The 113,339-nt window shown below is 63.1% G+C and carries 96 protein-coding genes (2 of these 96 cut by a window edge); 45 read left to right on the forward strand and 51 right to left on the reverse strand.

Going from position 1 to position 113,339, the window contains the following annotated elements; genetic code table 11:
• A protein-coding gene (cphA, locus tag LNV09_RS22015; RefSeq protein WP_263559208.1) for a cyanophycin synthetase crosses the window boundary here: on the reverse strand, window positions 1-1,011 show its beginning. It extends 1,569 nt beyond the left edge of the window; the window shows 1,011 of its 2,580 coding nt (coding positions 1-1,011); it begins with the start codon at window positions 1,009-1,011; its stop codon lies off the left edge, out of view.
• Window positions 1,012-1,059: 48 nt separating this feature from the next.
• The gene (locus tag LNV09_RS22020; RefSeq protein ID WP_263559209.1) at window positions 1,060-3,249 is read right to left on the reverse strand and encodes a cyanophycin synthetase; all 2,190 of its coding nucleotides are present in this window, start codon (window positions 3,247-3,249) and stop codon (window positions 1,060-1,062) included.
• 268 nt (window positions 3,250-3,517) lie between these two features.
• Here LNV09_RS22020 and LNV09_RS22025 point away from each other — a divergent pair, with 268 nt between their 5' ends.
• Window positions 3,518-5,821 carry a cyanophycin metabolism-associated ABC transporter gene (locus LNV09_RS22025; RefSeq protein ID WP_505190999.1) on the forward strand — a complete coding sequence of 768 codons (2,304 nt, stop codon included), beginning with the start codon at window positions 3,518-3,520 and terminating at the stop codon, window positions 5,819-5,821.
• Complete coding sequence (locus LNV09_RS22030; RefSeq protein ID WP_263559211.1) at window positions 5,818-6,300, forward strand: cyanophycin metabolism-associated DUF1854 family protein; 483 nt, start codon at window positions 5,818-5,820, stop codon at window positions 6,298-6,300. The genes LNV09_RS22025 and LNV09_RS22030 overlap by 4 nt, the downstream gene beginning before the upstream one ends.
• Here LNV09_RS22030 and LNV09_RS22035 read toward each other — a convergent pair whose 3' ends face one another.
• From LNV09_RS22035 to LNV09_RS22060, 6 genes are read right to left on the reverse strand one after another with little or no spacing between them, the layout of a single operon-like run.
• On the reverse strand, window positions 6,301-7,275 hold the full coding sequence (locus LNV09_RS22035; RefSeq protein ID WP_263559212.1) for a sodium-dependent bicarbonate transport family permease: 975 nt from the start codon (window positions 7,273-7,275) through the stop codon (window positions 6,301-6,303).
• A 46-nt stretch (window positions 7,276-7,321) separates the two neighbouring features.
• Entirely contained in the window at window positions 7,322-7,957 is a 636-nt protein-coding gene (locus tag LNV09_RS22040; protein WP_263559213.1) for an exopolysaccharide biosynthesis protein, read from the reverse strand.
• 22 nt (window positions 7,958-7,979) lie between these two features.
• Complete coding sequence (locus tag LNV09_RS22045) at window positions 7,980-8,423, reverse strand: TerB family tellurite resistance protein (RefSeq protein ID WP_263559214.1); 444 nt, start codon at window positions 8,421-8,423, stop codon at window positions 7,980-7,982.
• Window positions 8,424-8,445: 22 nt separating this feature from the next.
• Window positions 8,446-8,601: a hypothetical protein gene (locus LNV09_RS22050; protein ID WP_263559215.1), complete on the reverse strand. Its 156-nt coding sequence runs from the start codon at window positions 8,599-8,601 to the stop codon at window positions 8,446-8,448.
• Between the two features lie 4 nt (window positions 8,602-8,605).
• Window positions 8,606-9,322: a Bax inhibitor-1/YccA family protein gene (locus LNV09_RS22055; protein ID WP_263559216.1), complete on the reverse strand. Its 717-nt coding sequence runs from the start codon at window positions 9,320-9,322 to the stop codon at window positions 8,606-8,608.
• A gap of 37 nt (window positions 9,323-9,359) precedes the next feature.
• Window positions 9,360-9,716, reverse strand: a complete 357-nt coding sequence (locus LNV09_RS22060; RefSeq protein ID WP_263559217.1) for an HPF/RaiA family ribosome-associated protein — start codon at window positions 9,714-9,716, stop codon at window positions 9,360-9,362.
• Between the two features lie 117 nt (window positions 9,717-9,833).
• On the opposite strand from LNV09_RS22060, the gene LNV09_RS22065 reads away from it, so the two are divergent.
• From LNV09_RS22065 to LNV09_RS22100, 8 genes are all read left to right on the forward strand, one after another.
• Window positions 9,834-10,718 (forward strand): LysR family transcriptional regulator, encoded by an 885-nt coding sequence (locus tag LNV09_RS22065; protein WP_263559218.1) that lies wholly within the window; start codon window positions 9,834-9,836, stop codon window positions 10,716-10,718.
• 94 nt (window positions 10,719-10,812) lie between these two features.
• Window positions 10,813-11,991, forward strand: a complete 1,179-nt coding sequence (locus tag LNV09_RS22070) for an isovaleryl-CoA dehydrogenase (RefSeq protein WP_263559219.1) — start codon at window positions 10,813-10,815, stop codon at window positions 11,989-11,991.
• A gap of 25 nt (window positions 11,992-12,016) precedes the next feature.
• Window positions 12,017-12,697, forward strand: coding sequence for a carbonate dehydratase (gene can / locus LNV09_RS22075; protein ID WP_263559220.1), 681 nt, complete (start codon window positions 12,017-12,019; stop codon window positions 12,695-12,697).
• A 19-nt stretch (window positions 12,698-12,716) separates the two neighbouring features.
• The gene (gene aceK / locus LNV09_RS22080) at window positions 12,717-14,558 is read left to right on the forward strand and encodes a bifunctional isocitrate dehydrogenase kinase/phosphatase (RefSeq protein ID WP_263559221.1); all 1,842 of its coding nucleotides are present in this window, start codon (window positions 12,717-12,719) and stop codon (window positions 14,556-14,558) included.
• Window positions 14,559-14,575: 17 nt separating this feature from the next.
• Complete coding sequence (locus tag LNV09_RS22085) at window positions 14,576-15,754, forward strand: acetyl-CoA C-acyltransferase (RefSeq protein ID WP_263559222.1); 1,179 nt, start codon at window positions 14,576-14,578, stop codon at window positions 15,752-15,754.
• Window positions 15,754-16,422 carry an SDR family oxidoreductase gene (locus LNV09_RS22090; RefSeq protein WP_263559223.1) on the forward strand — a complete coding sequence of 223 codons (669 nt, stop codon included), beginning with the start codon at window positions 15,754-15,756 and terminating at the stop codon, window positions 16,420-16,422. Before LNV09_RS22085 ends, LNV09_RS22090 begins: the two co-directional genes overlap by 1 nt.
• A gap of 15 nt (window positions 16,423-16,437) precedes the next feature.
• Window positions 16,438-17,568, forward strand: coding sequence for an acyl-CoA dehydrogenase family protein (locus LNV09_RS22095; RefSeq protein WP_263559224.1), 1,131 nt, complete (start codon window positions 16,438-16,440; stop codon window positions 17,566-17,568).
• A gap of 115 nt (window positions 17,569-17,683) precedes the next feature.
• On the forward strand, window positions 17,684-19,291 hold the full coding sequence (locus LNV09_RS22100) for a GNAT family N-acetyltransferase (RefSeq protein ID WP_263559225.1): 1,608 nt from the start codon (window positions 17,684-17,686) through the stop codon (window positions 19,289-19,291).
• Window positions 19,292-19,294: 3 nt separating this feature from the next.
• Here the strand turns inward: LNV09_RS22100 and LNV09_RS22105 are convergent, their stop codons facing one another.
• The 4 genes from LNV09_RS22105 to LNV09_RS22120 all read right to left on the reverse strand — a co-directional run bounded on the left by LNV09_RS22105 (window position 19,295) and on the right by LNV09_RS22120 (window position 26,112).
• Complete coding sequence (locus tag LNV09_RS22105) at window positions 19,295-20,068, reverse strand: substrate-binding periplasmic protein (RefSeq protein WP_263559226.1); 774 nt, start codon at window positions 20,066-20,068, stop codon at window positions 19,295-19,297.
• A gap of 169 nt (window positions 20,069-20,237) precedes the next feature.
• Window positions 20,238-21,521: a hybrid sensor histidine kinase/response regulator gene (locus tag LNV09_RS22110; protein WP_263559227.1), complete on the reverse strand. Its 1,284-nt coding sequence runs from the start codon at window positions 21,519-21,521 to the stop codon at window positions 20,238-20,240.
• Window positions 21,522-21,565: 44 nt separating this feature from the next.
• On the reverse strand, window positions 21,566-22,393 hold the full coding sequence (locus tag LNV09_RS22115; RefSeq protein WP_263559228.1) for a CheR family methyltransferase: 828 nt from the start codon (window positions 22,391-22,393) through the stop codon (window positions 21,566-21,568).
• Entirely contained in the window at window positions 22,390-26,112 is a 3,723-nt protein-coding gene (locus tag LNV09_RS22120; RefSeq protein ID WP_263559229.1) for a response regulator, read from the reverse strand. The genes LNV09_RS22115 and LNV09_RS22120 overlap by 4 nt, the downstream gene beginning before the upstream one ends.
• Before the next feature lie 440 nt (window positions 26,113-26,552).
• Here LNV09_RS22120 and LNV09_RS22125 point away from each other — a divergent pair, with 440 nt between their 5' ends.
• A complete protein-coding gene (locus tag LNV09_RS22125) occupies window positions 26,553-27,422 on the forward strand; it encodes a COG1361 family protein (protein WP_263559230.1) in 870 nt (289 codons plus the stop codon).
• A gap of 89 nt (window positions 27,423-27,511) precedes the next feature.
• On the opposite strand, the gene LNV09_RS22130 is transcribed toward LNV09_RS22125, so the two are convergent.
• Window positions 27,512-31,090, reverse strand: coding sequence for an indolepyruvate ferredoxin oxidoreductase family protein (locus LNV09_RS22130; RefSeq protein WP_263559231.1), 3,579 nt, complete (start codon window positions 31,088-31,090; stop codon window positions 27,512-27,514).
• A 117-nt stretch (window positions 31,091-31,207) separates the two neighbouring features.
• Here LNV09_RS22130 and LNV09_RS22135 point away from each other — a divergent pair, with 117 nt between their 5' ends.
• On the forward strand, window positions 31,208-31,681 hold the full coding sequence (locus LNV09_RS22135) for an Lrp/AsnC family transcriptional regulator (protein ID WP_263559232.1): 474 nt from the start codon (window positions 31,208-31,210) through the stop codon (window positions 31,679-31,681).
• 9 nt (window positions 31,682-31,690) lie between these two features.
• Window positions 31,691-32,164, forward strand: coding sequence for an Lrp/AsnC family transcriptional regulator (locus LNV09_RS22140; RefSeq protein WP_263559233.1), 474 nt, complete (start codon window positions 31,691-31,693; stop codon window positions 32,162-32,164).
• Here LNV09_RS22140 and LNV09_RS22145 read toward each other — a convergent pair.
• Window positions 32,156-32,689 (reverse strand): GNAT family N-acetyltransferase, encoded by a 534-nt coding sequence (locus LNV09_RS22145; protein ID WP_263559234.1) that lies wholly within the window; start codon window positions 32,687-32,689, stop codon window positions 32,156-32,158. The genes LNV09_RS22140 and LNV09_RS22145 overlap by 9 nt on opposite strands.
• 101 nt (window positions 32,690-32,790) lie before the next feature.
• Here LNV09_RS22145 and LNV09_RS22150 point away from each other — a divergent pair, with 101 nt between their 5' ends.
• Complete coding sequence (locus LNV09_RS22150) at window positions 32,791-33,726, forward strand: SMP-30/gluconolactonase/LRE family protein (protein WP_263559235.1); 936 nt, start codon at window positions 32,791-32,793, stop codon at window positions 33,724-33,726.
• Between the two features lie 258 nt (window positions 33,727-33,984).
• Here LNV09_RS22150 and LNV09_RS22155 read toward each other — a convergent pair whose 3' ends face one another.
• The 4 genes from LNV09_RS22155 to pdxR form a co-directional block, all read right to left on the reverse strand.
• The gene (locus LNV09_RS22155) at window positions 33,985-34,557 is read right to left on the reverse strand and encodes a TMEM175 family protein (RefSeq protein WP_263559307.1); all 573 of its coding nucleotides are present in this window, start codon (window positions 34,555-34,557) and stop codon (window positions 33,985-33,987) included.
• A 108-nt stretch (window positions 34,558-34,665) separates the two neighbouring features.
• The gene (locus LNV09_RS22160; protein WP_263559236.1) at window positions 34,666-35,058 is read right to left on the reverse strand and encodes a rhodanese-like domain-containing protein; all 393 of its coding nucleotides are present in this window, start codon (window positions 35,056-35,058) and stop codon (window positions 34,666-34,668) included.
• Between the two features lie 235 nt (window positions 35,059-35,293).
• Window positions 35,294-35,689, reverse strand: a complete 396-nt coding sequence (locus tag LNV09_RS22165) for a nuclear transport factor 2 family protein (protein WP_263559237.1) — start codon at window positions 35,687-35,689, stop codon at window positions 35,294-35,296.
• 30 nt (window positions 35,690-35,719) lie between these two features.
• Window positions 35,720-37,168, reverse strand: coding sequence for a MocR-like pyridoxine biosynthesis transcription factor PdxR (gene pdxR / locus LNV09_RS22170; protein ID WP_263559238.1), 1,449 nt, complete (start codon window positions 37,166-37,168; stop codon window positions 35,720-35,722).
• Between the two features lie 96 nt (window positions 37,169-37,264).
• On the opposite strand from pdxR, the gene LNV09_RS22175 reads away from it, so the two are divergent.
• The 3 genes from LNV09_RS22175 to LNV09_RS22185 all read left to right on the forward strand — a co-directional run bounded on the left by LNV09_RS22175 (window position 37,265) and on the right by LNV09_RS22185 (window position 39,265).
• Window positions 37,265-37,732, forward strand: a complete 468-nt coding sequence (locus LNV09_RS22175; RefSeq protein ID WP_263559239.1) for a rhodanese-like domain-containing protein — start codon at window positions 37,265-37,267, stop codon at window positions 37,730-37,732.
• 70 nt (window positions 37,733-37,802) lie between these two features.
• Window positions 37,803-38,213 (forward strand): GNAT family N-acetyltransferase, encoded by a 411-nt coding sequence (locus tag LNV09_RS22180; RefSeq protein ID WP_263559240.1) that lies wholly within the window; start codon window positions 37,803-37,805, stop codon window positions 38,211-38,213.
• A gap of 347 nt (window positions 38,214-38,560) precedes the next feature.
• Window positions 38,561-39,265 carry a GNAT family N-acetyltransferase gene (locus LNV09_RS22185; protein WP_263559241.1) on the forward strand — a complete coding sequence of 235 codons (705 nt, stop codon included), beginning with the start codon at window positions 38,561-38,563 and terminating at the stop codon, window positions 39,263-39,265.
• Here LNV09_RS22185 and LNV09_RS22190 read toward each other — a convergent pair.
• The 10 genes from LNV09_RS22190 to LNV09_RS22235 all read right to left on the reverse strand — a co-directional run bounded on the left by LNV09_RS22190 (window position 39,207) and on the right by LNV09_RS22235 (window position 52,608).
• On the reverse strand, window positions 39,207-39,857 hold the full coding sequence (locus LNV09_RS22190; RefSeq protein ID WP_263559242.1) for a hypothetical protein: 651 nt from the start codon (window positions 39,855-39,857) through the stop codon (window positions 39,207-39,209). The genes LNV09_RS22185 and LNV09_RS22190 overlap by 59 nt on opposite strands.
• Window positions 39,858-39,878: 21 nt before the next feature.
• Window positions 39,879-42,587 (reverse strand): serine/threonine-protein kinase, encoded by a 2,709-nt coding sequence (locus LNV09_RS22195; protein WP_263559243.1) that lies wholly within the window; start codon window positions 42,585-42,587, stop codon window positions 39,879-39,881.
• A gap of 65 nt (window positions 42,588-42,652) precedes the next feature.
• Window positions 42,653-43,552: a patatin-like phospholipase family protein gene (locus LNV09_RS22200; protein WP_263559244.1), complete on the reverse strand. Its 900-nt coding sequence runs from the start codon at window positions 43,550-43,552 to the stop codon at window positions 42,653-42,655.
• A complete protein-coding gene (locus tag LNV09_RS22205) occupies window positions 43,545-44,231 on the reverse strand; it encodes a GNAT family N-acetyltransferase (RefSeq protein WP_263559245.1) in 687 nt (228 codons plus the stop codon). Before LNV09_RS22205 ends, LNV09_RS22200 begins: the two co-directional genes overlap by 8 nt.
• A gap of 76 nt (window positions 44,232-44,307) precedes the next feature.
• Window positions 44,308-44,859, reverse strand: coding sequence for an ECF-type sigma factor (locus LNV09_RS22210; RefSeq protein ID WP_263559246.1), 552 nt, complete (start codon window positions 44,857-44,859; stop codon window positions 44,308-44,310).
• Window positions 44,856-48,146 carry a fused isobutyryl-CoA mutase/GTPase IcmF gene (icmF, locus tag LNV09_RS22215; protein ID WP_263559247.1) on the reverse strand — a complete coding sequence of 1,097 codons (3,291 nt, stop codon included), beginning with the start codon at window positions 48,144-48,146 and terminating at the stop codon, window positions 44,856-44,858. The genes LNV09_RS22210 and icmF overlap by 4 nt, the downstream gene beginning before the upstream one ends.
• A gap of 163 nt (window positions 48,147-48,309) precedes the next feature.
• The gene (locus tag LNV09_RS22220) at window positions 48,310-49,542 is read right to left on the reverse strand and encodes a cyclic di-GMP phosphodiesterase (RefSeq protein ID WP_263559248.1); all 1,233 of its coding nucleotides are present in this window, start codon (window positions 49,540-49,542) and stop codon (window positions 48,310-48,312) included.
• Window positions 49,543-49,709: 167 nt separating this feature from the next.
• On the reverse strand, window positions 49,710-51,341 hold the full coding sequence (locus LNV09_RS22225; RefSeq protein WP_263559249.1) for a GDYXXLXY domain-containing protein: 1,632 nt from the start codon (window positions 51,339-51,341) through the stop codon (window positions 49,710-49,712).
• Entirely contained in the window at window positions 51,338-52,339 is a 1,002-nt protein-coding gene (locus LNV09_RS22230; protein WP_263559250.1) for a DUF2157 domain-containing protein, read from the reverse strand. Before LNV09_RS22230 ends, LNV09_RS22225 begins: the two co-directional genes overlap by 4 nt.
• Before the next feature lie 53 nt (window positions 52,340-52,392).
• Complete coding sequence (locus LNV09_RS22235; RefSeq protein WP_263559251.1) at window positions 52,393-52,608, reverse strand: YgdI/YgdR family lipoprotein; 216 nt, start codon at window positions 52,606-52,608, stop codon at window positions 52,393-52,395.
• A 223-nt stretch (window positions 52,609-52,831) separates the two neighbouring features.
• On the opposite strand from LNV09_RS22235, the gene LNV09_RS22240 reads away from it, so the two are divergent.
• The 10 genes from LNV09_RS22240 (at window position 52,832) to LNV09_RS22285 (ending at window position 64,587) form a co-directional block, all read left to right on the forward strand.
• Complete coding sequence (locus tag LNV09_RS22240; RefSeq protein ID WP_263559252.1) at window positions 52,832-53,470, forward strand: ANTAR domain-containing response regulator; 639 nt, start codon at window positions 52,832-52,834, stop codon at window positions 53,468-53,470.
• Between the two features lie 252 nt (window positions 53,471-53,722).
• The gene (locus LNV09_RS22245) at window positions 53,723-54,964 is read left to right on the forward strand and encodes a CmpA/NrtA family ABC transporter substrate-binding protein (RefSeq protein ID WP_263559253.1); all 1,242 of its coding nucleotides are present in this window, start codon (window positions 53,723-53,725) and stop codon (window positions 54,962-54,964) included.
• Between the two features lie 13 nt (window positions 54,965-54,977).
• A complete protein-coding gene (ntrB, locus tag LNV09_RS22250) occupies window positions 54,978-55,862 on the forward strand; it encodes a nitrate ABC transporter permease (protein WP_263559254.1) in 885 nt (294 codons plus the stop codon).
• Between the two features lie 4 nt (window positions 55,863-55,866).
• Entirely contained in the window at window positions 55,867-56,682 is an 816-nt protein-coding gene (locus LNV09_RS22255; protein WP_263559255.1) for an ABC transporter ATP-binding protein, read from the forward strand.
• The gene (gene nirB / locus LNV09_RS22260; RefSeq protein ID WP_263559256.1) at window positions 56,679-59,129 is read left to right on the forward strand and encodes a nitrite reductase large subunit NirB; all 2,451 of its coding nucleotides are present in this window, start codon (window positions 56,679-56,681) and stop codon (window positions 59,127-59,129) included. Before LNV09_RS22255 ends, nirB begins: the two co-directional genes overlap by 4 nt.
• 14 nt (window positions 59,130-59,143) lie before the next feature.
• Window positions 59,144-59,521 (forward strand): nitrite reductase small subunit NirD, encoded by a 378-nt coding sequence (nirD, locus tag LNV09_RS22265; RefSeq protein ID WP_263559257.1) that lies wholly within the window; start codon window positions 59,144-59,146, stop codon window positions 59,519-59,521.
• 7 nt (window positions 59,522-59,528) lie between these two features.
• A complete protein-coding gene (locus LNV09_RS22270; RefSeq protein WP_263559258.1) occupies window positions 59,529-62,315 on the forward strand; it encodes a nitrate reductase in 2,787 nt (928 codons plus the stop codon).
• The gene (gene cobA / locus LNV09_RS22275) at window positions 62,312-63,133 is read left to right on the forward strand and encodes a uroporphyrinogen-III C-methyltransferase (protein WP_263559259.1); all 822 of its coding nucleotides are present in this window, start codon (window positions 62,312-62,314) and stop codon (window positions 63,131-63,133) included. The genes LNV09_RS22270 and cobA overlap by 4 nt, the downstream gene beginning before the upstream one ends.
• Before the next feature lie 55 nt (window positions 63,134-63,188).
• A complete protein-coding gene (locus LNV09_RS22280) occupies window positions 63,189-63,746 on the forward strand; it encodes a sugar O-acetyltransferase (protein ID WP_263559260.1) in 558 nt (185 codons plus the stop codon).
• Between the two features lie 61 nt (window positions 63,747-63,807).
• Window positions 63,808-64,587: a type III pantothenate kinase gene (locus tag LNV09_RS22285; protein WP_263559261.1), complete on the forward strand. Its 780-nt coding sequence runs from the start codon at window positions 63,808-63,810 to the stop codon at window positions 64,585-64,587.
• Window positions 64,588-64,619: 32 nt separating this feature from the next.
• Here LNV09_RS22285 and LNV09_RS22290 read toward each other — a convergent pair whose 3' ends face one another.
• On the reverse strand, window positions 64,620-65,783 hold the full coding sequence (locus tag LNV09_RS22290) for a helix-turn-helix domain-containing protein (RefSeq protein WP_263559262.1): 1,164 nt from the start codon (window positions 65,781-65,783) through the stop codon (window positions 64,620-64,622).
• A gap of 231 nt (window positions 65,784-66,014) precedes the next feature.
• Here LNV09_RS22290 and LNV09_RS22295 point away from each other — a divergent pair, with 231 nt between their 5' ends.
• Window positions 66,015-70,583 carry a beta strand repeat-containing protein gene (locus LNV09_RS22295; RefSeq protein WP_263559263.1) on the forward strand — a complete coding sequence of 1,523 codons (4,569 nt, stop codon included), beginning with the start codon at window positions 66,015-66,017 and terminating at the stop codon, window positions 70,581-70,583.
• Here the strand turns inward: LNV09_RS22295 and LNV09_RS22300 are convergent.
• The 6 genes from LNV09_RS22300 to LNV09_RS22325 form a co-directional block, all read right to left on the reverse strand.
• A complete protein-coding gene (locus LNV09_RS22300) occupies window positions 70,580-71,377 on the reverse strand; it encodes a potassium channel family protein (protein WP_263559264.1) in 798 nt (265 codons plus the stop codon). The two genes, LNV09_RS22295 and LNV09_RS22300, sit on opposite strands and share 4 nt — an antisense overlap.
• A gap of 68 nt (window positions 71,378-71,445) precedes the next feature.
• Window positions 71,446-72,756: an ATP-dependent protease ATPase subunit HslU gene (gene hslU, locus LNV09_RS22305; protein WP_263559265.1), complete on the reverse strand. Its 1,311-nt coding sequence runs from the start codon at window positions 72,754-72,756 to the stop codon at window positions 71,446-71,448.
• A complete protein-coding gene (gene hslV / locus LNV09_RS22310) occupies window positions 72,753-73,316 on the reverse strand; it encodes an ATP-dependent protease subunit HslV (RefSeq protein WP_263559266.1) in 564 nt (187 codons plus the stop codon). Before hslV ends, hslU begins: the two co-directional genes overlap by 4 nt.
• 58 nt (window positions 73,317-73,374) lie before the next feature.
• Complete coding sequence (locus LNV09_RS22315) at window positions 73,375-75,183, reverse strand: hypothetical protein (RefSeq protein WP_263559267.1); 1,809 nt, start codon at window positions 75,181-75,183, stop codon at window positions 73,375-73,377.
• A 59-nt stretch (window positions 75,184-75,242) separates the two neighbouring features.
• Window positions 75,243-75,959 carry an RNA polymerase-binding protein DksA gene (dksA, locus tag LNV09_RS22320; protein WP_263559268.1) on the reverse strand — a complete coding sequence of 239 codons (717 nt, stop codon included), beginning with the start codon at window positions 75,957-75,959 and terminating at the stop codon, window positions 75,243-75,245.
• A gap of 160 nt (window positions 75,960-76,119) precedes the next feature.
• On the reverse strand, window positions 76,120-77,157 hold the full coding sequence (locus tag LNV09_RS22325) for a CobW family GTP-binding protein (RefSeq protein WP_263534437.1): 1,038 nt from the start codon (window positions 77,155-77,157) through the stop codon (window positions 76,120-76,122).
• Between the two features lie 231 nt (window positions 77,158-77,388).
• Between LNV09_RS22325 and LNV09_RS22330 the strand changes: the two genes are divergently transcribed.
• The 7 genes from LNV09_RS22330 (at window position 77,389) to LNV09_RS22360 (ending at window position 85,048) form a co-directional block, all read left to right on the forward strand.
• Window positions 77,389-78,183, forward strand: coding sequence for a CorC family transporter (locus LNV09_RS22330; RefSeq protein ID WP_409993983.1), 795 nt, complete (start codon window positions 77,389-77,391; stop codon window positions 78,181-78,183).
• Between the two features lie 10 nt (window positions 78,184-78,193).
• Complete coding sequence (gene lnt, locus LNV09_RS22335) at window positions 78,194-79,675, forward strand: apolipoprotein N-acyltransferase (protein ID WP_263559270.1); 1,482 nt, start codon at window positions 78,194-78,196, stop codon at window positions 79,673-79,675.
• A gap of 62 nt (window positions 79,676-79,737) precedes the next feature.
• Window positions 79,738-80,655, forward strand: a complete 918-nt coding sequence (gene glyQ, locus LNV09_RS22340) for a glycine--tRNA ligase subunit alpha (protein ID WP_263534439.1) — start codon at window positions 79,738-79,740, stop codon at window positions 80,653-80,655.
• Between the two features lie 3 nt (window positions 80,656-80,658).
• Window positions 80,659-82,764 (forward strand): glycine--tRNA ligase subunit beta, encoded by a 2,106-nt coding sequence (glyS, locus tag LNV09_RS22345; RefSeq protein WP_263559271.1) that lies wholly within the window; start codon window positions 80,659-80,661, stop codon window positions 82,762-82,764.
• A gap of 55 nt (window positions 82,765-82,819) precedes the next feature.
• Window positions 82,820-83,443 carry a D-glycero-beta-D-manno-heptose 1,7-bisphosphate 7-phosphatase gene (gmhB, locus tag LNV09_RS22350; RefSeq protein ID WP_263559272.1) on the forward strand — a complete coding sequence of 208 codons (624 nt, stop codon included), beginning with the start codon at window positions 82,820-82,822 and terminating at the stop codon, window positions 83,441-83,443.
• Window positions 83,443-84,210, forward strand: a complete 768-nt coding sequence (locus LNV09_RS22355; RefSeq protein WP_263559273.1) for a lysophospholipid acyltransferase family protein — start codon at window positions 83,443-83,445, stop codon at window positions 84,208-84,210. Before gmhB ends, LNV09_RS22355 begins: the two co-directional genes overlap by 1 nt.
• A gap of 13 nt (window positions 84,211-84,223) precedes the next feature.
• Window positions 84,224-85,048 carry a M48 family metallopeptidase gene (locus LNV09_RS22360; RefSeq protein ID WP_263559274.1) on the forward strand — a complete coding sequence of 275 codons (825 nt, stop codon included), beginning with the start codon at window positions 84,224-84,226 and terminating at the stop codon, window positions 85,046-85,048.
• Window positions 85,049-85,344: 296 nt separating this feature from the next.
• Here LNV09_RS22360 and LNV09_RS22365 read toward each other — a convergent pair whose 3' ends face one another.
• The gene (locus tag LNV09_RS22365) at window positions 85,345-86,493 is read right to left on the reverse strand and encodes an MBL fold metallo-hydrolase (RefSeq protein WP_263559275.1); all 1,149 of its coding nucleotides are present in this window, start codon (window positions 86,491-86,493) and stop codon (window positions 85,345-85,347) included.
• Window positions 86,494-86,539: 46 nt separating this feature from the next.
• On the opposite strand from LNV09_RS22365, the gene LNV09_RS22370 reads away from it, so the two are divergent.
• Together LNV09_RS22370 and LNV09_RS22375 are read left to right on the forward strand one after the other, a co-directional pair.
• A complete protein-coding gene (locus LNV09_RS22370; RefSeq protein ID WP_263559276.1) occupies window positions 86,540-86,956 on the forward strand; it encodes a MerR family transcriptional regulator in 417 nt (138 codons plus the stop codon).
• 128 nt (window positions 86,957-87,084) lie between these two features.
• Window positions 87,085-89,958, forward strand: coding sequence for a histidine kinase dimerization/phosphoacceptor domain -containing protein (locus tag LNV09_RS22375; RefSeq protein WP_263559277.1), 2,874 nt, complete (start codon window positions 87,085-87,087; stop codon window positions 89,956-89,958).
• Between the two features lie 13 nt (window positions 89,959-89,971).
• On the opposite strand, the gene LNV09_RS22380 is transcribed toward LNV09_RS22375, so the two are convergent.
• Genes LNV09_RS22380 through LNV09_RS22395 form a run of 4 tightly spaced genes read right to left on the reverse strand, consistent with a single transcriptional unit; the run spans window position 89,972 to window position 96,808 of the window.
• On the reverse strand, window positions 89,972-92,371 hold the full coding sequence (locus LNV09_RS22380) for an FtsX-like permease family protein (RefSeq protein ID WP_263559278.1): 2,400 nt from the start codon (window positions 92,369-92,371) through the stop codon (window positions 89,972-89,974).
• Window positions 92,372-92,389: 18 nt separating this feature from the next.
• Window positions 92,390-94,789 (reverse strand): FtsX-like permease family protein, encoded by a 2,400-nt coding sequence (locus LNV09_RS22385; RefSeq protein WP_263559279.1) that lies wholly within the window; start codon window positions 94,787-94,789, stop codon window positions 92,390-92,392.
• Between the two features lie 11 nt (window positions 94,790-94,800).
• Window positions 94,801-95,478: an ABC transporter ATP-binding protein gene (locus LNV09_RS22390; protein ID WP_263559280.1), complete on the reverse strand. Its 678-nt coding sequence runs from the start codon at window positions 95,476-95,478 to the stop codon at window positions 94,801-94,803.
• 31 nt (window positions 95,479-95,509) lie between these two features.
• Complete coding sequence (locus tag LNV09_RS22395; protein WP_263559281.1) at window positions 95,510-96,808, reverse strand: efflux RND transporter periplasmic adaptor subunit; 1,299 nt, start codon at window positions 96,806-96,808, stop codon at window positions 95,510-95,512.
• A 148-nt stretch (window positions 96,809-96,956) separates the two neighbouring features.
• Between LNV09_RS22395 and LNV09_RS22400 the strand changes: the two genes are divergently transcribed.
• Entirely contained in the window at window positions 96,957-98,309 is a 1,353-nt protein-coding gene (locus LNV09_RS22400; protein ID WP_263559282.1) for a sigma-54-dependent transcriptional regulator, read from the forward strand.
• On the forward strand, window positions 98,299-99,564 hold the full coding sequence (locus tag LNV09_RS22405; protein WP_263559283.1) for a sensor histidine kinase: 1,266 nt from the start codon (window positions 98,299-98,301) through the stop codon (window positions 99,562-99,564). Before LNV09_RS22400 ends, LNV09_RS22405 begins: the two co-directional genes overlap by 11 nt.
• 320 nt (window positions 99,565-99,884) lie before the next feature.
• Here LNV09_RS22405 and LNV09_RS22410 read toward each other — a convergent pair whose 3' ends face one another.
• Together LNV09_RS22410 and LNV09_RS22415 are read right to left on the reverse strand one after the other, a co-directional pair.
• Window positions 99,885-100,319 (reverse strand): PACE efflux transporter, encoded by a 435-nt coding sequence (locus tag LNV09_RS22410; RefSeq protein ID WP_263559284.1) that lies wholly within the window; start codon window positions 100,317-100,319, stop codon window positions 99,885-99,887.
• An 86-nt stretch (window positions 100,320-100,405) separates the two neighbouring features.
• Window positions 100,406-100,966 (reverse strand): YdeI/OmpD-associated family protein, encoded by a 561-nt coding sequence (locus LNV09_RS22415; RefSeq protein WP_263559285.1) that lies wholly within the window; start codon window positions 100,964-100,966, stop codon window positions 100,406-100,408.
• Between the two features lie 377 nt (window positions 100,967-101,343).
• On the opposite strand from LNV09_RS22415, the gene grxC reads away from it, so the two are divergent.
• Together grxC and LNV09_RS22425 are read left to right on the forward strand one after the other, a co-directional pair.
• Window positions 101,344-101,607 (forward strand): glutaredoxin 3, encoded by a 264-nt coding sequence (grxC, locus tag LNV09_RS22420; protein WP_263559286.1) that lies wholly within the window; start codon window positions 101,344-101,346, stop codon window positions 101,605-101,607.
• Between the two features lie 41 nt (window positions 101,608-101,648).
• Window positions 101,649-102,308 carry a pyridoxamine 5'-phosphate oxidase family protein gene (locus tag LNV09_RS22425; RefSeq protein WP_263559287.1) on the forward strand — a complete coding sequence of 220 codons (660 nt, stop codon included), beginning with the start codon at window positions 101,649-101,651 and terminating at the stop codon, window positions 102,306-102,308.
• Here the strand turns inward: LNV09_RS22425 and LNV09_RS22430 are convergent.
• Window positions 102,301-103,200 (reverse strand): LysR family transcriptional regulator, encoded by a 900-nt coding sequence (locus LNV09_RS22430; RefSeq protein ID WP_263559288.1) that lies wholly within the window; start codon window positions 103,198-103,200, stop codon window positions 102,301-102,303. The genes LNV09_RS22425 and LNV09_RS22430 overlap by 8 nt on opposite strands.
• Window positions 103,201-103,375: 175 nt before the next feature.
• On the opposite strand from LNV09_RS22430, the gene LNV09_RS22435 reads away from it, so the two are divergent.
• Both LNV09_RS22435 and LNV09_RS22440 read left to right on the forward strand, forming a co-directional pair.
• Window positions 103,376-103,924: a carboxymuconolactone decarboxylase family protein gene (locus LNV09_RS22435; RefSeq protein WP_263559289.1), complete on the forward strand. Its 549-nt coding sequence runs from the start codon at window positions 103,376-103,378 to the stop codon at window positions 103,922-103,924.
• Window positions 103,925-104,018: 94 nt separating this feature from the next.
• A complete protein-coding gene (locus tag LNV09_RS22440) occupies window positions 104,019-104,495 on the forward strand; it encodes a nuclear transport factor 2 family protein (protein ID WP_263559290.1) in 477 nt (158 codons plus the stop codon).
• Window positions 104,496-104,542: 47 nt separating this feature from the next.
• Here LNV09_RS22440 and LNV09_RS22445 read toward each other — a convergent pair whose 3' ends face one another.
• From LNV09_RS22445 to LNV09_RS22465, 5 genes are all read right to left on the reverse strand, one after another.
• A complete protein-coding gene (locus LNV09_RS22445) occupies window positions 104,543-104,953 on the reverse strand; it encodes an SRPBCC family protein (protein WP_263559291.1) in 411 nt (136 codons plus the stop codon).
• Window positions 104,954-105,024: 71 nt separating this feature from the next.
• A complete protein-coding gene (locus LNV09_RS22450; RefSeq protein ID WP_263559292.1) occupies window positions 105,025-105,564 on the reverse strand; it encodes a cysteine hydrolase family protein in 540 nt (179 codons plus the stop codon).
• Between the two features lie 44 nt (window positions 105,565-105,608).
• On the reverse strand, window positions 105,609-106,019 hold the full coding sequence (locus LNV09_RS22455) for a GFA family protein (protein WP_263559293.1): 411 nt from the start codon (window positions 106,017-106,019) through the stop codon (window positions 105,609-105,611).
• A 60-nt stretch (window positions 106,020-106,079) separates the two neighbouring features.
• Entirely contained in the window at window positions 106,080-106,580 is a 501-nt protein-coding gene (locus LNV09_RS22460; protein WP_263559294.1) for a DinB family protein, read from the reverse strand.
• An 80-nt stretch (window positions 106,581-106,660) separates the two neighbouring features.
• Window positions 106,661-107,218: a GNAT family N-acetyltransferase gene (locus LNV09_RS22465; protein WP_263559295.1), complete on the reverse strand. Its 558-nt coding sequence runs from the start codon at window positions 107,216-107,218 to the stop codon at window positions 106,661-106,663.
• A 293-nt stretch (window positions 107,219-107,511) separates the two neighbouring features.
• On the opposite strand from LNV09_RS22465, the gene LNV09_RS22470 reads away from it, so the two are divergent.
• Window positions 107,512-108,144: a glutathione S-transferase family protein gene (locus LNV09_RS22470; RefSeq protein ID WP_263559296.1), complete on the forward strand. Its 633-nt coding sequence runs from the start codon at window positions 107,512-107,514 to the stop codon at window positions 108,142-108,144.
• A gap of 31 nt (window positions 108,145-108,175) precedes the next feature.
• On the forward strand, window positions 108,176-110,356 hold the full coding sequence (locus LNV09_RS22475; protein WP_263559297.1) for an FAD-binding oxidoreductase: 2,181 nt from the start codon (window positions 108,176-108,178) through the stop codon (window positions 110,354-110,356).
• Window positions 110,357-110,398: 42 nt separating this feature from the next.
• On the opposite strand, the gene LNV09_RS22480 is transcribed toward LNV09_RS22475, so the two are convergent.
• From LNV09_RS22480 to LNV09_RS22490, 3 genes are all read right to left on the reverse strand, one after another.
• The gene (locus LNV09_RS22480; RefSeq protein WP_263559298.1) at window positions 110,399-110,971 is read right to left on the reverse strand and encodes a M23 family metallopeptidase; all 573 of its coding nucleotides are present in this window, start codon (window positions 110,969-110,971) and stop codon (window positions 110,399-110,401) included.
• A 268-nt stretch (window positions 110,972-111,239) separates the two neighbouring features.
• On the reverse strand, window positions 111,240-112,652 hold the full coding sequence (locus LNV09_RS22485; protein WP_263559299.1) for an MATE family efflux transporter: 1,413 nt from the start codon (window positions 112,650-112,652) through the stop codon (window positions 111,240-111,242).
• Between the two features lie 181 nt (window positions 112,653-112,833).
• Window positions 112,834-113,339 carry the 3' portion of a zinc-dependent alcohol dehydrogenase family protein gene (locus LNV09_RS22490; protein WP_263559300.1) on the reverse strand. Its footprint extends 559 nt past the window's final position, so the window shows 506 of its 1,065 coding nt (coding positions 560-1,065); its start codon lies beyond the right edge, outside the window; its stop codon occupies window positions 112,834-112,836.

Below are 113,339 nucleotides of genomic sequence, written 5' to 3' on the forward strand. Positions count from 1 at the left end.
GGTGGCGTGGCCGTCACCGCGCTTGGGGTCGGCGTTGACCTTGTCGACCAATTGCTTGACCGTCAGCAAGCCGTCGCCGATCACATGCGGCGGGTCGCGGCGGGCGGCGGCGATCAGCCTGTCGCCCACGACCAAGAGCCGGTAATCGCTGCCGGGCAGGAACTTCTCCACCATCACCTGGCCGATGTCTTCGGCGGCCTTGTAGGCGATTTCCATGTGCTCGCGCGTGACGACATTGACCGTCACGCCCTTGCCCTGGTTGCCGTCCAGGGGTTTGACCACGACCGGCAGGCCGATTTCCTCGGCCACGGCCCAGGCTTCATCGACAGAATCCACTGGCGCGCCGATCGGCACCGGCACGCCGGCCGATTGCAGCAGGCGCTTGGAGAGATCTTTGTCTTGCGCGATCGACTCGCTGACGGCGCTGGTCGCGTCGACTTCGGCAGCCCAGATGCGGCGCTGCTTGGCGCCCCAGCCGAACTGCACCAGGCTGCCTTGCGTCAGGCGGCGGTAGGGCACGCCGCGAGCGAGTGCGGCATTGACGATGGAGCCGGTCGAGGGGCCCAGGCGCACGTCCTCGTCCAGCTCGCGCAGCTGCGCCAGCGTTGCGTCGGCGTCAAATGTGCCGCCGTCGCGGGCCGCTGCGACCAGCTTGCAGGCTTCCTCGAACGCCAGCCGGCCAACGTCCTCTTCGCTGTACTCGACCACCACCTGATAGCTGCCGGCCTCCGAAGTGATATGGGTCTGACTGAAAGTCACCGGGCAGCCGGCTTGCGCTTGCAGGGCCAATGTGGCCTGCTCCAGCACATGGGCGAGCGAGATCGGCGTGCGCGTCGCACTGGCTGGCCGCAAGGCGCCGATGCTGGGGAAGAGTGCGCGCAGGCGGGCTTCGAAATCAGGGATGTCGGCAATCGACTGTTCGGCCGGGCTGCAATGCACCACGGCTTCGATGGCGGTGTGGCGGCTCCACATATTCGGGCCGCGCAGGGCGCGGGTGCGAGAGACTTCCATGGATGGTCTTCCTCGAAGAAATATTGTTTGTTTATGACTAGCGCTTGCTCAAGCAGCAAGCTCGGGCACAAAAGTGTCCAGCCCGGCCGAGATCAACTCGGGCGAGATGTTCATGGCCCAGGCGGTGGCGACGGCACCCAATACGGTGGCTGCATCCAGTTCAGCCGCGCCATCCAGGTCGGCGGCCGCGAAGCGGCGCAGCAAGGCGTCCACGTTGGCGCCGACCGTTTCGGACTGGCCATGCGCCAATACAGCCGCGCCGCCTTGCAAGAAGACCGCCCGGCCGCCTTGCGCACGGTGTTCGGCCAGCGCCGGCAGCGCAGCGTCCAGCGCGTACAGCACGACCTCGCCATCGCACAGATCGCTCATCTCCACCAGCAGCGGCTCGGTTGCATTGAGCACGGCCGCACCTTCGCCCAAGACCACATCGACTTGCGTGCGCAAGACCTTGTAGAGCTGGTCCTGGTTCATCACGTCGAACTCGGCCAAGCCCTCGATGCCGCCCATGTCGGTGATCAAACCGACTTGGCAGCGGTCATAGGACAGGCCGTCGCGCAAAATGGCCTCGGCGCTGTTTTCGATCACGACCGCGTCGACGCCGCGGTTCATCAGCAGGCGGTGTGCCGCGTCCCAGCGCACGCTGCTCTTGCGTTCAACCCGGCGGGTGCCGAGGAATAAGCCGTTGCGGCAAGCCAGGCCGACATGGCGGCCGTTCAGGTGCAAGAGCCAGGCGACCAGGCGAGCAATCGTGTGGGTGCCACGCGAGCCGGCCACGCCGACGATGGGGATGCGGCCATTCTCGTCCTCGGCAAACAGGTGGTCGATGATGGCCTTGCCGACAGGCTGGGGCATGCCCTCGGCCGGTTTCAAATGCATCAGCAGGCCCGGCCCGGCGTTGACTTCGACGATGGCGCCGCCCTGGGCTTGCAAGGGGCGGCTGATATCTTCGGCGACGACATCGACGCCAGCGATATCCAGGCCTATCACGCGGGCCGACAGCGCCACCGCATGAGCCACATCGGGGTGAACCTCGTCGGTGCAGTCAATGGACACATTGCCATTGCGCTGAATCATCACTTGGCGGCCAGCCGGCGGCACCTCATCGAGCTTCAGTCCCTGCCGTTCCAAGTCAAGCAGAATGACCGAATCTTCGAGCGCATTGATGCGGTTGAGCGGGAATTCTTCGGTCAAGCCACGGCGCGGGTCGTTGTTGATCTGTGAGTCGATCAGCTGAGCGACGCTCTGTACGCCGTCGCCATGGACATAGGCTACTTCGCCACGCGCGGCGGCCACGACGCGCCCGCCCACCACCAGCAAGCGATGCTCATTGCCGGGGATGTAGCGCTCGACCAGCACCTCGCTGCCATGCTGCTCGGCCAAAACGAAGGCCGCCATGACGTCGGAGCGGGTCTTCAAATCCAGCGTTACGCCGCGGCCATGGTTGCCGTCAGACGGTTTGACGACCACCGGCAGGCCGAGGTCCTCGGCCGCTTCCCAGGCCGCCTCCGCGGTCTTGACCGCCACGCCTTCGGGTACCGGCACGCCCACGGCCTTCAGCAGCGACTTGGTCAGATCCTTGTCGCCGGCGATGCCTTCGGCGATCGCGCTGGTCATATCGGTCTCGGCGGTCCAGATGCGGCGCTGGCGCGCACCATGGCCGAGTTGCACCAGATTGCCGTCGTTCAAACGGATATGCGGGATGCGGCGGTCGGTCGCGGCGGCCACGATGGCCGCCGTCGAAGGGCCGAGGTAGCAGTCATCGAGCTTGTCGCGTATGCGTGCCACGGCCGCATTGACGTCGAAGGCTTGGTCATTGATGGTGGCCATCAGCAAGGCGTGGCCCTCGGCCAAGGCGCTGCGGGCCACATGTTCGTCGCGGGCCCGGAACACCATGCGATAAACGCCGCGCTGGCTGGTCGAACGGGTCTGGCCGAAGCCGGTCGGCATGCCGGCCAGATTCAGTAACTCGATCACGATGTGCTCCAGCACATGGCCGCACCAGGTGCCCTCGACCAAGCGCTGCAAAAAGCCGCCGCGCTCGCCGACGCCGCAGTGATGCTCGATCAGCGCCGGCAAGGCCTTGGTGATGCGGTCGGTGAAGCCGTCCAGCAGATTGGTGGGCCAGTCTTCCAATTCGCCCAGATCCAGCCAGACTTCCAGTACGGGACGGTAGGTCCACATATTGGGGCCGCGCAAATAATTGATGCGCAGCAGCTTGATGTCTTCTTTCTTGCTCATGTGTGACGAGGAGGTTGTGGGCTGATTGAGAGCCGAATGCAGGGGAGCGGATTTCCAAACTGGCGCAATTGTGCGCCCTTTGCGACTGGCTTTGATGGACAAGCCCAAGGTGTCGCTAACGTGACGTTTGGGCAACGTTTGGGCAAGGCTTGGCCTGTGCTGCGGCGTCAATGTGGATGAATTCGGCAGCGCCTGGGTGGCGATGAGTGAAAATCCGGCCTTGAACCATGCCGGAGACCCCTTTTGAGGTGGCCGGCCCATAAATAGATTGCGTCATCACATGTCAGTTGAAGTGTCTGTGCAGCACCCCCGATGGCCCGAACTCCAAGCGCGATTGCTGCCGCATGAGAACGTGCTGGCCCCGCTGGAGGTTGACCTGGACTCGCAAAGCCGTTTCGCGCGCGGCTTGCTGGTCTTGACCGCGCAGCGTTTGCTGGCCTGGGATCCGGCCACTGCGCAATGGTCTGAATGGCCGCTGACGGCCGATCTGCGCATGCAGATTTCCGACCATGCGGGCGTTGGCTCGCTGGAGTTGCTCAACGCCAAGCAACGTCTGGGCCTATGGCGCTTCACGCTGGCCATGAACTTGCAGGCGCAACGTTGGCAGGATTTGTTCACGCGCCGCATCGAAGCAGGCGACGTCCACGCGCATGCGCAGCCCGCCGAGGCCACTGAGGCTGAATACTGCCCCAGCTGCCAAGCCCCGCTGCCGCCCGAAAGCGAGGAATGCCCGGCCTGCGCGCGCGAACTGCACACGCCGCCATCGACCTGGGTGTTACTGCGCTTGGCCCGCTTTGCCAAGCCCTATCAGGGCCAACTCTTGTTGGGTTTTTTGCTGATGTTGGGTTCCACCGGCGCGACGCTGGTGGCGCCGTACCTGAGCATTCCCTTGATGGACAAGGTTTTGATCCCTTTTCAGGCCGGCCACAAGATTGACCCCTATCTGGTCGCGCTGATCCTGAGTGGTTTGTTCGGCGCCTCGCTGGTGTCCTGGCTGCTGGGCTGGGCCAAGACCTATATCTTGGCCCTGGCCTCGGAGCGCATCGCCGCCGACCTGCGTACCGCCACCTTTGAGCATTTGCTCAGCCTGTCGCTGGAGTATTTCGGCAATAAGCGCACCGGCGACTTGATGTCGCGCATCGGCTCCGAGACCGACCGCATCAGCGTGTTTTTGTCCCTGCACGCGCTCGACTTCATCACCGATGTTTTGATGCTCTTGATGACGGCGACGATTCTGTTTTCGATCAATCCCTGGCTGGCGCTGGTGACCTTGGTGCCGCTGCCCTTTATCTCCTGGATGATTCATTTGGTGCGCGACCGCCTACGCACCGGTTTCGAGAAGATCGACCGGGTCTGGGGCGAGGTCACCTCGGTGCTGGCCGACACCATCCCCGGCGTGCGCGTGGTCAAGGCCTTTGCGCAAGAGAAACGCGAGGCGCAACGCTTTCGCGAGGCCAATGCCAATAACCTCAAGATCAATGACAAGCTGAACAAGACCTGGAGCTTGTTCGGACCGACGGTGTCGCTGCTGACCGAGTTCGGCTTGCTGGTGGTGTGGGCCTTCGGTATCTATCTGGTGTCCAAGCAGGAGATCACGGTTGGTATCTTGACCGCCTTCATCGCCTATATCGGGCGTTTTTATGGCCGCATGGATTCGATGAGCCGAATTGTTTCGGTGACGCAAAAAGCAGCGGCAGGTGCCAAGCGCATCTTCGATATTCTTGATCACCAATCGAATGTGCCCGACCCGGTCAACCCGGTGCCGCTGCAGAACTGCCAGGGCGGGATTCAGATTCAGGACATTGGCTTTCGCTACGGCAACCGCGCGGTGATTCGCGGCCTGTCGCTGGACATCAAGCCGGGCGAGATGATCGGCTTGGTCGGCCACAGCGGTTCGGGCAAGAGCACCTTGGTCAATCTGATCTGCCGTTTTTATGACGTGACCGAAGGCGGTATCCGCGTCGACGGCATCGACTTGCGCCGCATCGGCGTGGCCGATTACCGTCGCCATATCGGCTTGGTCTTGCAAGAGCCCTTCCTGTTCTTCGGCACGATTGCCGAGAACATCGCTTACGGCAAGCCCGAGGCGACGCGTGCCGAGGTCGTCGCCGCCGCGCGAGCCGCCCACGCGCATGAGTTCATCTTGCGGCTGCCGCAAGGCTATGACTCCTTGGTCGGTGAGCGCGGTCAGGGCTTGAGTGGCGGCGAGCGCCAGCGCATCTCGATTGCGCGCGCTCTGTTGATCGACCCGCGCATCCTGATCCTCGATGAGGCGACGTCCTCGGTTGACACCGAGACCGAGAAAGAGATTCAAAAGGCGCTCGACAATTTGGTCAAGGGCCGCACAACGATTGCGATCGCTCACCGCTTGTCAACGCTGCGCAAGGCCGACCGCTTGGTGGTGATGGACCGTGGGCAGGTGGTCGAAGAAGGCCCGCACGATGCGCTGATGGAAAAACGTGGCGCCTATTGGCGTTTGTATGAGGCGCAGGTCAGGCGGGTGGACGCCGATGGTGAAAAAGTCTTGCCCCTGCTGCCGCCCAATTTGAATGCACACACGGCTCAACAATGAGTGAAATGACCATGCTTCCGTTTCAATCCTTGTCCCGCAATGCCTTTGGACGTTTGCGCTTGACCGACGCTCAGGGCCGCGAACATGCCGATATCTCGGTCGTGCGCGCGCACCCGATCTCGGCGCCGGATGAGGGTGTATCCCTGGTCGGCAGCGATGGTCATGAACTGGCCTGGATCGAGAGCCTGAGCGCTTTGCCGAGCACCGAGCGTGAGTTGCTGACGACCGAGTTGGCCAGCCGCGATTTCATGCCGACGATTCAGCACATCACAGCTGTCTCGACCTTCTCTACGCCCAGCCAATGGACGGTAGAAACCGATCGTGGCGAAACAGTCTTCATATTGAAGACCGAGGAAGACATTCGCCGCCTTCCAGATGGCCGACTGTTGATCGCCAGCAGTCATGGCCTGCAACTGATGATTCAGGACCGCTTTGCACTCGACCGGCCCTCGCGCAAGCTGCTGGAGCGTTTCCTCTGATCAAGCCGGAATCATGCGTTGGGCGATGCCTACATAAAGTGGTATGCCCGCCAAGATATTGAAAGGGAAAGTCAGCCCCAAGGACATGCCGAAGTAGAGGCTGGGGTTGGCCTCCGGTATGGCATGGCGCACGACGGCGGGCACGGCGATATAGGAGGCGCTGGCCGCCAGCACCATCAGCAGCGCGGCATTGCCCTGCGACAAGCCAAAGGCCAGGCTCAGCCCTAATGCGATGCTCGCATGCACCAGCGGCGCGCCCAAGGCATAGGCAATCAGCAGTGGAGGCTGGCGTTTGAGCCCGGCCATATTGCGTGCGGCCAAAAGGCCCATGTCCAGCAAAAAGAAGGCCAACATGCCCTTGAACAGGTCGCCGGCAAAAGGTTTCATCGCGGCCTGGCCCGACACGCCGCTCAAGATGCCCACCACCATCGCGCCGATCAAGAGCAGTTGCGCGCCGTCGGTCAAGGCTTCGTGCATCACTTTGGACAAGGGGCCAGGATTGGCGACGGCCGTACCTTTGCCGGTTTGGCTGCGCCGCACCAGATTGGCCAAGAGTACGGCCATGATGATGGCGGGGGACTCCATCAAGGCCATCGCCGCCGCCATATGGCCACCGAAGGCAATCGAATGCGTATCGAGATATTGCACGGCGGTGATGAAGGTCACTGCACTGACCGAGCCGTAGGTGGCGGCTATGGCGGCCGCGTCAAAGCCCGACAGGAAACGGCGCAAGATCCAGTAGCCCATCGCCGGCACCAGCACCGCCAGCAGCAAAGCCAGGCCCAGACTGACGCTTACTTCATGCGTTAGGCCTGATTTTGCGAGGGCAAATCCGCCTTTGAGTCCGAGCGCCATCAGCAGATAGAGCGACAAGAATTTCGAAATCTGCGGTGGAATTTCGAGATTCGATTTGAGCGTGCCGGCGATGATGCCGAACACGAAGAATAGGATGGCGGGATCCAGGAAACTCTGCATGGCTAGATTTTTTCTGTTGTTGATGCAGGCGGCAATTGTGTTTCAACTAGAGTTGACGCAGCAACCATGTGGATATTTGCCGCGCGAGCTCAAGCGCCCCTAGGCCCCAGAACCACGCGGCGGCACCGACCAAGACACTGAACAGCAAGGCCAGGGTGGCCATGGCTGCGCCAGCTAAAACAGCCAAGCCATCGCGTGCCGCCAGGCCCAGCCCGAGCAGCATCAAGGCCAGCGCAGGAAGCAGGTTGCCGAACGGGATGGGCAAAATGATCAGTGTCGCCATCAGTGCGACTTTCGCACTCAGGAAGCGGCTTGGCGATCCGTCCGCTAAATCCGTTAGGCGCCGCCGGGTCCAGCGGCCGGATTGAGCATAAAAGCGCGCCATTAGATGCAGGACACGGGTGGCCCAAAGCTTGGACAGGCCGAAGTCTGCGAGCTCCTTCGGCAGTTTGTGGGCGCGCTCTGAATCACCGCGCCAAAGCTTCATCGCCAAGCCCAACAAGCCCAGGCCCAGGACCGTGCCGACGCCCGGCACCGGCAAGAGGCAGGGTGCTGCCAACAGAATCAATAAACTGCCTAGCCCCGCCGGGCCGTGGGCTGCAGCCAAGTGCTGCAGCTTGATGCCTTGGGCTGGAAGCTCCGCAGCGGCGCTGCGCAAGCGCTCTGACAGGGCGGCGGTCAAGCTGTGCTTTGCTTTCTACGCGTCAATGCAGCGCTGCCCAGGCCGTAGGTGCAGCTCCGCTTGAATGTGGGGCCAGCACATGGTGCAGACCCCATTGTTCAAGCGCGCTCAGCAGCAGCAAGGATTCCCCGGCGTCGATGTGCTGGTCGGCCTCGATCACGGTCACGCAGAGTTGCAGCAGCGTCAGGCGCAGCTGCGGGTCATCGACTTCGGCCATCAAGGCGGCCATGGTGGCTGGTGCGACGCGGCAGACACCGGCTTCGCTGAGCTCGGCCTGATTCAGCAAATCATGGCAAAGAGCGCGCATCACCTCTTGCATTTGCAGGCGGTGCAGACCGAGCTGCGCATAGGCATTCGCCTCTTCCAAGGCTTGGAGCTCCACCATCGAGAGGCTGCCGTCGGCAAGTGCCGCCAGCGACAAGATGCGGGCAGCGGCTTCGGGGCTGTTGCGGGGGTAGTGACGCATGGGTAAAGCTTTTGGACAGTGTTCAGAGCAAAAAGAGGCCGGCGCCGGCAATGGCGCTGGAGGCGCCAATGCCGGCCAAGAGGCGGCCATCGCGGTGGTTCTTGGCCTTGAACTCGATATAGGCCACATAGAGGATGCTGGCCGCTAACAGTGCGATGGCAATAGCAAGTGCGTTCATTTGATTACTCGTCTGTGCCGCCGAAGCCGAACAGGCTCAAGAGGCTGGTGAACAGATTGAAAATGGACACGAACAGGCTGACGGTGGCGAGCACATAGTTGGTCTCGCCGCCATTAACAATGCGGCTGGTCTCAAACAAGATCAAGCCGGCCGACAACAAGGCCACCATCGCGGACACTGCCAGGCTCAAAGCCGGGATTTGCAAGAACACGGCGCCCAAGCCGGCCAACAGCGCGATCACCATGCCGGCGAACAGAAAGCCGCCCATGAAGGAGAAGTCCTTCTTGGTGGTCAGCACATAGGACGACAGGGCCAAGAAGGTAGCGCCGGTGGCGGCCAGCGCCAACATGATGGTTTGCGCGCCACCCGGCAAGGCCAGCGACTTGGCCAACACCGGGCCCAGGCTGTAGCCCATGAAGCCGGTCAGGGCGAACACGGCCGGGATGGCCCAGCCGCTGTTTTGCAGCTTGTGGATGGCAAACAGCAGACCGAAAGTGGCGCCGAGCGTCAAGATCAGGCCGGGTGCCGGCAGCTTCATGGCCACCCCTGCGGCAGCGACGGCGGCGCTGAACAGCAGTGTCATCGACAGCAGGGCGTAGGTATTGCGCAAGACGCGGGCGGTGGCCGGGCTGCTGACGGCGGATGGGTCTCGGCTGCCGCTGTGTTGCTCGATGCTGTCAATCACGGCAGGGCTGGCGTAGGTTTTGGTGGCGGTTTCCATGATGGGGTGTTCTTTCGCTCGAAAAGGGTTGATCGGATCAGCGCTCGCTGGATGCGGCAGCTTCGAACTGCAGGCGCTTGTCGCCGCGCGGGTGGCTGCGGCCGCGCTGCCAGGCTTTCACCAAGGCATGCGCTGCGCGGGTCAGGGCGGCCTCGAAAGCGGCGCGCCAGGCTTTTGCCGTGGCGACGATCACCAGCGTGCCGGCGCCATGCGTGCGCAACTCCAGCGTGCAGCGCTTGTCAATGCCGCCGCGCGGGCCGTTGACATCACTCATTTGTACGCGGGCAAGGGGGACGTTCAAGGCAACACGGCGCATAGCAAAGCGCAGCCGTTCGGTCGCGACCTCGCGCAGTGCCAGCGCGTCGGCATCTTTGGATTCGAAATGGACTTGCATATCGGAACTCTTATGGGCTTGAAGGTGAACGAAGAATAGGTTGCCGCGGCAAAATGAAAAAGCAGATAATCGCGCAACAATACTTCTGTTTAACATGATGAATAGCGGGGCCAAGCGATGAGTCTGAGCTACAGCTACAAGCATCTTTATTATTTTTGGGTGGTGGCCAAGGAGGGCGGCGTGTCGCGCGCGGCCGACCGGCTGGGCATGGCCGTACAGACCGTCAGCACGCAGGTGCGGGAGCTGGAGCGCGCCCTGGGCTACGCCTTGCTGAAGCCGGCCGGGCGCGGCTTGGTGCTGACCGAGGCGGGGCAGGTGGCCTTGCAGCAAGCCGACCAGATCTTTCAACTGGGCGAGCAATTGCCCGGCTTGGTGCGCGACGCCGCCAGCACGCCGACCGTGCGCTTGGCGGTGGGCATCTCGAATGGCCTGCCCAAGCTGGCGGTGCGGCGCCTGCTGTTGCCGGTGATGGATGAGCCGGGCTTGCGCCTGCTCTGCCATGAGGACCAATTCGAAGGCTTGCTGAGCGAGCTGGCCTTGCACCGCCTGGATGTGGTGTTGGCCGATCGGGCGGCGCCGGCCAATCCGAATCTGAAGGTCTACAGCCATTCGCTCGGGGCGTCGCCGATGGCGTGGTACGCACCGGAAGCGTTCTATGAGCAAGCAGTTGCCGACTTCCCGCGCTCGCTGGCCAAGGTGCCTGTCCTGCTACCGACCACGCATTCGGCGGTGCGGGCGCGCATCGATCAATGGTTCGAGCGCCTGGGCGTGCAGCCCTGCATCGCCGGCGAGTTTGAGGACAGTGCCTTGCTGGCCACCTTTGGCGGCGGCGGCATGGGCGTGTTTCCGGCCACCGAGCTGGTGCAGGACAAGCTGATCTCCCGCTATGACTTGCGCCGCGTCGGCGATTGCGAGGGCGTGCAGGAGAATTTTTTCGCCATCGGGGCGGACAAAAAGGTGGCTCACCCCCTGATTCGGCGCCTTCTGCAAGCTTGGCATTGAACTAGAATCGGTCGGTTGACGTTTACGTAAGCGTCAACCAAAAAACACGCAGACGGCCTTACGATGGCCGGCGCCAAACAATCCTGGAGACGCTATGAACTTGCCCGGCCTGAATTTCCAACTTGGTGAAGACATCGACGCGCTGCGCGATGCCGTGCGTGACTTTGCACAAGCCGAGATCGCGCCACGTGCGGCCGAGATCGATCACTCCGACCAGTTCCCGATGGACCTGTGGCGCAAGATGGGCGATCTGGGCGTGCTGGGCATCACCGTCGGCGAGGAATATGGCGGCGCGAACATGGGCTATCTGGCCCACATGATCGCGATGGAAGAAATCAGCCGAGCCTCCGCCTCGGTGGGCCTGAGCTATGGCGCGCACAGCAATCTGTGCGTGAACCAGATCAAGCGCAATGGCAATGCCGCGCAAAAAGCCAAATACCTGCCCAAGCTGATCAGCGGCGAGCATGTCGGTGCGCTGGCAATGAGTGAGCCGGGGGCTGGCTCTGACGTGCTGAGCATGAAGCTGCGGGCAGAAGACAAAGGCGGCTACTTTCTGCTCAACGGCAGCAAGATGTGGATCACCAACGGCCCCGACGCCGATACCTTGGTGGTCTATGCGAAGAGCGAGCCCGAGCTGGGTGCGCGCGGCGTGACCGCCTTTTTGATCGAAAAAGGCATGCCGGGATTCAGCGTCGCTCAAAAGCTCGACAAGCTCGGCATGCGCGGCAGCCACACCGGCGAGCTGGTGTTCCAAAACGTGGAAGTGCCGGCCGAGAACGTGCTGGGTACGCTCAATGGCGGCGCCAAGGTCTTGATGAGCGGCCTGGACTATGAACGCGCGGTCTTGACCGGCGGCCCGCTGGGCATCATGCAAAGCGTGATGGACAACGTGATCCCCTACATCCACGACCGCAAGCAGTTCGGCCAAAGCATCGGCGAATTCCAGCTGATTCAGGGCAAGGTCGCGGACATGTATACCGTGTTGCAGGCCGGCCGCTCTTTCGCTTACACCGTTGCCAAGAACCTCGACCTGCTCGGCGCCGAGCATGTGCGCCAGGTGCGCAAGGACTGCGCATCGGTGATTCTGTGGACGGCCGAGAAAGCCACCTGGATGGCCGGTGAGGGCGTGCAGATCTTTGGCGGCAATGGCTATATCAATGAATACCCGCTGGGCCGGCTCTGGCGCGACGCCAAGCTGTATGAAATCGGGGCGGGCACTTCCGAGATTCGGCGCATGTTGATTGGCCGTGAGTTGTTCGCCGAAACCATGTGAAACCGCTCACCGCGACAATGCCCGCATGACTACTGAACTCAAAGAACTGCTGGACAGCAACAAGCATTGGGCGGCCGAGACCGAATCGCGGGAGCCCGGCTTCTTTTCGCGCCTGCTGAAGCAGCAAACGCCGCAATACCTGTGGATTGGCTGCGCCGACAGCCGCGTGCCGGCCAACGAGCTGGTCAATCTGCTGCCGGGCGAGTTGTTCGTGCACCGCAATGTGGCCAATGTGGTCGTGCACTCGGATCTGAATTGCCTGTCGGTGATGCAGTTCGCGGTTGATGCCTTGAAGGTCAAGCATGTGATCGTGGTTGGGCATTCCGGCTGTGGTGGCGTCAAGGCTGCTTTGAACGACACGCGCACGGGCCTTGCCGATAACTGGTTACGTCATGTGCAGGATGTGCGCAACCACCATCAGGAATGGCTGGACACGGTGCCATCCGCGCAGCGCGTAGACGCCTTGTGCGAGCTCAATGTGCTGGAGCAGGCTCGCAATGCCTGCCAGACCACGGTGGTGCAAGACGCCTGGGCGCGCGGTCAGGAAATCGTCGTGCATGGCTGGGTTTACGGCCTGCACAACGGCTTGCTGGAGGATCTGCGCATCACGGCGGCTTCGGCCGAGCAGGTCGGCCCGGCTTTTTCACGCGCCTTGAGCGCGGTCAAGCTGCGCTATGACAGGCAGCGGCTACAGTCGGCCGACTGATTCAACGCCGAGGCCGCCAATGTTCCCGCAAAAGCTGACCGACTCCCGAGCGTTCGAAATAGCGCAGGCGATGTTGGGCGGCTTCAATCGGCATTACGGCCTCTTTCGCGCTACCTCGGCCGCTGCGAAGGGGCGTTTTGAGCGCGCCGACTGGCATGGCCAGCAGCGTGCTCAGCGCGAGCGTATCGAGTTCTACGACGTGCGGGTCGATGAGGCGATCGCGATGCTGGAGCAGCGTTTCCAGACCAGCAGTTTGCCCATGGACGTCTGGCAGCAGGTCAAGCTGCATTACATCGGCTTGCTGATCGACCACCACCAGCCCGAGCTGGCCGAGACCTTCTTCAATTCGGTCTGCACGCGCGTGCTGCACCACGGCTACTTCCACAACGACTTCATCTTTGTGCGTCCCGCCGTCTCGACCGAATACATCGAGAACGAAGAGCCGGCCGCCAAGCCGACCTACCGGGCCTATTACCCGACACCCGCCAATATGCGCGAGACCATGCGCCGCGTGGTCACCAACTTCCAGCTCGACCTGGAGTTCGAGGACCTAGGGCGCGATGTGGATTGGGTGCTCAATGCGGTGCGCAGGGAGTTGGGCAACTTCCGCTGGCGCACCAATTTCCAGATCCAGGTTTTGTCCAGCCTGTTTTATCGCAACAAAGGCGCCTACCTGGTCGGCAAGATCATCAACGGCTTTACCGAGACGCCGTTTGCCTTGCCCATTCTGCACCGCGAGCCGCGCGGCAAAGGCCAAGACGCTTTGCTTTATATCGACGCGATGCTGTTCGGCGAAGACGATCTGCTGATGCTGTTCAGCTTCGCACGCGCCTACTTCATGGTCGATATGGAGGTGCCGAGTGCATTTGTGGCCTTTTTGCGCTCGATGATGCCGCGCAAACCGCGCGCTGAAATCTACAGCGCCATTGGCCTGCAAAAGCATGGCAAGAATCTGTTTTACCGCGACTTCCTCTATCACCTGCGCCATTCCTCCGACAAGTTCCGTATCGCACCCGGCATCAAGGGCATGGTGATGCTGGTGTTCGACTTGCCGTCCTACCCCTTCGTCTTCAAGCTGATCAAGGATTTCTTCCCGGCGCAAAAAGAAACCAGCCGCGAGCTGATTCAAAGCAAGTATTTGCTGGTCAAACAGCATGACCGGGTCGGCCGCATGGCGGACACGCTGGAATACTCTAATGTCGCATTCCCTCGCCACCGTTTCGAGGATGAGTTGGTGGCGGAGTTGAAGCATTTTTGCCCCAGCTTGCTGGAGATCAAGGGCGATGACCTGGTCTTGAAGCATGTCTACATCGAGCGCCGCATGGTGCCGCTGAACATCTATCTGCAAGAGGCCACACCGGCGCAGATGGAGCATGCGGTGCTGGAATACGGCAATGCGATCAAAGACCTGCTCGCGGCCAATATCTTCCCCGGCGATATGTTGTGGAAGAACTTCGGTGTCACCCGCCACGGCAAGGTCGTGTTCTATGACTACGACGAAATCGAGTACATGACCGATTGCAACTTCCGCCATGTGCCGCAGCCGCGCAATGAGGAAGAAGAAATGTCGGGCGAGATTTGGTACCGAGTCGGCCCGCGCGATGTTTTTCCCGAGACCTTCGGCCCCTTCTTGCTCGGCCACCCCGGTGTGCGCGAGCTGTTCATGCGCCACCATGCCGATCTGCTCGACGCCGACTATTGGCAGCAACACAAGCTGCGCATTCAGGCCGGCCATGTGCACGACGTCTTTCCCTACGACCCGCACAAACGCTTTGCCTACACGGCGGGTCAGAACAAGCATCCCCATGTCGATGGTGCAGCGCTGATCGCAGCCAGCCATCACGATCTTCCCGTCCAGTAACTATTTAGGAGCACACCATGTCTGATTCCATCGTCATTGTTTCCGCCGCCCGCACCCCCATCGGCGGTTTGTTGGGTGATTTCGCCGGCTTGCAGGCCTGGGAGTTGGCCGCTGTGGCCATCAAGGCGGCAGTCGAGCGTGCCGGTGTCCCCGGCGACGCGATTCAAGAGGCCTTCATCGGCAACTGCCTGATGGCCGGTCAAGGCCAGGCCCCGGCGCGCCAAGCGGTGCTGAAGGCCGGCCTGCCGCAGTCGGTTGGTGCAGTGACCTTGAGCAAGATGTGTGGCGCCGGCATGCGCGCCACCATGTTCGCGCATGACACGCTGAAGGCCGAGAGCGCCGACATCCTGATCGCAGGCGGCATGGAAAGCATGACCAATGCGCCGCACCTGATGTTCGCTCGCAAAGGCATCAAGTACGGCGCCGCGCAGATGTATGACCATATGGCGCTGGACGGTCTGGAAGATGCTTACCAGCGCGGCAAGGCCATGGGCGTGTTCGCCGAGCAATGCGTGGCCAAGTACGGCTTCACGCGTGAAGCGCAGGACGCCTTCGCGATTGCTTCGACCGAGCGCGCCAAGCGCGCCAACGAGGACGGCAGCTTCGCCTGGGAAATGGCGCCGGTGACGGTCGCCGGTCGTGCCGGTGACACCGTCTTCAGCCGCGACGAGCAGCCCTTCAAAGCCAAGCTGGACAAGATCGCCGGCCTCAAAGCCGCCTTCGTCAAAGACGGCACCATCACCGCCGCCACCTCCTCAAGCATCTCCGACGGCGCCGCTGCCATGGTCTTGATGCGCGAGAGCCATGCCGCCAAACTCGGCCTGACGCCGGTCGCTCGCATCGTCGGCCATGCCGTGCACGCGAACGCGCCGGAGTGGTTCACCACCGCCCCGGTCGGCGCGATCCAAAAGCTCTTGGCCAAGAACGGCTGGGATGCCAAGAGCGTCGATCTGTGGGAAGTCAACGAAGCCTTCGCGGCCGTCACGATGGCAGCGATGGCCGAGTTCAAACTGCCGCACGAGATCGTCAACGTCAACGGTGGTGCGGTCGCCTTGGGCCACCCGATCGGCGCGTCCGGTGCCCGCATCCTGGTGACCCTGATCGGCGCCTTGAAGCACCGCGGCCTGAAGCGCGGCGTGGCCGCGCTGTGCATCGGCGGCGGCGAGGCGACTGCGATGGGCGTTGAGCTGATCTGATGGCGCAGACCCTGATCATCGGCGCCTCGCGCGGCATCGGCCTGGAGTTCGTGCGCCAATGCCGCGCCGCTGGTGACAAGGTCGTCGGCACGGCGCGCAGCGAGGCCGGTCTGGCCTTGGTGCAGGCCGAAGGTGCCACCGCGATCAAGCTGGATATTGCAGACACGGCCAGCGCGTCCGGCCTGGCCTGGCAGATCGACGGCTACCAGTTTGATCAAGTACTGTTCGTGGCCGGCGTGTTCGGCCCGCGCAGTGCCGGCCTGCAAACGCCCACCGAGGCCGATTTCGATGCCGTCATGCATGCCAATGTGCTGGGGCCTATGCGAGTCTTGCCGCAACTGGTGGACGCCTTGGCGCCGGGTGCAAAGCTGGGCGTGCTGTCCTCGCGCATGGGCTCGATAAGCCTGCGCGACAGCAGCGGCGGCTGGCTCTACCGGGCGTCCAAGGCGGCGGTCAACTCGGTGCTCAAAGATGCTTCGATCGCCTTGCGTGGCCGTGCGATCTGCATCAGTTTTCACCCCGGCTGGGTGCGCACCGAGATGGGCGGCGAAGGCGCCGACATCGATGTGAGGACCAGTGTGGCCGGCATGCGGGCCGTGCTGGCCGGCTTGAAGCCGGCCGACAACGGCAGCTTTTTCAATTACGACGGCCAGCCCCTGGCCTGGTGACGAGACAAAATCAATATGTTGCTTAGCGAAGACCATCTGGCCGTCCAAGACGCGGTGCGCGCTTATGTGCAGGCCGAGATTGCTCCCAAGGCCGCGCAGTGGGACAAGACCCATCACTTTCCTGCCGCCGAGTTGCAGGGTTTGGCCGAGCTGGGCTGCTACGGCGTGGCCGTGCCGACCGAGTATGACGGCGCCGGCTTGGACTATCTGGCGCTGAGCGTCATCCTGGAAGAAATCGCTGCCGGCGATGGCGCGACCTCGACCGTGGTCAGCGTCAATAACTGCCCCTGTTGTTCTATCCTGATGGGCTTCGGCAATGAAGATCAAAAGCAGCGTTTTCTGAAGCCGCTGGCGCGCGGCGACATGCTCGGCGCCTTCTGCCTGACCGAGCCGCATGTCGGCTCCGAGGCTGGCGGCCTGCGCACCACCGCTTTCAGAGATGGCGATGAATACGTGCTGAACGGCGTCAAGCAATTCATCACCAGCGGCAAGAACGGTGATGTGGCCATCGTGATGGCCGTCACCGACAAAGCCGCCGGCAAAAAAGGCATCAGCGCTTTCCTGGTGCCGACCAACACGCCCGGCTACGAAGTCGACCGGGTCGAAGACAAGATGGGCCAGCATGCCAGCGACACGGCGCAGATCCGTTTCGAGAACTGCCGCGTTCCCGTCGGCAATCGTCTGGGCGAAGAAGGCCAGGGCCTGAAGATCGCCTTGGCCGGTTTGGAAGGTGGCCGCATTGGCATCGCATCGCAGGCGGTCGGCATGGCGCGCGCCGCCTTCGAGGCGGCGCTGAGTTACGCCAAGCAACGCGAGTCCTTCGGTCAGCCCATCTTCAATCACCAGGCGATCAACTTCAAGCTGGCCGATATGGCCACGCAGATCGAAGCCGCAAGGCAGCTGATCCATCATGCCGCGAGCCTCAAGGATGCCGGCAAGCCCTGCTTGAAAGAAGCGGCGATGGCCAAGCTCTTCGCCACCGAGATGGCTGAACGCGTCTGCTCCGACGCGATCCAGGTGCACGGCGGTTACGGTTATGTCAGCGACTTCCCCGTCGAGCGCATCTACCGCGATGTGCGGGTCTGCCAGATCTATGAAGGTACATCCGAGGTGCAAAAGATTCTGATCGGGCGTGCGCTGGCCTGACCCTTTCGGTAGCGGTTGACGCTACTTCGTCAGATCATTCTGTTCGTGTGCCGCGGCAGGTCTACAGTGTGCCAACGCCGTAGACCGTGCGCTGCACAAAAGGACATGAATGCCCATGAGCTTGGAGACAAGGCAGCTTGGAACGCTCCGCTTCAAGATTGCCGATCAGGCGCAGGAGTTCGAGGCCATTCATCGCCTGAACTACCGCACCTTCGTCGATGAAATCCCGCAGCACCAGAGCAACCTCGGGCAGCGCCTGGTGGACCGCTTTCATGCGCAGAACACCTATGCGATCTGCCTTCATCAGGGCGAGTTGGTCGGGATGATCGCGGGTCGCTGCGAGCGCCCGTTCTCGCTGGATGGCAAGCTCAGTGATTTGCAGCAGCATCTGCCGCCGCATCAGAGGGCGGTGGAAGTTCGCTTGTTGGCGGTGGCGCCGGCGTTTCGCAAGCATGGGGTGTTTGCTCGGCTTGCCGGCGTCTTGGCCCGTTGCTTCCGTGCCCAGGGCTGTGATCTGGCGCTGATCTCGGGCACGCTGCGCCAGACCAAGCTTTACGCGCATCTCGGCTTTCAGGCCTTTGGCCCCTTGGTCGGCAGTGCCGAGGCGCCTTATCAGCCGATGCTGATGCGCCTGCCCGACTATGCCGCCAAGTCCGGCCACCTGGAGTTCTTGTCTGATGGCCAGCATGCAAGCTTTTTGCCGGGCCCGGTGACGATCGCCCCGGCCGTCGAGCAGGCCTTGGCGGCGCCGGCGCTCTCGCATCGCGGCTCCGTCCATTTGCAGCGTTTGGCGCGGGTGCGGCAGCGTTTATGTGAGCTGGGTCACTGCGAGGGCGCCTTGGTGTTCCCGGGCACCGGCACCTTGGCCAATGATGCGGTGGCGGGCCAACTGTCTCTGCTCGGTGGGCGCGGGTTGGTTATCAGCAACGGCGAGTTCGGTGAGCGGCTGGCCGACCATGCGCAGCGCTGGCGCCTGCCGCACCAGCTGATGCGTTTGCCATGGGGTCAGGCGCTCAGCGGGGCGGCGCTGGAACAGGCGCTGGCCGAGCAGCGGCCCGATTGGGTTTGGGTCGTGCTGAGCGAGACCTCCACGGGCATGCTGAACCCGCTGGAGATGTTGCGCGAGGCCTGTGTGCGCTTTGGCGCGCGCTTGTGCGTGGATGCGGTCAGTGCATTTGGATTGCAGGCCTTGGACTTGCGCGGTGTCTGGCTGGCGAGCGCGGTCAGTGGCAAGGCGCTGGGCGCTTATGCGGGGCTGGCCATCGTCATGCACAACGGCGATCTGCAGCCCGCCGGGGCTTTGCCTCGCGCGATTGATCTAGGTGGTTTTGCGCAGGCCGACGGTGTGCCCTATACGCAAAGCTCCAATTTATTGGCCGCGCTCGAGGCGGCGCTGGCAGTCGATTGGCCGGCGCGCTGGCAGGCCGTGCGCGAGGCCGACGCAGCGCTTCGGCTCGCGCTGGCCGCTGATGCAGGCGACGATGATTGGCGTTTGCTGGTCGATGGCCCGCACGCCATGCCGGGCATTTTGACCTTGGCGCTGGCGCCGAACTTGCGGGCGGGTCGCGTCGGCCAGCGTCTGGAGCGAGCCGGTTTCAAGCTCGCCTGGCAGAGCCGCTATCTGCATGAACGCAATTGGCTGCAGATCTGTTTGATGGGGGCCTGGAACGAGGCCGCGCTGGCTTTGCTGCCGCAGCGGCTCAGGCAGGCCGCTGGCCCTTGAACCTTATTCGCCAAGCTTGGCGGCAGCCAAGATTTTGCGCAGGCTGCCATCGGCCTTCATGCTGAGCAGGCCTTTGTCGAAAGCCGCCAGCAACTCGTGCGCTTGGGGCTGCGTTTTGGCGAAGGCAAGGTGGGTATCCTTGCGTTCCACGCCGGGCGATAGCCATTCCACGCTGGCCTTCAATTCGGGCTCGCGCTCCAGCCCGGCCAGCCCGGCATGCTTGGCCCCGAAGGCCAAATCTATCCGGCCACGGGCGAGCTTTTGCAGGTTCTTTTGCAGCGAGCCGGCAGGGTCAAAGCGCAGATTTTTTTCGCTCAAGAGCGGCGGCAGATAACTGCCTCGCTCGACGCCTATCAAAAGGCCGTCCAGTTGCTGGGCGTCTTTGTATTCATGCCTGGCCCCGCGTCGCGCAAAGAAACCCAACTCCTGTTGAAGCAAGGCTTGGCTGAAGTCAAACACCAGATCCCGCTCGGCGTTGCGCCAAATGCCCAGGATGCCGCACAGCCCGGCGCTGCCATCCTTCAGCACGCGCGCCCAGGGCATGAATTGGACCTCCAACTCATAACCTGAACGACGCATTGCCTCGGTGGCGATCCGGATGACGGGCCCTCCTTGGGGCAGGGCCGGGCTGTTGTAGGGCTGGAAGTCGCCGACGCAAATGGCTACGGTTTGCACGGCCAGGGCAGCGGTGGCGCTCAGGCCGAGCGCAAACCCCAGCACCAACCGACGCATCAAAGCGGGGCAGGCATTGGCAATGGATTTCAAATGCAGCAACATGTTTGGGTGACCGAGCTTGGCGCTCAAGCGGCGCGAAGATGCTCTCAGCATAACGTCCCGCTAAGCCGCGCTGCGCGGGCGCTTTGGGCGAGTATGGGCACATACAGGCGCATATGGGCGCATATGGGCCCATATGGCAGCGCCTGGGCGGTGCTGCAGATCGTGCGGGTCAGGCCCGCCCTAGCGGCCAGCTGAACTCCAGGCGCAAGCCGGTGTTGGGCGGGCAACTCAGGGCCATCTTTCCGCCCATTTGCTCGATTGCTAGGCTGCGCACAATGCTCAAGCCCATGCCCGAGCCGCCGTGCCCGAGCCGGGTGGTGTAAAACGGGTCCAGCAGCCGGCTCAAGCTTTCGCTGGGGACGCCGCAGCCGTTGTCGCTATAGCTCAGCGTCAATTGATCGGTGCTGGCCTTGGCTGTCAAGTTGATGGCGGGTTTGGCTTGGCCGCTGAACGCGTGGAGGAGGGAATTCTTGATCAATTGAGTCAGGATGCGCTGTAGCGCCGTGGGGAAGCCGAAGGCGACGATATTCGGGGAGATGTCTGACTCGATCTGAACACCGGCTCCTTGCAACTCCAGGCTCAGCGCCGCCAAGACGGCATCAATGGCTTGTTTCAGCCCGAAGCGCCTGGGGGATTCATTGCCGTTGCGGGTGTCCAGCTCTTTGAAGTTGTCCACCAAAGCGGCGGCTCGGTGCGCATTGGTTTCAATCAAGCTGGCGCCGAGGCGGCATTGTTCGCCGATGGCCCGCAATTCCTGACGCGAAACCTTGTCACCGGCCAAAACCGTAGAAAAGTGCTTGAGCTCGGCATTCAGCGTGGATGCTGCCAGCAAGATATTGCCGACCGGCGTATTCAGCTCATGCGCGACGCCGACCACCAAGCGCCCCATCGCGTCTTGCCGCTCGGCCTCGGCCACGCGTGACAGCGCCAGCTTCAATTGTTGACTGCGCTCCTCCACGCGCTGTTCCAGCTCCTCGTTCAAGCATTGCAGCTCGGCACTGCGTCTGGCGACTTCGGCCTCCAGATGAAGTGCATTGCCTTCGAGCGCACGACGCTGCTGAAATAACTCGCAAAATACACGCACTTTGCTACCCAGCAAGCGCTCGTCCAGCGGCTTGGGGAGATAGTCCACCGCGCCTGCGGCATAGCCTTGGATGACTTGTTGTTCGGCGTTCATGCCGGAGGTCACAAAGATGATCGGGATGGCTGCAGTCTTGGGGTGAGCGCGCAGCAACTCGGCGACTTCGTAGCCGTTCATCTCCGGCATTTGCACGTCCAGCAAAATCAATGCAAAGGACTGCAGCAAACTCAGGCGCAAAGCGCGATTGCCGGAATTGGCGCAAACGACCTGCAGCGGCAGTTGTAGCCCAGCCAGCAGGTTCTCCATGACCAGCAAGTTATTGGCTTGATCATCGACGACCAAGATCGGAACCAGCTGTTCGGCGTCATCCATGGAGAGCACTTCTTCCTTGCAGGGCTGAGGAGGGGCTGGAGCGGTCAAACATAGAGCTTTTGGTACAGGGAAATATCGCGCTGCAGGGCTTTGTAGCGGGGCTTCAGGCTGCGCAGATGCAAGGACTCTTTTTGCCCTAGAGCCAGAAAACAGCCGGCCGGCAGGCAATCATCAAAGAGCGTCAAGACGCGCTCACTCAACGTGGTGTTGAAGTAAATCATGACATTGCGGCACAGCACCAGGTGCATTTCTCCGAAAGCACCGTCGGTGCTTAAATTATGGGCGGCGAACACGATGTTCTCACCCAGATGCGGCGCCATCAATGCGTTGTCATAGCGGGCCGTGTAGTAGTCAGAAAAGGCTGCGCGGCCGCCCGCACTTTGGTAGGCAGCAGTGAAGCCTCTGATTTTCTCCAGCGAATAGATGCCGGTTCGGGCTGTTTGCAGCACGGCTTCATTGATGTCGGTGGCGTAGATCTGGCAGCGACCACTCAAGCCTTCTTCATGCAGCAGGATGGCCAGGGAATAGGCCTCTTCGCCGCTGGCGCATCCGGCCACCCAGATCTTGCTGAAGGCATAGGTTTTCAGCAGGGGCAAGACCTGGCTGCGCAGCGCGGCAAAGAACTGCGGGTCACGAAACATCGCCGACACATTGACCGTCAAGCTGCGCAGCAAACTATCCCAGAGCTCGGGTTCGCGCAAGACCTCTCCCTGCGCCTGAGAGATGCTGGTGTATGCGTTGTCCTGCAGCCATAGGCGCAAACGCCGGCGCAGCGAAGCCGGTGCGTAATCGCGGAAGTCATGGCCCCAGACCCGGAAGATGCCTTCCAGCAGCAACTGCACTTCGACTTCTTCGACTTGGTCCGGCTTCACTTTTGAGTGTCCCGATCAGACCCGAGCGGGCGCCTCTCGTACAACCACACGCGCAGCAGCGAGAACAATTTGTCCACATCCAAGGGCTTGGCAATGTAGTCGTTGGCGCCGGACTCCAGGCATTTCTCCTGGTCACCGCGCAAGGCTTTGGCCGTCATCGCGATGATGGGCAGGCCCGCCAGTGCTGGATTGGCGCGTATCTCGCGCATGGCGGTGTAGCCATCCATGACCGGCATCATCACGTCCATCAGCACCAAGTCGATGTCCGGGTGTTGGGCCAGCTTTTGCAGCGCCTCCTGGCCGTTTTCGGCCTCCAGCACTTGCATTTCCTTTTCGTTCAAAAGGCTGGCGAGCGAATAGATATTGCGCATATCGTCGTCAACGATCAACACCTTGCGGCCAGTCAGCATTGCCTCTTTGTCCAGCGCCTGGCGAATCATGCGGCGCTTTTCGGGCGGTAAGCGGCCCTCTACCGTGTGCAAGAACAGCGTCACTTCATTGAGCAGGCGCTCAGGGCTGCGGGCTCCTTTGATGATGACGCTTTGGGCATAACGGTCCAAATGATCGCGCTCCTGGCGGGTCAATTCGCGGCCCGTATGCACGATCACGGGGGCGCGGCGCAGCGGCGGCAGTTCCTGCATCGTGTCAAGCACCGCAAAGCCTGAGCTGTCCGGCAGGCCCAGGTCGAGCACCACGCAATCGAACTCACGCTGACTCAGCGCAGCCACCGCCTCCGCGCTATTGCGGGCCAGATGGATATCGACTTCGCTGTCGGTGAACAGGTGCCGCAAGGCGTGCAACTCCTGTTCATCGTCCTCGACGATCAACAACTGGCGCACCGCTTTGTCCATCGCGCCGGCCAAGGTGCCCAGCACCTGCTGGATCTGCTCGGCGCTGACGGGTTTGGTGATCAGCCCGACCGCTCCCATCGAGAGTGCGCGTTGCCTGTCCTCCAGGCAGGTCAGAAAGTGCACCGGAATATGCCGGGTCAGGGCGTCATCCTTGAGTCGACGCATCACGGCCCAGCCGTCCATATCGGGCAGCAAGATGTCCAGGATCACCGCATTGGGCTGGAACTGATGGGCCAACGCGATGCCGCTGCTGGCGTCACCGGCCACCAGGCCCAAAAAGCCTTTGTCGCGCACCGTGTCCAGCAGGATGCGGGCAAAGTGCAGATCGTCCTCGATGATCAAAATGCTGCGCTGACCCTGGCCGAGCAGGTGGCGATCATCCGCGGTGAACTGGCTCGGCAGCGGCAGCGCAGCAGCAGCCTGCTGGCCCTTGGCCTTGGGGGCGGGCGCAGCCTCGAAAGGTGCTGAAAGCGGGGCCGATTGGGTGGCCGATTGAATGGCCGAATGGGCGAACGATTGAGCGACCGAATGGGCCTGAGACTGCAGCCCATCCAGTGGCAACAACAAGCTGAATTGGCTGCCCGCGCCGAGCTGGCTTTGCAGCAGGATGTCACCGCCCAGGTGGCGCGCGAGCTGCCGAGCGATCGACAGGCCCAGGCCGGTGCCGCCGTACTTGCGGCTGGTGGTGCCGTCGGCCTGATGGAAGGCTTCAAAAACCAATTGCAGCTTGTCGGCGGGAATGCCAATGCCGCTGTCCTGAACCTCAAAGGCCAGGCTGTCTTGCCCCAACGCGGATTGCTGGGCCGGCAAGCGGCGTACGACCAGGCCGACGCGCCCTTCGGCGGTGAACTTGAGCGCATTGGAGAGCAGGTTCTTGAGAATTTGCTGCACGCGTTGATCATCGGTGCGCAAGGTGGCCGGTACATCCGGCTCCACTTTGAGTTCGAGTTGCAAGCCTTTTTGTTCCGCCTGGGCCGTGAACAGCGTATGCACGCGTTCGCACATCGGGCGCAGCGGTACCGCCTCGAGGTGGAACTGCATTTGCCCGGCCTCAATCTTGGACAGATCCAAGATGTCGTTGATCAGGTTCAGCAGGTCGCCGCCGGCGCTGTGGATGGTGTGGGCAAACTCTTGCTGGCGCTCGTTCAGCGTGCCCTCCTTGTTCTCGTGCAAGAGGCGCGACAAGATCATCATGCTGTTCAACGGCGTGCGCAGCTCATGCGACATATTGGCCAGAAACTCGGACTTGTAGGTGCTGATGCGTGACAGCTCTTCGGCCTTGCGCTGCATCTCGGCGCTGGCGGTTTCGATTTCCAAATTCTTGGCGTTGACCTCGGCGCGTTGGCGCTCTAACAGCGCCGTGCGCTCCTCCAACTCTTCATTGGACTGTTGCAACTGTTCTTGCTGGGCTTGCAAGCGTTCGGCCTGCTGGCGGGTTTCTTCCAGCAACTCGTTGATGCGCTGGCGCGAGTCGGCCACGCCGAGGCTGATGGCCAAAGAGTCGGCCGCGCCACGCAAAAAGTCCAACTCCGCGTCACTCAAGGTGAGGAAGCTGCCCAGCTCTATCACCCCCAGCAGCGCGCCATCGCGCAGCACCGGCAGCGCCACCGCGTTGGCTGGCGCGGACTCGCCCAGCGCAGAGCCAATCTGCAGGTAATCGGCCGGCACCTGCGTCCAGCAAATCATCTGGCGCTCGCGTGCGACTTGGCCCACCAAGCCTTCGCCCAGGCGAATGCGCTCACCAATTTGCTTGCGGCGAGTGAAGGCATAGGTCGCGGCCAGCAGCAAGTCCTGGCTGCCGCGCTCATAGACATAAAAGGCGCCCACGCCGGCCTTCAGGTAGCGGGCCAAAAAAGCCAGCGAGCGCTCGGCCAATTCGGCCGTCGATTGCTCGCCGCGCAGCAAGGTGTTGAGCTCGCTTTCGCCGGTTTTGAGCCAGTCATTGGCGCGCTCGGTGCTGCGCTTTTCGCGCAGCGAGCTCGTCATATTGCTGATGGCATCTTCGAAGCTCTGTTGCCCCAGGCTCAGCATGCGCACAATGCTCAGCAACTGGCCGGTTTCATCCTGACTGAGCGCGGCGCTGTCGATTTCCAGCGGCTTACTGCGTGTGACTTCCCGGTCCAGGTCGCCGCCCGCAATGGCACCGGCGATTTGCGCCTTCTCGTCCCAGCCGGACACAAAGGTTTCCAAGTTGGCCGTTGCCGACTTCAGCGCCGCTGAAATGCCTCGGCTGATGGTCAAGCTCAGCAGCAGTGACAAGCCCAGTCCGATGGCGCCGGCCAGCAGCAAATAGCTCTGCAGGCTGGCGTAAAGCTCTTGCCCATTCTTGGTGGCTTCTCCGACTTGCGTCGCTTGATAGTCCTCGAAGACCTGCAAGGCGTTGACGAAAGCATCGTCGGCCGGCGCCAACTCGTTGTTGATGTAGTCACCCAGGCCGCGTTTGCCTTGGTCCAAGAGCTTGTAATAGCCCAGGTATTTCTCGTCCAGCTTGGCCTTGCGCAGCTTGATCAGTTCGATCATATTGCGCTCTTCCGCGTTCTTGTTGTTGTTGTCGAAGCGGATCAGCAGTGCCTCCAATTCCGCGCGGTGTTTGCGGATGAGATTGAGGTCCTCGCGGTTCTCTGCTTCGTTGTCGCTGAAGGCCACATCGCGCACACTCTGGGAGGCAATCAAGGCGGCCTTGATCATGTCATTGGACTGATCGGCCTTGGGGTAGCGGTCCAGCCCCAGCTCGCGGGCGGCAGTATTGAGTTGCCTCAGGCCGGTGTCGGCCACCCACCAGAGAGCGGCCAGCGTCACGATGACGACGCCAAAACCCGCCAATAACTTGGCCCTGATGCTCAGATTACGGTACCAACTAGCGTTCACGTCGACGGCTCCCGGTTTGATCCCAAAACCCGCAGCGCCCCTCCTGTGGTCCTCTCTAACTCTGAGAATTAGGAGCCGGTCAATTCGCTAAACGTGACGCTGTTCACACAATTATGTGTCGGCCAACTGCTTTCCGGCGGCAGGATTTTCCCGCGTTGGCTTGGGGCATCGGTGTCCTGATGCGGCGACGGCTCCGCCAGAATTTGTTGTGGGCAGTCAGGGCTCGGTCATGGTGTCTGGCCTGCCAGAGGCGGGATGGGCTGTACAAAACCTACACAGACAGACGAAACAGGCCTTCATAAAATGGCGGCACTTCAACACAAGCACCCAGCACTGGCATCGCCAGACTGAGTCGCAGCGCTAAATTCATCAGAGGAGAGATTATGTTTTTGCCCGCCGCCCCCACCCTTCAGCGTTCGCGTTTTCGGCCTCTGCTGCTGATGGTTGCATTGTCGGCTGCGGCCCTGCTCAGCGCCTGCGGCGGCGGAGGTGGTGGCAGCAGCGAGGTCACGCCGCCGCCCCCGCCGCCTCCGGCCAATGGCCCGGATTTGATGGTGCTCGTGGCACCGGCCGGCAATCCTGTGCCGTCCGGCGTTTCGCAGACCATGGCCACGGTCAAGCTGAGCAATGTAGGCAAAGGTGCAGCGACCACGACCGACGTCAGCATCAATGCCGATGCCGTCATGCAGGACCTCAAGATAGTCAATTGCAAATCGGACAACCCGGCCACGGCCTGCCCGTCCCTCGGCTCGCGCATGACGGTCAGCAATCTGCAACCCGGCAGCACGCTCACGTTCGATGTGACCGGCATGGTCAAGCTCGGCACCAGCGCCACAGTCAATATCGAAGCCTCGGCCAGCACCAACAGCGGCACACAACTGTCCAGCAGCAAGATGTCGGTGGGCTTCAAGGCCTATAGCGTTGACGTCGCCGTGCAAGCCACGGGTCCGACCACCGCCGTGCCAGCGGGTGGCAGCTTTGACTATGTGGTGACCGTGAGCAATAAAGGACCGGACGCCGCCAAGGACGCGAATTTGGGACTGGCCTTGTTGAGCAATCCAACTGCGAATGCGCCAACGCTGGGTGCCATCAGCTGCAGCGCAACCGGTGCTGCCGTTTGCCCGAGCGAGCTGAAGATTGGTGTGATGACCTTGCCTAGCTTGCCCAAGGACGGCACGCTGGTGTTCACCTTGCCCTATCGTTTTGCACCCGGGGTTACGGCTGGCCTGGTGTTCAATGCCGGTGTGCGAGCCGCAGCGGATGTCGATGGCAGTAATGACAGCGCTTTGATCATCACGCCGTCAATCTAAGACGCAAGGCACCGAGAGGGCAGCCCGCAAGGCCTGCCCTCTTTTCTTTGCGGGTGGGCTTTGTGTCATCAAACCCATCGAGCCTTGCCTCAGAGTTCCGCCACGCTCTTGATGCGCTGCTGCGGCAAAGCCACCACCTGCTCGGTGGCCGCTGCTGCCCGACCATGGAAGCGATCCAGCAAAGCCTGCTGCTTGGCCCTTACCGTCACGACATTGGCATGTTTGACATGGCCGTAACCGCGGATCTGCTCGGGCAAGCGGGCCAGTTGCACGGCCAGCTCCAGCTTGTCCGCGCTCAAACCCGTCAACAACTCATTGACCAGGCTCTCATAGTCGCCGATCAGGCGGCGCTCCATGCGGCGCTCATCGGTCTTGCCAAAAATGTCCAGTGCACCGCCGCGCAAGCCCTTGAGCTTGGCCAGCAGCTTGAAGGCCTTGAAGGTCCAACTGCCCAGCTCTATCTTCTTGGCGCGGCCGTCGGCACCCGGCTTGGAAATCAAGGGCGGCGCGAGGTGGAAGGAGAGGGAGGCCCAGTTTTCGAACTGCGCCTTCATCGCAGCCTCAAACGTGCCGTCGGTATACAGCCGCGCAACCTCGTACTCGTCTTTGATCGCCAGCAGTTTGGCGTAGTAGCGCGCCACCGACTTGCTCAAGCGCTCGGTCTTGCCGGCTTCACCCAAGGCGGCCTCGGCTTGGCGAACCTTGCTCACCAGACTCAGATAGCGCTGCGCATAGGCGCTGTCCTGGTAGGCCGTCAGGTGGCTGGCGCGGCGAGCGAGCAGGCCGTCTTCACCGTCAAGACGGTCGAAATTGAGAACTTGTATGACCTGGCCCAACTTGCCGGCCAAGCAGCGCAAGGCCTCGGGATTCGCGATCGCCAAACGACCCAGCGCAAACGCGGTCTTGTTGCCTTCGACCGCCACGCCGTTGAGCTCCATTGCGCGAATCAGCGCCGCTTCGCTCAGCGGCACCAGGCCGCGCTGCCAGCAAGCACCTAGCATGACGATATTGGCCGGCATGGTGTCGCCCATCAGCTCTTGAGCGATCGCCTGCGCGTCGATGCTGCTCATCAAGCTGGCGTCGCCGCCGACCGCATGCAGCATCTTGGCCAGCAGCGACTCGCCTTGCAGGCTGGCATCCGGGTTGCGCACAAAGGCTGCCGTCGGCAGCTCATGCGTGTTGGCCAGCACGACCGTACGGCCAGGCTTGACGGTGCCCAAGGCATCGGGCGAGGCGCCGACCACCATATCGCAGGCCAACAAGACGTCCGCCTGCTGGGTGTCGATGCGCACCTGATTCAGCAGGTCTTGCGTCGGCGCCACGCGCACAAAGCTCAAGACCGAGCCGCCTTTTTGCGCGAAGCCCATGAAGTCCAGCACCGAAGCCTGCTTGTGCTCCAGATGCGCGGCCATGCTGATCAAGGCGCCGACCGTGACAACGCCTGTGCCTCCGACGCCAGTCACCAGCAAGTCAAACGGGCCAGTCCAAGCCCAGGGTGCGGGCGCGGCAATGGCCGCGATTTCGCGCGCCAGATCGGCGGGCGTGAAGCCGGCGCCGGCGCGTTTTTTCAGCTGTGCGCCGTGCACCGACACAAAGCTCGGGCAAAAGCCATTGACGCAGGAGAAATCCTTGTTGCAGCTGCTCTGCTCGATCTGGCGCTTGCGGCCGAAGTCGGTCTCCACCGGCACGACAGACAGGCAGTTGGACGCCTGGCCGCAGTCACCGCAGCCCTCGCAAACCGCTTGGTTGATGAAGATGCGCTTGGGCGGATCGACCATTTCCTTCTTCTTGCGCCGGCGGCGCTTCTCGGCCGCGCAGGTCTGGTCGTAGATCAGAATCGTGACGCCCTCGATCTCGCGCAACTCGCGCTGCACCGCGTCGAGTTCGCTGCGGTCATGAAACGTCGTGCCGGCAGGGAACAGGCCGTGGTGGCCGTCGTACTTGCCAATTTCATCGGACACCACGACCAGGCGCTTGACGCCCTCGGCCTCGACCTGGCGCGCGATCTGCGGCACGCTGGTCTGGCCGTCGACCGGCTGGCCGCCGGTCATCGCGACGGCGTCGTTGTAGAGGATTTTGTACGTTATGTTGGTCTTGGCCGCAATCGCTTGGCGGATCGCCAGATAGCCGGAGTGGTAGTAAGTGCCGTCGCCCAGGTTCTGGAACACATGCTTTTCGGTCGTGAAGCGGCTGTGCGCCGCCCAGTCCACGCCCTCGGCGCCCATCTGAATCAGGCCCGAGGTGCCGCGCTCCATCCAGCTGGCCATGAAGTGGCAGCCGATGCCGGCCAAGGCGCGCGAGCCTTCGGGCAGCTTGGTCGAGGTGTTGTGCGGGCAGCCCGAGCAAAAATAGGGCTGGCGGCGCACGCCGTCGGCGGCATTGGAGAGCAGGCAGGGCGTGAGGAAGTCCACCACCAGATGACGGCGATCTAGTGCCGGATTCAAGCGGGCCAGCCAGTCGGCGACCGTCGCCATGATGCGTGATGGCCGCAGCTCGCCCAAGGCGCTCAGCACCGCCGCGCCATGCTCATCCGTCTTGCCGATCACATGCGGGCGCTGCGCGTCGGGCAGGTGGTAGAGCAGCTCCTTGATCTGGCGCTCGACGACTGGCGCTTTTTCCTCGATCACCAGCATATCGGTCAGGCCCCGTGCGAACTCGGCCATGCGAGTCGCTTCGAGCGGGAACACCAGGCCGACCTTGTAGACGCGCACACCGGCAGCGGCCAAGGCGTTCGGGTCCAGGTCCAGCCGGCGCAAGACCTCCATGAAGTCGTAATGCGCTTTGCCGACGGTGACGATGCCTAAGGTCGCGGCGGGGCTGCTGACGATGTGCTTGTCGATGCTGTTGAGCTTGGCAAAGGCCTTGACGGCGTTCAGCTTGTGCTCAAGCCGAGTCTCCAGCTCCAGCGAGGGCAGGTCGACCGCGCGGATATGCAGGTCAACCGGCGGCACATGATCCACCGGCAATTCGAAGTCCAGCGGCACGCCGTCCAGATCGACCGTCATGCCACTTTCCACCACCTCCGAGATCGCCTTGAAACCGACCCAGGTCGAGGAGAAGCGGCTCAGCGCCCAGCCGTAAAGCCCGAACTCCAGATACTCGGCCACATTGCCCGGATGGACGATGGGCATGTGCCAGGCTTGCAAGGCCAAATCGCTCTGGTGCGGGGTGCTGGATGAGACGCAACCATGGTCATCGCCGCAGACCACCAGCACGCCGCCTAACTTCGAAGTGCCGTAGACATTGCCATGCTTGAGCGCGTCGCCGCTGCGGTCCACGCCGGGGCCCTTGCCGTACCACATCGCGAATACGCCGTCTGCAGTGCGCTTGGGATCGAGGGCGACCCGCTGCACGCCTAAGCAGGCGGTGGCTGCGAGGTCTTCGTTGATGGCGGGCAGGAAGTTGACCTTGGCCGCGTCGAGGAACTTCTTGGCCTTCCAGAGTTGCTGGTCGACCATGCCCAGCGGGCTGCCGCGGTAGCCGGAGACGAAGCCGGCGGTGTGCAGGCCTTTGCTTTCGTCCTGCGCTTTTTGCGCCAGCAGCAAGCGCACCAAGGCTTGGGTGCCGGTCAGAAAGACCGCGCCGGAGGTGGCGGCCAGGTTGTCCGAGAGCTTGTAGTCCCGCAGGGCTTGCGCGTCATCTAGGGCGGGGGTTTTGATGTCGGACATGGGCTCTCCTGGCGGCAATGGGCTGGCGAGATTTTTCATCAAGTCAGCAAGTGTTTGTTGCCCGCATTGCCACTGTCAAGCATTCAAATGAGAGAATTCAACTCAAAGAGGTGGTAAATGGAGAATCAACGTTTTGATAGGGCGAGCCGGCAGATTCTTGCGGCTTTACAGGATGACTGCCGGCAGAGCACGCAGGCGCTGGCCGACAAGGTGGGCTTGTCGGCCACGCCGGTCTGGCGGCGTATCAAGGAGCTGGAAGACAGCGGCGTGATCCGCCGCCATGTGGCGCTGGTGGACCGCGAAAAGCTGGGCCTGAATATCTGCGTGCTGGCTAACGTCAGCCTGGTGCGGCATAGCGAAGGGGCTGTGGAGCAGTTCGAGCGCCTGGTGCTGGCCAGCCGCGAGATCATCGAATGCCACGGCATCACCGGCGAGGCCGATTACGTGATCAAAGTGGTGGTGCCCGATATGAAGGCCTATGACCTGTTTCTGCAGGGCCAGATCTTCAAGGTGCCGGGCGTGGCCAGCGTGCGCAGCAATGTGGTGCTGCGCGAGGTCAAGTATGAGACGGCGCTGCCGGTTGACGCTTAGGCTTGCTCTATGCCCGAACTGGATAAATTCGACCGCCGCATCCTCGAGATGCTGCAAGATGACGCGCGCATCAGCTCGGAGCTGATAGCTGCCGAGGTGGGCCTGTCGGCGACCGCCGTGCAGCGCCGCATCAAGAAGCTGCGCGAGGACGGCGTGATCGTCGCGCAGGTGGTGGTGCTGGAGCCGCGAGCACTCGGGCGCGGCGTGACGGCGCTGATCGAGGTCACGCTGGCCGAAGCCAGCCGCGAAGCGGTGATCGACGGCTTCAAGCGCCGCATGGCTGAGCAGGCCGAGGTGCAGCAATGCTATTACGTGGCCGGCGAAAGCGACTTTGTGCTGATCGTGACGGCGGTCGATATGGCCGACTACGAGCTGTTGACCCGGCGCTTGTTTTTCGACGACAGCAATATCAAAAAGTTCCGCTCCACCTTTGTGCTGGAGGCGAGCAAGCGCAGCCTCAGTCTGCCGGTCGTTTCAATCTAGATTCAAGTCACATTGATAGGCGAGGAGTTCGGGGTCTTTGCCTCGCAGCGCTTCCGACGCGGCCGGGTCTAAACGCACAAAGCCGCATTTCTCCAGCACCCGGGCGGAGGCCTGATTGGCCGGGCTGACCACGGCGACCAGGCGCCGCAGACCCAGTTCTTGCAATGCCCAGGCCTTCATTTGAACGACCGCGGCGGTTGCCACGCCGGCACCGGCCTGGTCTTGCCCAACTCGGTAGCCGAGCTCGGCCACGCCGGCCAGCGCATCCACGTCTTTCAAATTGGATCGGCCGATAATGACGCCGGCTTCGTCCAGCAGCAGGGCGGGAAACCAACGCCCTTGGGCATGAGACGCCAGCAGCTCGGCGATATGTTGCAGGGTGCCGTCGGGGGTGTAGAAGGCTTCCCCGCGCGGGGCAACATGCTGCTCGAACCAGCCCCGGTTGCGGCTTTCAAAGTCCAGCAGCGCTGGGCAATCGGCCGGCGTCAGCAGGCGTATCTTGACGGTTTTCTTGATGGTCTTCATGCCTGTATTTTGAAGTGGAATCAGCCCAGTACGCAGTTTCGCGGCGCGCAGCTTCAAAGATTCGCCGCGCCGCTGCGCCTGAGTTTGCCGACAATTTCGGCATGACGACCCCACACCTCACCCCCACTCCCACCCTCAATCCAAGCCCCTTCGAAATTCTTGACCCTCGCTTCGAGGACTGCGTGCGCAGCAGCGCCCAGATCGAGCAGCTCTACACCGGCTGCCGCTGGGCCGAAGGGCCGGCCTATTTCCCGGCGCTGCGCTCACTGGTCTGGAGCGACATCCCGAATGAGCGCATGCTGCGCTTTGACGAATGCACCGGACAAGTCGGCGTGTTCCGGCAGCCGAGCGGCTATAGCAATGGCAATACCGTTGACCGCGAGGGTCGTTTGATCAGCTGCGAACATGGCGGCCGGCGCGTCGTGCGCACCGAACATGATGGCCGCCTCACCGTGCTGGCCGACCGTTATCGGGGCCGGCGCCTGAACAGTCCTAATGACGTGGTCGTCAAGTCCGACGGCACGATCTGGTTCACCGACCCGAACTACGGCATCACGTCCAACTACGAAGGCGTCAAGGCCGAGCAGGAGCAGCCCGGCTGCTATGTTTACCGCCTTGACCCCCTAACCGGCGATCTGCGCGTGGTGGCGGATGATTTCAAGGGCCCGAACGGACTGGCGTTTTCGCCCGACGAGCGCACGCTCTACATCGTCGACACCGAGCAGGACTGCGGCTTGATGCGGCGCTTCACGGTCGCAGAGGACGGCGTGAGCTTGAGTGGTGGCGAGACCTTCATCACCTGCGAGAGCGGTTTTTATGACGGCTTTCGCTGCGATGACGAAGGCCGCATCTGGACCAGTGCCGGCCGAGCCATCCACTGCCACTTGCCGGACGGCACCTTGATCGGCCGCATCAAGATGCCCGAGCGCGTCTCCAACCTGGTTTTCGGTGGTCCCAAGCGCAATCGACTCTTCATCTGCGCCACCACTTCGCTTTACGCGGTCTTGCTGGCGGTCGATGGGGCCAAGACCTTCTGAAAGTTCGCGATCAAGTCTCGCTGTGCAAGCCTAGATTCGGTAGTTGGGCGCGCCTGAGTGCGATGCGATGCGGTGCGCTGGCGAGGCGCGACGAGGACGCAGGCTGATGCCCGCGAGGAGAAGTAACAACGCCAGCGTGCCGTAGCGCGGCGCAACCGGGTGCGTAGCGCTGCAACCCCAATGGTGAAGGCGATCGAAGCGACTTTCGTCAGCAGGCATCGGATTTTGTTGGCAAAAGTGAGCGATCGACTGCCGATCCTAGGGTAACTGCCGCTCAATACGGCGATCCGGCAGCAGCCACATCGCGGCGACGGCCAAGTAGAGCGCAAGCGCCAGAGCGACGTGGACGAAAGCCAGTGCAATCGCAAGCAGATAGGCGATGATGGAAATCAGGCCCTTGACGTCGCGCCCGAGCGCCTTGGCCAGCGAAGAGTCCGGGCCATGCTGATTCACCAAGACTCGCGCCAGCAGGTAGTAGGCCAATCCCGCCATCAGCAAGATAAAGCCGTAAAGCGCCACCGGTAGCGGGCCCCAATGGTTCTCGCCCATCCAGCCGGTAGCAAAAGGGACCAGCGAGAGCCAGAACAGCAGATGCAAATTTGCCCACAAGGCGGTGCCCGACACTTTGCTGCTGGCGTGCAGCAGATGGTGGTGGTTGTTCCAGTAGATACCGACATAGATGAAGCTCAGCAGATAGCTGAGCAAGACCGGAATCAGCGGCTGCAGCGCCGCCAAGTTGTCGCCATGCGGTACCTTCAACTCCAGCACCATGATGGTGATGATGATGGCGATCACGCCGTCGCTGAAGGCTTCAAGTCGACCCTTGGCCATGCCCACGCCTGCGCTTGCTGTCATTCCTGCTGCTCCTTGCCGACGAAACTGCCAGCTCGAGCGGCACTTTAGTTCAAGCAGCGCACTTGGTCCCTGTCGGCTTTGGGGTCAATGCTCGATCGCTTTGCCCATTTTTTTGCCCAGCGCAATCGCCCCGCCGCCGTTGCGTACATTGGTGTAGCCCATGCGTTGCAGCAGGCCTAATGCTTGCTCGGCGCGGCCGCCCGAAGAGCAGTACAGCACGATGGGCGCGTCATGGTCGGGCGCCATCTGGGCGACCAAATGACTCATCTGCGGCAGCGGCAGGCAATGCGCATCAGGGAGATGGCCGGCCATGTATTCGGCATAGGAGCGCACATCGATCAGCAGCGCATCCTCTGGCAGCGCTTGTTCGCGCTGCGTGGCGCCGGCATGCGGTTGATCGGATTCATGGTGGTAGTGCGGCTCTTCTTGCGCAGCCATTTGCGCGTCAATCGGTAAGTAGAACGATGCCCAGGTCATGATGGTCTTCTCCTAAAGCGCAGGGTCGACGGGCTCTAGAGCAAAAGATGTGGCTAGGCCAAGCAGGCTGCCTTGATCTTGCTGTGAGCCGGCCCCTGTTTTACATCAAGTGCCCAGACTTGGCGAGTGGGAATTCAGTGCCCGCTCTGTCCGTGGGCCCGCGTGTGAAATATTGTCGCTTTCCGGCCAATCCGGTGACTTGCCCTTCAAGGGGCGACTGCCCTCCCGTAACTCATCAATTGCGCGCCATTGACTGCAGCATTTCGCCCATCTTCTGGTGCAGCAAATTGATCGCCTTGAGCGGCCGTATCATGACCTTAAAGTCGCAGATGCGGCCGGCTTCGTCCCAGCGGATGATGTCGACGCCATTGATTTCAATCCCGTCCACCTCGGCGATGAATTCCAGCATGGCGTCCCGAGGCCCGACGATCTCTCGCAAGTAGCGGAACTTGCCCGGCTTGAGCAGCACTTGCAGCGCACCTGCCAGGTACATGCGGGTCAAGGCCTTGCCCTGCTGCGGTTTGTGCACCACGGGCGAATGGAAGATCACGTCGTCGGCCAGCAGCTCGTCGAGCGCCTGCGCGTCGGCACTGTCGATGATGTGATGCCAAAGTTTCAAGGTGTCCAACATAAGTTCTCCGCTGTGTTTGCCTAGCCTATGCTATATCTTCGCCAGCTGCTTCACGGCCGCCTGAATCTCTGCCGGCGTCAGCGCAGCAAAGCCCAGCAGCCACCCATCTTGCTTCAACGGCCCCAGGTACAGACCGCTTAAAACTGGCGTCAGCAGGCCCAGGCGGGCGGCTCTTTGTGTGAGCCTCAGCTCTTCGCCAGGCGGCAGCAGGGCGGTTATTTGCAGGCCCCCGACGCTGGGCTGCGGGCGCAGCCAGCCGCCTACCTTCGACTGCAGCTCGTTCAAAAGCAGCTCGCGACGCTGGCGGTAGAGCTGGCGCATCAGGCGCAGATGCGCGGCGAAATGGCCTTGGCTGATGAAGTCGGCCGTGACGGCCTGGGCCAGTTGCGCGCTGTGGCCGTCTTGCACGCTGCGAGCTACTCGCAGTGGTGCGATCAGCTCGCGCGGCACCACCATATAGGCCAGGCGCAGGGACGGAAACAAGGCCTTGGAGAAGGTCCCCAAATAGAGCACCCGCCCAGGCTCTTGCTCGGCCTGCATGCCTTGCAAGGCAGGCATCGGCCGCCCGTCATAGTGGAACTCGCTGTCGTAGTCATCCTCGATCAACCAACAGCCTGCGCGCTTGGCCAGATCCAGCAACTGCAGGCGTCGCTGCAGGCTGAGCGCCACGCCGCTAGGGTATTGGTGCGAGGGCGTCAGATAGATCAGCTTTGGGCTCGGTCCCTCGCCCGGTGGCTGCAAGCCTTGCTGATCTACCGGCACCGGCTGCAGCAGCGCGCCAGCGGCCGCAAACGCGGTGGCCGCGCCCCGGTAGCCGGGCTCTTCCATCCAAACGCGGTCACCCTCGTCCAGCAAGAGGCTGGCCAGCAACTGCAAGGCTTGTTGGGAACTGGTCAGCACCAGCACCTGTTCAGCGTCGCAACGCAGCCCGCGCGACTGGCGCAGGTATCCGGCGATGGCCTCGCGCAGCTCCGCGCGGCCTTGCGGGTCGCCATAGCCCAAGAGCTGGTGCCCTTGGGGGCCGTTCAAGCGGCGGGCCTGTAACTGGCGCCACCGCTGCACCGGGAAGGCTCGCAGATCCGGGCTGCCGGCGGCGAAGGGCAGGGGCAGCTGCGGGTCCTCACAGCTGCCGCCCGCGACGATGCGCTGGCCACGCTCGGACAGGCTCAAGGGTGCCGCCACGGCGAGTTTGGCTTGGCGCTGCTCGCTCGTGAAGCCATTGAAAGCCACAAAGCTGCCCTGGCCGACGCTGCGTCGCAGATAGCCCTCGGCCTCCAGTTGGGCGTAGGCTGCTTCAACCGTCACGCGTGACAGGTTGAGGTCCTTCGCGAGTACGCGGCTGGCCGGCAGCCGCTCCGCTTGCCGCAGTTCGCCCTTGTGCATGGCTTGGCGCAAGCTGGCGCAGAGTTGCTCACGCCGGCCCAGGCCTTGTTGAGCTTCGCGCTCAAAAAGCTGCAACCACAGCCTGGGTTTGTCCATTGGTCTTATGAATTGTATTGAATGGGTCTCAATGCTAAGGCCAAATCGCCTGACACTGCCTGCTCCTATCCACCAAGAGCTTGCCCTCTCCACCTCATGAGCACGAATGAAAACCTTGCACCCGCGTCGGTGCTGCTGTCCTATCCTGCGCCCAGCCCGGCCGAGAGCGCCGCCTTCATGCTGGCCAAGCTGAACTATCACGCTGATGCTTGGGATGTGGCCGAAGACTTGAGTGCCGGCGTTGATGCCATCGTCGTCGTCGACACCCGCGCCGAAGCCCATTACGCCGCCGGTCATGTGCCCGGTGCCGTCAATCTGCCGCACCGCCTGATGGATGCCGCCAGCACCGCGACGCTGGACCGCAGCAAGACCTACATCTGCTACTGCGACGGCATAGGCTGCAACGGCTCCACCAAGGGTGCCTACAAGCTTGCCAGTTTGGGCTTCAAGGTCAAGGAAATGCTCGGCGGCCTGGACTTCTGGAAGCGCGACGGTCATCCGGTCGCCACCGGCAGCGAGCCCGGCAGTTTGCGCGGTGCGGCGCTGATTGTCTGTGCTTGCTGAGCCAGGCAAGCGCCTCGGTGATCGCAAGCTGCCTAGCATTCGCCTAGCCCGGCCGGGCGAGTCCGCAGACATGGCGCAGTTGAGCCAGCTCTGCGTTGAACATGCCGAATACGAAGGCCTGCCGCCCTGTCTGGATGCGGACTTCGGCGCGCGCCTGGCACAGGCCATTGGCGCCGGTCGCTTGCATGTCTGGCTGGCGCAGCAGGGCGAACAAACACTCGCCTATGCCAGCGCGAGCCTGGATTTTTCAACCCTCGCGGCCCAGCCTTTTGTGCAGATGGACTGCCTTTACCTGCGCCCGGCCGCGCGTGGGCAAGGCCTGGGTGCACGCTTGCTGCACACCGTGGCGGACTTCGCGCGGGAGCGGCGCTGCCGGGCCATGCAATGGCAGACGCCGCTGTGGAACGAGGGCGCGACGCGCTTCTATCTGCGCCAAGGTGCGATGGCGCTGAGCAAAACGCGCTTCAGTTTGGCGCCGTGAGCTGGTTTGCCTTGCGGCATGTCCGCCGCAGGGCTTCAGCTCTACATGCTGCGGCCGATACAGCCCGTCCTCCTCGAACAGCGACAAAGTGATCTGGCTCAGCCAGCATGTGCGCAACACATCCATCAACATCTCGAAGATATTTTTGTTGGCGATGACGGCCTGCTGCAGGCGCAGTAACTGGGCGGCGCTGTGCTTCGCGCCCTGCATTGCACCCCGCTTCGTGCGTCCCTCGACGCCCATCTGATGTTGCAGGCCACTGGCTGGGCTTGGCGGCTTTGCTGGCGCCAATCCGATTGCTGAAGTGATGCCGCCCTTGTCGTGTGCGGCCACTTGAGGAATTTGTGATGCGCCTGCTGCCCCTCGCCAAATCTCCACCTGTCGCGCTCGAGTTCGAGCGCGCATGCGAGCGCGAAGGGCGGCCTTGCCGCCTGACCTTGCGCCCGATCCGGCCGGACGATGGCGCCCGGCTCGCGCTGCTGTTCGATCAGATGTCGGCCGCGGCGCGGCGGCAGCGCTTTCATTGCGCCAGCCGCGGGCCATCGGCAGCCAGCTTGCTGGCGATGAGCTGCGTGGACTTTGAGCACGACAGTGCCTGGGTGGTGAGCCGCTTCGACGGCGAGGACGAATCCCTGGTGGCTGAGGCGCGCTGGCACCTCGACGAACAGAACCCGGCCGGCGATACGGCCGAGTTTGCGCTGGCGGTCAGCGATGCGTTCCAGCACCAAGGCCTGGGCTCGCAACTGATGGTGCTGCTGGAGCAGGACGCCGCCGCGCACGGGGTGCGCTGCCTGCGTGGCGAGGTGCTGAGTAGCAATGCGCAGATGCTGGCGCTGATGCAGCACCTGGACTACGAGTTGCTGGAGGAGCGCGGCGCCGCCCAGACGGTCATGGTCGAGCACTGGCTGGCGGCGCCGCAGTGCCGCTCATTCTGGGCAGCCTGCAGCCGGGTCTGGGCGCGCCTGTGCCGGCGCGCCGCCCCCCGTGTGATGCTCACTGGCCCAGAATCAGGCGCTGCTGCACGATCACAGGCAGCGTGCAGGCGATCCTGAAGCTCGCGGCCACCGCTGGCGCGGCCGGCTCGCGCGGGACGATGCGGCCCTGCACGTCCAACGCGAGCAGCCAGTTGCCACCTTGCACGCTAGGGCTGAGCGGGAACTGCGCCACCTGTGACACGGCGGGCAGGCTGCCGCTGGCGAAACTGATCTGCAGTTGCTGCCCGACCGTGTCATAGAGCATGGACCCGCGGTAAATCGTCGAAATTACACGATTGACCTGGATCCCGTTCAGCGCCAACGGGGCCAGCATGCGCAGATCGGCCACGGCCAGGTTGTTGTTGATCATCCTCATTGAAGTGCCGGTGGGACCATAGAGCAGAGGTGCAAAGGCGCCGCCTGCGACCAAGCCGGGCGGCAAGGCGTCGCCCCGCTTTTGCGACATGCCCAGGCCGCCGCCAGATCCAGTGCAAGGTGGGCCGGGAGGGCAGGCGGCGGCGGGCACGACATGCCAGCAGTCCAGAGGCGCCGTGGGGTTGCCGCCGGTGCCCGCAGCGGGCACTTGGGCGCTGACGCCTGCGGCGGTCGTGGTTATGCCGGCGAGCAGCAGGCGGCGGGTGAGGGTTCGGATGCGAAGGGCGGGTTTCATGCTTGGACTTTCGTTAGGTTGCTAAAGGACCACAGGCAGTTCCGCCCATGGCAGGGGGGAGTGGGATGAGGCGGGCCGCGCCAGCCAGTCGAGCCAGCGGGGCGCATCGGCCTGGCTGCCGATCTGCAGGCGCAGCGCGTCGCGGTCGGCGGGCGAGATGGCGCGGCCCTCGGCCTGGGCCAGGTAGGCGCGGGCAACCTGGGTGAAGGGATGCTCGGCGCCCAGGCTGCCGGCCAGCAGCGGTTCGGCCTCGGCCCAGAGCGCGCGCGCTTGTGCGAGCTGGCCGGCGCGCGCCCGCGCGCAACCCAGCAGTACGCGTGTGGCGGCGGTGCTGCTGTGCTTGGCGGATGTGAGCGCTATTTGCTGCTCCAGCGTTGTTTGCAGCACCGCCGTGGCCTCGGCCAGCCAGGCGGGCTGGCCGCTGCGCAGCAGGGCTTCACCGAGGAAGCGGCGTATCTGCTCGGTGCGGCTGCTGTGTCCCTCGCGCTGCTCCGCGCCGGCCAGCAGGCGGCGCAGCTCGGGCACGGCTTGCGCGCTGCGGCCCTGGTAGATCAGCACTCGGGCGGCCAGCAGCTCGGCGTGGGGCGTGCGCCAGGCGTCGCCGGGACCTCCGCCTCCGCCTCCGCCCCCGCCGCGCAGGCGCTCTATCCACTGCTGCGTCTGTTCGAAGCGGCCCAGGCGCAGCGTGGCGTAGGCCAGTTCGCTGACGGTGGACACGGTCAGGCTGTGGTCGGGCCCCAGGCGCTGCAGCATCTCGGCATGGCTGCGGGCCAGTTGGTCGGCGCCGTCGGCAAAGCGTCCGGCCCAGGCGTCGAGCGTGCCGAGCTGCATCTCGGCGTTGAGTCGCTCGACGGTGCCCGCCGAACCGCGTTGCAAGTTGAGCTGCACGGCACGCATCAGGTGTTCGCGGGCGGCCTGCATCTGGCCGTTCATGCGGGCGGTGGTGCCCTGACCCTGCGCCGCCCAGGCCAGCCATTCGGCTTCGGTCACGCCGGCTTGGCGCAGCAGCTGCTCGGCGCGGGCGAAGTCGGCTTGTGCTTCCGGCAGGCGGCCACTGTTCATCGCCATTTCGGCCTGCAGCAGCAGGGCGCGGCCGGGCAGGTCGGGCCGGGCTTGCGCCAGCGGGCCGGCCAGGCGTGCCAGGGTCCGGGCCGCGTCGTCGGGGCGCTCGCCCTTGATCTGCGCATCCGCCAGGCGCCACAGCAGCTCGGCCTGGGCGGCGGGCTCGCCGGCGGCTTCAGCGCTCTTGAGCGCGGCCTGCCAGTTGCTTAGGGCGGGTTCCAGGGCGCCGATGTCCTGGTAGAGCTGGGCCATGCGCCGCACCACGCTGCGCCGGGTGCCGGGGTCGAGCGCGGCTTCGGTGGCCAAGTAGGCCTGCCCGCGGTCCAGCAGTTCGCGGGCGCTGAACTGGCGATTGGCCGCGTTCTCGGGTGCCATGCCGGCGAACAGGCTTTGCAGCAGGCCGTCCACGGCCTGGGCGCGCTCGGTGCTCAGGCGCGCGGCCTGCTGCTGGCGCCAGGCCTGCAGTCCGGCCACGCTGCTGCCGGCCAGGCCCAGGGCCAGCAAGGCCAAAGGGAGACGGTGGCGCTGCAGGCCGCGCCCGAGCACATAGGCCAGGCTCGGGGCGCGCGCCCGCACCGGCCGATGCGCCAGGTGGCGGCGCAGGTCGTCGGCCATGTCGGCCGCCGCGGCATAGCGGCGCGCCGGATCGCGCTGCAGCGCCTTGCTGATGATGTTGTCGAGGTCGCCGCGCAGCGCCCGGCTCAGCTTGGCCCGGGAGTAGCCGGGCAGCCAGCCCTCGGCAAGCTGTGCCGAGGGCTTGGGCAGGGGGGCTTCCAGCGCGGCGCGCAGCAGGGCAGCCAAGCCCATGCCGGGCATCAGATACGGGTGGCGGCCGGTGAGCAGCAGCTGCAGCAGCAAGCCGAGCGCGTAGACATCGGTGGCCGTAGTGACGCCGCTGTCCTGTAACTGCTCAGGCGCGGCGTAGCCGGGGGTCAGGCGGGCTTCGGCGCGCTGGGTGGGCAAGGTCTCGTCCGGGTCGGCGTCCAGCAGTTTGGCAATGCCGAAGTCGAGCAGCTTGACCTGCCCGTCCTCGCTCACCAACACATTGGCAGGCTTGAGGTCGCGGTGCACGATCAGATGGCGGTGCGCATGGGCGACGGCGTCAAGCAGGGCGATCATCAACTGCAGCCTGGCCCGCAGGTCCAGGCCGTGCTCGCTGGCGTAGCGGTCGATGGGCAGGCCTTGCACATGCTCCAGCACCAGGTAGGGCTGACCCTGGGAGGTGATACCGGCATCCAGCAACCGGCCGATATGGGGGTGGGCCAGCCGCGCGAGGATCTGCCCCTCGCGTTGGAAGCGCTCGGCGGCGTGGCTGCTGGCCAGGCTGAGGTTCAACAGCTTGACGGCAGCCTGGCCCCGAAAACGGCCGTCATCGCGTTCGGCCAGCCAGACGCTGCCCATGCCGCCTTCGCCGATCAGCTGCAGCAGCCGCCACGCGCCCAGGCGCTGGCCGGCCAGGGGCGTGCTGAACACGCTGCCTGCGGCGGGCCGCTCCAGAAAGCTGGCGTGCTCGCCCTCGGCATGAGCCTGCAGCAGGACTTGCAATTCGGCGGCCAGCGCCGGGTCCTGGGCGCGCAATTGCTCGAGCAGCGTCGCGCGCGCTGAGCTTGGCGCATCCAGCACGGCATCGAGGTGCGGCTGCAGGGTCTGCCAATGGCTGGGGATCATGGCGGCGGGCGCTCCGTGCTTGTGCGGTGGCTGCGGTGACCGGTGGCCGCTGGATTGTGACCGTCTCAGGCCGCCAGGTACAGGGGGGCGACACCGCCTCTTCGTTCGGCCGGCGGCTGGCTTTGCGCGCGCAGCAGCGCATGCAGGCGCGGCAAGGCGGCCTGCGCGGCCTCGCGCCCGAGCTGCAGCAGATAGGGCATGGCGGCCGTGTCGAACAGACCCACGCGCCGGTCCAACTCGGGCAGCAGCAGCACGGTGCGCGCGGCATCGGCGCGTTGCAGCTGGCTGTCCAGCAGGTTGTTCGACAGCGTCGCGGTGATCTGTGTGGCCAGCCTGGAGGCGCTGCTCAGCTGGCGCGGCCGCGGGACTCGAAAGCCCAGCGCCAGCACCACCTCCGGCCCCGGCACAGCGGCCAGCGGCAGCGGGTCGGACAGGCTGCCGTCCACCAGCAGCTGGCCGGCATGGCTGTGCGCCGCGAACAAAAAGGGCAAGGCCATGCTGGCGCGCAGGGCGCTGGTGAGCGAGCCTTCGCGCAAGAGCACACCCGCGCCGCTGCGGGCGCAGGTGGCTTGTGCCGCAAACGGCAGGGGCAGGTTCTCGATACGCTGGTTGCCAAAGGCTTCGTGGAGACGGGCATTGATCAGGCGGTCGTCACGCATTGCGAACTGTGCATCGAAGCCGGCCAGTCGGGGAGCGGCGATTTGCAGCCAGGCCAGCAGCCGGCGTTGGCGGGTGACCTCGGGCGACCACAGGCGGGTGGCGCGCTCGATCGCTTCCTCGGCACGCAAGCCGCAGGCCAGCAGCGCGCCGAAGATCGCGCCTGCGCTGCAGCCCACCACGCGCGCCGGCCGCAGGCCCTCGCGCTCCAGCACCTGCATCAGGCCTAGGCTGGCAATGCTCTTGACCCCGCCGCTGCCCAGCACCAGAGTGAAGCCGCCTGAGGCTCGGGTGTGCGGGCTAAACATGGAAGTCCTCCGCATCGAACTGCAGGCCGGCCGGTGTGACGCTGTGCCAGCGTGGCCAGCGCATGCGCTGGGGCTGGGCGCGAAAGCGGTAGTGCAGGCGCAGCCAGGGGCTGCCCGGCGCGGCGGCTGCGCATTCGAAGCCGAGCTTGCTGGCGAGTTGCCGCGCGTCCGCATTGGCCTCCAGGGCATGCAGACTGAGGCCGTGCAGACCCTGCTGCTGGGCGCCACGCAGCAGCGCTTGCAGCAGGTGGCGACCCAGGCCCTGGCCTTGGCAGCGTGTCCGCACGCAAAGGGCCAGCAGGCCTTCGCGGCGGCTGGCGGCCGGCGTCCAGCGGCCCTCGGCCAGGGCGCGCTCGCGCTCCTGGCCGGGCAGCCGCTCGGTGATCAGCCAGCCCTGGCCGACACCCGCGCTCAGTGCCACCTGTTCAGCCACCTGCGGCTCGCTCAGCGAGCGCGACTGACCCAGGAAGCGGTTGAAGCGGGCCGCCTCGGAAAGCCCGTTGTTCCAGAGCGCGCCGAGCAGCTCGGCGTCACCCGCGCCCTGGGGGCGCAGCTGCAGATAGCGGCCCTGGGGATCGACCCAGCTGGACAGCGGCGAGGACGCCGCCGATGCTGATGAGGCCAGCGGCGCAAGCGGCGCAGGAGGCGCGAGAGGGGGCGAGAGAGATAGGGAAGGCATAGCGGTCTCCGATGTTCAAGGTTGCTCACCTGTGAAGTCGGAATCCGCCGGCAAAAGCCGCCACGCTCAGCAAAAACTATTTCAAGGCCAGGCGCAGCAAGAGCTTGGCCTTGTCCCACTGGCGCTGGGCGGTGCGCTCGCTGACACCGGTGAGGGTGGCAATCTCCACCAGCGGGATGCCGCAGAAGAACTTGAGATCCACCAGGTGCGCCAGGGCGGGCTCGTGCTGGGCGAGTTCATCCAGGGCCTCACTCAGGCCTTCGAGTTCCTGCGGCCCGGCCACTTGCTCCGCCAGCTCGGTGTTCAGGCTGGTGATGTCGAGCCCGCCGCCGCGCTTGTCGGCATGGCGGGCGCGCACATGGTCGATCACCAAGCCGCGCATCGCCCGCGCCGCGTAGGCCATGAAGTGGGCTTGGTCCTGGAAGCCTGAATCGCCACCGCGTTGCAGGTCCAGAAAGGCCTCGTGCAAGAGCGTGGTGGCGCTCAAGGCCGCCAGCGCACCAAAGCGGCCCGCCTCGCGCCGCGCAATGCGGTGCAGCTCTTCGTAGAGCGCGGCGAAGAGCTCAGCGCGCGCGCCGGGGTCGCCACCCTCGCAGCGCTGGATCAGCGTGGCGAGCGCGGCGCTCACATGCTGCGCCGATACTGCCCGCCCACCTCGAACAGCGCCGAGGTAATCTGGCCCAGCGAGCAAACCCGCACGGCATCCATCAGCACCTCGAAGACGTTTTTGTTGTCGATGACGGCCTGCTGCAAACGCTGCAATTGGGCGGCGCTGTCGGCGGCATGCGTGGCGTGGAAATCACGCAGGCGGTGCAGCTGGGACTGTTTTTCTTCGTCGGTGGAGCGCGCCAGCTCGATGCTTTCCATGACTTGATCGCCATGCGGGTTGCGGAAGGTGTTGACGCCGATGATGGGGTACTCGCCGGTGTGCTTGAGCATCTCGTAATGCATGCTCTCTTCCTGGATCTTGCTGCGCTGGTAGCCGGTTTCCATGGCGCCCAGCACGCCGCCACGTTCGGCGATTTTCTCGAACTCGCTCAGCACCGCTTCTTCCAGCAGCTCGGTCAGCTCCTCGATGATAAAAGCGCCTTGTGAGGGGTTCTCGTTCTTGGCCAGGCCCCATTCGCGGTTGATGATCAGCTGGATCGCCATCGCGCGGCGTACCGATTCTTCGGTCGGCGTGGTGATCGCTTCATCGAAGGCATTGGTGTGCAGGCTGTTGCAGTTGTCGTAGATCGCGATCAGCGCCTGCAGCGTGGTGCGGATGTCGTTGAACTGGATCTCCTGCGCGTGCAGGCTGCGGCCCGAGGTCTGGATGTGATATTTGAGCTTCTGGCTGCGCTCATTGGCGCCGTATTTGTCGCGCATCGCCACCGCCCAGATGCGCCGCGCCACGCGGCCCAAGACCGTGTACTCGGGGTCCATGCCGTTGCTGAAGAAGAAGCTCAGGTTCGGCGCGAAGTCATCGATATGCATGCCGCGCGCCAGATAGGCTTCGACAAAGGTGAAGCCATTCGACAGCGTCAGCGCCAACTGGCTGATCGGATTCGCGCCGGCCTCGGCGATGTGATAACCGCTGATCGAGACGGAGTAGAAATTGCGCACATTGTGGTGCACGAAGAACTCGGCGATATCGCCCATCACCTTCAGGCTGAACTCGGTCGAGAAGATGCAGGTGTTTTGGCCCTGGTCTTCCTTCAGGATGTCGGCCTGCACGGTGCCGCGCACATTGGCCAAGACCCAGTCCTTGATCTTGGCGGCTTCGTCAGCGGTCGGGTCGCGGTGGTTGTCGGCCTTGAACTTGGCGAGGTTCTGGTCGATCGCGGTGTTCATGAACATCGCCAGAATCGTCGGCGCCGGGCCGTTGATCGTCATCGACACCGAGGTCGTCGGGCTGCACAGATCGAAGCCGTCGTAGAGCACCTTCATATCGTCCAGCGTCGCGATGCTGACGCCGGAGTTGCCGACCTTGCCGTAGATGTCCGGGCGCGGTGCGGGGTCGGCGCCGTAGAGCGTGACCGAGTCGAAAGCGGTCGACAGGCGCTTGGCCGGCATACCGGAGCTGACCAGTTTGAAGCGGCGGTTGGTGCGGAAGGCATCGCCTTCGCCGGCGAACATACGGGTCGGATCTTCGCCCTCGCGCTTGAAGGCGAATACGCCGGCGGTGTAAGGGAAGCTGCCGGGCACGTTCTCCAGCAGCAGCCATTTCAGCAGCTCGCCATGGCATTCATAGGCCGGCAACACGACCTTGCGGATCTTGGTGCCCGAGAGGCTGGTGTGAACGAGGTTGGTGCGGATTTCCTTGTCGCGGATCTTCACCACATATTCGTCGCCGCCGTAAGCCTGCTGCATATCGGGCCATTGCTTGAGCAATTGGCGGGCCGGGGCGTCCATCTGCGCTTCGCGCGCTTCGGCCAAGTCGCTCAAGGCCATACGCGCGCCTTGCTTGTCGGGGTTGGCTTCCAGCAGCATGCGTGAGCTGCCCCAGAGTTGCTGGATCTCGCGCGCCAACGTTGCTTGTTGACGAGCGCGCTTTTTGTAGCCGCGCACGGTGTCGGTGATCTCGGCCAGATAACGCACACGTGCCGCGGGCACCACCGGGGTCTGATGGGTGCTGTGGCGGGTGCTCACTTGCGGCAAGCGGCCTTCTTTCAACTCCAGGCCGAGCTCGGCCAGGCGCGGCTTCAAGGCTTGGTAGAGCGCAGTCACGCCGTCATCATTGAAGCGACTGGCCATCGTGCCGAAGACCGGCATCTGGTCCGGCGCCGTGGTCCAGGCTTCCTTGTTGCGCTGCACCTGTTTGGCGACATCGCGGATCGCGTCGAGCGCGCCCTTGCGGTCGAACTTGTTGATCGCGACGAACTCGGCGAAGTCCAGCATGTCGATTTTTTCGAGCTGGCTGGCCGCGCCAAACTCGGGCGTCATCACATACATCGGCACATCGACATGCGGCACGATGGCCGCGTCGCCCTGGCCAATGCCTGAGGTCTCGACAATGATCAGGTCGAAGCCGGCGACCTTGGCCGCGGCGATCGCGTCGGGCAGGGCAGGGGAGATCTCGCTGCCGAAGTCGCGGGTAGCGAGGCTGCGCATGAAAACTCTTTGACCCTGACTCCAAGGGCCGATGGCGTTCATGCGGATGCGGTCGCCGAGCAGCGCGCCGCCGCTCTTGCGGCGTGATGGATCGATCGAGATCACTGCCACGCGCAGGCCATCGTTCTGGTCCAAGCGCAAACGGCGGATCAGCTCATCGGTCAGGCTGGATTTGCCGGCGCCACCGGTGCCGGTGATGCCCAGCACGGGCACCTTGATGCTCTTGGCGGCGGCTTGCAACTCGGCGACCAGCGCCGCGTCGGCCTTGTCGTTCTCTAAAGCGGTGATCAACTGGGCCAGTGAGCGCCAAGCGCCTTCGCCATGGCCTTGCAAGCTGCTCAAGGCTTTGGGCGCATAGACGCTGAAGTCTTGGTCGGCCTTCATCACCATCTCGCCGATCATGCCTTGCAGGCCCATGCGTTGGCCGTCTTCTGGGCTGAAGATGCGCACGCCATGTTCGGCCAGATCGCGGATCTCGGCCGGCACGATCACGCCGCCGCCGCCGCCGAAGACCTGGATATGCTCGCCGCCGCGAGCCTTCAGCAACTCGACCATGTATTTGAAGTACTCGACATGGCCGCCCTGGTAAGAGCTGATGGCGATGCCTTGCGCGTCTTCTTGCAGTGCTGCGGTGACGACCTCGTCGACCGAGCGGTTGTGGCCGAGGTGGATCACCTCGACGCCCATGCCTTGCAGGATGCGCCGCATGATGTTGATGGCGGCGTCATGGCCGTCAAACAGACTGGCGGCCGTCACAAAGCGCACCTTGTTGGACGGGCGATAGTTGGCGAGGGCCTTGTATTCGGCGGACAAATCGGTCATGGCAGGTCTCCAGCGGCAATGGCTAATGTCATCAGGCTTGCCGGTTTTTAACAGCAAAACTGCGGTGATTCTAGGGCTTGATTGACGTTTACGTAAACGTCAGTTTGGGGCCGGCAACATTGTGGCGAGCAATTAAATGAACCCGACCCCATTTAAAGGGTGTTCAGTTGCTGCTGGGCTGTTGCCAGATATCTTCCAGATAGGTGAAGCCCCAATCCGAGGGGGTTTCGCGGCTGACGACCTTGTCGCGGGTGCTGAGGTGCGAGAGGTCCAGGGTCAGCACGGGAATCGGTATGCTGGAGCGGGTCGAGTAGAACACCCGCACCACCGGCGCGGCCAAGCTGGCGGGGTTCAATTCGGTCACCACGGCGAGCCGGCCCGACTCCAGCTTGACCAAGCTGCCGACCGGGTAGATGCCGACGCTTTTCACAAAGGCCTTGAACACGACCGGGTCGAAATGGTCGCCCGCCCATTGCGCCATGCGCTGAATCGAGCCGGCCGGGTCCCAAGCTGACTTGTAGGGCCGGGTCGAAGTGATGGCGTCATAGACATCGCAGACCGCGCCCATGCGGGCCAAGAGGCTGATCTGCTCGCCTTTGAGTTTTTGCGGGTAGCCGCTGCCGTCCATTTTCTCGTGGTGGTGCAGGCAGACATCCAAGGCGCCTGCCGGCACCGACGCGCCTTGTTTGAGCATTTGGTAGCCGCGCAGCGGATGCGAGCGGATCACATTGAACTCGGCATCGCTGAGCTTGCCCGGTTTGTTCAAGACATCCAAAGGCATTGCCATCTTGCCGATGTCGTGAAGCAGGCCGGCCAGGCCGGCCTCGCGGGTTTGTTCATCGCTCAAGCCCAGTTGTTTGGCCAAAGCCACCATCAAGGCGCAGACCGCCACCGAATGCATATAGGTGTAGTTGTCCTTGGTCTTCAGCCGCGCCAGGCTGATCAAGGCGGAGGGATTACGCGAGACCGAATTGCTGATTTCTTCGACGATGGGCAGGCATTGGTCGGCGTCCAAGGCCTTGCCCAGACGCGCCTCGCCAAACATCGAGGTGACCGCCTCGCGCGAGCGATTCACCAGGATGTTGGCGCGGGCCATTTCGGCGGCCATGCTGGTGGGCGCGCGTTCGCTCAACGGTGGGCTCGGCTTGGGCTTTGGCGGGTCTGTCGGCTCTAGGGCTTGGACTGCGGCAATGGCAGCACTTGCCTCGCTGACATCCAGGCCGCGCTCGGTATCAATCACCAGCATGGGCACGCCGCTGCTCAGCAAGGCGGCCAAATCAGCTTGTTCTTGCAGCAAGAACTTGGTCTTCCAAAAGGAATGAGCCAGCCAAGAGCCTTCCAGCGACTGGATAAACATGCCGATGCGGACTTGTTGGACGGATATTTTCTTCAGCATCAAATGAACATGGGCAGCACGCTCGTTGCGAGGTCGAGCCGGTATTCTGTCCTTAAGCGCTGCCGGCCGGCGGGCAGTACTGGGGCCTGTTTCATTGGCAAATTGAGCTGAAACGAGGGGCAGGAAAATGAACCTGACCCCAATTTAAAGTTTGCAGGCCAGCGACCTCATGGCGCTATGCGCTGCAGCTTGGCGTCGGCCAGTCCGACCAGCAAGGCTTGGCCATCGGGGCGGACCCTGAACTCGCCGTATTTGGCCGCTTGCCAGCGCGCACCATCGCCTTCGCGGAAGTACCAGGCATCGCTGACCAGCGTCCAGCCGCCGTTGCGGGGGCTCAGCTCCATCAATTGCTCGTCGGCGGCCAGCGCCTTGCTCGTAGCACCCGGCTCATGCAAGCCTTGCACCAGCGCGACTCCGCGCGTATCGACCTTGAGCACCACTCGCGGACGTTCGGCGCCAAGCCGGTACATATTGGCCGCATTGATGTCGGCGCCTAAATCGTAATTCAGGCGCATAAAGTCGCCTTGCATCAGCGAGCGCGGGTCAAGCGGCGCCAGTGCGACAAAGAGCGGTCGTCCCTCGCTGATCAGGCGCTGCTTTTGCCAGATGCCGGTGTTGACGAGCGCCAAGCTCAGCAAGCCGCCACCCAAGAGCCAGGCGGCAGCGGGCCTGCGTTTGAGCTGTGTTTGAGCGCTTGCCGTGACGACAGCTTTGTCTTGGCCGCGCGCTGCCAGCGAGGCGAAGAGCGCCAGCAAGGCCGCAGCGGCAGCCAAGACCGCCGCCTTGCTGCTCAGGGGCCAGCTGAGTTGATAGTAAGACGCGCCCACAACCCAAACTGCAGCCAAAGCACTGCTCATGGACAAACCCCAGCGCCGCGTCGAGCTCGACCATGCCAGCAGCATCAAGAGGCCACCCAGGCAAGGCAACCAGAAACAAAGACCGGCGAGCACCAGCGCCACGGCGACGGGCAGCGGCCGGCGCAGGTCCGGCCAAGCCTGCATGGCCAGGGCAAAGCCGCCCAGCGCGAAAGCGACGGCAGCTGCCTGATAGGCCCATCGCAGGCTTAGGGGCGGGTTCAACTCTGGTCCGAAAAATCCCTGTTCAAGGGCAGCAAAACTGCCCAGGGCCGCGAGACCCAAGACCAGCATCGAGAGCCAACCGGCGACAAATGCCTCCAGCAGCGCAGCCTTGGCCGCATGCCTGCCGTGTAAGAAAAAACGCTGCTGCAAGAGCAGTGCGCCCAGGCCTAAGGCCAGACCTGTATGCAAGATCAGCCAATACGCCCCCAGGCCCTCGTGCTGGCTCAACCCTGTCGGCACCAGCATCAAGCAGAAAAACAGTCCGGCCGCCGCCCCCAGCAAGACGCGCAGCCAAGCCTTGTCGATGGCTACTGCCAGCCCCAAGCTGGTGATCAGCAGCAAAGCCGAGGCGACAGATTCGTGCAGGTCACGGTAGAGGCCCAAGGACAGAGTCAGCGCCGCGCTGAGCAGCAAGGGAGCGGCCAATTGCTCAAGGAACAAGGCCGCCGAGTTCGAGCGCAAGATCACGGCTGCCGCCACCAGCATCAGCAGGCCGACAAAATAAGCTCCGGCGCCCTGCGTCAGCGCCGGCCCCAATAGCAGGTAGATACAGATCAGCAGCGGCACGGCCGCCAGCCAAGCCCCCAGCGCCGTCAGCAGCACCAGCGACCAGGGCCTGGCCTCGGTGCTAGGCAAAGTTGCCGAATCGGGTAACAGTCCCGCGGCAATTGCGCGCTGCAGCACTTGCGTCGACGTCAGTTCTTCAATGTGCCGGCTCATGCTGGCCGTCCTTGCTCGCTGGCATGCCGCTTGGCGAGCCGCATCAGTCCGCTGACGCTGGCCGCCAGCAGCAGGGCAGCGGCGCCGCCGACCAATAACAGCCTGAGTGGATCATTGCTGATCGAGGCATTTTCCGGGTTCAGCCATTGCGCGAATCCGAACACCAGCAAGATGTTCAGGCCCAGCGCCACCATGCTCAGCTGAGCGATGTCAAAGTTTTCAGCGCTGCGGGCGAGCAGCGCGAAAGCCAGCAAACCCATCAACAGGCCCAGCCAGTAATGCGCCATTGCTGCGGCATGAAACAAGCCGCTCAGCGCGACGGCGCTGACGAAGGCGGTGGCCAAGCCCATGGCAAAGCGCAGTGTGAGCAGGCCGGCGCCGGTCTGCCGGCGGCACAAGGGGCCAAGCAAAATCAGCATCAGGGTCACAGCGCCAAAAGCCAGTGCGTGGACCTGCAATTCCTCACGCCGGCCGGCCGGCAGCGCGCTCCAGCGCCCGCCCAAATGGGTGTTCATCCACAGCGCAATTGCCGTGGTGGTGATGGCCACCCAGGGCGCCCACAAAACATCGGAGCGTGCGCCCAAACACAGCGGCAGACCCAGGGCAGCCCAGAGCGCAAAGAGCTGCCAGGTGTCTGCGCCGGTCTGGTAGGTCTGGCCAAAAAAAGCCAGCAAGCCGCCCAAGCTCAGCAGGCAAAGCAAGGCCAGGGCCGGTCGCGCTCTTGGCCACAGTGCAGCAGCCAGGGCGCTGCTCAGCAACAAGGCTTGCAGCAGCGCAAAACGAGGCATTCGCCCCAGCTCGGCCCAGTTGGCTGCGACCCACATCAACAGGCCCAAGCCCCCTAAGCCGGCTGCCAACAGCGCCGTGCCGCGCAGCACGAACTGGCTCAAGTTGTGCGGCTGCCCATGTAATCCTGCCACGCGTTGCAGCTGCGCCGCCTGTTCGGCGTTCAAGCCATGCTTGGCCCTGAGTTGCAAGAGCAGGAGTCGTATTTTCATGGGCGCAAATAATAAGGGCGGCCAAGCCGCCCCTGTTGATCAATACACATGCCTCAGCGTTCCATGATCTGAACGACTTCGCCCTTCATGATGGTCATGCGCTTGCCCTCGGCATCACGGTATTCGTAGCTGCCGGCCTTTTCATCCAGGTCGGGCTTGCCGTGGGTGACGATCATGCGGCCTTCTTTGGTGCTCATGATGTACTGGGTCGAGCTGCAGCCAGCCAGCACGGCGAGCAGAATCAAACAAACGGGGGCAATGAATTTCATGGCTTGATCTCCTTTTGAAGTTGATTTCCGGAACCGGGCGCCGGCGGGTTTGAGTATTCCATGTTGAATACACCTCGGACCGCCGTAGGCGAGTCGAAACTCTCGTTCAGGCTCTTCATATTAGGGGCTTGATGAGCCTCAAACCTTGCGTTAGCTCAGCCGCTTGAGAATGCGGTTTTCAATCCGGCATGGAATTTGCGTCGTTTGGCATCAGATGTCCTCCATGCCAACCCATCCGCACGCAAGCCGAACTCAGACCAGCCCCGCCCAGGGGTTGCGCGTGCTGCTGATCGACGACGGCGCTCACCGCGTGCAGCTGATTCAGCAAGAGCTGGCGCGCCAAGGCTGCGAGGTGGTCGGCGTGATTGAGCAAGGCGCGCTGATCCACGACTGCGTGCTGCGCCTGAAGCCCGATGTGGTGATCGTCGACAGCGAGTCGCCGACGCGCGACACGCTGGAGAACCTCGCCACCTTGTCGGTGCAGATGCCGCGTCCGGTGGTGGTGTTCTCGGAAGATGGCGATCAGGGAACGATGCGCCGCGCGCTGCAAGCCGGCGTCAGCGCCTATGTGGTGGCGGGGCTGCAGCCGGAGCGCCTGGCCTCGGTGCTGCAAGTCGCTTGTCTGCGTTTTGAGCAAGACCTGGCCTTGCGCCAGGAGCTGACGCAGGCGCAGGCGCAACTGAGCGGGCGCAAGATCATTGAGCGGGCCAAGGGCATCTTGATGGCAGAGATGGGCTTGGATGAAGACGCAGCCTACAAGCGCATGCGTCGCTTGGCGATGGACCGCGGCTCGCCCTTGCTGGATGTGGCCGAACGCATCATTGATGCGCAATCTCTGCTGCGCTGCACCAAATTGGGCTGATTCCCGGCCAGCCATGCCATCAAAGCGTGCATGGAAGCGGACTCAGGCCAATGTTCCGGCTGGCACGACTTCTGCTAGATAGGCATTGAGACCCACAACGGCGTGGGTCACTCAAGCAAATTTTCGACGGACAACGGCGTCCGACCTTGTTTCTCGCTTTCTTTGGAAAGCCTGAGCGGGTCGGCGCCGTTTTTGTTTTTGGAACTGGAGATTTTGATGAGCAAGAGTCTTGAACTTCAAGGAGAAGGTTTGATGAGCGCAGATCGTCGCAAACTATTGACCGGTGCGGCCGCCGGCCTGGGCACAGTGGCGGTGTCAGGTCTTGCCAGCAGCCTGCCCGGTGGCGCCTGGGCCGCCGGCTCCGACAAACCCGAGAAGGAAGAGGTCCGCATCGGCTTTATTCCCCTCACCGATTGCGCCAGCGTGGTGATGGCCTCGGTCTTGGGTTTCGACAAGAAATACGGCGTCAAGATCATCCCGACCAAGGAGGCCTCCTGGGCCGGCGTACGCGACAAACTCGTCAACGGCGAGCTGGACATGGCGCATGCGCTCTACGGCATGATTTATGGCGTGCACCTCGGCGTCGCCGGCCCCAAGAAAGACATGGCCGTCCTGATGACGCTGAACAACAACGGCCAGGCGATCACGCTGTCCAAGAAGCTGGCTGACAAGGGCGCGGTCGACGGCGCAAGCTTGGCCAAGCTGATGGCGACGGACAAGCGTGAGTACACCTTCGCGCAGACCTTCCCGACCGGCACCCATGCGATGTGGTTGTACTACTGGATGGCCGCGCATGGCATCAACCCGCTCAAGGACGCCAAGGTCATCACCGTGCCGCCGCCGCAGATGGTGGCGAATATGCGGGTCGGCAATATGGACGGCTATTGCGTCGGCGAGCCCTGGAACCACCGCGCCATCGTCGACGGCATCGGCATCACCGCCGTCACCTCGCAAGACATCTGGAAGGACCATCCCGAGAAGGTCTTGGCCAGCAGCGGCGACTTCGTCAAGCAGTACCCGAACACGGCGCGCGCCGTCATCATGGCAGTCTTGGAGGCCGGACGCTGGATCGACGCCGGCCTGCAGAACAAGCTCAAGATGGCCGACACCATCGCCGAGAAGGCCTATGTCAACACCGGCGTCGACGCGATCAATCAGCGCATCCTGGGTCGCTATCAAAACGGCCTAGGCAAGACCTGGGACGACCCCAACTACATGAAGTTCTTCAATGACGGGCAGGTCAACTTCCCCTATTTGAGCGACGGCATGTGGTTCCTGACCCAGCACAAACGCTGGGGCTTGCTGAAAGATCACCCGGACTATCTGGCGGTCGCCAAGCAGATCAACCAGATCGACCTGTACAAGCAAGCGGCCAGCGCGCTCAAGGTCAATGTGCCCAAAGAGGCGATGCGCAGCTCCAAGCTGATCGACGGCGTGGTCTGGGATGGCAGCGCGCCGGCCAAGTACGCCGACGCCTTCAAAGTCAAAGCCTGAGGAGTCCATCACCATGGTCAGTGCCGTCTTCCATTCACCGCGTGATGTCAGTGTTGAGCTGATCAAGCCACCGCTCGCTTCGCCGAAAAAGGCAAGCCCTAAGCCCAAAGCTGCTCGCACTCCCATCGATTGGCGCGGCGTCTGGCTGCGCGTGCTGCCGCCTGTTCTGGGCCTGGCGCTGCTGATCGGCGTCTGGGCGCTGGCGACGCAAAAAGCCGGGCCTTTTCCAAGCCCGTCGGCCACCTTCGATGCCGCCGTCAAGCTGTTCGCCGACCCCTTCCGCAGCAATGGTCCCAACGACCAAGGCATAGGCTGGAACATCCTGGCCTCGCTGCAACGGGTCGCGCTGGGCTTTGGCCTGGCCGCGCTGGTCGGTATCCCGCTGGGTTTCGTGATCGGCAGATTCGAGTTCGCCAGCCGCATGATCTCGCCGCTGATCAGCCTGCTCAAGCCGGTCTCACCGCTGGCCTGGTTGCCGATCGGCCTACTGGTCTTCAAGAGCGCCAATCCGGCGGCGATCTGGACCATCTTTATCTGTTCGATCTGGCCCATGGTGGTCAACACCGCGGTCGGCGTGCAGCGCGTGCCCGAGGACTATCTGAACGTGGCGCGCGTTCTGAAGCTGTCTGAATGGAAGGTGATCACCCGCATCCTCTTGCCGGCTGTGCTGCCTTATATCTTGACCGGCGTGCGGCTGTCGGTTGGCACCGCCTGGCTGGTGATCGTGGCGGCCGAGATGTTGACCGGCGGCGTCGGCATTGGCTTCTGGGTCTGGGATGAGTGGAACAACCTCAATGTCGCCCACATCATCATCGCCATTTTCGTCATCGGCATCGTCGGTCTGGCGCTGGAATGGCTCTTGATGGCGGTGGCCAAACGCTTCTCTTTCGAGGACTGATGTGATGTCAACAACAAAAGCTTTCATCGAAGTGCAGGCAGCCGAGATGGTCTTCAACACCCGCAAAGGGGCATTCCACGCGCTCAGCAAGATCGACTTGCAGGTGCAGCGCGGCGAGTTCATCACGCTGATCGGCCATTCTGGCTGCGGCAAGTCCACCTTGCTGAACCTGATCGCCGGCCTGCTGCGGCCTAGCAGCGGCGTACTGCTATGCGATAACCGCGAGATCACCGAGCCCGGGCCGGAGCGCGCGGTCGTGTTCCAGAACCATTCGCTGCTGCCCTGGCTGTCCTGCTTCGAGAACGTGTATCTGGGCGTTGAGTCGGTGTTCGAGCGGGCCGAGGCCAAGGCCAAGCTGGTCGAGCGCACGGAAGGCGCGCTGGCGCTGGTTGGCATGAGCCATGCCATGCACAAGCGTCCGCACGAGATCTCCGGCGGCATGAAGCAGCGCATCGGCATTGCCCGCGCCTTGGCGATGCAGCCCAAAGTGCTGCTGATGGATGAACCCTTCGGCGCGCTCGACGCGCTGACTCGTGCGCACTTGCAGGATGAGCTGCTGAAGATCGTCGCCGCCACGCAAAGCACGGTGGTCATGGTCACGCATGATGTCGACGAAGCGGTGCTCTTGAGTGACCGCATCGTGATGATGAGCAATGGGCCGGCCGCAACGATAGGCGAGATCCTCAGCGTCGATCTGCCGCGCCCGCGCAGCCGTGTCGAGTTGTCGGAGAGCGCCGCGTACACCACGGCCCGCAAGGCGGTGATCGACTTTCTCTACACCCGCCACGCCAAGGATGCCCGCAGCGAGGTGGCAGCATGAACGCGTCGAGCAAGTTCCTTGGCCCCAAGCAGAAGCTGGTCTTGATCGGCAACGGCATGGCCGGCGTGCGCACGCTCGAAGAGCTGCTCAAGATGGCGCCGGATCTCTACGACATCACGGTGTTCGGTGCCGAGCCGCACCCGAACTACAACCGCATTCTGCTCAGCCCGGTGCTGGCCGGCGAGCAGACGGTCGAGGAGATCATCCTCAATCCCCTTGATTGGTACGCGGACAACAACATCACCCTGCACTTGAGCAAGACGGTCACGCAGATCGACCGGATTCGTCGCAAGGTGATTGCCGATGATGGCACCGAGGCCGATTACGACCGGCTTTTGATCGCCACCGGCTCGACGCCCTTCATCCTGCCCATCCCCGGCAAGGATCTGGACGGTGTGATCGCCTACCGCGACATCGCCGATACCGAGGTGATGATTGACGCTGCGACCAAATACCAGCGCGCAGTCGTGATCGGCGGCGGCCTGCTCGGCCTGGAGGCCGCTAACGGCCTGATGCTGCGGGGCATGCAGGTGACGGTGGTGCACATCGGCGACTGGTTGATGGAGCGCCAGCTTGATGATGTGGCCGGCGACCTCTTGCGTAAATCGCTGCAGGCACGTGGCCTGAAGTTCAAGCTTGGCGCGCAGACGCAGGCCTTGATCGGCGGCAAAGACGGGAGGGTGATGGCAGTGCAGTTCAAAGACGGCAGTGAGATCCCGGCCGATCTGGTCGTGATGGCCGCCGGCATCCGCCCCAATACGGCCCTGGCGGAAAGCGCCGGCATCCACTGCAGTCGCGGCATCGTCGTCAGCGACACGCTGCAGACCACCACCGACCCGCGCATCTACTCGGTCGGCGAATGCGCGGCGCATCGCGGTATCGCTTACGGCCTGGTGGCGCCGCTGTTCGAGCAGGGCAAGGTTTGCGCCACGCATCTTGCGCAGTTCGGCATCGGCCGCTACACAGGCAGCCCGGTGTCCACGAAATTGAAAGTGACAGGCATCGACCTGTTCTCGGCCGGCGACTTCACCGGCGGCGAAGGCTTCGAAGAAATCGTGATGAGCGATCCCTTCGCCGGGGTCTATAAAAAGCTCGTGATCAAGAACGATCAATTGGTGGGTGCCTGCTTGTATGGCGACACGGTCGACGGCTCCTGGTATTTCAAGCTGCTGCGCGAGGGCCGCAAGGTGGCCGACATCCGCGACAAGCTGATGTTCGGCGAATCGAATATCGGCGACGTCGGCCATCAAGGCCACAGCCGCGCAGCGTTGCTGCAAGACAGCGACGAAGTCTGCGGTTGCAACGGCGTCAGCAAGGGCACGATTTGCAAGGCGATCAAGGACAAGGGCCTGTTCACTCTGGAGGAGGTGCGCAAGCACACCAAGGCGAGTGCGTCCTGCGGCAGTTGCACCGGGCTGGTCGAGCAGTTGCTGATGTTCACCGCTGGGGGAGACTATTCGGCCACGCCGAAGAAGAAGGCGGTTTGCGCTTGTACCGAACTCAGCCATCAAGATGTCCGTGACGCCATAAATAAGCAGCATCTGATTAGCCTGGATAGCGTCTACACAGCCTTGAGCTGGAAGACGCCCAATGGCTGCCCGACCTGCCGCCCGGCCCTGAACTACTACCTCATTTCCAGCTGGCCCAAGGAAGCGCAGGATGATCCGCAAAGCCGCGCCATCAATGAGCGAGCCCACGCCAATATCCAAAAGGATGGCACGTACTCGGTGATCCCGCGCATGTGGGGCGGCGAGACGAACAGCTCTGAGTTGCGCCGTATCGCCGACGCGGTGGACAAGTACAAGATCCCCACCGTCAAGGTCACAGGCGGCCAGCGCATCGATTTGCTGGGCGTGAAGAAAGAAGACCTGGTCGCCGTCTGGAAGGACATAGGCATGCCTTCGGGCCACGCCTATGCCAAGGCGCTGCGCACAGTCAAAACCTGCGTCGGCTCCGAGTGGTGCCGCATGGGCACGCAAGACAGCACCCAGATGGGCAAGGACCTGGAGCGTGCTTTTGTCGGCATGTACGCGCCGCACAAGGTCAAGTTCGCAGTCTCGGGTTGCCCGCGCAACTGCGCCGAAGCCGGCATCAAGGATGTGGGCATCATCGGCGTCGACAGCGGCTGGGAGATGTATGTGGCGGGCAATGGCGGCATCAAGACCGAGGTCGCGCATTTCTTCACCAAGCTCAAGACCGCCGAGGAAGTGCTGGAGTACACCGGCGCCTTCATGCAGCTCTACCGCACCGAGGGCTGGTATCTAGAGCGGACCGTGCACTACGTGTCGCGGGTCGGCCTGGACTATGTGAAGCAGAAGATTCTGGACGATGTGGATGGTCGCCGTGCGCTGTGGGCGCAGTTGCAGTTCGCGCTGGCCGGCGAGCCCGACCCCTGGTTCGAGTTCGACAAAGCCAAGGTCGATTTGCGTCAGTTTGAAGCGCTGTGAGACGGAGATCAGCAATGAAGGAATGGAAAGAAATCTGCGCTTTGTCCGACATCCCGGTGCTGGGCTCCCGTCGCGTGCAGCGCAGCCAGGGCCCGCAAGTCGCCTTGTTTCGCACGGCCGATGACGCGGTGTTCGCGCTGCTGGACCGCTGCCCTCACAAGGGCGGCCCACTCAGCCAAGGCATTGTGTTTGGCAATAAAGTGGCCTGCCCGCTGCATAACTGGACCATCGCGCTGGACAGCGGTCAGGCGCAGGCGCCGGACGAGGGCTGCACAGCCAAGTTCAGTGTGAGGGTGGAGTCGGGTCAGGTGATGCTTTGCGAAGCTGAGCTGGCCAGCATAGGCCTGGAATTTGAGCCGATCAAAGCCGGACCCTGCACGCGCAGCTGCTGAACTCAGTATGGATACGCGTTCGACCTGTCCCTATTGCGGCGTGGGCTGTGGGGTAATCATAGCGAGCGGGGCCGGGGCCATCACCGGCGTGCGGGGCGACCCCGATCATCCGGCCAATTTCGGCCGCCTGTGCAGCAAGGGCTCGACCTTGCATCTGACCGCCGCGCCGGTGGTGCTGCAAACCCGGCGCTTGCTGCAGCCGATGTTGCGGGTCGAGCGGACTGCGGCCTTGGAGGCCAGCAACTGGGACGCCGTCAACAAGCATGTGGCCGACAAACTGGCTGCCGTCATTGAAGAGCATGGACCCGACTCGGTCGGCTTCTACATCTCCGGCCAGTTGCTGACCGAGGACTATCACGCCTTCAACAAGCTCGCCCGCGCGCTGGTCGGCACCAACAACATCGACAGCAACTCGCGCCTGTGCATGAGTTCGGCCGTGGTGGGCTACAAGCAAAGCTTGGGCGCCGACGCGCCGCCGGCCTGCTATGAAGATCTGGATCACGCGGACTGCGTGTTCATCAGTGGCGCCAACCCGGCCTGGGCGCATCCGATTCTGTTCCGTCGCTTGGAGGCTGCCAAAGCCTTGCGACCGGCGATGAAGATCATCGTCGTCGACCCGCGCCGCACCGAGAGTGCCGAGTTTGCCGACCTGCATCTGCAGATCCTGCCCGGCACCGATGTGGCGCTATGTCTTGGCTTGCTGCATGCCTGCATCTGGGACGGGCTGCTGGATCAGCCCTTTATCGATGCGCACACGGCCGGCTTTGCCGAGCTCAAGGCGCTGGCACGTGACACGACGCCGGCTCAAGCCGCGCGCATCTGTGGCATCCAGGAAGTGGACCTGCTGCAAGCCGCACGCTGGTTTGCCCAGTCGCCAGCCACCTTGTCGCTTTACTGCCAAGGCCTCAACCAAAGCACCAGCGGCACGGCCAAGAACACCGCCTTGATCAATCTGCATCTGGCCACCGGCCAGATCGGTCGGCCCGGCGCCGGGCCGTTCTCGCTAACGGGCCAACCCAATGCCATGGGTGGGCGCGAGGTCGGTGGCATGGCGACGCTTTTGCCAGGCCACCGCGACCCCAATGACGCCGCACATCGCGTCGAAATCGCTGCTTTGTGGGGTGTGGATGATCTGCCCAGCACGCCGGGCAAGACGGCGGTCGAGCTGTTCGAGGCGGCGGCGCGCGGGGAAATCAAGGCCTTGTGGATAGCCTGCACCAACCCGGCGCAGTCGCTGCCCGACCAGGCGCTGGTGCGGCGCGCGCTTGAGCGCTGCGAGCTGGTGATATTGCAGGAATGCTTTTCCGGCACGGCGACAGCTGCCTATGCCGATGTGATTTTGCCGGCCGCCACCTGGGGCGAGAAGGACGGCTGCGTCACCAATAGCGAGCGCCGCATCAGCCGCGTGCGCGCCGCGATTGCCCCGCCGGGCGGGGCTAAACAAGACTGGCAAATCGTGCGCGATGTGGCGCGTTTGCTGGAAGCTGTGCTGCGGCCCGGTCGGTCCAAATTGTTTGAGTTCGAAAGCAGCGAGTCACTGTGGCTGGAGCACCGAGAGGCCACGCGTGGCCGCGACCTTGACATCACAGGCCTCAGCTATGCCTTGCTCGACCGCGACGGCCCGCAGCAATGGCCGTTCCCCGAAGGCGCCGCCAAAGGCCTCGCCCGGCTCTATGAAGATGGCCGCTTCGCTACACCCGATGGCCGCGCGCGCTTTGTGAGTAAGCCCTATCAAGCCTGCGCCGAGCAGGTGAATGCGCGCTTTCCCTTTGGCCTGACCACCAGTCGCCTGCGTGATCAATGGCATGGCATGAGCCGCAGCGGTGTGGTCAGCCGCTTGTTCGGCCATGAGGCAGCGCCGGTCTTGCGCATGAACCCGCAGGACATGCCGCGCCGAGGGCTCAAGGACGGCGACTTGGTGCGGGTGAGTTCACGGCGTGGCGAGATCACCTTGGCCCTGCTGGGTGACGCCGGCGTCGGCGCGGCGCAGGCCGATCTGGCCATGCATTGGGGCGAGGAATTTGTCTCCGGTCGTGGCGCCGAGGGCCAGCCCTTGCTGGGCTTCAACGCCCTCACTCAGCCAGCGTTTTGCCCCGACTCCAAGCAGCCCGAATTGAAATTTGCGGCGGTGGATATCCATCGCTTGGATTTACCTTGGCGCCTGAGCGCGGCGGCTTGGGTGGCGCCGGCCGAGGCGGCTGCTTTGGGCTTGGCCTTGCGCGCCTTGATGTTCGAATTCGACTATGCCTGTTGCGTGCCGGTTCCGGCTCAAGCAGGTAAAGAGGGTTGGACGTTTGAGGCCGCGCATGCGACCGCGCCGGCGCCGGAGCTGATCGCCAGGATTGCTGCACTGCTGAAGCTGCAGGGCGTCAATCTGCTGCGTTATGCCGACGCACAGCGCGGCCGCACTCGCCTGCTCTTGCTCGACGGCGTAGGCCACGAGGCTCGCTTGCAAGCGCTGTTACGGGTGGGCGAGGTGGGCGAGGGGGCTTGGATTCAACAACTTTGGCGTGAAGCTGCCCTGGTGGCCCCGCATGGCCGCAGGCTTCTTGCGCCCGATGCTCGTGCGCCGCAAGACCTGGTCCCGCGCAGCCCGCAGGTCTGCAACTGCTTTGATGTCTCCGAGGCCAGCATTTGCGCCCAGTTGAAGGCCTGTGCCGGTACGCCCGCAGAGCGATTGCAAACCTTGCAAGCCCAGCTGCGCTGCGGCACTCAATGTGGTTCTTGCCTGCCGGCGCTGCGGCGTTTGGTCGATGGCTCCGCAGTTCAACTCATGGAAGAGGTGCCCCAATGAACAGCAGCAAACTCCAAACCGTCAGCCTGGTCGGCGCCGGTCCCGGTGACCCGGAGCTTTTGACCGTCAAGGCGCTCAAGCGCATCCAGGCCGCCGATGTGATCCTCAGCGACGATCTGGTTGACCCGCGCGTGCTGGCTTTGGCCCATCCAGCGGCACGCATTTTGTATGTCGGCAAGCGCGGCGGCTGCGTCTCTACTGAGCAGCGCTTCATCCATGACTTGATGATTCGCGAGGCCAGCAGCGGGGCACGCGTCGTGCGTCTGAAGGGGGGGGATCCCTTCATGTTCGGGCGCGGGTCGGAAGAGGTTGACGCGCTGCGCGAGGCCGGCATCGAGGTCGAGGTGGTCAGCGGCCTGACCTCAGGCATCGCAGCACCCGCCAGCATCGGCATCCCGGTGACCGACCGCCGCCACGCGCCCGGCGTCGCCTTCGTCACCGGCCACAGCCGCGACGGTGCGCGCGCCGGTGAGGGGCCCGACTGGGCGGCTCTGGCGCGCAGCAGGCTGACCCTGGTCATCTATATGGGTCTGAGTCAGGCCGAACAGATCGTGCAGGCACTGATTGAAGGTGGCTTGAGTGCCGACACGCCGGCCGCCGCGATCTCGGCCGCCCACACGGCGCAGCAGCGCCAACAGGTCTGCCATCTGGCCGAGTTGCCGGCGATGCTCTTGCGCGAGCAATTGCCCAGCCCGGCCATCCTGGTGGTGGGCCAGGTGGTGCGGCAGGCGCAGGCTTGGGATGATTTGCTGCAGAGCTTGGCGCAGCCGGTCCCGGGTTCGATGCCGCAGGTGCGAATGGTGGGTCGGCGTGCTTGAGTCCCTGAGCTAAGCGGCGGCAGCGCCGTTACAGTCAAGCTCCACGGGAGCTTAGATGTCAAAAACAGAGAAAGAAAAAATGCTGGCCGGCGAACCTTACAGCGGCGCCGACCCGCAGCTGGTGGCCGAGCGCCTGCACGCCCGTGAGCTGTGCCGGGCTATCGCCGAGCTGCCGTCGCAGGCACCTGAAGCTGAGCGTTCAGACTTGCTCAAGCAGCTGTTTGGCGCTGCCACCGACGCCTACATCACGCCGCCGTTCTTTTGCGACTATGGCCGCAATATCGAGCTGGGCAAGGGCGTCTACTTCAACTTCAACTGTGTGCTGCTCGACTGCGCCAAGATCAGCATCGGCGACCATGTGCTGTTCGGCCCAGCGGTGCAGATTTACACCGCCAGCCATCCCATGGACGCGGCCGAACGCCGTAGTGGCCTGGAGTTCGCCAAACCCATCGCGATTGGCAACGATGTCTGGTTGGGCGGCGGTGTTGTCGTCTGCCCCGGCGTCACCATAGGCGCCGGCACGGTGATTGGTGCCGGTAGCGTTGTCCTGCGCGACATCCCTGCCGGTGTCTTGGCGGCAGGCAATCCCTGCCGGGTGATTCGCGAGCTTTAGCCTGCGCTGGTCTTGAACTGTTAGGCTGGCGGCCCTTGCCCGCTTTTAATTGCCCACACTCATGAGCTTTTTGGCCATCGACATCGGTAACACCCGCCTCAAATGGGCGCTCTATGCCTCACCGCAACCGGGCGCTGTGCTGCTCGCTCATGGTGCGGTGTTTCTGGAGACGATAGAGACCTTGGCCGACAGCGACTGGCGTGGACTGCCGGCGCCGCACAGTGTGCTGGGCTGCAATGTGGCCGGCGACGCGGTACGTCGTCGGGTGGAGGAACAACTTGAGTTGTGGGATCAAGAGCCGCGCTGGGTGGTGGCAAGCAGCCATGCGGGCGGCGTCAGCAATGGCTATGACCACCCCGGCCGGCTCGGCGTCGACAGATTCGTGGCGCTGATCGGGGCGCGTTCCCATATGTTGCAGCGCGCGGTTGCGCCGGCGGCCCCAAGTGCGGCGCTGGTGGTGATGATTGGCACCGCAGTCACGGTGGACGCCCTGGACGCCGAAGGGCGTTTCTTGGGCGGCATGATCATGCCCGGCCACGGCATCATGTTGCGCGCGCTGGAGGGCGGCACCGCCGGCCTGCGCGTGCCCACCGGCGAGGTGCGCGACTTCCCGACTAACACCTCGGATGCGCTGACCAGTGGCGGCACCTTCGCCATCACCGGTGCGATCGAGCGCATGCACAGGCATCTGGCGAAGAAGGTCGGCAGCTCGCCGCTCACACTGATGACCGGCGGCGCCGCCTGGAAGGTCGCGCCGACGCTGGAGCTGGATCATGAACTGGTCGACTCGTTGATCTTCGACGGCATGTTGTCGCTGCAGTCGCATCGATTGGCGCTGTAGGCGCGCTTGGTGCGCGCTCAGTTCAGCTCAGCTCAGCTCGGACGCACCCGCATCGCCAACTCTTGGACAGAGCGCACTTGCAAGATTTTGTATAGCTTGCGCGTGTGATCGGCCACGGTGCTCGGGGCGACCCCGAGTTGCAGTGCGACCTCTGCGTGGGATTTGCCTTGCAGCAATAGTCGGCATACCGAGGTTTGCCCGGGCGATAAATCCAGCGCCAGTAATTTGCGCTCCTGCGCCAGGGCCATGGGCTCGAAGCGGCGCAATTGAATCTGTATCAAGGCTTCGGAGGTTTGGACTTCGGCAGCATAGGGCTTCAGTCGCTGGGCCGTGAACTCAAACAGCCCCCAATGGTTTTGATGCCTGCAGCTGGCCTTGTCGGCCCGGCTCAAGGCTTCTTGCAGCCCATCCAGCGCCGGATGTTGGCTTGGCCGCTGTAGCGTCGCCATGCTGACGGGGCCAAGTCCAGCCTTTGCCAACAGTAAGAGCCGCACAGCGCCTTCGCTTGCATGCAGGATGGTTCCGCCAGCATCGGTCAGCAGTGTTTCCGCTGGGTCGGCGCTGAGGGTCCACAGGGCTTGGGCGGTCGCAGTCGGCGCATAGGCGTCTCGACTCAAGGCGCGGTTCAGATAGGGGAGAACCTGCGCCAACAGCACCTCCTCGGCCGGCTTGAAGCAGCGCTCGCCTGGCCCCCGGTAGAGCACCAGTGAGCCAAGCGCGCGGCCATTGGCGGCGCGCACGATCGCCTCGGCCCGGAACCGAAAGCCCTGCGGGCGCCAGATATCCCAGTACAGGGCCGAGTTGAAGAAGGCACGGGTATTGAGCTGAGCCGCGCTATGGATGCAGGCGTTACCGGCGACGGCGTGCGCGAATGGCAGCATCACCTCGGCTTCCCGACGGTTGTGAAACTCCTCGAAGTAATGCTTGGCGATGGCCTCGTCCACCGGCCCTTCGATGTAGTACTGGCTCAGTCGGCCCTGTTCATCGCAGCAGTCAAACAGATTGCGCGCGGAAGGAATCAACGCGTGCAGATGCTCTAGAACTGCAGGAATCAACAAACCGGCCGGCAAGTCCAGCGCGCATAAATCCCGCAGCTTGCTGAGCTGACGGCTTTGCTTGTTCATGGCGGCAAAGCCTAACACCGAGATGCGGCGGTAGTCCAGGCCAAATGGCTCGAACAAAAAGCCAATATTCACCCCCTGGGCAGAGGGTAGATGACGCCTTCGGCCCCCTAGCGCTAGGGGAGTCAGTGCCCCAACTCGCCTTGAAAGCGTGAAGATCGGCGCCGCTGGGCAAGGGCAATTGCCGCAAATCAGGGAGTCAAAATCATGTCGATTTCGTCATCAGTGAGTGTTCTTTCATCTTCTTGTTCTGTTCGTTTGAGGATGGTGCGTCCACCGCGCCTGAATCGTTTGGCGCGGGGGCTGATGCTGGCTTTGGTGGCCCTGCCGGCGGCGCAAGCTGCGGTGACGGTGACGGGCACTTACTGGCTGGACCCCTGGGATCCAGCCTCCTTGAATGGGCCGGATTTACTCATGCCGGGCAGCCGCTTGTTTCTAGGCTCCAACAGTAGCGCCACATTTGAGGCTCTGGCTGGCGCTAAGGTGGAGTTGGCCCAACTTTCCTTGGGGCAATCCGGGTTTACGGCCCTTGCTGTCCTGGATGGCGTTGGCACGCGGATGAGCTTGCACAGCAATGGATATGGCAACCGCTTGGATGTCGGCAATGCCGGGGTGGGGCGATTGACTGTTTCGGGCGGCGCGCTTTTGGATGGCCGCGCCGATGCAACCGCTTGTTTGGTTGGCCCCCAGTATTGCGGCAACTTTGTCGGCAATGGGGCTGGTTCGGATGGTCAATTCATCATCACCGGCGCCGGCAGTGAGGCGCGCCTGCTCCACGCGTTCGTGGTCGGTGGTATCAATGTGAACGGCAGTTTTGGCACTGCGGGTGCCACCACCCATGGCCGCGTCGATGTGCTGGACGGCGGTACGTTACGCACCGATCAGTTGGTGGCGGGGGTGTCCAACCTTGGTCCCAATAGCAATGGCCTGGAGCTTAGCGAAGCCTTGATCAATCTGCACGGTGCTGGTTCCTTCTGGGAGATCAGTGGTGGTGCATTGCCCAACGCAAGGGCTGATCTGATTCTTGCTGACGGGCGGCGAGCAACCACGACAGCCAATGTCGGCGACGGAGCCTTGTGGCGTGTGCAACCGATTGCTGGCTCGTATGCAACGATGCTGGTCGGCCAAAACGGCGGCAACGGCACGCTCAATGTGTCGGCTTCGCGCATCGAGATATTGGCACCTGTGCAGTCCTTTTTCGGCGTGGGCCGCGATGGCGGAACGGGGAGCGCTCGCTTCGATGCCGGTTCGGTGCTGCAAATGACGGCCGGGCGCTCGGACATTCAAATCGGCCAAGGCAACGGAAATGGCAGCCTGCTGCTGGACAACAGCCGAATCGAGATGGGACTCAACGACACGCATATGGGTGTGGGCATTGAAGGTGGCACCGGGCTGCTGAGTCTGAACCACGGCGCCGAGGCTGGTGTTGGCTATGCGGTGTTTGGCCGCGCTGGTGGCACGGGTAGTTTGCAGATTGAATCGGGTGCCCGTTTCATGAGTGGCAGCAATGTGGACATCGGCCACGGCGGCATCGGCCAAGTGTTGATCAATTCGGCCGGGGTGTTGGAAGCGGCGTCCCTGAATATGGGTGGCTGGGGCAATGGCCAGGGAACAGCCGTCCTGGACGGCGCAGGTAGTCTCATCGCCTTGAGTCGCATTGACGGTCACCGCCTATCGCTGGGGGATTGGGGCAAGGGCAGTCTGGTCGTATCCGGCGGAGCCTTGCTGGACGCAGCGGGCAAGGCCGCAGACTGCGTGAACAAATGGTGCGGGGCGATGGTCGGCCATGCCGCCGGCAGCCAAGGCTGGCTGACCATCACCGGCGCGGGCAGCGAGGCGCGCTTCCTCAGCGGCTTCTCGGTCGGGGGAACCCAGGTGGCGACGGCGGCCATCGAAGGCTGGACCATTGGTACGGCGGGCGGTACAGGCCGTGGGCGGGTCGAAGTGCTGGATGGTGGCCTGCTTCGCACAAAAGAGGTTTCAACCGGCGTCTGGAATTCAGCGTCAGCCAACGGGCAAGAACGCAGCTTCGCTGAAGGCCTGGTGGCCGGGGCGGGCTCGCGCTGGTTGATCCAGGGCAGCGAATCGGAAGGCCATGATGCGCGGCTGATGCTGGCCAGTTCTGCCAACAGCTATGCCGATTGGAAGGTGCAGGGCGGCGGCGAGTTGTTGGTCATTGCTCCGACGGGGCGCAATGCCAATGTGGACCTCGGCAACGGTGGCCAAGCAACGCTGGCGGTGTATGGGGCAGGCTCGCGTCTGTTTGTCAGCGGCGTCGATGCGCGCCTGGTGGCGGGCATACGGGGCGGTAGGGGTGATATTGTTGTCGCGGACAGCGGGGCTCTGGAGTTGCTTGGCAGCGCTCACAGCTACCTGAATCTGGGGGAATCGGGCGGCGAAGGGGAGTTGAAGGTCTTGTCCGGCGGGCGTGTCAGTGGCGCGCGAGACGTCAATGTTGGCGACTGGCGTGGCAACGGTCAGGGCACTGTATTGATTGATGGCGCCGGTAGCCGGCTCGATACTTTGCGCAGTGGCGGCGTCACCGGTCTGCTGACTGTTAATCAGGGCAAAGTAAGTCTGTTGGCAGGAGGCCAAGCGTCTGCCTTCGCCCTGCAGGTCGCTCCTAACGAGTTGCTTGGCCACGCAGAGGCGGTGATCGATGGCAAGGATTCAGCGTTCAGCTTGCATTCGCTTGATTGGCACCGGCTCAGCGTTGAAAAGGGCTCGGTCATCGTCAGCGGCGGTGGCTTGTTGGACGGAGCGGCCGACGCTGCGGCTTGCACTGGGCATTGGTGCGGGGCCTTCCTTGCCAACAATGCCGGAGGCGACGCCAGTCTGACCGTTGCCGGCGCAGGTTCGCGGGCGAGCTTTCTGTCGACCTTGATTGCAGGCGGTTCTTACGTCACAGCACCGCCCGCCACGCCCTATACGAGCGGCCAGCCCGGTGCTGCCAGCCGGGTGCGAATCAATGTCTTGGACGGTGGTCGGCTGGATACCGAAGCAGTCAGGTTGGGCCATGGGCCGCAAGGCTCCGCGGCCAACGGTGCCGAGAGCGTGCAGGTCGACGTGAAGCTGAGTGGTGCGGGTTCTTTGTGGCGTGTAGCCCCCGGCAGCCCTGGTTCGACCTTGTCAAGCTTTGTCACTGGTGCGGCCGGCGGGGCCAATAGTTTGGTCGATATTGCCATTCTCCAAGGAGGCAGGCTGGAGCTTGAAGCGCCCACCGCAGGTGTCACATCGATGTATCTGGCGCGCGAGGGTGGTCAAACCCTGATGACGATCGACGGCGCGGGGTCGGCGCTGAGCTTGTCTGGCGGGGACTATCGTTGGCTGGATATTGGGCGGCTGGCGGGGCATGCGCAAATGCAAATCAGCAATGGCGCTACTGTCTCCGGGGCGAACTACCTGAGAGTCGGCATTTCCGGAGGCACTGGCTTACTGGGCTTGAGCGGGTCAGGAAGTCGGCTGACACTTCAGACCGACGGTTTGCTCGGCGATGGAAGTGACCAAGCCGCTTGGAATCCGAGCGTCAGAATCGGCGATCAAGGCCGAGGGACTCTTTTGGTCGAGCAGGGCGCTGTCATGACGGTGAGCGGGCAGGCGGCCTCGACGGCATCGGATCTGCGCATCACCACGCTCGAAATCGGACGTAGCTACGGCAGTTTGGTCGGCGCTGGCCTGGCGCTGGTGAGTGGTGCCGGTTCATTGCTGAAGGTGCAGGGCGTTGATGCCAGGCTCATTGTCGGACTTGGCACAAACGGTGATGGGCAACTGAAGGTGCAGGATCAGGCTAGGCTCGAAACCACCTTGCTACATATTGGCAGCTCGGGTGGCACGGGGCAACTGCGGGTCGATAACGCCGAGGTGAAGCTGAGCGGCCAGTGGACCAGCGACGCCACGGGGGCAGGGGTGACGGTTGGGCGAGGGATGGGCTCGAGTGGACAGGTGCAGCTGAACAATGGCGCCAAGCTGATGATCAGCAATCTGAGTGATGCGGGTGCGTTCCTGGATTTGGGTGGCGGCCGGGTGGAGTTTGGCAGTGGCATGTTGACAGTGACCGGCGCTTCACAGGTCAAGTTGGCGGCAGCGCCTGGTTTGGCGAGCGTCAATATCGGCCGCAGCGGCACTGGTATCGCCAGCTTCGATGGCGCCAGCAGCCTGGATGTAGGGGATGGATCGGTCTATATCGGCCGCAAAGCCGGCGCCGTCGGCGTGCTGACACTGGCCGGGAACTCGACCTTGAACGCTGCTTATGTAGGTGTCGGCAGCGAGCCCGGCGTCGACACCGGTGTCGGCACGCTAATCGTCAACGCCAGCACGCTGAGCGCCAGCACGCTGGAGATCGGTGCCAAGGGCTTCGTGGGCGGCAATGGCGTGTTGAATGCCAACATCATCAATCGCGGCGTCTTTAATCCCGGCAACTCGCCCGGCACATTGACGCTGGGCGGCGACTTTACGAACCAGGCCGGCGGGCGTTTGGTGCTGGAAGTGCAATCCAATGCGACTGGCGGCTTCGATGTTGACCAACTCGTCTTTGCCGACGCATCCCTGCTCGATCTGAGCGGCTTGCAAATCGGTTTCAGATTCCTGGGTACCACCGACCCGAACGCCTTCCAGGTTAGTGGCAAATTTCAGATCGACAATTTTATGAAGCGTAGCGGCGGGGCTGGGCTTGACGACGCGCTGTTTTCAGGCGTTAGCTTTGCGGCCAGCTCGGATGACTACAACTTTCAGAGCTTCAGCTTCACGGCCGCCGGCGGCGCGGTGTTTGCGGCGCAGGCGGTGCCCGAACCGATGACCTGGTTGATGCTGCTGACCGGGCTAGCCTTGCTCTTGCAGCGCCGCCGATACCCTAGCAATTCAAGCAGGGCGAGCTAACTGTCATTGCGCGAGGAGCCGCGCTGCACCTCCTCGCGCAAGGCCGCCAGCTCCTCATGCACGCTGCGAAGCTGCGCGTGCATATCCCTCAGAATGTCTTGCTCCATGCGGCGCTCCGAGCTTTCGACCCAGAAGGACGCGATCGCTGCCGTCACCAGCGACAGCACCGCATAACCGAGCAGCACGACAAAGACCGAGAAGATCTTGGCTGCAGGCGTGGTCGGCACGATGTCGCCATAACCCACTGTTGCCGCGGTCGTAAAAGCCAGCCAAAGCCCGTCGCCCAAGCTGTGCACGCGCGGCTCCAAGGCCCAAAAACCGACACCGCAGAAGAACAATACCAGCATCGCCAGCGCCAACAAATAGCCCAGGCCGCCACGCGTGACCCAGAATTTGATCGCCCATGCCATGTGGACCAAGGTCAGCATGGCGACAAACAAGCGCAGGCCTAAGGCCAGTTGAGAGTGCACACTCGGCGGCAGGAGCGCGGCAGCGACCAAACCGACGGCCAGCACCAGATCCATCGCATTGCTGCGCAGGTATTGGCGTGGGTGGCTGAGTTGGCTGGCCACCAGGCTCAGTGACAGCACGATCAGCCCAGCCGCACCCAAATAGATGGCCACGGCCAGCGGCGTCGGTAGATCCTCCAGCAGCTCGATATAAAAGGCCGGAATGGTACACAGCAGGCCGATCAGGACCGGCCAGCGCCAGCGCTTCTCGGTGTGCAATGCGGCGGCGTTCATGGCCGGCGGGCGCGCCAGCCCCCAGCTGCGGGTGCTTAGTCGGTGTGGCATGGGTGCCGAGCTTAGCGTCGTTTGAGCACGGCCGCTTGATGTCGATCAAGCCAAAGGCTGCGCCGCCATCAAAGGATGAACCTCGATAAGTCCTCGTTCTTCGCCAACTCGCCGAGCTTGGCGTCGACATCGGTGGCGCTCAATTTAACTGTTTGTCCGGCCAGATTGGGCGCATCGAAGCTGATTTCGTCGAGCAGCCTCTCCATCACCGTGGCCAACCTCCGTGCACCGATGTTCTCGGTACGCTCGTTGACCTCGAAGGCGATCTCGGCCAAGCGGCGGATGCCGTCTGCGCTCAACTCCAGTGTCACGTCTTCGGTCGCCAGCAGCGCCTGATACTGCTTGACCAAGCTGGCATGGGTGCTGCACAGAATTGCCTCGAAGTCATCGACCGACAGCGAACTCAGCTCGACCCGGATCGGGAAGCGACCCTGCAACTCGGGGATCAAATCACTCGGCTTGGCCAAGTGAAACGCGCCCGAGGCGATGAAGAGCATATGGTCGGTCTTGACCATGCCGTACTTGGTGTTGACGGTCGTGCCTTCGACCAGGGGCAGCAAATCGCGCTGCACGCCCTGACGCGACACCTCAGCGGAGCCGGAATCCGAGCGTGAGCAGACCTTGTCGATTTCATCGATGAAAACGATGCCCATCTCCTGCGCGCTGTGCAGGGCGGCGGCCTTGATCTCGTCCTCGTTCAGCAGCTTGGCTGCTTCTTCTTCGACCAGATGCTTGATCGCGTCGGCGATCTTCAGCTTGCGGGTTTTCTTTTTGCCCGCGCCGATCTGCGAAAACATGCCCTTCAACTGCTCGGCCATTTCTTCCATGCCGGGCTGACCCATGGGCCCGAGAATCTCCATCGTCGGCTTAGCTTCGAGCAGGTCGAGCTCAATCTCTTTGTCATCCATCGTGCCTTCGCGCAAGCGCTTGCGCATCACCTGACGGGTCGTGTTGTCGGCTTCGCTGCCCGGCACCAGGATGTCGAGCACCCGATCTTCGGCGGCATCCTCGGCGCGCACACGCTGGCGCTTCATCTGCACTTCGCGCTCTTGCTTGACGGCCATGTCCACCAAGTCGCGGATGATGGAGTCGACGTCCTTGCCGACATAGCCGACTTCGGTGAACTTGGTCGCCTCGACCTTGATAAAGGGCGCGCCGGCCAGCTTGGCCAGGCGGCGGGCAATCTCGGTCTTGCCGACGCCGGTGGGGCCAATCATCAGGATGTTCTTGGGCGTGATCTCGGCGCGCAATTTTTCATCGACCTGCTGGCGGCGCCAGCGATTGCGCATCGCGATCGCTACAGCGCGTTTGGCAGCGTTTTGGCCGACGATGTTTTGATCGAGTTCGGAGACGATCTCCTGAGGAGTCATTGAGCTCATTCGAGAATTTCAATCGTATGGTTTTGATTGGTGTAGATGCACAGATCGCCGGCAATCACCAAGGACTGCTTGACGATGTCCGCTGCCGTCAACTCGCTATGCGCAAGCAGCGCGCGAGCTGCGGCTTGCGCATAGGCGCCGCCAGAGCCGATTGCGGCAATCCCCAGCTCCGGCTCCAGCACATCGCCGTTGCCGGTGATGATCAAGGAGGCGCTGCGGTCGGCGACGACCAGCATCGCCTCAAGACGGCGCAGCACGCGGTCGGTGCGCCAATCTTTTGTCAGCTCGACGGCGGCGCGGGTCAGATGGCCCTGATGTTTTTCAAGCTTGGCTTCGAAGCGTTCGAACAAGGTGAAGGCGTCGGCCGTGGCGCCAGCAAAACCGGCCAGCACCTGATCGCGGTGCAGCTTGCGCACCTTGCGGGCGCTGGCTTTGACGACGATGGTGCCCAAGGTGACTTGGCCATCACCACCGATGGCCACCTGCATGCCGCCGTCGGCTGTCGCACGCCGCACGCTGATGATGGTGGTGCCGTGGAAGAGAGGAGAATTTTGGTCCATAGCGGCTCCAGATGAGGTCGATGAGCGCCGCTTCAAGCCCAGGCCACGGGTCGCCGTTTTACAGCTGGCGCACCTTGATCTTTGCGTGTTCGTTGATGCCCATGGCGACAAAGAACAAGGCCACCAAGCGGTGCGCGTCGGTGAAGCTGACGCTGCGGTTCTCGGCCCGGCGACTCAGCACCCAGTTGAGCAAATCTCCCGCGGCCATGAAATCCAGGCGAATCAATTTCGGGCAATTGACGTTGATCAGGGTCGCCGCACCCAGCTTGGCCGTCATGGAGCCCAAGGTCTCCGAGATATCTCCACTGAGCTGGCCGCGCAGTTCCAAATCGAGGCTCAAGGGCAGTTGTGCCTGCTCGTTGATCTGCGACTCCATAAAGCTTGTCGACTGCTGGGTTGACATGGTGTTGGTGGCCGGACCGGTGGTCGACATGCCCGCACCACTGATGCGCACCCGGCAACTGCTGCGTTCCCAGCTTGGCGGCGAGACCTCGTAAGTAACGCAGTAGTCGATCGCGACTTCGTCAAACTGGTCGGGGCGATTGGCCAGGCGCAGCGCTTCCAGTCGCAGCATCCATAGCGCTGGGTCGGCGTCTCGTACCCCCACCGGTGCCATCTCGCTGAGCAAGTGCAAGAAGGCGTCACCCGCCAACCAGCGCATATCGACTTGCTGCAGCGCCCAGCTGCGGAACAAGTCGCGCAAGAGGCCGCAGGCCTCGATGTCCAGCTTTTGCAGCGGGCCCCAGTCCAAGACCCAAGGCATGGGCATGTTCTGGCAGCGTGTCTTGAGTTGTTGAACCGATTCTGCGACCAGATACTCGGGCGCTGTCCAGCTGACGCCGTCCGAGGCCCCCATCGGCGCGCGCACGGTGCGCGCCGCTTCGGCAACCAGCTTGGGCAAGGAATACCACTGGGGCGCAGACAAACCGAACAGCTGCGCATAGTCCAGGGCCAGCGCTTCAAACTTGGCTTGTTGGCCGGTCGCGCGGAAAAGATCGAACAGGACCAGCCAGGTTTCGCCCTGCAAATTGCGCTGCCCGCCGGGCTGGATCAGGCCGTTCAAAGCGTGCTCGCAAGTCTCGTAGTCGGCATTCGCGAAGGCGATCACGGCTTCGTCGAGTTCGGGGTCATGCTGCACCTCGCGCAATTCCGGCATCGTTTGCTGCGCGACCCGAAAGCTCAGCGGCGGTGCGGCTTGCTCGGTCGGCTCTTGTGGCGCTGCTTGTGCGGCCGGCTTGCCTTGTACCGTCATTTCCAGCGGCGGCAAGTCCTTGATGGCCGGCAACACGCTGGCCTTGGCGTCGGACAAGGGCGACATGCCGGCCCCCATCACGACGGCTGCCTGCACGGGCACGGATTCCATCCGCTCCACTTCGGCCGCCGAGGCGAATTCGCTCACCCTGGCTGCGCCTGGCTCGGGCGTCGTCGTGGGCGCGAAATGCGCAGGCGTGGTGCTGGTTTCGTAAAAACGCTGAGTGTGCGGCGCCTGGGCCTGTGTGGTGACGTAGCCTTCGCCGGCCATTTGCTGCTCGATTTCATCGATCTTGGCTTTCACGCCCAGATCGATTTTCGAGTTCAGTTCACTGATCCGCTCAACCTCGTCAAGGCGGGAGTTTGAGGAGCCTAAGATCGCCAGTTGTTCGGGGGTCAGGCCCTCGCGGCGGATGCGCCGCAGCATATCGAGTTCGCGTTTGCGGACGAAATCGTTGCGGCGCTTACGGTCCACCATGGCGCGCAACTCCGCCTTGGCCTGATCGCCCTCGGGGTCGTCCTGGCGAGAGTTGATCTCGGCCCAATCGGTGGTCGGGTTGGCCACAAAACGCGCGACCTTGCGGAAAAACCCCTCACCGTCTTTCGGTTCTGACATGCGCGCTGGACCTGGGTTGGAGTCGAAAGGTGCCGCTGAGCTGAGCGGTCTGGCAGGGCTTAGTCTCCGAACATCTTTTGCTTCATTTCGCGGCGCTGCTGCGCTTCAAGTGACAGCGAGGCGGTCGGCCGGGCGATCAAACGACCCAGGCCGATCGGCTCGCCGGTCTCATCGCAGTAGCCATATTCGCCACTGTCCAAGCGGGCCAACGACTGCATGATCTTCTTCAGCAATTTGCGCTCGCGGTCGCGTGTGCGCAATTCCAGTGCATGCTCCTCCTCAATGGTGGCGCGGTCGGCGGGGTCAGGCACGATGGAAGTGTCTTCACGCAAATGCTCGGTGGTTTCTCCGGCATTCGACAACACACCGTTCTTCAGCTCAGTCAGCTTGGTGCGGAAGAACTCGATCTGCTTGGCACCCATGTACTCGGTTTCTGGCATGGCCAGCACTTCGGCATCGGTCAATTCAGGGCCGGTTTTGGTTTTCCAGGCGTTGACCAGCTTGGGGTCGGACTTGGCGGCTGTGCGGGGACTTTCAATCACGGGCGTATTCATCTGTCTGGTAGGCGGCTTCGGGGGGGCGAATCGGTCAGCGAAGCGGCTGTTTCCGGTCGGTGGAGGGCTGGCCTCGACGGTGGCAAGTGCGGGCTGATCTGCGGCCTCGATCTTGGCTTTGGATGAGGTCTTGCCCGCTCTGATGGCGGGACGGGACTCGGCTCCAGCCTGGTTGGGCTCAAGCTCGGTCGCAGCGGGTTTTGGGGCCTGGGTCTTGCTCACGGTTCTCTCCTCGCACTTACATCTCTAGGCGGCAGCTTTTCGAGGCTACCAAGCTAGATATCAATCGGGACCAGCTTTGTTCGCATTTTGGGCGCCGCGCATTGTAGTCACGATACGCAGGCACCCCGCATGACAATTTGCGAAGTTTGACCGCTTTCGCTCAGGCCAAACAGCCTTCCATGCCTTGCAACAGAATTTCCTTGGGCAGATCAATGCCGATGAAAACCATTTTGCTCGCCTTTTTCTCACCCGGCATCCATTTCGGACCCAGATCCGAGCCCATCAATTGATGGACGCCCTGGAATATCACCCGTTTGTCGGTGCCTTTCATGTACAGCACGCCCTTGTAGCGCAGCATTTTGGGGCCGTAGACCTGCACGATGGCGCCCAAGAAGTCTTCCAGCTTGGCCGGGTTGAAGGGCTTGTCCGACTTGAAAACAAAGGACTTCACATCATCGTCGTGCACATGGTGGTGCGGGTGATCGCAATGCTCGCCGTGTTCATGGTCATGATCATGTGGCGCCTCAATGGTCAGGAAGTCCGGGTCGATCTCTAACTTGGCATTCAGATTGAAGCCGCGCAGATCGAACACCTTGGACAGCGCCACTTCGCCGAAATGGGCTTGTTGCTGCGGCGCACGCGGGTTCATGTGCTTGATCCGGTGCGACAGCGCCGCGACGGCTTCCGGCAGCGCCAGATCGGCCTTGCTGATGAAGATCTGGTCGGCGAAGCCGATCTGGCGGCGTGCTTCCTGGCGGGTATTGAGTTGTTCTTCGGCATGCACCGCGTCGACCAAGGTGAGAATCGAGTCGAGCAAATAGCTTTCGGCGATCTCGTCGTCCATGAAGAAGGTCTGCGCCACCGGGCCTGGGTCGGCCAAGCCGGTGGTTTCGATCACGACCCGGTCAAATTTGAGCTCACCTTTGCGGCGTTTGGCGGCTAGATCGGACAGCGTGGTGCGCAAATCCTCGCGGATCGTGCAGCAGACGCAGCCGTTATTCATCTGGATGATCTGCTCTTCGGTATCGGCGACGAGGATTTCGGTGTCGATGTCTTCTTCGCCGAACTCATTTTCGATCACGGCAATTTTCTGACCATGGGCCTCGGTCAAGATGCGCTTGAGCAAGGTGGTTTTGCCAGAGCCGAGGAAGCCCGTCAGGATGGTGACGGGGATGAGGCCTTTTTGTGGATTTGACATGGTGAGCGGGCTTGGAAGCAGGGAATGCAGGTAAATGACGCTAGTCGGCAATATGGGGGCGGGTGACTGTCATGCAAGAGGCTCGTCATGTCAATCGGTTATTCTGTGGCCCTGTGCAACAACGACACGCCCGTCCCAGTGTCTGACCCTCATCCTATAAAGCCCCCTCACCGAGGGGGCCAAAAATACGCCGTGGCACCACGCGGCCGTGCTCGCAATCTGTTCGAGCGCATGTTTGAATTTCTCCATCCTGGCCCGGACTCCAAGTCGGAACTGATGGAGACCCTGGCCGAGGCCGAACAGCGTGAGTTGATCGAGCCGGAATCGCTGCAAATGCTCGAAGGCGTGCTGCGCATGGCCGAGCTCAGCGCCGGCGACGCGATGGTGGCTGCGCCGCGCATGGACCTGCTGGACATCGACGCGCCCTATGAAGAGCTGCTCGCCAGCGTGATCGAGGCCGGCCATTCGCGTTTTCCTGTTTTTGATGGTCAGCGCGACAACATCATCGGCATCTTGCTGGCCAAAGACTTGTTGAAAATTCAGCGCGCGCCTGAACTGAACTTGCGCGCGCTGCTGCGGCCGGCCAGTTTTGTGCCGGAAAGCAAGGGTTTGAACGAGTTGCTGCGCGACTTTCGCTCCAACCGCAACCATCTGGCCATCGTCGTCGATGAGTTCGGCAACAACGCCGGCCTGATCACCATCGAGGATGTGCTGGAGGAAATCGTCGGCGAGATCGAAGATGAATTCGACGACAAGGACGGCGAATCCAGTATCTACACCTTGGCGGACGGTAGCCAGCGTGTCGCCGGTGACACCACGATCGCGGCGGTCAATCAGTCATTCGAAGTGAACTTCTCTGAGGAGGACTTTGACACCATCGGCGGACTGATCGCCCAGCATCATGGCCGGGTGCCCAGGCGCGGAGAGGCGGTCGAGGTCGGCGGTCTGCGCTTTTCGGTGATGTTGACGCGGGGCGGCTCGGTGCGCTGGTTCAAGGTCACCCGCGCCGACAAGCCTGCAGCTTGATCCTCCGCCGATGCGCCTGAGATTTGCCGGCCCGCTGGCGCTGCTTGTCGGCTTGGCCCACACGGCCGCCTTTGCGCCGCTGGAGGCCTGGTATTTGCAGCTGTTCGCGCTAGCGCTGTTGGCGCGGCTTACCCTGGGCGCGACACCGCGCCGGGCGGCCTGCCTGGGCGGCCTGTTTGGTTTGTCTTGGCTGGGCTCCGGTGTTTGGTGGATCCACGTCAGCCTGCATCAGTTCGGCCACCTGCCTTGGCTGCTATCGGCGATCGCTGTGCTCGCGCTGGCGGCATTTTTGGCCTGCTATTACGCCGCCACCATGGCTTTGGCTGCCTGGCTCTTGCCGGCGGGCGCGCGGCCGATCCGCCGCATCACTGTCTGGGCGGCCTGCTGGCTCTTGGCCGAGTTGGGCCGCGCGACGCTGCTGACCGGCTTTCCCTGGTTGGCCTCCGGCTATGCCCACACGGTCGGGCCCTTGGCGGCTTGGGCGCCTTGGGTCGGGGTCTACGGCATCACGGCGCTGGCGGCCTTAAGCGCAGCGGCGCTTGGCTTGGCCTCAACGGGTTTGAGCCTGCAGCTCTGGCGGCCGGTCGCTTTGATGGCGCTTGTGCTGGCCTTGGGCACCCAGTTGCCGCAGGATTTCAGCGTCAGCACCGGCAACTTGCGGGTCAGTCTCTTGCAGCCCAATGTGCGGCAGGATCAAAAATTTGACCGCGAGCTGATGGACGCGAATCTGGAGCGACTGGCGCTGCAGATCGAGTCGGCGCAGGGCCAGGTCATCGTCACACCCGAGTCGGTGGTGCCGCTGCCGCTGGACTATCTGGACGCCGTCTTCCTCCACCGCATGGAGCGGGTGGCGCAGCAGCGGCCGCTCTTGCTGGGCAGTTTCTTGGGCAATGAGCGGGTGGGCTATGTCAACTCACTGGTGGGTTTTGGCGGGCCGCAGGCTTATGACTACGGCAAGCGGCATTTGCTGCCCTTTGGGGAGTTCATACCGCTGGGTTTTCATTGGTTTGTGAGCGCTTTGCAGATCCCCTTGGACGACCAGGCGCGCGGCCAGCATCAGCGCAGCTTCGAAGTGGCGGGTCAGCGCCTGCGGCCCCTGATTTGCTATGAAGACTTGTTCGGTGAGGATTTTGTCGGCAGTGTGGTGGGCAAGCAGTCCGCCACGGTGCTGGTCAACGCCAGCAATCTGGCCTGGTTCGGGACCTTGATGGTGCAAGACCAGCATCTGCAGTTCTCGCAGATGCGGGCGCTGGAGTTTCAGCGCCCGGTGGTGCGCTCCACCAATACCGGTGCCACGGCGGCAGTGGATTACCGCGGCCGGGTCAGCGCAAGGTTGGCGCCGGCGGTTGCCGGCGTGCTGGAGGCCGAGGTCGAGGGCCGCAGTGGCAGCACGCCATATGCACGCTGGCTGCAGGCGTTTGGGCTCTGGCCTTTGTGGCTGGCCATCGCTATCGTGCTGGGCTGGGCCGGGTGGCTGCGCCGCGCCTCGTAGAATCGGGCGCAATACCCGTCCATCATGGGCGGCTTTTCTCAATTACCGGCTATGAAAAAAATATGCTGAGCTTCCAGCAAATCATTCTGACCCTGCAGGACTACTGGTCCAAGCAAGGCTGCGCACTGTTGCAACCCTTCGATATGGAAGTCGGCGCCGGCACCAGCCACACCGCGACTTTTTTGCGTGCGATCGGCCCTGAGCCCTGGAAGGCCGCCTATGTGCAGCCCAGCCGCCGGCCAAAGGATGGCCGTTACGGCGAAAACCCGAACCGCCTGCAGCATTACTACCAGTACCAGGTCGTGCTCAAGCCGGCGCCGGCCAATATTCTGGAGCTCTATCTGGGCTCTTTGGAAGCGCTGGGTTTCGATCTGAAGAAGAACGATGTGCGTTTCGTGGAAGACGACTGGGAAAACCCGACCCTGGGTTGCTGGGGTCTGGGCTGGGAGGTCTGGCTCAACGGCATGGAGGTGACGCAATTCACCTACTTCCAGCAGGTCGGCGGCATCGATTGCAAGCCCATCACCGGCGAAATAACCTATGGCCTGGAGCGGCTGGCCATGTATTTGCAGGGCGTCGAGTCGGTCTATGACCTCGAATACACGCCTGGCTTGAAATACGGCGATGTGTTCCATCAGAACGAAGTCGAGCAGTCGACCTATAACTTCGAGCACAGTGACGTCGATTTCCTGCTGACCGCGTTTGCGGCGCATGAGAAGCAATCCAAGCATCTGATGGAGCAGCAGCTGGCGCTGCCGGCCTATGAGCAGTTGCTCAAGGCCGGACATAGCTTCAACCTGCTGGACGCGCGCGGCGCGATCAGCGTGACCGAACGCGCCGCCTATATCGGCCGGATCCGCAATCTGGCGCGAGCCGTGGCGCAGGGTTATCTGGACAGCCGTGCCCGCCTGGGTTTCCCTATGGCCTTGAAAGAGCGTGCCGCTGAAGTGCTGGCGCAGATTGAAAAGAAAGCCGCCTGAGCCATGACTGCCCACCAGAATTTATTGATCGAGTTGTTCGTCGAAGAGCTGCCACCGAAGGCGCTTAAAAAGCTCGGCGAGTCTTTTTCCAGCGTGTTGGTCGAGAGCCTGAAGGCCCAAGGTCTGGTCGGGCCTGCGGCCGTGGCCACGGCCATTGCTTCGCCACGCCGCCTCGGCCTGCATTTGAGCGATGTGTCGCCCAAGGCCGCCGATCGCGCCGTGCAGCAAAAGCTGATGCCGGTGGCCGTGGCCCTGACGGCGGATGGTCAAGCGACGCCGGCGCTGCTGAAGAAGCTCGCCAGCGTGGGCGCCGATGCCTCTGCTTTACCGCAGCTCAAGCGTGCGATGGACGGCAAGGCGGAGGCCTTGTTCCTCGATCTGCTGCTGCCTGGCGCCAGCTTGGCCGAGGGCCTGCAAAAGGCCTTGGACGAGACCCTGGCCAAGCTGCCCATCCCCAAGGTGATGACCTATCAGCTCAGCGACGGTTGGACCGATGTGAAATTTGTGCGCCCGGCCCATGGCATCGTGGCCTTGCACGGCAGCGATGTGGTCGAGATTCAAGCCTTAGGCCTGAGCTCGGGCCGCAGCACACGTGGCCATCGCTTTGAGTCCCAGCTTGAGAACCTGACGATTGAGAGCGCCGACAGCTATAGCGCGCAGCTGCGCGAGCAGGGCGCCGTGATCGCCGGCTTTGCCGAGCGCCGTGCTGAAATAAGCCGTCAGCTCGACGCTGCCGCCGCGCGCCAGGGCCTGAAGCCGATAAGCGACGAAGCCTTGCTGGACGAGGTGACCGGTTTGGTCGAGCGCCCCAATGTGCTGAGCTGCTTGTTCGAGCCCGAGTTCCTGGCGGTGCCGCAGGAATGCCTGATTCTGACCATGAAGGCGAACCAGAAATACTTCCCGCTGCTGGACGCTGAAAACAAGCTGACCAACCAGTTCCTGGTTGTGAGCAATATCAGCCCCGGCGACACCAGCGCGGTGATTCAGGGCAATGAGCGGGTGGTGCGCCCACGTTTGGCCGATGCCAAGTTCTTCTTCGATCAAGACCGCAAGAAGACGCTGGCCTCGCGGGTGGCTGGCCTTGCCAAGGTTGTGTACCACGGCAAGTTGGGCAGCCAGGGTGACCGGGTCGAGCGTGTACGCGCGATCGCCTGCGCCATTGCTGCGCAGTTGGGCGGCGGTGCTTTGACCGCGCAGGTTGATCAGGCCGCGCAGCTGGCCAAGTCTGATTTGTTGACCGATATGGTCGGTGAGTTCCCCGAGCTGCAAGGCATCATGGGCGGCTATTACGCTCGCCATGACGGTTTGAGCGAGGCGGTCGCTTTCGCGATTGAAGACCATTACAAGCCCCGCTTTGCCGGCGACGAATTGCCGCGCAACGAGGTCGGTTTGGTGGTGGCGCTGGCCGACAAGCTGGAGACCCTGGTCGGCATGTTCGGCATCGGCCAGCTGCCCACCGGCGATAAGGATCCGTTCGCGCTGCGCCGCCATGCCTTGGGCTTGGTGCGCATGCTGAGCGAGCGTGCTGCCGGCCTGAGTCTGGATGCCTTGATCGCAGCGGCGCTGCCGGCTTTTGGCACCTTGATCAAGGACCCCAGCGTGGCCTTGAGCGAATTCATCTTCGACCGCCTGTCCGGCTCGCTGCGTGAGCAGGGCTATAGCGCGCAAGAAGTGGACGCGGTGCTGGCCTTGCGCCCGCAGCGCCTGGCCGACGTGTCAGCGCGCTTGGGCGCGGTGCGCTCTTTTGCCGCGTTGCCCGAGGCCGCTTCGCTGGCTGCTGCCAACAAGCGCATTGGCAATATCTTGAAGAAGAGCGAGCAGGCTGTTGAGGCACGCGTGGATGCCGCGCTGCTGCAAGAGCCGGCCGAGAAGGAGTTGGCCGGCGCCTTGGCGCAGGTGCAAGTCTTGAGCGATGCCTTCTTCCATAACGGCGAATATGCAGCGTCCCTGCGCGAGCTGGCGACGCTGCGGGCGCCGGTGGACGCTTTCTTTGAGGGCGTGATGGTGAACGCCGAGGACGCGGCCCTGCGCGCCAATCGCCTGGGCCTGCTGAAGACCTTGCACGAGGCGATGAACCGGGTCGCCGATCTGTCTCGCCTGGCCAGCTGAAGCCGCCACTGAAGCACGACAAGGACGATTGATGCGCTCCGACCACAGCCACACCATGAAGCTCGTCATCCTCGGGCGAGACGGGACGCTCAATCAATACCGCGATGACCATGTCAAAGTGGTCGAGGAATTGACCCCGCTGCCGGGTGCCTTGGAAGCGGTGGCGCGGCTCAATCAGGCGGGCTGGCACACCGTGCTGGCCACCAACCAGCCCGGCATCGGCCGTGGCCTGTTGGACATGGCCTCCTTGACGGCCATTCACATCCGCCTGAATCAGTTGTTAGCCGAAAAGGGCGGCCGCTTGGATGCAGCCTTCTTTTGCCCGCACACGCCGGAGGAGGGCTGCGATTGCCGCAAACCTCTGCCGGGGATGTTGACGCAAATTGGCGAGCGCTTTGGCGTTGATCTGGGCCAGGTGCATATGGTGGGCGCCTCACTGCGCGATTTGAAAACCGCACAAGCGGCCGGCTGCATACCGCACTTGGTGCGCAGCGACCGCTTGGGCGATCTTGATGAAAGCCAGCTGGACGCCTTGCTGAACTTGGTGCCCGGCGCCATGCTGCACGACAGCCTGAGCGCCTTTGCCGAAGGCCTGATCAACACCGAACGCCGCCACAAGGCCGATGCCCGTGGCGAAACCCTTTTGCCCCCGAATACCGGTCCTGGAGACCTGATTTAATGTCCTCTTTGCTTGCTGCATTCCGCTCGTTGCTGTTCGTGCTTTTCTTGACCATCACGGTGATCCCTTGGGCGACGGCGGTTTTGCTGATTTCTATCGTCGCCAAGGGCGACCGGGTCTATTGGGCTTGCGCGGCTTGGCTGCGTTTGGCGATTTACGGCGCGCGCTATATCTGCGGTGTGCAGTGGCGCTTACACGGCATGGAGAACCTGCCGGCCGAGGCCGACACCAAATCGGCGGTGATTTTGCTGTCCAAGCATCAAAGCACGTGGGAGGCCTTTGCCTACCCGGCGCTGATGTCGCATCCGCTGGCTTATGTGTTCAAGCGCGAGTTGCTCTATGTGCCGTTTTTCGGCTGGGCGATGGCCCGCATGGACATGATTCACATCGACCGCAGCAAGCGTTCACAAGCCTGGAACAAGGTGGCCGCGCAGGGCAAGCGCTTGGCGGCGATGGGGCATTGGGTGATCATGTTCCCCGAGGGGACCCGTATCGCACGCGGCCAAAAAGGCGAGTACAAATCCGGCGGCAGCCGTTTGGCGATCGACACCGGCGTGCCCATCGTGCCGATCGCGGCGACCTCGGCGCGTTGCTGGCCGCGCAAGAGTTTTATGTTGCGCCCGGGCGTTGTCGATATCTCCTTCGGCAAGCCGATCGCGTCGGTGGGTCGCGAGTCGGCCGAGTTGATGCGTGAAGTGGAGGCCTGGATCGAAGCCGAGATGCGCCGGCTGGACCCTGAGGCTTACGCCGACGGTCCCAAGCCCTGAGCGCACATTCCTCATGCTCAAGCGCCTCGCCCAGCTGTTGCAAGAAGCACCGCAGCTGTCCTTGTTTGGCGCGGAAGCACCGCCACCGCCGCTAGCGCCGCCAGCTCGAGTGAAAGCCGTGCTCGGACCTTTGTGTGAGCTGCACCTCGGTGAACACCGTGTGGCCTACGAGCTACGGCGCGCGCGCCGGCGCAGCATCGGCTTTGTGGTTGGCAGCGAAGGGCTGCGCGTCAGTGCGCCGCGCTGGTTGCCGCAGGCCGACATTGAGCGTGCGCTACTGCAAAAGTCGGACTGGATTCTGCGCAAGCTGGTCGAGCAGCGCGAGCGTGCGCGGCGTGTCGAAGCGGCAAGGATTGAATGGCGTGATGGCGGCAGCTTCAACTTTCTGGGCCGGCTGATCTGGTTGCGCCTGGACCCTGAGGCCAAAGGTGTGCGGATGGATGAATCCGGTGTGCTGCTCAAACTGGGCCTGCCGCTGACGGCTTCGCAAGAGCAGGTCAGGGACGCCGTGCAAACTTGGCTCAAGCGCCAGGCGCGGCAGGCGTTTGAGCCGCGCTGCCAGCATTTCGCCGCCGCGCTGGGGGTGCAGATGACGCAGCTGCGCCTGAGTTCGGCGCAAACCCGTTGGGGCAGCGCCAGCGCGGACGGCAGCATCCGGCTGAATTGGCGGCTGATTCATTTCGCGCCCGACATCATTGACTATGTGGTTGCGCATGAATTGGCCCATCTGCGCGAGATGAACCACAGTGCACGCTTTTGGGCCGTGGTGGCCTCGGTGCTGCCTGACTACCAGCAAGCGCGTGCTCGACTGCGTGAAGAATCAATCATTGCCGAATAGATGCCAGTCAAATACCAAAAAAATACCGCATAGACCACACCTATCCCTCCAAAGGGGGGCTTGTTGATTTGTTGGTGCCCAAGCAAACTCTGGCTATTAGCTGTCATCACCTGCATCAGGAGTCTGCCCCGGCGCAGATTCGCTCGAAGGGCCCGTCAATTCCAAGGGCCCACACCCATGGCATAGGCCTGGTTCGAGTCGGATGTTATAAAAAGGGCCGAGAACCCGTCGTCGTTGAGCCCTTAAAACGCTCCGCGGCGACGGTTTTTTTTGGCCGGTCTGGCGGCAATACCAGTTCAGGCAATAGCAAAGCGGTAAACCCCGTCCCCATCCAAGCTGCGAAGCAATTGGCCGCCAAGCCACAAGGCGTTCAAATGAGCGAGCGACTCACCCATCGCAAAGGTGGTTTGGTGCAGATCAAGCTTGCGTTTGAACATCATCTCCAGCAGTTCGGCGGCGTGGCAGGGCTTGATGGTGCAGGCTTGCAGCACCTCGGCCAAGCGTTCGGCGTGGTGCTCACGCAACTGGTCAACCCGGGCATGCAGGCCGGTGAAGGGTTTGCCATGAGAGGGCAGCACCAAGGTGTCGGCAGGCAGGACCAGCATGCGCTCCAGCGATGCCAGGTAGAGCGTCAAGGGATCGGCCTCGGGCTCGACGTCGACGACCGACACATTGGTCGAAATGCGCGGCAAGACCATATCGCCGGAAATCAGCAGGCCTAAATCCGGGCAATGCAGGCTGATGTGCTCGGGCGCATGGCCATAGCCGGTGTGGCAGACCCAGTCGTGGGCGCCGATTCTGACGTTCAGGCCATCCATCAGGCGCCGGAAGCTGCTCGGCACGGCCGGCACCATGCTGGGGTAATAGCTGGCACGGCCGCGTATCTTGGCCAGCGAGTCGGCGTCCGTCAGCCCATGGCTTGCAAAAAATCTCGCCGCCGCTTCGCCGCCCATGCCCACGGTGGATCCGCTGGCCAGGCGGGCCAAGTTGTAGTCGGTGGCGCTGATCAATAGCCGGCATTCACGGTTCGCCCCCAAGCTCACCGGCTTTGCCGCGTCGCCCCCCTCGAGGGGGCTGGCCTCGCCTTGGGGCGGCCCTGCAGCGCGCCCGCTCCACCTGTCGGTCAGCCAAGCCGCCAATCCCATATGGTCCGGGTGAAAGTGGGTGACGATGACGCGCAGCACCGGCAAGCCGTCGAGGTGCTGGGCAAACACCTGCTCCCAGTTGGCGCGGGTAGCGTCGTTGGCGACGCCGCAGTCGACGATGGCCCAGCCATCCACACCATCCACATGGTCCCGCAGCAACCACAAATTGATATGGTCGAGCGCAAACGGCAGGCCCATGCGCAGCCAGCGTACGCCGGGCGCGATCTCCAGCACGCCGCCGGCAGCGGGCAGCGCGTCGCCCATGGGGTAGAGAAGTTCTGACTCGCGGGGATTGGCCATGTAGACTTCCGTTTACGTTAACGTCACTGAAGCCCCCAGTTTAGCCATGAGTACCCAAGCCAGCGTCGTCCCGACCTCCGACAGCAATGGTCGCTTGTTCACCATCACCGAATTGGCGGCCGAATTCGACATCACGCCGCGTGCGATTCGCTTCTACGAGGACATGGGCCTGCTGGAGCCGTCGCGGGCCGGGCGCAACCGTGTCTACACCCACCGCGACCGCACCCGTCTGAAGCTGACCTTGCGCGGCAAGCGCCTGGGGCTGACGCTGCAAGAGATCAAGCAACTGGTCGATATGTACGACGCCTCCAGTGGCGCCGCGCCGCAGCTGAAGGCTTTTTTGCAGGTCTTGCAGCAGCACCGCCAGGCGCTGGAGCAGCAACTCGATGACATCGAGATCACCTTGGCCGAAATCAGCCAGCATGAGGAACGCTGCCAAAGCTTGTTGGCCGAGCGCGAGTAGGCCAGGTTTCATCGCTAAGATCGCCCGACTTGCTTTCTTCAATCAGCCAGGTCTTAGCTCATGTCGCTCAGTGAAGTCGCCCAGCTTGTCTTGGCCTCAGGTTCCAGGCTGGGCGCTTGGCTCGCGATATGAGCGCCTGGCTAGCCCGCCTCAGTATTCGCCAGCAAATCTATGCGCTGGCCTTGTTGGTTTGTTTGCCCTTGGCCGCGATGCTGGCTTGGCAGATGGTGGCAGACCTGGCCCATGTGCGCCATGAGGCCGATGAGCGGGTCAGCGAGATGGCCACCGGCACAGCGGCCAATCTGAGCAGCTATCTCGCGCAACAAGAAGCGTTTTTGGCCAGATTGGCCGCACTGCCGGCGATTCGTTCCATGGACCCCCAGGGCTGCGAATTGCTGATGCGCGATTTGTTGATTCTGGATCCGCGTTTGAGCAGCCTGGTACTGCGAGATTTGCAGGCCCAACCGATCTGCTCGACCTTGCCAAGCTTAGCCTCGGCTTCCGAGATAAGTCGATCAGCGGAATTTGTCGCGGCCTTGCACAGCGACGGCTTTGTGGTCGGCGGGGCCGAGCCCGGCAAGGTCAGTGGGCACTGGGAATCACTGTTGTCCTATCCGGTGCGCAATCCAGCGGGTGAGAGAGTGGGCCTGTTGCGCCTGGTCGTCGATCTGCAAAAACTCAGCACTGAGCTCTTGGTCGGACTGCCGCCAAGCGCGCTGGCAACCGTGGTGGATAGCCGGGAGAAGATTGCCCTGCGCTCGGCCGATGCGGCCAAATACATCGGCCATGCTGCCCCTGGCGCCGGCACCGAAGCCGCGAGGCGCCAGCGTAACGGCTTTGTATCCGTGCAAGGCATGGACGGCGTGCTGCGCCGCATGGCCTATTTGACGCTGCCGGGCAGCAATTGGCGGGTTGTTGCCGGTTTGCCCGAGGCCGAGGTGCTGGCTGAATTTCATACGGCCGTGTGGCGTACGCTTTTGGCCGGCTTGGCGGTACTGGCCCTGGCCCTGCTGATGGCTTGGCGCTTGGGGCTGCAAGTAGCGCGTCCGATTGCCCAACTGTCCGACACCGCGCGGCGCGTTGCGGCGGGCGATCAAGCGGTGCGTGCCGACTTGGCCGGCAGCGAAGACGTGCGCCAAGTGGCGGCGCAATTCAACTTGATGCTGGATGCCTTTGCCAGCGAAACCCTGGCGCGCGAACGCGCCTTCGCAGATTTGCAGCAAAGCGAAGCGCGCTTTCGTGCCTTGATTGAGTTGTCTTCCGATTGGTATTGGGAGCAGGACGAGAATTTTCGTTTCACCCGCATGACCGGTCTGACCGATGTCGCCCTCAACAGCGCACGCCAGTCCAGGCTGGGCAAGACGCGCTGGGAATTGCCCTCGGTCGATATGGATGAGAGCGCCTGGCAGCAGCACCGGGCGCTGTTGGCGCGCCATGAGCGCTTCGATGAGTTTCAGATGAGTCGCGTTGAGGCCAATGGTCAGCTCGCGGTCTACCTCAGCTCGGGCCTGCCGCGCTTCGATGCGGACGGCAAGTTCCTCGGCTACCACGGTGTGGCCCGCGACATCACCGCTGCCCGCAATGCAGAGGCCTTGCTGAGCGCCACCGTCGACCGCTATCAGGAAGTGCTGGCCAATGTCTATTACGGCATTTTGTTGATCGACAACGACGGCCGGGTTGAATATGCCAATCAGGCTTTTTGCGATATGTTTGGCCTGCAGCGTCTGGCGGCCGAACTGATAGGCATGGACAACCTGGTGATGATGAAGACCGCCAATCTCAGCCTTGCCAACCCCGCGGCCGGCTTGGCCCGTGTGGACGAGCTGTTGGCGCAAGGCGTCGCGGTGCACGACGAAGAAGTGGCTTGCACCCATCAACGTACGCTGCTGCGTGATTTTGTGCCCCTGACGATCAATGGTGAGCCGCGTGGGCGCTTGTGGGTGTTCCGTGACATCACGCGCCGGCAAAAGACCGCCTTGGCTTTGCAGCTCAACGAGAGCCGCCTGCGCATGGCCGAGGAGCTCGCCGGCATCGGCAGCTGGGTCTGGCCGGTGGCCTCGGGCGAGCCGGTGTGGTCTGACCAGATGTTCAAGATTTATGGCCGCAAGCTCGCCGATGGCGTGCCGGGGCCTGGCGCTTGGCAAGAGTCGGTCCACCCGGACGACCATCAGCGTTTGGAGCAAGTGATTCAAAGTGCGCGGGCCTCGGCCCAACAGTTCAACATCGAATACCGCATCCATAGCCTGGATGATGGCGAGTTGCGCTACATCTCATCCAAGGTGGTGTCGGTCGCGGACGCCGAGGGTCAGGTCTTGCATGTGTGGGGCGTCGATCAAGATGTCACGGCCCAAAAGCTGGCCCAGCAAGCATTGCAGAACTCCTTGAATGAAAAGGTCGCCCTGCTCAACGAGGTGCATCACCGGGTCAAGAACAATCTGCAGGTGATCACCAGCCTGCTGCGCATGGAGGGCAGGCGCAGCGCAGAGCCCGGCGTCAAGACGGTGCTGGAGGAAATGCAGGCGCGCATTCGTTCCATGTCGCTGCTGCACGAGTCGCTCTACCGCAGCGGTATTTTCGCAGCCGTCGACCTGGCCAAATATCTGCGCCAGTTGGCCGGCGAGGCCTTCCGCGCCCAGGCCCCTGAAGGTGGCCAGGTGCGCTTGGTGCTGGACTTGACGCCGCTGCAAATGAATATGGACCAGGCGATGCCCTGCGGGCTCTTGGTCAATGAGCTGATTTCCAATTGCTTGAAACATGGCTTTCCGCCCGGCAGCCAGGGGGAGGTGCGAATCTCCTTGCAGCCGCTGGGCGAGGCCGTACTTTGGCGAATGCAGGTCAGCGATACAGGTCTTGGCTTGCCGGCTAATTTTGAAGTTAGGCGGAAAACATCCTTGGGCCTGCAACTCGCCACCGATCTGGCTCGGCAGCTCGGTGGTGAACTGGAAATTGGCCCAGGCCCCGGTGCCAGCCTGGGCGTGAGCTTCACGGTGCAGCAGGTCTAGACTGTAGGCGGTACTAGTCCCGCAGCGCCAAGATCGGCCGCATGGCCAGCGCCGCCATGCCGTGGCGCAAGCTCGCCAGCAGCGTCACCGCCAACAGGCCTGCCAAGGCCAGCAGTTGCGGCCAGACGCCCAACTGCACCCGATCGACAAACTGCGTCAAATACTGTTCGCCCAAATACCAGGTCAGCGGCAGGGTCAGCGCCGCCGCGCACGCCAGCAAGGCGGCGAACTCGCGCAGCGGCTGCTTCATGGCCTGCAAGCCGGAGGCGCCATGCAGCTTGCGCAGCACAATTTCCTTGCCATGGCGCTGCACCAGATAGGCCGCCAAGGCGTAGACGCCGAAGCCCGCCAGCGCCAGTGCCAGCAGGCCGCAGGCGCTGACGAGGTGGCCGATGCGCAGGTCCGCCTGGTAGCCTGCCATCAGGGTTTGTTCGGCCGTTTCAAAGGCAAACGGTTCGTTGGGAAAGTAGCGTGTCCATAGCGGCGCCAGCACGGTTTCGGCCTGGCTGCCTGGCCGCAAGCGCAGATTGAGCACCGCGCGGACGTCGCCTAAGTTTTGCTTGCCGTTGTGCATCAGGAATGCGTGCGGCCTGGCTGCTTCGCGCGTGCTTTCCAGCAATTGCTGTGGCACCACGGCCACCACCTGCCAAGAGCTCTGGCCTTGATTCAATCCCGTCATCACATAGCTGAGCGTCTGGCCCAGCGCCTGCTCAGGTCTGGCCCAGCCCAGGGCGCGCACCGCCGGCTCATCCAGCACCAAGCCTGCTGCGGCTGCGTCGTCGAGTCGGCCGGCCAGCAGGGGGATCTTATAGAGGCCAAAGAAGGCCGCGTTGACATAGTTGAAGCGCAGCTTGGCGTGGTGCTCGGCCTGGGTAAATTCGGCGTTGCGATCCATGAAGGTATTGCCGGGCACGCTATCGCTCCAGGCCTGCGCTTGCACCTCCGGGCGCAAACGCAAGGCCTGATAGAAATCTTCGGCTTGCTCGGCGCCGGCGCCGGCCGGCAGGCGCAAGCTCAGCACGCCCTCGGGCGCAAAGCCCAGGTCGCGAGCCAAGACATGGCGATTTTGCGCGGCCAGCGATAGCGCCAATGTGCCGACCAACAGTGCCAGGCCGAACTGCAGCGTGGTCAAGCCCCGGCGCAGCCAGCGTCCGCCTTCGCCCTCGCTGGCCTGGCGCCCTTGCAGCGCCGCAGCCGCCTGCATGCGCCAAGCCAGCCACGCGGGATAGACGCACACCAGCAAGGTCAAGATCATGCATGCCAGGCCTAGGCCGGCCAGCGGCAAGAGCTGCAAGAAGCTGTCGGGCGGCGGCACCTGCAAGGCCTCGACCGCCCAAGGCAGGCCCAACCAGGCCAGCAGCAGGCCTAAGCCCGCGGCCAAGGCGATGCTCAGTTGCGCTTCCACGGCAAATTGCCAGAGCAAGCGCAGCGGGCTGATGCCCAGGCTTTTACGCACCGCAATTTCGCGCTGCCGGCGCAAGGTGCGCACACTGCTGAGGTTGACGCAGTTCATTAGAGCCAGGCACAGCAGCAGGCCGGCGACACCGGCCAGCGCGCTCAGCACCATCAGGCGCTGCCGCCCGGCGCGGCCCTCGAAAGGCAGCTGCGTGATCGGCAGCGCGCGCATAAAGGCGGCCTTGCGCCCGCCGGCGGTCCAGTCCGGGGGCAATTGCTTGATCACCGGGCTCTGGTCGAGCAGGGTCTGTGCGACGGCGCCTACCTGCGCGGCGCTGGCCCCGAGTGCCAGGCGGGCAAAGACCTGCCCACTGATCTGGAACCAGGCATTGCGTGTTTCTTCGTCAAGGCCCGCCGCCGGCGAGTCGAAGCTGATGAAGGCCTCGGCGCGCAGCAAGCTCAGCGAGCTGGGCTGCGGCAAGATCGCGGCCACGGTGAGCCGGTGCTGGCCAATATCGACACTGCGACCCAACGCTGCTTCGCTGCCGAACAGCTGTTGAGCCAAGGACTGGGTCAGTGCGATGGTGTCGGGGCGGCTCAGTGCAGCTTTCAAATCTCCTTGCAGCGAGCGCAGATTGAACAGGGCCACCAGACTGGCGTCGGCCGCCGATACATTGGCGCGCAGCTTGCGCTCGCCCTGGCGCAGCGTCAGCGTGTCGTCGGAGATGCGCGTGAGCAAACTGAGCGGCGTTTGTGCCTCCTGCAGCGCCTGCTTGAACACAAAGGGCGCGCCCAGGAACCAGTCTTCTTGCCGCCCCGGCATATTGCCGTGGAAGTCGATCATCACGATGCGCTCGGGCTCCTGCAGCGCCGGGTCGGGACGCATGCGCTCGCCCAGCAGCACGGCCAGCAAATAGCACACCGCCAGCGCCAGCGCGAGGCCAACAATCAAAACGGTGGCATTGAGCGGTTCAGCACGCAGCTGCCGCGCGGCCACGCGCAGGTCGAGCAGTCTCATCTCGTTCAGCTCCTTCGCTTAGTCGCGCAGCGCCAAGATCGGCCGCATCGCCATCGCCGCCAGGCCATGGCGCAATCCCGCCAGCATCGTCATCAAGAGTGTGCCCAGCAGCGCTGCCAGCAGCGGCCAGCCGCCCATATCGGCATGCTCGACAAAGCCACCCAGATATTGCCTGCCCGTCCACCAGATCAGCGGCAGGCTGATCGCCGCGGCAATGCCGAGCAAGGGCGCAAACTCCTTGACCAGCAAACCGGCGATATGGCGATGATCGGCACCGTGCAGTTTGCGCATCACGATTTCCAGCGAGGCACGGCGCACCGTGTAGGCGGCCAGCGCGTAGACGCCGAAGCCGGCCAGCAGCAAAGCGATCAGACTGGTGGCGGCGATCAGCAGGCCGATATTGCGGTCGAGCCGGTAGCGCTGTGCCAGTTGCTCCTCGACGCCGTTCATCTCCACCACGGTGTCGGTCAAGTAGCGCGGCCAGACCTCGGTAACCGCTGCCCGCAGCGCGGCCATGTCTGAGCCCGAGCCCTTCAAGGTCAGCACATTGCGAACCTTTTTGGACAGGCGAAACACCTGCGGCTGGGCGATATTGCGCGCCGACTCCTGCTTGATCGCGCCGACCACGGCCTTGATGCGCCAGCCATCATTGCCCACTTTGACCTGTGCACTAATCGCCGCCTGCGGCGAAGCAAAGCCCAGGGCCTGCACCGCCGTCAGGTCGATCGCGAGCGGCCGGTCAACGCCCGGCTCGGTTTTCTCGGGCAACACAATCCCTTCCAGACTGCCCGCCAGCAGCGGGATCTGGTAGACCTTGAAGAAGCCCAGATCGAAGCGACCGGTGCGCACGCCGGCACGGGTCGGGCCGTTGTCCAGCGTATCGACCTGGCCGACCGCATTGCGGCCGGGCACGTCCTCGCTCCAGCTCAAGGCCTGTACCGCAGGGTGGCGCTGCAAGGCCTCATACAGACCGTCGGTCTGTTCCGGTGTCAGGCCCTCCGGCAGATCCAGGGCCAGCAGACCCTGGGTCTTGAAGCCCAGGTCCAGGCGCGCGACATATTCGCTCTGCCAGACCACCATCACGGCCGCACCCGACAAGCACAGGGCGGCGCTGAACTGAAGCACCGTCATTGCGCGGCGCAGATTGCGCCCGCTCTGGCCTTCGCTTTGCTTGCGGCCCTGCAAGGCCGGCGCGCAATGTACGCCCAAGGCAACGCGGGCCGGGTAGAGGCCGGTCAAGGCGCCCAGCGCCAGGCAGCCCAGCACCAGGCTCAATAACTGAATAGGCGCGAACAGCTTGGATGCGAACTTCACGTCGAGCAGGTCGGCCAGGCTGGGTGCCAAGAGCCAGGCCAGCAGCAGGCCCATCGCCCCGGCCAGCAAGGCGACCAGGCTGGACTCGAACACGAACTGCGCGGCGATGCGCGCGGGGCTGGCGCCCAGGCTTTTCAGAATGGCGATCTCGCGCTGGCGGCGCAAGGTGCGCACGCTGCTCAGGTTGACATAGTTGATGGCGGCCAGGGCCAGCATCATCGCGCTAGCGGCGCTCAAGGCGCTGTAAAGCATCAAACGGCTGGCGCTGTTGGCGCCGTCAAAAGGCAGTCGAGTCAGTGGCACGGCGCGTGTGAAGGCCGCCTTGCGACCACCGGCGCGCCATTCCGGCGGGGTTTCCAGCGTGCCGGGGCTGCGATCAAAGATGCTCTGCATCAGTTGGCCCAATTGCTCGGTGCTGCTGCCATCGGCCATGCGCACAAAGACGCGGCCGGCAATCATGTACCAGGCCTTGTCGATGCCGTGGGCCATGGTGCCCGAGGTCGGCGACTCGAAACTCGCCAAGGCATCGAATTGCAACTCGCTGTTCGAGGCTTGCACCGGCACGATGGCCGCTACCGTCATCTCCTGGCCGCCCATGCGCACGCGCTGGCCCGAAGCCTCTTGGCCGGCGCCGAACAGGCGTTCGGCGGCCAGCGTGGTCAGCACCAGCGTGTCGGGCTTTTGCAGTGCCGCAGCCACATCGCCCTTGAGCGCTTTGAGGCCGAACATCGGCGCCAGGTCGGCGTCGGCAAACAGCACCAGGTTTTTGCTCAGGCGCTCGCCGGCGCGCAGGCTCAGCTCGGCATCGGCGACGCGCGCCGATTGCGTGACGGGAGCCTTGTTCTCCAGCAAGGCATTGCGAAACACATAGGGCGAGCCCTGGAACCAATCATCATCGCGGCCGGGGATATTGCCCTTGAACTCCATCCGGGCGACCTGCTGCGGCGCCGGCACAGCCGGGTCGGGCAGCCAGCGGTCGTTCAAGAGCAGGGCGATCAGATAGGTGGCGGCGATGGCGATGGCCATGCCCAGAATGACCACCACCGAATAGGCGGGCTCATTCAGCAGCTGGCGCCAGCTGACGCGCAAGTCTTTGAGTTTCATGGCGTCAGCTTTCAGGCCGCGAGTGCGTCAACGAGGATGCGGCCGTCGAGCAGGCGCAGGCAGCGATTGGCTTGTGCCGCGTGGGCCGGCGAGTGGGTCACCATCACCAGGGTCGTGCCCTCGTTATTGAGCTCGCGCAGGATGCGCATCACCTCGTCGCCCTGGGCGCTGTCAAGGTTGCCGGTCGGCTCGTCGGCCAGCAACAAGGCCGGACGCGAAACGATGGCGCGGGCAATCGCCACGCGCTGCTGCTGGCCACCGGAGAGCTGCGACGGCCGGTGATTGGCGCGGTGATCAATCCCTAAGCGCTGCATTGCGGTGTTCACGCGGCCGGCATGCTCGGCCACCGGCACATCACCGTACTCCAAAGCTAACTCGATGTTCTCGCGCACCGAGAGGTCGTCGATCAGGTTGAAACTCTGGAATACGAAGCCGATGCGGCCGCGCCGCAGCTTGCTCAATTGGCGCTCGTTCCAGCCGGTGACGTTCTGGCCGTCGAACCAATATTCACCGCTGCTCGGCGCGTCGAGCAGGCCCAGGATGCTCAAGAGACTGGACTTGCCGCAGCCCGAGGGGCCGGTGATGGACAGATATTCGCCCGCCTCGATGTGCAGGTCGATCTGGTTCAGCGCGGTGGTTTCGATTTCGCTATTGCGATGCAGCTTGCTCAGGTTTTTCAGCTTGATCATTTTTGCTCCTTGGATTTTGGTGAAGATTCAATCAGGACTTCAGATTCAACAACTTGGCGTCGCCGTACTGGCGCACCTTGGACGTGATCACGCGCTCGCCCGCAGCCAGGCCGTCCAGCACCTCGATGCGGCCGGCGGCGCGCCGGCCCAGTCGCACTGTGCGGCGCTCGGCGCTCTTGCTGTCGGCGCTCAGCACATAGACCCAGGCGCCGCCGCTGTCGGCGTAGAAGGCGCCGTCGGCCAGCAGCCGCGCCTGTGCGGGCGAGCCCAAGCGGATGCGGGCGTCCAGGCTTTGGCCGGCCTGCATCCCCGGCGGCATGTCCTTGGCGAATTCCATCTCGACGCCGAAGCGGCCATCCTTGACCTGCGGCAGGCGCTGCGACACCGTCAGGGGCCAGGTCTTGCCCCCGGCCTCCAGGCTGGCCTGCAAGCCGGTCTGCACGCGCGACAGATAGAACTCATCGACATTGCCGCTGAGCTTGAAGCTGGCGATGTCGTCGATGCGGCCGAGCCGGTCGCCCGGCTTGACCGAGCTGCCGACCTGCAGCGTGAAGCCGCTCAGCTGGCCGTCGCGCGGCGCGCGCGCCGACAGGCCGCTGGCGGCTTTGCGCACCACGGCCAGGCCTTCGCTCAAGCCTTTGACGGCGCGCTCCATCTCGGCGACGGCCTGCTCGCGGGTGCGCAGCTCGGCGGTGCCGTCTTCTTTGGCCTGGTTCAGCAAACGTTGTTGCTGATCCAGCTTCAGGCGCGCGTCCTCCAGCACCGCGTTGGAGACAAAGCCCTGCGCCGCCAAACCCTTCTGGCGTCTGAGGTCGTTCTCGGCCTTGGTCAACTCATGCATTAAATTGCTGACGTCACGGCGCTGCATCGCCTGCGCGTTAGCAAACGCTGTGCGCTGCATGGCCAGATTGGCCTGCTGCTGGGCCACCTCGGCCGAGCGTTGCAGGATTTCTTGTTCGCGCTGCGGGTTGGACAAGCGGTACAGCAGCGCGCCTTCTTTGAGCATGTCACCGTCGCGCACCAGCACCTCATCGACACGGCCGCTCTCGGTTGCGTCCAGCAGCACCTGGTGGGCCGGGACGACCTGGGCGCGCAGCACCAACTCGTCGAGGAATTGGCCGTCGGCCACCGTCGCCAGGGTCAGGTCACTCAGGGGTACGCTCAAGCCGCGGGGCACGCTGAAGTAGAGCGCGGCGCCGGCGATGGCGACGGCGGCGGCAATCGCGGCCCAGCGCAGCGGCTTGGCGTATTTGTTCTTGGGCAGGGCGCGGTCCATGGCGGCACCGCTGACGGGCGGTGTGGGTCGCAGCGAGTGAAGGTTTGCATTCATGCCTGAGTCACCGCAAGCGTCGTGCCAGCGTTTCTTGCCGCCGTTTGGGCCATTTTTGCGGCCAAGTGTCCGATTCCGGACAGTCGGTTGGCCTGCCGCTGTCCAGATGCGGACAAAATGTTCGCGGCGCGCTGCTACGCTATCGCCCATGTCAATTTTGATACTCGACGACGACCCCGATGTGGGCATCGCGGCCAAACTGCTGCTGCAACGCCGTTTTGGCCCGGTGCGCCTGCTGCAGCGCCCGGCCGAGCTGGCGGCCGCCCTTGCTACAGCCCCAAATGCAGAGCCGGTCAAGCTGCTCTTGCTCGACATGAACTTCGAGCCCGGTCACACCGATGGCGCGCAGGGTCAGGCTGTGCTGCGCGAGGTCTTGAAGTTAGGGCCCAAAGCGCCGCCCGTCATCGTGATGACCGCCTACGCCGAGGTCAGCCTGGCGGTGGCGTCCTTGAAGGCTGGTGCCTTCGACTTCATCACCAAGCCCTGGGACAACCAGAAGTTAACAGCCACCGTGGCGGCCGCGCTGGCCAGTCGGCAAGCCACGACTCCTGTGGCCACCAGTTTGCTGGGCGATTCACGCGCGATGCGCGAACTGCGCGCCTTGATCCAGAGCGTGGCGCCGACCGAGGCGAATGTCCTGGTGCTGGGCGAGATGGGCTCGGGCAAGGAGTTGGTGGCACGCGAAATTCATACCCTGTCCAAGCGTGCCGGCCAGACTTTTTTGGCCGTCGATCTGGGGGCGCTGAGTGAGACAACGCTGGAGAGCGAGCTGTTCGGCCACAAGCGCGGCAGCTTCACCGACGCCCGCAACGAGCGGCCCGGGCGCTTTCAAGCTGCCGAAGGCGGCACGCTGTTTTTGGACGAAGTCGCCAACCTGCCGCTGGCCGGTCAAGCCAAGCTGCTGACCGTGCTGGAGCGGCGCGAGGTCACGCCGCTGGGGGCGGACAGCGCGCAGCCGGTCAATGTGCGCATTGTCAGCGCGACCAATTTGGATGAGGCCTCGCTGTTCGATGCGCAGCGCTTCCGGCCCGACCTGCTGTACCGGCTCAACACCATCGTCTTGCGCGTGCCGCCCTTGCGCGAGCGGCGCGACGATGTGATCTTGCTGCTCAATCACTATCTGGCGCATTACGCCGAGCAATACGGCAAGCCGCTGCGGACCTGCAGTGAGGCGGCGCTGGCGCAGGCCCATGCGCATGACTGGCATGGCAATGTGCGGGCACTGCGCCATGCTTGTGAGCGCGCGGTGATCTTGGCCCAGGGCTCGCAGTTCGAGGCGGCAGATTTTGCTTTGCAGGGCGGCGGGCATGCGCCTGTTGCCGCCGCAGTGCCGCCTATTTCGAGCCTTAGCAGCGCGGTGCCCGTGCCCTTGAGCGAGCTGGAGCGCAATGCGCTGGTGGACGCGATGCAATTGGTGCAGGGCAATATCAGCCAGGCCGCCAAGCTGCTGGGGCTGAGCCGGGCGGCGCTGTATCGCCGCTTGGAAAAATATGGACTCTAGGCGCGCGTTCAGCCGCTGGCCGCTGCTGCTGTGGGCCGCCTTGATGTGTGTGGGCGCGGCCTTGGCCGGTTGGCAGCATGACGCGCCAAGGCCGCTGGTGTTGGCGCTGTTGCTGATGTTGTCGGGCTTGTACGGTGCGCTGGGACAAATGAAACGCTTGCTGCTGCTGGCCGAGGCGGGTTTGGCCGAGCCGCTGCGGGCGCCGCCCGAGTCGGCGCGCGCCGCCGAGCTGACGCAGCGGCGCATGCTGCGCAATGAGGCCTTGCTGGAACATGCGCCGGTGGCCTTGTGGCATCAATCCGCTCAGGGTCAGGTCTTGCCACTGAACAACGCCGCGCGGCGCCTGGTGGCACCCGGTGGCGCGACCGATAGCGCAGATTTGCTGGCCCGTTTGGCGCAGCCACGCGAGCAGAGTGCCGGCCACAGCCTGTTCAGTTTCGAGAGCGAGCGCGGCAGCGAGCGCTGCCTGCTGGCCGGCCGCGATCTGGTGCTCGGCCAGGTCCCCGAGCGCCTGCTGGCCTTGATGCCGATTGAAACCGAGTTGGAGGCCGAGACCTTGAAGGCCTGGCGCCAGTTGGTCCATGTGCTGACGCATGAAATCATGAATTCGTTGACGCCGATCTCGTCCTTGTCGCGTACCGCGCGGGACTTGCTGGAAGAGCAGGGCGGCGCCAGTCCTGAAGATCGGCAAGACCTGACCCTGGCGATGGACACGATTGCACGCCGGGCCGATTCCTTGGCCAGCTTTGTCGGCAACTACCGGCGGGTCAGCGAGTTGCCCGAGCCCAAGCTGGCGCCGCTGCGTTTGAGTGAGCTATTTGCTCGCCTGGAGAAATTCACCGGCGCCGAATGGGCGGCGCGCGGTGGTGCGGCCGTGTTCGAAGTGGAGCCCGCCAGCCTGACGCTGATGGCCGACGGCGGGCAACTGGAGCAGGCCTTGTTGAACCTGATCAAGAACGCGGCGCAGGCCACGGCCGGTCAAACCAAGCCGCGGCTGCATGTTGCGGCACGTCTGGTGCGCGGTGGGCGGCTCAGCATTGAGGTGCGCGACAACGGCCCCGGCGTGCCCGCCGGTCTTGAGAACGATATCTTCTTGCCCTTCTTCAGCACCAAGCCCTTGGCCAAACCAGGCGCGGCAGAAGGCGGCCAGGGCATAGGCCTGGCGGTGGTGCGCAACCTTGTTCACGGCATGGGCGGCAGCGTGCGACATGTCAAGCCGATCAGCGGAGGGGCGGCGTTTGTGTTGAGTTTTTAGGCGCAGCTAGGCGCCGGTGGGGGTGTTGCTTGGCAGCAATGCCCCTGAGCTGCCAAGTGGAGTTGGCTGTTTGAAGGCGATACGCAAGGCCGACTCTCTTGCCCGTTCTTCTTTTATCTTTTCCATCCCCTTCAACTTGGCTGAATATGTCCGTCGGTGCCGCACATTAAGTCTGGCGCGGCCAACGATTTCAAAATGGCTCGCCCGAGCAAGAAATCTGGGCCTGGATGGAGGGGATAGAGGGGATAAGAACGACATCTGTTGGTGGCGCTCCCCTGCTCCAAGCAGCTTCCTGACTTGGGCGGGCGCCTGCAGCTGACCTAAATTTCAGGCGTTGGTGCTGCCGAATCCGGCAAGCCAAAGACACGGTCAAAGCCCCAAGTGAACACCACGGCATAAACAAAGAAGAAGGCCAACACGCCCAGGTCGACAACAAAGGCTTTGAGCAGCGATGTGTCCAGCCACCAAGCCATGAGGGGGACGAGCAGCACCACCAAGCCGCCTTCAAATCCTATGCCGTGTGCAAGCCTGCGTTTGAGAGAGCGGCCTTTGACCGCTTGCGTGGCTTCCCAGCGTTCGAACCAGCCATTGAAAACATAGTTCCAGGATAGCGCCACGGTAGACATCAGAAGCGCCAGCCCCAGGGTGGAACTGAGAGGCTCGTCGAAGATCAACCCCAAAGCGGGGCCGACTGCGGCGACCGCAAAGACTTCGTAAAGAACGGCCTGGACGACGCGACGAGTTCTGGGTTTCATAGGCGCGCCAGCATAACGCGCTATTGCTGGTGACGCCTGCGGCCCGCGTATCGATCTGCTGGGTGCGTTTGGCTTGGCGGCGCCATTTAACGTGACCAATCTGCGGGCTCAGGGGCGCTGAAAGCCTTGCTGTAATAGCCCGACGGATCAAAACAGCAAACTCTTTTCTTTCCGGCGGCGAGCATGGCGCAGGCATCGCCAATGCGCTTGCGGCGTGTGTTTGACTGCTTGGCTGAAGTCATCCAATGAATCCAATCGAGGCGAGCAATCGTGGTCGTGCCGTCCCAAGTGGTGCGCGCTGCGGGGGATGCCTTCATAGCCTCCAGAAAGTCTGCGGGGACTTCCGGTTCAGGCTCATGTTCCACCGCTTTGACTTCAAATTGAGCGACGTCGCCAACAAGAGCGCCTGATGCTTTGAGAAGCTGCGCATCGATCCGCAGCCAGTGACTCTGTTGTCCGTCCGGTTCGAGTAAGGCTCTGAAACCACAGCCGTCAATCGCCCCCTCGACCGATGTTCTGCCACGCCTTGGAAGCTTTGCGCTGGCCTCTTTGGGCAAAACGACAAAAGCCCATGACTCGCCGGCGCCCGGGGCTTTGGGCTGTAGCAAGCGTGCTGTGAACTGAGATGCGGTGTCGTCTTGCGTCATTTTGCCAAACACGGAAATGCGCCCAACCGTCCACCTTGGCGCGTCCGGTAGGCCCTGTAGGCGACCCGAGCGACATGGGCAGCACGCTGATCGCGGGCTTGCGTGCGCCCAGCATAGCGCGCAGGCACTGATGAACTTGCCTAATCCGAGTGCCGGTCTGCAAATTGAAGGCTTGAACTCGGCTTTGTGCCGCGAGTGCAACTGCTTCGCGGGCCGTGAGCTTCGCCGATTGTTCCAAATTTTGAACGGGTGAATTGATGCTGGCGGTGATTCTGGTTTGGGTGTGGCTGCCTCACAGTTCAATCATTCGCTCCGCAGCCTCTGCGTGCTTGAGCGAAGCAATAGTCAGTCAGCTTGCCAACCCAAAAGGAACGCCTATGTCGAACGCTGTCACTCTTTTCCACACCTCGACCTGCCCCTATTGCACCCAAGCCGAGCGCTTGTTGGCCAGGCATGGCGTGACTGAGGTGGTCAAGCTCAATATTGGCCAAAACGCCGAGCTGCGCGATCAAATGGTGGAGCGCACCGGCCGGCGCACCGTGCCTCAGATCTTTATTGGCAGCCAGCATGTGGGCGGCTATGACGATCTGCTCGAGTTGGATCGCCGAGGGGATTTGGTGCCCCTGCTGAAAACCGCCTGAAAACCGGCTGACGCTCGACCCGCCCAAACCAGGAGCCCGCCATGAGCCGCGCCTACGCAGATATTGCTTTCACCGACTCGGTCCGTGCCATGCAGTCGCGCATGGGCAGCCGTGCGGCCTATGCGCAACTTGACTCAGCACCGAAAGGCCGAGTGAGCCTGGGTGGTCAAGAGGCCGCCTTCATCCGCGAGCGCGATGGCTTTTACCAAGCCACCGTGAGCGAGACCGGCTGGCCCTATGTGCAGTTTCGGGGCGGGCCGGCCGGCTTTTTGAAGGTCTTGGATGGCCAGACCTTGGGCTATGCCGACTTCCGCGGCAACCGTCAGTACATCAGCGTCGGCAATTTGCAGGGCAATGAGCGAGTCTCGATCTTCCTGATGGACTACGCCAATCAACGCCGTTTGAAGATTCTGGGCCGGGTGCGCTTGCTCAGTGACCCGGCGGATCCAGAGTTTTCGGCAACGCTGGCGCGGCTGGAACTGCCCGACTACCGGGCGCGGGTCGAGCGGGCAGCCATCATCAACGTCGAGGCTTTTGATTGGAATTGCCCGCAGCACATCACGCCCAAATACTCCGAGGCCGAGATCGACGCAGGCATTGCGCCGCTGCGGGCCGAATTGGCACGCTTGCGGGCCGAGGTCGCTGAGCTGAAGGCCAAGACAAATGCAATGGGCCCCGATACAGCCGCAGGCCTCAGTTGATCGCGGGGTTGGCGCGCAGGCGCTCGATCGCCAGGTCCAAAAATGCCCGGGCCTTCTTGGACGCATGGCGGCCTTCGCGGTGCACCAAGTGGATGGGCAACTCCGGCGGCTCGAATTCGCTCAAGACGATCTTGAGCCGGCCCGCGTGCACATGCTCGGCGACTTGGTAAGACATCAGCCTGGAGAGCCCAAAGCCTGAAGCTACGGCCGCCACGGCCGAGTCATTGGTGGTGGTCAGCATGCGTGGCTGCAACTTGATCAGCTTGGGCTCGCCCTTGTCAAACAGCCGCCATTCCGGTGTCGGTGAGACCGCGTTGGCTGACACGATGCAATGTTGCGTCAGGTCATCGGGCGTCACGGGCGTGCCATGCGCGGCAAGATAGTCGGGCGAGGCGCAGATCACGCGCCGCACCCGCCCTACACGCACCGCCTGCATGCTGGAGTCGGGCAACTCACCGATGCGCACCGCCACATCCACGCCCTCGTCCATCATGTTCACTACCCGGTCGAGGAACCAGCAGGACGCGTTGACCTCGGGGTAGCGCTGCAGGTATTCGGTCACGATGGGAGTAACAAACAATGCGCCAAACAGCACCGGCGCGGTCAGCGTCAGACGGCCGCGCGGCGCGCCATGCATGCCGCTGACCGACTCATCCGCCTCGGCCAGATCGGCCAAGACGCGCCGGCAATCCTCGACATAACGAGCTCCCGCATCGGTCACCCGCACGACCCGGGTGGTGCGCGTGAACAGGCGTACGCCGAGGTGCGCCTCCAGCTCGCTGATTGCCCGCGTGACGGCCGGCGGCGAGATGCCCAGATTGCGCGCCGCACCGGCAAAACCACTGGCATCCACCACGGCCACAAAAACATTGATCAGGTGCAGTCGGTCCAATTGTTTCTCCTGCCGTAATGGTGTGTTGATCGCGCTGGTGATTCTAATCAGGGGCCGAAAGGAGGACAGTTCAGTCCTTCGCTGATGACGCACAAAAACCTGCAAAACACCGCAGTGCGCCGACAGACGAATCGCTGGAAATCTTCACTTCAACCCATCTATTCAGGAAATCACCATGTCACGCATCAGCATCCCTTCCGTCGACCAATCCCTCGCCGCTTCCAAGCCTTTGCTTGCCGCCGTGCAGCAGCAACTCGGTGTGGTGCCCAATTTGATGAAGCTGGTCGGCCACAGCCCGGCTGCGCTGGAAGGCTATCTGGCGCTGAATGGCGCCCTGGCCAAAGGCAAGCTGAGCGTGCAACTGCGCGAGCGCATCGCCCTGACCGTGGCCGAATTCAACGGTTGCGACTACTGCTTGTCGGCCCATAGCTACTTGGCCACCAACGTTGCCAAGATCAGCGCCGCCGAAGTGGCGGCCGCCCGCGACGGCAAGTCCGACGATGCCCGCACCGCCGCAGCGCTGGTTTTTGCGCGCCGCGTGTCCGAGTCGCGTGGCCGGGTGGCCGACGCCGATCTGGCTGCCTTGCGCGCCGCCGATTTCGATGAAGCCAGCGTGGTCGAGATCGTGCTGAATGTGGCGCTCAATGTGCTGACCAATTACGTCAACAATGTGGCACACACCGACATTGACTTCCCCGTCGTGACGGCCAAGGTTGGCGCCTGATATCAAGTCAGAGCAGGCTCAGCGCTTGCTCAGTGATAGGCCGAGGCATTGTGACCCGGCCTATCCCCTCAACGATTCGATCAGAGGAAAGTTCATGAACCCAGAAGCACCCCGTTTGCCGCTGCCTCCCTTCACCCGCGAGAGCGCGATTTTGAAAGTCCGGCTGGCCGAAGACGCCTGGAACAGCCGGGACCCGCAGCGCGTGTCTATGGCCTACACGCCAGACAGCCGCTGGCGCAATCGCAGCGAGTTCCCGCGTGGCCGTGAGGAAATCCGGCAAATGCTGGAGCGCAAGTGGGCACGCGAGTTTGAATACCGTTTGATCAAAGAGTTATGGGCTTTTGACAGCCACCGCATTGCCGTGCGCTTTGCCTACGAGTATCGAGACGAAGCCGGCAACTGGTTCCGCGCCTATGGCAATGAGAACTGGGAGTTCGATGAGCTGGGCTATATGGCCGAGCGCCACGCCAGCATCAATGATCTGCAGATTCTGGCTGACGAGCGCTTGTTCCATTGGCCGCTGGGGCGCAGGCCCGATGAACACGCAAGCCTGAGTGATTTGGGGCTTTGACTCGCCGCCGACTGCTGGGGCGATGCCTTGTGCAGTGCGGCCTTCGCCTAGCTCTGACCCGCTACAACGTGCCGTGCAAAATTGTCCAGAATGGCCTGCCAGCCTGTGCGCTGCTGCTCCTCGCTGTGACTCGGCTCACCGTCGAAACTGACCGTCACCGTCACACCGGTAGGACCCTCTGAAAACTCCACCAATCCGGTCCGATCACCGAATGCATATTCGATCAATGTCGGCGCGATGACCTTGGTGTATTCGCCTGCAAAATCGAATCCGAACGAGCCGTCCTTTGCTTCCATTCGTGAGGAAAATTTGCCGCCTGTGCGCAAATCGACGGTCGCAGCCGTCGTGTGCCAATCAGGGGATGCTGCGTTCCAAAGCTTGATATCGGCGGGGGTGGTGTAGGCGCGCCAGACTTCTGCAATGGGTGCGGCGACCAGGGTTGATACAGTGATTTTCATGGATGCTCCTGCCGGCTTTGAGTGCAAATTATGCCGTCAGCCACTAGGGTACGCTGACCCTCCAGCGGCACTTACTCAATCCTCAATGCCGCAGCGGGAATGGGCGTAACCCTGGGCCCGAAGCTGCTGATGTTTGCCAAGGTCGCGGTATGGTGAGCCGAGATCTGCGCGGCGCTCAGGACGGCGTTGTCCATGGTTGAGTGCCCGTCCGACACCAGGCTTACGGAGTAACCCAGCCCAAGCGCACGGCGCGTTGTGGTGTCCACACAGAATTCGCTCTGAAGCCCGCAGATGATCAGGTGCTCGATGCCACGACTTTGCAGTTCGGCCAGCAATGCTGTGTTGTGGAAGGAGTCGGTGGCTGTTTTGGCGACGATGACGTCGCTATCGGCCACCTTGAGGCCTTGGGCCAAACGCCAGCCTTCAGTGCCATGGTCCAGCGGCCCGCCGCCCTTGCTCTCGTGTTGAATCAAGATGACCGGCACGGCGGCGGCGCGCGCTTTGGCGCTGACCTGGTTGATGCGTTCGATCAGGCCTTCGCTGTCGAACGCTGCGTACTCGCCGAAACACAAGGCGTTTTGAACATCGATGATGAGGAGGGCTGTGCGCATGGGAGTGGATTTAGTGGGTTAGGTGCGGCGCGAACTCGGGAGCTTCAACGCCCTGGCTCATGACCGTCATAGCGTGGGAGATCGACATCCATCTCTTCCCACGAGGCCTTTGAGGATACAAAGTTGTGCGACATGGGGCGCTCAACGATGGTGGAGTCGAGGATGCCCAGGCGCAGCCCGAGCCGCTCGGGGTCCGCGGCGTTCGAGCTGAACAGTGGCGAGGCGCAGGTCGCGCAAAAATGCTTGCTCCGACCCGGGGCTGTTTCATAGCTGCGAATGCTTTCTTCGCCCCGCGAGATCCGCAGGCCACTCGATCGAATGAAGCCATTGGTGGCGAAGGCTGTGCCGCTCGACTTGCGGCATTTGGAACAGTGGCAATGAATGATGGCCTCAATGCCGCCCTGAATTTCCAAAGCTACCGCTCCGCATAGGCAATTTGCTATGTAGCTATTCATGGCATCACCTCTTGTTCTGCGGGGCGGCGTGAAGAATCGGATGGCGGGAAATATACATACCTACGATTTGACACGCGATGCCTCTATTTTGCCCAGCAGCCACTGCAGTCCTGCAAGGTGCTGCTGATCGTGGCTGCAGAGGTAATGCACCAGGCTGCGCATGGACAGGGGACCATAGCCTTCAAACACCGCCGTGCGTTCGAGTTGCGGTGGCGTCAAACTGCCAATGAGCGCCACGGTCTGCAGACGTGCCGCGCGAAAGGCAGCCAACACTGCGACGGCATCTGCTTCGCCATAAGCACGCTCTTTGGCCAGCGCCTCGGTGTCGATCGATGCCAGGGTGGGGTGAAGTTCGGTCAGCGTACGGTGAAAGCGCAGGTGATAACCTTCAATCTCAATGTCGCGAACATGGCAGACCTGCTCGATCGCCGTCAGCGCTTCACTGGGCACGCCGTCCCAAGATGGAGGCGACCAATTGCGGAACGCGGCGGGAAACGCGGCGTAGTGTTCTTCAAGTTGCTGCGGGAAGGCCTGCAGCGCGGCAAGGGTGACTGGATTCATTGCTTGAGGATGGAGTGTGGATTGGGTAGAGGGTCTGAGCTTGAAATGATCCGCCGCAGCGAGCCAGCTCCGGTGATCGCTTAGCCATCGGAGCGCGCATGCTTGCTCAGTTCGTACAACACGTCGGGGCATTTCTCTTCATTGGCTTCGCCGTCAGTCAACTCGATGGGCACAAAGCCGAATCTTTCGTAGAACTGCCTGGCGCCCGTGTTGGCCTGAAAGGTATACAGCCGCACTTGCTTGGCCATGCAGCCCGACTCGTCGTATCGCGCCAGGCCGACCGAAGGCGATTGGTTTGCGGCCCCTGGTGGCCCGAGGACCGGATTCTCACGCGCTCCGGCCAGCGCGCTTCGCAATAGCGCAGCACCGACGCCTTGTCCGACCGATTCTGGCCGAATATAGAGCTGGTCAATCCACAGAATCGATCCGGAGCAGAGGGTCGCCACAAAGCCAACAGTTGCACCATCGACTACCGCCAGCGTCAGGCTTGCTGTCGGGAGAAGCGTGTCGCGAACCCACAGGCGGACTTCTTCGTCGGAATGGACCAAGGGCGCAAAGTGAAGGAACTTCTTTCTTGAAGCAAGGTAGATCTGCGCAATCTCGGCCGCGTCGCTGTGGTTGGCAGAACGAAGCAGCATTTGAATTTCCTTCCATATTGGTGGCGTTCCTATTCCGGGGCCCAAACAGCACCGAACAGCCGCGCCCTGGGCGGCAAATCAAGCCGGAGATCGAAGCGATCGCTGACTCGTCAATGCTTTGTTCCAAATTCTGAAACAGTGACTTGCAAGCGCCGGGGATTCTATTGGGGACTTGATTGGAGGACAGTTCAGTCATTCGCTGCACGTTCAAGGCGGCGAAGGCCAAAACCAGATCCCGGATCCGGAAAGAGCCCAGGCTCAATTTATTCAGTTCACACTTTTTGGAGAACCCTATGTCCGCAGTCAATCACCCCGTCAAGCTTTACACCTTCCCTTTGTCCGGCCACGCTCACCGCGTGCGGCTGGCACTGTCCCTGCTCAATGTGCCGACCGAATTGGTCGAAGTGGATTTGCGCAAAGGCGCGCAAAAGCAGCCCGGCTTCCTGGCGCTGAACCCCTTTGGCCAGGTGCCTGTGATTGAAGACCAGGGCACCGTGGTGGCCGACTCCAACGCCATCCTGGTCTACCTGGCGCGCAAGTACGGCAATAGCGACTGGTTGCCCAGTGATCCAGCGGGCGAAGCCGCTGTGCAGCGCTGGTTGTCGGTGGCGGCGGGGCTGGTGGCCTTCGGCCCCGCAGCGGCGCGCTTGGTGACGGTGTTCGGTGCCGGCTTTAATGCCGACGAAGTGATCAACCGCGCCCATGGCCTGCTGAAGGTGATGGACGCCGAACTGGCCGGCCGTGACTTCTTGCTCGGCGCCAAGCCCAGCATCGCCGACATCGCCAACTACAGCTATATTGCCCACGCACCGGAAGGCAATGTCTCGCTGGAAGCTTATCCGCATGTGCGCGCCTGGTTGGCTCGCATCGAAGCCTTGCCCGGTTTCGTCGGCATGCAAAAGACCCCGGTCGGCCTGGCAGCCTGATCGCCTGATCGCCGCTAAGGAGCAGTCCCCGATGGCTACGAACGAATTCATCGCCCCAGCGGGCTCGCCCTGGCACAGCGGCGAGCGCAGCATCCACGAACGAATGGGCAATGCCGCACAGCTGGAATCGTTCGGCCGTCGGGTTATCCGCGACTACATGCCCGATCAGCACCGGGACTTTTACAAGCAACTGCCCTTCATGGTGGTCGGCGCGCTGGATGCCCAGGGCCAGCCCTGGGCCAGCTTGATCGAGGGCCAGCCCGGCTTCATGCATTCACCCGCACCCAAGCGGCTCGATGTGCGGGCGCTGCCGGGCCGGGGCGACCCGGTGCGCGCCGCCTTGCTGACCGGAGCGCCGGTCGGCATGCTGGGCATCGAGTTGCACAGCCGGCGCCGTAACCGCCTCAATGGCCAGGTGCTGGCGGCTAATGCGGGCGGCTTTTCGTTGCAAGTGGGCCATGCCTTCGGCAACTGCCCGCAATACATTCAACACCGCGACTTCTCTTTTGCGCGGCCACCCGCCGACGAGCATCTGGTACCGCTGGAGCAACTGACGGCGCTCGACGCCGAGGCTCGCGCGCTGATCGCGGCGGCCGACACTTTCTTTGTCGCCAGCGCCCATCCCGGCGGCGAAGCCGACCATCCCTTGCCGACGGTGGACGTGTCGCACCGGGGTGGCAAGCCCGGCTTTGTGAAGATCGCAGGTACTGAGCGCCCCCAGGCCGACGACGTACGTCGTCCGCCCCCCGAGGGGGTCAAGAAAGGTCGGGGCGGCCCATCCCTTTCTTGTGAAGATTTGCTGCATATTCCCGACTTCGCCGGCAATATGCATTTCAATACCTTCGGCAATCTGCTGCTCAATCCGCGCGCTGGCCTGGTCTTCGTCGACTTCAGCAATGGCGATGTTTTGCAACTGGCCGGCGAGGCACAGATTCAGTTTGAAGGTCCGGAGATCGCCGCCTTTCAAGGGGCGGAGCGGATCTGGACCTTCCGCGTCACGCAAGTGCTGCGCCGGCGCGGCGCGCTGGCCTTGCGCTGGGCGCTGCAACAGTTTTCGCCCAACTCCTTGATGACGGGGTCTTGGGAAGCGGCCGAGGCCAGCCTGGCGGCGGCGACGCTGAAACAACACTGGCGGCCCTTCAAGCTCGCCCGGGTTGTGGATGAAAGCAGCACGGTGCGCAGCTTCTATCTGGAGCCGGCCGACGGCCATGCCTTGCTGCCCTTCCTGGCTGGCCAGCATTTGCCGATCCGCGTCAATGTGGACGGTACGCCCTTAATGCGCACCTATACCTTGTCGGCCGCGCCGAGCGACGGCTTTTATCGCCTCAGCATCAAGCGGGGCGGGCGGGTGTCGGAGTTTCTGCACGATCAGCTCAAGCTTGGCGATTTGATCGAGGCGCGTGCGCCGCAAGGCGACTTCACGGTCAACGCGCTGGAGCGCCGCCCGCTGGTGCTCTTGGCCGGCGGTATTGGCGTGACGCCCATGCTATCGATGCTGCGCCATGTGGTGTTCGAGGGCCTGCGCAAGCGCAGAGTTAGGCCGACTTACTTTTTCTACTCGACTCGCCACATCGCCGAGCGCGGCTTCGATGCCGAGCTGGCGGAGTTGGTGCAACGCGCCAAGGGTGCGGTGCGGGTGTTGCGCGTGACAGATGCGCCGGAGCAGGGCGCCGTCGCGGGGCGCGACTTCGATGTGCTGGGCCGCATCGATATGGCGCTGCTCAAAGCCCAGCTGCCGTTTGATGACCATGATTTTTTCCTCTGCGGCCCGCCGCCCTTTATGCAGGCCCTGTATGACGGGCTGCGTGATTTGCGCGTCAGCGATGAGCGCATTCATGCCGAGGCCTTTGGCCCGGCCTCGATGCAGCGGCGCCAAGATGTGGCAGTCGCAGTGCCGGAACTGGCGCCGGTGGCCAGCAGCGATGTGGCGGTGCAGTTCGCCGAGTCCAGCAAGGAAGCCCGCTGGACGCCCGCCAGCGGCAGCTTGCTGGAACTGGCCGAGGCGCGTGGCCTCAGCCCCGAGTTCTCCTGCCGAGGTGGGTCCTGCGGCAGCTGCCGCACCCAGGTGCTGGAGGGCGAGGTGACTTATCTGTCGCCTCCGGCTTTCAAGGCCGCGCCCGGTGAGGCCTTGCTTTGCTGCGCGATGCCGGCGGCACCGCGTGATCAGGGGCAGGACAAGACGGTGCCGATCAAGCTGGTGTTGAAGCTGTAAGCGCAAACCGGCAAGGACTACCGGCCAAGTGCCTGCTTGGGGTCAGTCCGCAGCGGGGCCGAAGTCGATCACCGTGTCGTCTCCCCAAGGGAATTCTCGGGACCGGGTCGACCATGCCATCGCGGCTGGTTTCATCCGGAATTGCTCGATCAAATAGGGCATGCCTTCACTGGCGAACAGGTCCGGCAGGGTGGTCAACTGGAAGTGCAGATGCGGCACTCGTGAATCCCCCGAATTGCCGACCCGCCCAATCAACTGCCCGCGAACCAACTGCTGGCCTTGTTTTACTTGCACCGAGCCCGGTTGCAAATGCGCATACTGGGCAAATTGACCGTTAGGCAATTGGACTACCACCCGGTTGCCGCCGAGGTTCTCCATCGTGATCGGCAAGGCAGGTTCGAAACCAGCCGCCGTTCTGGGGATATTGTCCGGATAGCCATCGCGCGCCAAGACGACCGCCCCTTCGGCAACGGCCAGCACGTTTTTCCCATACGCGTAGTAGGCCCGCACATCGCGTGCGTCGCCGGCAAATTGCGAGCCGTCCTTTTGTTTGCGCCAGTCAATTGCAAAGCGTCTTGAGTTTTGCGCGAGCCCATCGGTGACAACCAAGCCCATGCGGTGATGGGAATCGAGGTGAGGGCCGTTACGGGGATGCCAGTCGCTGCCTGTCAAAGGGCGACCGAATACTGGCACCGGGGCGAGCTGAACCGGGATCAAGGGGCCGTCGACACTGTCGTTGTCCAGCCGCACCCGGCTGAGTGTGCGTTGCGCAAGCGCGTGCTTAGCGTTCCCGCTCAAAGTGGTGATTCCGGCCGCGGCGAGTTTCGTCAGCAGGTATCAGACCATGTTGGCAAAAGGGAGCAGTCGTTTGCCGAATCAAGTTTCAGCCATCAATGCGCGGCAGCCTTTCTTTGGCGACACGGCGCAGCAGCGCCGTCAGCGCTACCGCAGCGATGGTCAACCCGACGATCAGCGCAATCCAGAAGCCGCTCGCCCCCATGGCCTGGTCCGGACGCCAGGGCAGCCACTGCGGCGCCAGCCCCAGCACGCAGCCCAACGGTAAGGCGAAGCCCCAAAACGCGGTCAGGTGAATCACCATCGGCGCGCGCGTCACCTTGTAGCCGCGAATCGCGCAGCTGGTGGCCACTTGGGTGGCATCCGAGAGTTGAAACAAGGCGGCAAAAATCAACAGTTGGGCGGCCAGCGCGGCGACGGTCACATCGCTGGTGTATGCCCCGGCGATTTGCGCTTTGCACAATGCCATAAACGCAGCGGAAGCACAGGCCAGCGCCAGCGCCGTGGCCACGCCCACCCAAGAGCGAAAGCGCGCTTCGTAGGCGTCGCCCGCGCCCAGCGATTGGCCGACCCGGGTCAGCAGCGCAATGCCCAGACTCAGCGGCAGCATGAACATCAAGGAGGAGAAATTGAGTGCAATTTGATGGGCGGCCACCTGGGTGGTGCCGAACTTGGCCACCAGCAAGGCAATCAGGCTGAAGGCGCTGCTCTCGGCAAAGTAGGTCACACCTATGGGCAGGCCGAGCTTGAGCAGGCTGCGGATCTCGGGCCAATGCGGCGCCTCCCAGTGCGTGAAGGGCCAGGTGCTGCGGTAGACCGGGCTGCGCCGCATCCACCACAGCAAACCGCCCAGGTTGAACCACACGCACAACATCGTGGACCAGGCGCAGCCCAGACCGCCCAGCTGTGGCAAGCCCCAATGGCCGTAAATAAGCAGCCAGTTCAGCAGCACATTGAGGCCCAACGCACCCAGGGCGAACATCATCAGTGGCTTGGTTTGGTTCAGGCTGGTGCTGTAGCCATAGAGCACCCGGTAGCAAGCAAATGCGGGCAGGGCCAGGCTGGTGATGTGGACAAAGTTCTTGGCTAAGGCGCGCACCGGTGGGTCCAGGGTCAGCAGCTCGAACACAAGGCCAGCCAGATTCGCTACGCCCATGGCCAGCACGCCCAGGCCCAGCGCCTTCCACAGCGCCTGGCGCACCACATGCGGCACGAGATGCAATTCCTCGGCGCCGACATGGTGAGCCACGGTGGGGCTGACCGACATCATCACGCCCATCAGCGTGATGATGACCATGCTCCAGATCGACCCGCCCAGCGAAACCCCCGCCAAGTCCTGCGCCGAGGCATTGCCCGCCATGGCCACATCGGCCACCGACATGCCGACCGTGGCCAATTGGCCAATCAAGATCGGCCAAGCCAGCTGCCAAAGTGCGGCCACTTCGGCGCGGATCTGCGCGCGTGAAGGTTTGGGGTGGGAATGTGGGTTCAAATGATTCATCGAATGAGGTCGGCAGTGGCCAAAGTTGGCCACAGGTTTGACGCGGCTGCGCCGACCGCGATTGTCGGAGCGATTCATCCCACGCCATGGCTTCAATCAGGCGTTTTTCGGAAACAGTGTCTTTCGCGCCAAACGGCTAATTGAGCCAGTTGCAGTACCTTGTGGAACGCCGGCAATCGTTTCAGAGTTCGATCACCAACTTGCCGAAATGAGCGGCCGACCGCAGGTGCTCGTAGGCCTCGGGCACTTGCTCAAAGCCAAAGCTTTGATCGATGACGGGATGCAACTGCTTCTCTGACATGAAGCGATTCAAGCGCTGAAATTGCTCCACCGAGCCCACGCAAATGCCGTTGATGCTGGCGTTCTTGAACTGCAGAGGCAGGAGATTGGGCTGCGAGCCAAAGCCGGTCAACACACCGATTTGGGCGATCTGGCCGCCTGGCGCAACTGCGTTGATCGAGCGTTCATAGGTGTCGGGGCCGCCCAGTTCCAGAATATGGTCGACCCCGCGCCCTGCGGTCATGTCCAGCGCGACGCGGTCCCAGTCGGGTGTGCGGCGGTAGTTGATGGTTTGCCAGGCGCCGAGCGCGCGGGCTCGGGCCAGCTTGTCATCGCTGGAAGAAGTCACGATCACCCGCGCACCGGCCGCACTGGCCAGTTGCAGCCCGAACAGCGCCACGCCACCGG

This window comes from Paucibacter sp. B2R-40 (assembly GCF_025717555.1).
Classification (GTDB): domain Bacteria; phylum Pseudomonadota; class Gammaproteobacteria; order Burkholderiales; family Burkholderiaceae_C; genus Paucibacter_A.

What these genes read in the sequence shown, in the direction of transcription:
- LNV09_RS22020 (WP_263559209.1), bottom strand. Translation starts at nt 3,249, where the DNA reads ATGAGCAAGAAAGAAGACATCAAGCTGCTGCGCATCAATTATTTGCGC.
- LNV09_RS22030 (WP_263559211.1), top strand. Translation starts at nt 5,818, where the DNA reads ATGAGTGAAATGACCATGCTTCCGTTTCAATCCTTGTCCCGCAATGCC.
- LNV09_RS22035 (WP_263559212.1), bottom strand. Translation starts at nt 7,275, where the DNA reads ATGCAGAGTTTCCTGGATCCCGCCATCCTATTCTTCGTGTTCGGCATC.
- LNV09_RS22045 (WP_263559214.1), bottom strand. Translation starts at nt 8,423, where the DNA reads ATGCGTCACTACCCCCGCAACAGCCCCGAAGCCGCTGCCCGCATCTTG.
- LNV09_RS22050 (WP_263559215.1), bottom strand. Translation starts at nt 8,601, where the DNA reads ATGAACGCACTTGCTATTGCCATCGCACTGTTAGCGGCCAGCATCCTC.
- LNV09_RS22055 (WP_263559216.1), bottom strand. Translation starts at nt 9,322, where the DNA reads ATGGAAACCGCCACCAAAACCTACGCCAGCCCTGCCGTGATTGACAGC.
- LNV09_RS22060 (WP_263559217.1), bottom strand. Translation starts at nt 9,716, where the DNA reads ATGCAAGTCCATTTCGAATCCAAAGATGCCGACGCGCTGGCACTGCGC.
- LNV09_RS22065 (WP_263559218.1), top strand. Translation starts at nt 9,834, where the DNA reads ATGAGTCTGAGCTACAGCTACAAGCATCTTTATTATTTTTGGGTGGTG.
- LNV09_RS22070 (WP_263559219.1), top strand. Translation starts at nt 10,813, where the DNA reads ATGAACTTGCCCGGCCTGAATTTCCAACTTGGTGAAGACATCGACGCG.
- can (WP_263559220.1), top strand. Translation starts at nt 12,017, where the DNA reads ATGACTACTGAACTCAAAGAACTGCTGGACAGCAACAAGCATTGGGCG.
- aceK (WP_263559221.1), top strand. Translation starts at nt 12,717, where the DNA reads ATGTTCCCGCAAAAGCTGACCGACTCCCGAGCGTTCGAAATAGCGCAG.
- LNV09_RS22085 (WP_263559222.1), top strand. Translation starts at nt 14,576, where the DNA reads ATGTCTGATTCCATCGTCATTGTTTCCGCCGCCCGCACCCCCATCGGC.
- LNV09_RS22090 (WP_263559223.1), top strand. Translation starts at nt 15,754, where the DNA reads ATGGCGCAGACCCTGATCATCGGCGCCTCGCGCGGCATCGGCCTGGAG.
- LNV09_RS22095 (WP_263559224.1), top strand. Translation starts at nt 16,438, where the DNA reads ATGTTGCTTAGCGAAGACCATCTGGCCGTCCAAGACGCGGTGCGCGCT.
- LNV09_RS22100 (WP_263559225.1), top strand. Translation starts at nt 17,684, where the DNA reads ATGAGCTTGGAGACAAGGCAGCTTGGAACGCTCCGCTTCAAGATTGCC.
- LNV09_RS22105 (WP_263559226.1), bottom strand. Translation starts at nt 20,068, where the DNA reads ATGTTGCTGCATTTGAAATCCATTGCCAATGCCTGCCCCGCTTTGATG.
- LNV09_RS22110 (WP_263559227.1), bottom strand. Translation starts at nt 21,521, where the DNA reads ATGGATGACGCCGAACAGCTGGTTCCGATCTTGGTCGTCGATGATCAA.
- LNV09_RS22125 (WP_263559230.1), top strand. Translation starts at nt 26,553, where the DNA reads ATGGTTGCATTGTCGGCTGCGGCCCTGCTCAGCGCCTGCGGCGGCGGA.
- LNV09_RS22130 (WP_263559231.1), bottom strand. Translation starts at nt 31,090, where the DNA reads ATGTCCGACATCAAAACCCCCGCCCTAGATGACGCGCAAGCCCTGCGG.
- LNV09_RS22135 (WP_263559232.1), top strand. Translation starts at nt 31,208, where the DNA reads ATGGAGAATCAACGTTTTGATAGGGCGAGCCGGCAGATTCTTGCGGCT.
- LNV09_RS22140 (WP_263559233.1), top strand. Translation starts at nt 31,691, where the DNA reads ATGCCCGAACTGGATAAATTCGACCGCCGCATCCTCGAGATGCTGCAA.
- LNV09_RS22145 (WP_263559234.1), bottom strand. Translation starts at nt 32,689, where the DNA reads ATGAAGACCATCAAGAAAACCGTCAAGATACGCCTGCTGACGCCGGCC.
- LNV09_RS22150 (WP_263559235.1), top strand. Translation starts at nt 32,791, where the DNA reads ATGACGACCCCACACCTCACCCCCACTCCCACCCTCAATCCAAGCCCC.
- LNV09_RS22155 (WP_263559307.1), bottom strand. Translation starts at nt 34,557, where the DNA reads ATGGCCAAGGGTCGACTTGAAGCCTTCAGCGACGGCGTGATCGCCATC.
- LNV09_RS22160 (WP_263559236.1), bottom strand. Translation starts at nt 35,058, where the DNA reads ATGACCTGGGCATCGTTCTACTTACCGATTGACGCGCAAATGGCTGCG.
- LNV09_RS22165 (WP_263559237.1), bottom strand. Translation starts at nt 35,689, where the DNA reads ATGTTGGACACCTTGAAACTTTGGCATCACATCATCGACAGTGCCGAC.
- pdxR (WP_263559238.1), bottom strand. Translation starts at nt 37,168, where the DNA reads ATGGACAAACCCAGGCTGTGGTTGCAGCTTTTTGAGCGCGAAGCTCAA.
- LNV09_RS22175 (WP_263559239.1), top strand. Translation starts at nt 37,265, where the DNA reads ATGAGCACGAATGAAAACCTTGCACCCGCGTCGGTGCTGCTGTCCTAT.
- LNV09_RS22180 (WP_263559240.1), top strand. Translation starts at nt 37,803, where the DNA reads ATGGCGCAGTTGAGCCAGCTCTGCGTTGAACATGCCGAATACGAAGGC.
- LNV09_RS22185 (WP_263559241.1), top strand. Translation starts at nt 38,561, where the DNA reads ATGCGCCTGCTGCCCCTCGCCAAATCTCCACCTGTCGCGCTCGAGTTC.
- LNV09_RS22190 (WP_263559242.1), bottom strand. Translation starts at nt 39,857, where the DNA reads ATGAAACCCGCCCTTCGCATCCGAACCCTCACCCGCCGCCTGCTGCTC.
- LNV09_RS22195 (WP_263559243.1), bottom strand. Translation starts at nt 42,587, where the DNA reads ATGATCCCCAGCCATTGGCAGACCCTGCAGCCGCACCTCGATGCCGTG.
- LNV09_RS22200 (WP_263559244.1), bottom strand. Translation starts at nt 43,552, where the DNA reads ATGTTTAGCCCGCACACCCGAGCCTCAGGCGGCTTCACTCTGGTGCTG.
- LNV09_RS22205 (WP_263559245.1), bottom strand. Translation starts at nt 44,231, where the DNA reads ATGCCTTCCCTATCTCTCTCGCCCCCTCTCGCGCCTCCTGCGCCGCTT.
- icmF (WP_263559247.1), bottom strand. Translation starts at nt 48,146, where the DNA reads ATGACCGATTTGTCCGCCGAATACAAGGCCCTCGCCAACTATCGCCCG.
- LNV09_RS22220 (WP_263559248.1), bottom strand. Translation starts at nt 49,542, where the DNA reads ATGCTGAAGAAAATATCCGTCCAACAAGTCCGCATCGGCATGTTTATC.
- LNV09_RS22225 (WP_263559249.1), bottom strand. Translation starts at nt 51,341, where the DNA reads ATGAGCCGGCACATTGAAGAACTGACGTCGACGCAAGTGCTGCAGCGC.
- LNV09_RS22230 (WP_263559250.1), bottom strand. Translation starts at nt 52,339, where the DNA reads ATGAAAATACGACTCCTGCTCTTGCAACTCAGGGCCAAGCATGGCTTG.
- LNV09_RS22235 (WP_263559251.1), bottom strand. Translation starts at nt 52,608, where the DNA reads ATGAAATTCATTGCCCCCGTTTGTTTGATTCTGCTCGCCGTGCTGGCT.
- LNV09_RS22240 (WP_263559252.1), top strand. Translation starts at nt 52,832, where the DNA reads ATGCCAACCCATCCGCACGCAAGCCGAACTCAGACCAGCCCCGCCCAG.
- LNV09_RS22245 (WP_263559253.1), top strand. Translation starts at nt 53,723, where the DNA reads ATGAGCGCAGATCGTCGCAAACTATTGACCGGTGCGGCCGCCGGCCTG.
- ntrB (WP_263559254.1), top strand. Translation starts at nt 54,978, where the DNA reads ATGGTCAGTGCCGTCTTCCATTCACCGCGTGATGTCAGTGTTGAGCTG.
- LNV09_RS22255 (WP_263559255.1), top strand. Translation starts at nt 55,867, where the DNA reads ATGTCAACAACAAAAGCTTTCATCGAAGTGCAGGCAGCCGAGATGGTC.
- nirB (WP_263559256.1), top strand. Translation starts at nt 56,679, where the DNA reads ATGAACGCGTCGAGCAAGTTCCTTGGCCCCAAGCAGAAGCTGGTCTTG.
- nirD (WP_263559257.1), top strand. Translation starts at nt 59,144, where the DNA reads ATGAAGGAATGGAAAGAAATCTGCGCTTTGTCCGACATCCCGGTGCTG.
- LNV09_RS22270 (WP_263559258.1), top strand. Translation starts at nt 59,529, where the DNA reads ATGGATACGCGTTCGACCTGTCCCTATTGCGGCGTGGGCTGTGGGGTA.
- cobA (WP_263559259.1), top strand. Translation starts at nt 62,312, where the DNA reads ATGAACAGCAGCAAACTCCAAACCGTCAGCCTGGTCGGCGCCGGTCCC.
- LNV09_RS22280 (WP_263559260.1), top strand. Translation starts at nt 63,189, where the DNA reads ATGTCAAAAACAGAGAAAGAAAAAATGCTGGCCGGCGAACCTTACAGC.
- LNV09_RS22285 (WP_263559261.1), top strand. Translation starts at nt 63,808, where the DNA reads ATGAGCTTTTTGGCCATCGACATCGGTAACACCCGCCTCAAATGGGCG.
- LNV09_RS22295 (WP_263559263.1), top strand. Translation starts at nt 66,015, where the DNA reads ATGCTGGCTTTGGTGGCCCTGCCGGCGGCGCAAGCTGCGGTGACGGTG.
- LNV09_RS22300 (WP_263559264.1), bottom strand. Translation starts at nt 71,377, where the DNA reads ATGCCACACCGACTAAGCACCCGCAGCTGGGGGCTGGCGCGCCCGCCG.
- hslU (WP_263559265.1), bottom strand. Translation starts at nt 72,756, where the DNA reads ATGAGCTCAATGACTCCTCAGGAGATCGTCTCCGAACTCGATCAAAAC.
- hslV (WP_263559266.1), bottom strand. Translation starts at nt 73,316, where the DNA reads ATGGACCAAAATTCTCCTCTCTTCCACGGCACCACCATCATCAGCGTG.
- LNV09_RS22315 (WP_263559267.1), bottom strand. Translation starts at nt 75,183, where the DNA reads ATGTCAGAACCGAAAGACGGTGAGGGGTTTTTCCGCAAGGTCGCGCGT.
- LNV09_RS22325 (WP_263534437.1), bottom strand. Translation starts at nt 77,157, where the DNA reads ATGTCAAATCCACAAAAAGGCCTCATCCCCGTCACCATCCTGACGGGC.
- LNV09_RS22330 (WP_409993983.1), top strand. Translation starts at nt 77,389, where the DNA reads ATGTTTGAATTTCTCCATCCTGGCCCGGACTCCAAGTCGGAACTGATG.
- lnt (WP_263559270.1), top strand. Translation starts at nt 78,194, where the DNA reads ATGCGCCTGAGATTTGCCGGCCCGCTGGCGCTGCTTGTCGGCTTGGCC.
- glyQ (WP_263534439.1), top strand. Translation starts at nt 79,738, where the DNA reads ATGCTGAGCTTCCAGCAAATCATTCTGACCCTGCAGGACTACTGGTCC.
- glyS (WP_263559271.1), top strand. Translation starts at nt 80,659, where the DNA reads ATGACTGCCCACCAGAATTTATTGATCGAGTTGTTCGTCGAAGAGCTG.
- gmhB (WP_263559272.1), top strand. Translation starts at nt 82,820, where the DNA reads ATGAAGCTCGTCATCCTCGGGCGAGACGGGACGCTCAATCAATACCGC.
- LNV09_RS22355 (WP_263559273.1), top strand. Translation starts at nt 83,443, where the DNA reads ATGTCCTCTTTGCTTGCTGCATTCCGCTCGTTGCTGTTCGTGCTTTTC.
- LNV09_RS22360 (WP_263559274.1), top strand. Translation starts at nt 84,224, where the DNA reads ATGCTCAAGCGCCTCGCCCAGCTGTTGCAAGAAGCACCGCAGCTGTCC.
- LNV09_RS22365 (WP_263559275.1), bottom strand. Translation starts at nt 86,493, where the DNA reads ATGGCCAATCCCCGCGAGTCAGAACTTCTCTACCCCATGGGCGACGCG.
- LNV09_RS22370 (WP_263559276.1), top strand. Translation starts at nt 86,540, where the DNA reads ATGAGTACCCAAGCCAGCGTCGTCCCGACCTCCGACAGCAATGGTCGC.
- LNV09_RS22375 (WP_263559277.1), top strand. Translation starts at nt 87,085, where the DNA reads ATGAGCGCCTGGCTAGCCCGCCTCAGTATTCGCCAGCAAATCTATGCG.
- LNV09_RS22380 (WP_263559278.1), bottom strand. Translation starts at nt 92,371, where the DNA reads ATGAGACTGCTCGACCTGCGCGTGGCCGCGCGGCAGCTGCGTGCTGAA.
- LNV09_RS22385 (WP_263559279.1), bottom strand. Translation starts at nt 94,789, where the DNA reads ATGAAACTCAAAGACTTGCGCGTCAGCTGGCGCCAGCTGCTGAATGAG.
- LNV09_RS22390 (WP_263559280.1), bottom strand. Translation starts at nt 95,478, where the DNA reads ATGATCAAGCTGAAAAACCTGAGCAAGCTGCATCGCAATAGCGAAATC.
- LNV09_RS22395 (WP_263559281.1), bottom strand. Translation starts at nt 96,808, where the DNA reads ATGAATGCAAACCTTCACTCGCTGCGACCCACACCGCCCGTCAGCGGT.
- LNV09_RS22400 (WP_263559282.1), top strand. Translation starts at nt 96,957, where the DNA reads ATGTCAATTTTGATACTCGACGACGACCCCGATGTGGGCATCGCGGCC.
- LNV09_RS22405 (WP_263559283.1), top strand. Translation starts at nt 98,299, where the DNA reads ATGGACTCTAGGCGCGCGTTCAGCCGCTGGCCGCTGCTGCTGTGGGCC.
- LNV09_RS22410 (WP_263559284.1), bottom strand. Translation starts at nt 100,319, where the DNA reads ATGAAACCCAGAACTCGTCGCGTCGTCCAGGCCGTTCTTTACGAAGTC.
- LNV09_RS22415 (WP_263559285.1), bottom strand. Translation starts at nt 100,966, where the DNA reads ATGACGCAAGACGACACCGCATCTCAGTTCACAGCACGCTTGCTACAG.
- grxC (WP_263559286.1), top strand. Translation starts at nt 101,344, where the DNA reads ATGTCGAACGCTGTCACTCTTTTCCACACCTCGACCTGCCCCTATTGC.
- LNV09_RS22425 (WP_263559287.1), top strand. Translation starts at nt 101,649, where the DNA reads ATGAGCCGCGCCTACGCAGATATTGCTTTCACCGACTCGGTCCGTGCC.
- LNV09_RS22435 (WP_263559289.1), top strand. Translation starts at nt 103,376, where the DNA reads ATGTCACGCATCAGCATCCCTTCCGTCGACCAATCCCTCGCCGCTTCC.
- LNV09_RS22440 (WP_263559290.1), top strand. Translation starts at nt 104,019, where the DNA reads ATGAACCCAGAAGCACCCCGTTTGCCGCTGCCTCCCTTCACCCGCGAG.
- LNV09_RS22445 (WP_263559291.1), bottom strand. Translation starts at nt 104,953, where the DNA reads ATGAAAATCACTGTATCAACCCTGGTCGCCGCACCCATTGCAGAAGTC.
- LNV09_RS22450 (WP_263559292.1), bottom strand. Translation starts at nt 105,564, where the DNA reads ATGCGCACAGCCCTCCTCATCATCGATGTTCAAAACGCCTTGTGTTTC.
- LNV09_RS22455 (WP_263559293.1), bottom strand. Translation starts at nt 106,019, where the DNA reads ATGAATAGCTACATAGCAAATTGCCTATGCGGAGCGGTAGCTTTGGAA.
- LNV09_RS22460 (WP_263559294.1), bottom strand. Translation starts at nt 106,580, where the DNA reads ATGAATCCAGTCACCCTTGCCGCGCTGCAGGCCTTCCCGCAGCAACTT.
- LNV09_RS22465 (WP_263559295.1), bottom strand. Translation starts at nt 107,218, where the DNA reads ATGCTGCTTCGTTCTGCCAACCACAGCGACGCGGCCGAGATTGCGCAG.
- LNV09_RS22470 (WP_263559296.1), top strand. Translation starts at nt 107,512, where the DNA reads ATGTCCGCAGTCAATCACCCCGTCAAGCTTTACACCTTCCCTTTGTCC.
- LNV09_RS22475 (WP_263559297.1), top strand. Translation starts at nt 108,176, where the DNA reads ATGGCTACGAACGAATTCATCGCCCCAGCGGGCTCGCCCTGGCACAGC.
- LNV09_RS22480 (WP_263559298.1), bottom strand. Translation starts at nt 110,971, where the DNA reads ATGGGCTTGGTTGTCACCGATGGGCTCGCGCAAAACTCAAGACGCTTT.
- LNV09_RS22485 (WP_263559299.1), bottom strand. Translation starts at nt 112,652, where the DNA reads ATGAATCATTTGAACCCACATTCCCACCCCAAACCTTCACGCGCGCAG.